The organism is Marinoscillum sp. 108, from assembly GCF_902506655.1.
GTDB classification, from domain to species: Bacteria; Bacteroidota; Bacteroidia; order Cytophagales; family Cyclobacteriaceae; genus Marinoscillum; species Marinoscillum luteum.
This window is the reverse complement of record NZ_LR734808.1, coordinates 3,006,200-3,121,542: the sequence shown is the minus strand read 5'-3', so window position 1 is coordinate 3,121,542 and position 115,343 is coordinate 3,006,200. Positions and strand designations below refer to the sequence as shown.

General features: G+C 47.2%; 114 protein-coding genes and 2 tRNA genes (2 of these 116 running past the window's edge). 68 read left to right on the top strand and 48 right to left on the bottom strand.

The annotated features are described in order from the left end of the window. The 7 genes from GV030_RS12540 to GV030_RS12510 form a co-directional block, all read left to right on the top strand. Positions 1–406, top strand: the 3' portion of a protein-coding gene (locus GV030_RS12540) for a sulfite exporter TauE/SafE family protein (protein ID WP_255465371.1). 347 nt of this gene lie to the left of the window's left edge; the window shows 406 of its 753 coding nt (coding positions 348–753); the start codon falls outside the window, past its left edge; it ends in the stop codon at positions 404–406. A gap of 108 nt (positions 407–514) precedes the next feature. Then, complete coding sequence (locus GV030_RS12535) at positions 515–994, top strand: hypothetical protein (RefSeq protein ID WP_159582656.1); 480 nt, start codon at positions 515–517, stop codon at positions 992–994. Between the two features lie 42 nt (positions 995–1,036). Beyond that, positions 1,037–1,900: a hypothetical protein gene (locus GV030_RS12530; RefSeq protein ID WP_159582655.1), complete on the top strand. Its 864-nt coding sequence runs from the start codon at positions 1,037–1,039 to the stop codon at positions 1,898–1,900. Positions 1,901–1,955: 55 nt separating this feature from the next. Then, entirely contained in the window at positions 1,956–2,966 is a 1,011-nt protein-coding gene (locus GV030_RS12525; RefSeq protein WP_159582654.1) for a hypothetical protein, read from the top strand. Positions 2,967–3,066: 100 nt separating this feature from the next. Next, entirely contained in the window at positions 3,067–3,648 is a 582-nt protein-coding gene (locus GV030_RS12520) for a hypothetical protein (RefSeq protein ID WP_159582653.1), read from the top strand. Between the two features lie 48 nt (positions 3,649–3,696). Next, entirely contained in the window at positions 3,697–4,515 is an 819-nt protein-coding gene (locus GV030_RS12515; protein WP_159582652.1) for a glucosaminidase domain-containing protein, read from the top strand. Then, the gene (locus tag GV030_RS12510; RefSeq protein ID WP_159582651.1) at positions 4,515–5,555 is read left to right on the top strand and encodes a polysaccharide deacetylase family protein; all 1,041 of its coding nucleotides are present in this window, start codon (positions 4,515–4,517) and stop codon (positions 5,553–5,555) included. The genes GV030_RS12515 and GV030_RS12510 overlap by 1 nt, the downstream gene beginning before the upstream one ends. A 1-nt stretch (position 5,556) precedes the next feature. Here GV030_RS12510 and GV030_RS12505 read toward each other — a convergent pair whose 3' ends face one another. Then, positions 5,557–6,450, bottom strand: a complete 894-nt coding sequence (locus GV030_RS12505; RefSeq protein WP_159582650.1) for an EamA family transporter — start codon at positions 6,448–6,450, stop codon at positions 5,557–5,559. A 136-nt stretch (positions 6,451–6,586) separates the two neighbouring features. On the opposite strand from GV030_RS12505, the gene GV030_RS12500 reads away from it, so the two are divergent. From GV030_RS12500 to GV030_RS12470, 7 genes are all read left to right on the top strand, one after another. Next, positions 6,587–7,219, top strand: a complete 633-nt coding sequence (locus tag GV030_RS12500; RefSeq protein ID WP_159582649.1) for a hypothetical protein — start codon at positions 6,587–6,589, stop codon at positions 7,217–7,219. A 57-nt stretch (positions 7,220–7,276) separates the two neighbouring features. Further along, a complete protein-coding gene (gene yjjX / locus GV030_RS12495; protein WP_159582648.1) occupies positions 7,277–7,810 on the top strand; it encodes an inosine/xanthosine triphosphatase in 534 nt (177 codons plus the stop codon). A gap of 87 nt (positions 7,811–7,897) precedes the next feature. After that, positions 7,898–8,440 carry a hypothetical protein gene (locus tag GV030_RS12490; RefSeq protein WP_159582647.1) on the top strand — a complete coding sequence of 181 codons (543 nt, stop codon included), beginning with the start codon at positions 7,898–7,900 and terminating at the stop codon, positions 8,438–8,440. Positions 8,441–8,552: 112 nt separating this feature from the next. Beyond that, positions 8,553–9,386 carry a 4,5-DOPA dioxygenase extradiol gene (gene ygiD, locus GV030_RS12485; RefSeq protein WP_159582646.1) on the top strand — a complete coding sequence of 278 codons (834 nt, stop codon included), beginning with the start codon at positions 8,553–8,555 and terminating at the stop codon, positions 9,384–9,386. A gap of 4 nt (positions 9,387–9,390) precedes the next feature. Further along, entirely contained in the window at positions 9,391–9,867 is a 477-nt protein-coding gene (locus GV030_RS12480; RefSeq protein WP_159582645.1) for a peptide-methionine (S)-S-oxide reductase, read from the top strand. Positions 9,868–9,950: 83 nt separating this feature from the next. Next, positions 9,951–10,385: a hypothetical protein gene (locus GV030_RS12475; protein WP_159582644.1), complete on the top strand. Its 435-nt coding sequence runs from the start codon at positions 9,951–9,953 to the stop codon at positions 10,383–10,385. Between the two features lie 282 nt (positions 10,386–10,667). Further along, positions 10,668–12,500, top strand: coding sequence for a methyl-accepting chemotaxis protein (locus GV030_RS12470; RefSeq protein WP_159582643.1), 1,833 nt, complete (start codon positions 10,668–10,670; stop codon positions 12,498–12,500). Positions 12,501–12,515: 15 nt separating this feature from the next. Here GV030_RS12470 and GV030_RS12465 read toward each other — a convergent pair whose 3' ends face one another. Together GV030_RS12465 and GV030_RS12460 are read right to left on the bottom strand one after the other, a co-directional pair. Continuing rightward, positions 12,516–13,250 (bottom strand): copper homeostasis protein CutC, encoded by a 735-nt coding sequence (locus GV030_RS12465; RefSeq protein ID WP_159582642.1) that lies wholly within the window; start codon positions 13,248–13,250, stop codon positions 12,516–12,518. 21 nt (positions 13,251–13,271) lie between these two features. Further along, positions 13,272–15,071 carry an ATP-binding protein gene (locus GV030_RS12460; RefSeq protein WP_159582641.1) on the bottom strand — a complete coding sequence of 600 codons (1,800 nt, stop codon included), beginning with the start codon at positions 15,069–15,071 and terminating at the stop codon, positions 13,272–13,274. Between the two features lie 189 nt (positions 15,072–15,260). On the opposite strand from GV030_RS12460, the gene GV030_RS12455 reads away from it, so the two are divergent. The 4 genes from GV030_RS12455 (at position 15,261) to GV030_RS12440 (ending at position 18,326) form a co-directional block, all read left to right on the top strand. After that, positions 15,261–15,848, top strand: a complete 588-nt coding sequence (locus GV030_RS12455; RefSeq protein ID WP_159582640.1) for a YdeI family protein — start codon at positions 15,261–15,263, stop codon at positions 15,846–15,848. Beyond that, a complete protein-coding gene (locus GV030_RS12450) occupies positions 15,849–16,892 on the top strand; it encodes a hypothetical protein (protein ID WP_159582639.1) in 1,044 nt (347 codons plus the stop codon). A gap of 83 nt (positions 16,893–16,975) precedes the next feature. Continuing rightward, a complete protein-coding gene (hemB, locus tag GV030_RS12445) occupies positions 16,976–17,947 on the top strand; it encodes a porphobilinogen synthase (protein ID WP_159582638.1) in 972 nt (323 codons plus the stop codon). A gap of 193 nt (positions 17,948–18,140) precedes the next feature. Further along, positions 18,141–18,326 (top strand): hypothetical protein, encoded by a 186-nt coding sequence (locus GV030_RS12440; RefSeq protein ID WP_159582637.1) that lies wholly within the window; start codon positions 18,141–18,143, stop codon positions 18,324–18,326. Between the two features lie 321 nt (positions 18,327–18,647). Here the strand turns inward: GV030_RS12440 and GV030_RS12435 are convergent, their stop codons facing one another. From GV030_RS12435 to GV030_RS12425, 3 genes are read right to left on the bottom strand one after another with little or no spacing between them, the layout of a single operon-like run. Beyond that, positions 18,648–19,034 carry a co-chaperone GroES family protein gene (locus tag GV030_RS12435; RefSeq protein WP_159582636.1) on the bottom strand — a complete coding sequence of 129 codons (387 nt, stop codon included), beginning with the start codon at positions 19,032–19,034 and terminating at the stop codon, positions 18,648–18,650. A gap of 18 nt (positions 19,035–19,052) precedes the next feature. Further along, the gene (rmuC, locus tag GV030_RS12430) at positions 19,053–20,423 is read right to left on the bottom strand and encodes a DNA recombination protein RmuC (RefSeq protein WP_159582635.1); all 1,371 of its coding nucleotides are present in this window, start codon (positions 20,421–20,423) and stop codon (positions 19,053–19,055) included. A 9-nt stretch (positions 20,424–20,432) separates the two neighbouring features. Next, positions 20,433–21,368, bottom strand: a complete 936-nt coding sequence (locus GV030_RS12425; protein ID WP_159582634.1) for a CPBP family intramembrane glutamic endopeptidase — start codon at positions 21,366–21,368, stop codon at positions 20,433–20,435. Between the two features lie 21 nt (positions 21,369–21,389). On the opposite strand from GV030_RS12425, the gene GV030_RS12420 reads away from it, so the two are divergent. Beyond that, positions 21,390–22,157, top strand: coding sequence for an NRDE family protein (locus GV030_RS12420; protein WP_159582633.1), 768 nt, complete (start codon positions 21,390–21,392; stop codon positions 22,155–22,157). Further along, a complete protein-coding gene (locus GV030_RS12415; RefSeq protein ID WP_159582632.1) occupies positions 22,154–22,639 on the top strand; it encodes a hypothetical protein in 486 nt (161 codons plus the stop codon). The genes GV030_RS12420 and GV030_RS12415 overlap by 4 nt, the downstream gene beginning before the upstream one ends. Positions 22,640–22,645: 6 nt before the next feature. Here GV030_RS12415 and gcvP read toward each other — a convergent pair whose 3' ends face one another. Next, positions 22,646–25,519: an aminomethyl-transferring glycine dehydrogenase gene (gcvP, locus tag GV030_RS12410; RefSeq protein WP_159582631.1), complete on the bottom strand. Its 2,874-nt coding sequence runs from the start codon at positions 25,517–25,519 to the stop codon at positions 22,646–22,648. Positions 25,520–25,755: 236 nt separating this feature from the next. Here gcvP and GV030_RS12405 point away from each other — a divergent pair, with 236 nt between their 5' ends. The 3 genes from GV030_RS12405 (at position 25,756) to GV030_RS12395 (ending at position 28,595) form a co-directional block, all read left to right on the top strand. Beyond that, positions 25,756–27,108 carry a M28 family peptidase gene (locus tag GV030_RS12405; protein WP_159582630.1) on the top strand — a complete coding sequence of 451 codons (1,353 nt, stop codon included), beginning with the start codon at positions 25,756–25,758 and terminating at the stop codon, positions 27,106–27,108. Between the two features lie 18 nt (positions 27,109–27,126). Then, a complete protein-coding gene (locus tag GV030_RS12400; protein ID WP_159582629.1) occupies positions 27,127–28,470 on the top strand; it encodes a dihydroorotase in 1,344 nt (447 codons plus the stop codon). A gap of 49 nt (positions 28,471–28,519) precedes the next feature. Further along, a tRNA-His gene (locus tag GV030_RS12395) sits at positions 28,520–28,595 on the top strand. Between the two features lie 756 nt (positions 28,596–29,351). Here GV030_RS12395 and GV030_RS12390 read toward each other — a convergent pair. Beyond that, on the bottom strand, positions 29,352–29,786 hold the full coding sequence (locus GV030_RS12390) for an endonuclease domain-containing protein (RefSeq protein ID WP_159582628.1): 435 nt from the start codon (positions 29,784–29,786) through the stop codon (positions 29,352–29,354). A 237-nt stretch (positions 29,787–30,023) separates the two neighbouring features. On the opposite strand from GV030_RS12390, the gene GV030_RS12385 reads away from it, so the two are divergent. The 3 genes from GV030_RS12385 to GV030_RS12375 all read left to right on the top strand — a co-directional run bounded on the left by GV030_RS12385 (position 30,024) and on the right by GV030_RS12375 (position 32,302). Next, positions 30,024–31,085, top strand: coding sequence for a mechanosensitive ion channel family protein (locus tag GV030_RS12385; protein ID WP_159582627.1), 1,062 nt, complete (start codon positions 30,024–30,026; stop codon positions 31,083–31,085). Between the two features lie 54 nt (positions 31,086–31,139). Next, positions 31,140–31,904: a DUF3667 domain-containing protein gene (locus GV030_RS12380; RefSeq protein WP_159582626.1), complete on the top strand. Its 765-nt coding sequence runs from the start codon at positions 31,140–31,142 to the stop codon at positions 31,902–31,904. Between the two features lie 116 nt (positions 31,905–32,020). Beyond that, positions 32,021–32,302, top strand: coding sequence for a hypothetical protein (locus GV030_RS12375; RefSeq protein WP_159582625.1), 282 nt, complete (start codon positions 32,021–32,023; stop codon positions 32,300–32,302). A 1-nt stretch (position 32,303) separates the two neighbouring features. On the opposite strand, the gene GV030_RS12370 is transcribed toward GV030_RS12375, so the two are convergent. The 3 genes from GV030_RS12370 to GV030_RS12360 all read right to left on the bottom strand — a co-directional run bounded on the left by GV030_RS12370 (position 32,304) and on the right by GV030_RS12360 (position 35,365). Continuing rightward, positions 32,304–33,029 (bottom strand): HisA/HisF-related TIM barrel protein, encoded by a 726-nt coding sequence (locus GV030_RS12370; RefSeq protein ID WP_159582624.1) that lies wholly within the window; start codon positions 33,027–33,029, stop codon positions 32,304–32,306. Between the two features lie 76 nt (positions 33,030–33,105). Then, on the bottom strand, positions 33,106–33,801 hold the full coding sequence (locus tag GV030_RS12365; RefSeq protein ID WP_159582623.1) for a response regulator transcription factor: 696 nt from the start codon (positions 33,799–33,801) through the stop codon (positions 33,106–33,108). After that, complete coding sequence (locus tag GV030_RS12360; RefSeq protein ID WP_159582622.1) at positions 33,788–35,365, bottom strand: sensor histidine kinase KdpD; 1,578 nt, start codon at positions 35,363–35,365, stop codon at positions 33,788–33,790. The genes GV030_RS12365 and GV030_RS12360 overlap by 14 nt, the downstream gene beginning before the upstream one ends. 132 nt (positions 35,366–35,497) lie before the next feature. Here GV030_RS12360 and GV030_RS12355 point away from each other — a divergent pair, with 132 nt between their 5' ends. Beyond that, the gene (locus GV030_RS12355; RefSeq protein WP_159582621.1) at positions 35,498–36,430 is read left to right on the top strand and encodes a T9SS type A sorting domain-containing protein; all 933 of its coding nucleotides are present in this window, start codon (positions 35,498–35,500) and stop codon (positions 36,428–36,430) included. Here the strand turns inward: GV030_RS12355 and GV030_RS12350 are convergent. Both GV030_RS12350 and GV030_RS12345 read right to left on the bottom strand, forming a co-directional pair. Further along, entirely contained in the window at positions 36,404–37,102 is a 699-nt protein-coding gene (locus GV030_RS12350; protein WP_159582620.1) for a response regulator transcription factor, read from the bottom strand. The two genes, GV030_RS12355 and GV030_RS12350, sit on opposite strands and share 27 nt — an antisense overlap. Further along, entirely contained in the window at positions 37,099–38,343 is a 1,245-nt protein-coding gene (locus GV030_RS12345; protein ID WP_159582619.1) for a sensor histidine kinase KdpD, read from the bottom strand. Before GV030_RS12345 ends, GV030_RS12350 begins: the two co-directional genes overlap by 4 nt. A gap of 131 nt (positions 38,344–38,474) precedes the next feature. On the opposite strand from GV030_RS12345, the gene GV030_RS12340 reads away from it, so the two are divergent. Together GV030_RS12340 and GV030_RS12335 are read left to right on the top strand one after the other, a co-directional pair. Continuing rightward, positions 38,475–38,840: a DUF1573 domain-containing protein gene (locus GV030_RS12340; RefSeq protein ID WP_159582618.1), complete on the top strand. Its 366-nt coding sequence runs from the start codon at positions 38,475–38,477 to the stop codon at positions 38,838–38,840. An 81-nt stretch (positions 38,841–38,921) separates the two neighbouring features. Further along, positions 38,922–38,996: transfer RNA gene (locus tag GV030_RS12335), tRNA-Val, on the top strand. Between the two features lie 10 nt (positions 38,997–39,006). On the opposite strand, the gene GV030_RS12330 is transcribed toward GV030_RS12335, so the two are convergent. Together GV030_RS12330 and GV030_RS12325 are read right to left on the bottom strand one after the other, a co-directional pair. Further along, complete coding sequence (locus tag GV030_RS12330; RefSeq protein ID WP_159582617.1) at positions 39,007–39,513, bottom strand: ferritin-like domain-containing protein; 507 nt, start codon at positions 39,511–39,513, stop codon at positions 39,007–39,009. A 76-nt stretch (positions 39,514–39,589) separates the two neighbouring features. Then, positions 39,590–40,051 (bottom strand): MaoC family dehydratase, encoded by a 462-nt coding sequence (locus tag GV030_RS12325; RefSeq protein WP_159582616.1) that lies wholly within the window; start codon positions 40,049–40,051, stop codon positions 39,590–39,592. 192 nt (positions 40,052–40,243) lie between these two features. On the opposite strand from GV030_RS12325, the gene GV030_RS12320 reads away from it, so the two are divergent. Genes GV030_RS12320 through GV030_RS12310 form a run of 3 tightly spaced genes read left to right on the top strand, consistent with a single transcriptional unit; the run spans position 40,244 to position 44,355 of the window. After that, positions 40,244–41,077 carry a universal stress protein gene (locus GV030_RS12320; RefSeq protein ID WP_159582615.1) on the top strand — a complete coding sequence of 278 codons (834 nt, stop codon included), beginning with the start codon at positions 40,244–40,246 and terminating at the stop codon, positions 41,075–41,077. A 5-nt stretch (positions 41,078–41,082) separates the two neighbouring features. Then, complete coding sequence (locus tag GV030_RS12315; RefSeq protein ID WP_159582614.1) at positions 41,083–41,934, top strand: GNAT family N-acetyltransferase; 852 nt, start codon at positions 41,083–41,085, stop codon at positions 41,932–41,934. Between the two features lie 3 nt (positions 41,935–41,937). Beyond that, positions 41,938–44,355, top strand: a complete 2,418-nt coding sequence (locus GV030_RS12310) for a bifunctional UDP-N-acetylmuramoyl-tripeptide:D-alanyl-D-alanine ligase/alanine racemase (RefSeq protein ID WP_159582613.1) — start codon at positions 41,938–41,940, stop codon at positions 44,353–44,355. Positions 44,356–44,415: 60 nt separating this feature from the next. On the opposite strand, the gene GV030_RS12305 is transcribed toward GV030_RS12310, so the two are convergent. The 5 genes from GV030_RS12305 to GV030_RS12285 all read right to left on the bottom strand — a co-directional run bounded on the left by GV030_RS12305 (position 44,416) and on the right by GV030_RS12285 (position 46,895). Next, the gene (locus GV030_RS12305; RefSeq protein WP_159582612.1) at positions 44,416–44,826 is read right to left on the bottom strand and encodes a DUF6326 family protein; all 411 of its coding nucleotides are present in this window, start codon (positions 44,824–44,826) and stop codon (positions 44,416–44,418) included. A gap of 145 nt (positions 44,827–44,971) precedes the next feature. Beyond that, complete coding sequence (locus GV030_RS12300) at positions 44,972–45,607, bottom strand: hypothetical protein (protein ID WP_159582611.1); 636 nt, start codon at positions 45,605–45,607, stop codon at positions 44,972–44,974. Continuing rightward, complete coding sequence (locus tag GV030_RS12295) at positions 45,591–46,082, bottom strand: RNA polymerase sigma factor (protein WP_159582610.1); 492 nt, start codon at positions 46,080–46,082, stop codon at positions 45,591–45,593. The genes GV030_RS12300 and GV030_RS12295 overlap by 17 nt, the downstream gene beginning before the upstream one ends. A 31-nt stretch (positions 46,083–46,113) precedes the next feature. Continuing rightward, a complete protein-coding gene (locus GV030_RS12290; RefSeq protein ID WP_159582609.1) occupies positions 46,114–46,566 on the bottom strand; it encodes a hypothetical protein in 453 nt (150 codons plus the stop codon). A gap of 176 nt (positions 46,567–46,742) precedes the next feature. Next, a complete protein-coding gene (locus GV030_RS12285) occupies positions 46,743–46,895 on the bottom strand; it encodes a hypothetical protein (protein ID WP_159582608.1) in 153 nt (50 codons plus the stop codon). Positions 46,896–46,975: 80 nt separating this feature from the next. Between GV030_RS12285 and GV030_RS12280 the strand changes: the two genes are divergently transcribed. Beyond that, positions 46,976–48,115: a 5-(carboxyamino)imidazole ribonucleotide synthase gene (locus tag GV030_RS12280; RefSeq protein WP_159582607.1), complete on the top strand. Its 1,140-nt coding sequence runs from the start codon at positions 46,976–46,978 to the stop codon at positions 48,113–48,115. Continuing rightward, a complete protein-coding gene (gene purE / locus GV030_RS12275; RefSeq protein WP_159582606.1) occupies positions 48,112–48,633 on the top strand; it encodes a 5-(carboxyamino)imidazole ribonucleotide mutase in 522 nt (173 codons plus the stop codon). Before GV030_RS12280 ends, purE begins: the two co-directional genes overlap by 4 nt. Before the next feature lie 8 nt (positions 48,634–48,641). On the opposite strand, the gene GV030_RS12270 is transcribed toward purE, so the two are convergent. Beyond that, positions 48,642–49,646 carry a TerC/Alx family metal homeostasis membrane protein gene (locus GV030_RS12270; RefSeq protein ID WP_159582605.1) on the bottom strand — a complete coding sequence of 335 codons (1,005 nt, stop codon included), beginning with the start codon at positions 49,644–49,646 and terminating at the stop codon, positions 48,642–48,644. Positions 49,647–50,022: 376 nt separating this feature from the next. Between GV030_RS12270 and corA the strand changes: the two genes are divergently transcribed. Next, positions 50,023–51,138 carry a magnesium/cobalt transporter CorA gene (gene corA, locus GV030_RS12265; RefSeq protein WP_159582604.1) on the top strand — a complete coding sequence of 372 codons (1,116 nt, stop codon included), beginning with the start codon at positions 50,023–50,025 and terminating at the stop codon, positions 51,136–51,138. On the opposite strand, the gene GV030_RS12260 is transcribed toward corA, so the two are convergent. The 3 genes from GV030_RS12260 to gpmI are packed head-to-tail and all read right to left on the bottom strand — an operon-like array spanning position 51,135 to position 54,977. Beyond that, positions 51,135–52,907, bottom strand: coding sequence for an ABC transporter ATP-binding protein (locus GV030_RS12260; protein WP_159582603.1), 1,773 nt, complete (start codon positions 52,905–52,907; stop codon positions 51,135–51,137). The genes corA and GV030_RS12260 overlap by 4 nt on opposite strands. Then, entirely contained in the window at positions 52,904–53,455 is a 552-nt protein-coding gene (locus GV030_RS12255; protein WP_159582602.1) for a hypothetical protein, read from the bottom strand. The genes GV030_RS12260 and GV030_RS12255 overlap by 4 nt, the downstream gene beginning before the upstream one ends. 1 nt (position 53,456) lies before the next feature. Further along, positions 53,457–54,977 carry a 2,3-bisphosphoglycerate-independent phosphoglycerate mutase gene (gene gpmI, locus GV030_RS12250; RefSeq protein ID WP_159582601.1) on the bottom strand — a complete coding sequence of 507 codons (1,521 nt, stop codon included), beginning with the start codon at positions 54,975–54,977 and terminating at the stop codon, positions 53,457–53,459. 98 nt (positions 54,978–55,075) lie between these two features. Between gpmI and GV030_RS12245 the strand changes: the two genes are divergently transcribed. From GV030_RS12245 to GV030_RS12210, 8 genes are read left to right on the top strand one after another with little or no spacing between them, the layout of a single operon-like run. After that, positions 55,076–55,462 (top strand): DUF4783 domain-containing protein, encoded by a 387-nt coding sequence (locus GV030_RS12245; protein WP_159582600.1) that lies wholly within the window; start codon positions 55,076–55,078, stop codon positions 55,460–55,462. A gap of 51 nt (positions 55,463–55,513) precedes the next feature. Continuing rightward, entirely contained in the window at positions 55,514–56,374 is an 861-nt protein-coding gene (nadC, locus tag GV030_RS12240) for a carboxylating nicotinate-nucleotide diphosphorylase (protein ID WP_159582599.1), read from the top strand. Positions 56,375–56,376: 2 nt separating this feature from the next. Next, positions 56,377–56,850, top strand: coding sequence for a YcxB family protein (locus tag GV030_RS12235; protein WP_159582598.1), 474 nt, complete (start codon positions 56,377–56,379; stop codon positions 56,848–56,850). 2 nt (positions 56,851–56,852) lie between these two features. Further along, on the top strand, positions 56,853–57,326 hold the full coding sequence (locus GV030_RS12230; protein ID WP_159582597.1) for a regulatory protein RecX: 474 nt from the start codon (positions 56,853–56,855) through the stop codon (positions 57,324–57,326). 56 nt (positions 57,327–57,382) lie between these two features. After that, positions 57,383–57,820 (top strand): YHS domain-containing (seleno)protein, encoded by a 438-nt coding sequence (locus tag GV030_RS12225; protein WP_159582596.1) that lies wholly within the window; start codon positions 57,383–57,385, stop codon positions 57,818–57,820. Positions 57,821–57,834: 14 nt separating this feature from the next. Beyond that, positions 57,835–58,344 (top strand): DinB family protein, encoded by a 510-nt coding sequence (locus GV030_RS12220; RefSeq protein ID WP_159582595.1) that lies wholly within the window; start codon positions 57,835–57,837, stop codon positions 58,342–58,344. Further along, complete coding sequence (locus tag GV030_RS12215; protein WP_159582594.1) at positions 58,344–59,393, top strand: hypothetical protein; 1,050 nt, start codon at positions 58,344–58,346, stop codon at positions 59,391–59,393. The genes GV030_RS12220 and GV030_RS12215 overlap by 1 nt, the downstream gene beginning before the upstream one ends. Next, positions 59,390–60,007: a LysE family transporter gene (locus tag GV030_RS12210; protein WP_159582593.1), complete on the top strand. Its 618-nt coding sequence runs from the start codon at positions 59,390–59,392 to the stop codon at positions 60,005–60,007. The genes GV030_RS12215 and GV030_RS12210 overlap by 4 nt, the downstream gene beginning before the upstream one ends. On the opposite strand, the gene GV030_RS12205 is transcribed toward GV030_RS12210, so the two are convergent. Beyond that, a complete protein-coding gene (locus tag GV030_RS12205; RefSeq protein ID WP_255465365.1) occupies positions 59,988–61,205 on the bottom strand; it encodes a DUF4105 domain-containing protein in 1,218 nt (405 codons plus the stop codon). The genes GV030_RS12210 and GV030_RS12205 overlap by 20 nt on opposite strands. 11 nt (positions 61,206–61,216) lie before the next feature. Here GV030_RS12205 and GV030_RS12200 point away from each other — a divergent pair, with 11 nt between their 5' ends. After that, positions 61,217–62,239 carry an SPASM domain-containing protein gene (locus GV030_RS12200; RefSeq protein WP_159582591.1) on the top strand — a complete coding sequence of 341 codons (1,023 nt, stop codon included), beginning with the start codon at positions 61,217–61,219 and terminating at the stop codon, positions 62,237–62,239. On the opposite strand, the gene GV030_RS12195 is transcribed toward GV030_RS12200, so the two are convergent. From GV030_RS12195 to GV030_RS12150, 10 genes are all read right to left on the bottom strand, one after another. After that, positions 62,236–63,033 carry an inositol monophosphatase family protein gene (locus tag GV030_RS12195; RefSeq protein WP_159582590.1) on the bottom strand — a complete coding sequence of 266 codons (798 nt, stop codon included), beginning with the start codon at positions 63,031–63,033 and terminating at the stop codon, positions 62,236–62,238. The genes GV030_RS12200 and GV030_RS12195 overlap by 4 nt on opposite strands. Next, the gene (gene rsmI / locus GV030_RS12190; protein ID WP_159582589.1) at positions 63,030–63,713 is read right to left on the bottom strand and encodes a 16S rRNA (cytidine(1402)-2'-O)-methyltransferase; all 684 of its coding nucleotides are present in this window, start codon (positions 63,711–63,713) and stop codon (positions 63,030–63,032) included. The genes GV030_RS12195 and rsmI overlap by 4 nt, the downstream gene beginning before the upstream one ends. 2 nt (positions 63,714–63,715) lie before the next feature. Next, the gene (locus tag GV030_RS12185; protein ID WP_159582588.1) at positions 63,716–63,949 is read right to left on the bottom strand and encodes a 4a-hydroxytetrahydrobiopterin dehydratase; all 234 of its coding nucleotides are present in this window, start codon (positions 63,947–63,949) and stop codon (positions 63,716–63,718) included. A 13-nt stretch (positions 63,950–63,962) separates the two neighbouring features. After that, positions 63,963–64,223 (bottom strand): DUF493 domain-containing protein, encoded by a 261-nt coding sequence (locus tag GV030_RS12180; protein ID WP_159582587.1) that lies wholly within the window; start codon positions 64,221–64,223, stop codon positions 63,963–63,965. A 49-nt stretch (positions 64,224–64,272) separates the two neighbouring features. Continuing rightward, positions 64,273–66,423: a peptidylprolyl isomerase gene (locus tag GV030_RS12175; RefSeq protein WP_159582586.1), complete on the bottom strand. Its 2,151-nt coding sequence runs from the start codon at positions 66,421–66,423 to the stop codon at positions 64,273–64,275. An 81-nt stretch (positions 66,424–66,504) separates the two neighbouring features. Then, the gene (locus GV030_RS12170) at positions 66,505–67,791 is read right to left on the bottom strand and encodes a hemolysin family protein (protein ID WP_159582585.1); all 1,287 of its coding nucleotides are present in this window, start codon (positions 67,789–67,791) and stop codon (positions 66,505–66,507) included. A 184-nt stretch (positions 67,792–67,975) separates the two neighbouring features. Next, complete coding sequence (gene lptC / locus GV030_RS12165) at positions 67,976–68,575, bottom strand: LPS export ABC transporter periplasmic protein LptC (RefSeq protein WP_159582584.1); 600 nt, start codon at positions 68,573–68,575, stop codon at positions 67,976–67,978. Further along, positions 68,553–69,863 carry a hypothetical protein gene (locus GV030_RS12160; RefSeq protein WP_159582583.1) on the bottom strand — a complete coding sequence of 437 codons (1,311 nt, stop codon included), beginning with the start codon at positions 69,861–69,863 and terminating at the stop codon, positions 68,553–68,555. Before GV030_RS12160 ends, lptC begins: the two co-directional genes overlap by 23 nt. An 11-nt stretch (positions 69,864–69,874) precedes the next feature. Further along, positions 69,875–71,134: a hypothetical protein gene (locus tag GV030_RS12155; RefSeq protein ID WP_159582582.1), complete on the bottom strand. Its 1,260-nt coding sequence runs from the start codon at positions 71,132–71,134 to the stop codon at positions 69,875–69,877. After that, positions 71,131–71,856 carry a type III pantothenate kinase gene (locus GV030_RS12150; RefSeq protein WP_159582581.1) on the bottom strand — a complete coding sequence of 242 codons (726 nt, stop codon included), beginning with the start codon at positions 71,854–71,856 and terminating at the stop codon, positions 71,131–71,133. Before GV030_RS12150 ends, GV030_RS12155 begins: the two co-directional genes overlap by 4 nt. 39 nt (positions 71,857–71,895) lie before the next feature. Between GV030_RS12150 and GV030_RS12145 the strand changes: the two genes are divergently transcribed. From GV030_RS12145 to GV030_RS12135, 3 genes are all read left to right on the top strand, one after another. After that, entirely contained in the window at positions 71,896–72,942 is a 1,047-nt protein-coding gene (locus GV030_RS12145) for an anhydro-N-acetylmuramic acid kinase (protein ID WP_159582580.1), read from the top strand. A 62-nt stretch (positions 72,943–73,004) separates the two neighbouring features. Then, on the top strand, positions 73,005–74,237 hold the full coding sequence (locus tag GV030_RS12140) for a Glu/Leu/Phe/Val dehydrogenase dimerization domain-containing protein (RefSeq protein WP_159582579.1): 1,233 nt from the start codon (positions 73,005–73,007) through the stop codon (positions 74,235–74,237). 66 nt (positions 74,238–74,303) lie between these two features. Further along, entirely contained in the window at positions 74,304–75,797 is a 1,494-nt protein-coding gene (locus GV030_RS12135; protein WP_159582578.1) for a sodium:proton antiporter, read from the top strand. An 18-nt stretch (positions 75,798–75,815) separates the two neighbouring features. Here GV030_RS12135 and GV030_RS12130 read toward each other — a convergent pair whose 3' ends face one another. The 4 genes from GV030_RS12130 to pdhA form a co-directional block, all read right to left on the bottom strand. After that, positions 75,816–77,126 carry an aspartate kinase gene (locus GV030_RS12130; protein ID WP_159582577.1) on the bottom strand — a complete coding sequence of 437 codons (1,311 nt, stop codon included), beginning with the start codon at positions 77,124–77,126 and terminating at the stop codon, positions 75,816–75,818. 15 nt (positions 77,127–77,141) lie between these two features. Then, positions 77,142–77,621 (bottom strand): 6,7-dimethyl-8-ribityllumazine synthase, encoded by a 480-nt coding sequence (gene ribH / locus GV030_RS12125; protein WP_159582576.1) that lies wholly within the window; start codon positions 77,619–77,621, stop codon positions 77,142–77,144. Between the two features lie 67 nt (positions 77,622–77,688). Then, positions 77,689–78,390, bottom strand: coding sequence for a tol-pal system YbgF family protein (locus GV030_RS12120; protein WP_159582575.1), 702 nt, complete (start codon positions 78,388–78,390; stop codon positions 77,689–77,691). Between the two features lie 54 nt (positions 78,391–78,444). After that, positions 78,445–79,458: a pyruvate dehydrogenase (acetyl-transferring) E1 component subunit alpha gene (gene pdhA, locus GV030_RS12115; RefSeq protein WP_159582574.1), complete on the bottom strand. Its 1,014-nt coding sequence runs from the start codon at positions 79,456–79,458 to the stop codon at positions 78,445–78,447. Positions 79,459–79,551: 93 nt separating this feature from the next. On the opposite strand from pdhA, the gene GV030_RS12110 reads away from it, so the two are divergent. Together GV030_RS12110 and GV030_RS12105 are read left to right on the top strand one after the other, a co-directional pair. Beyond that, entirely contained in the window at positions 79,552–80,652 is a 1,101-nt protein-coding gene (locus GV030_RS12110) for a DNA replication/repair protein RecF (protein ID WP_159582573.1), read from the top strand. Further along, the gene (locus GV030_RS12105) at positions 80,649–80,936 is read left to right on the top strand and encodes a DUF721 domain-containing protein (protein ID WP_159582572.1); all 288 of its coding nucleotides are present in this window, start codon (positions 80,649–80,651) and stop codon (positions 80,934–80,936) included. The genes GV030_RS12110 and GV030_RS12105 overlap by 4 nt, the downstream gene beginning before the upstream one ends. On the opposite strand, the gene GV030_RS12100 is transcribed toward GV030_RS12105, so the two are convergent. Further along, a complete protein-coding gene (locus GV030_RS12100; RefSeq protein ID WP_159582571.1) occupies positions 80,933–81,721 on the bottom strand; it encodes a DUF6048 family protein in 789 nt (262 codons plus the stop codon). The genes GV030_RS12105 and GV030_RS12100 overlap by 4 nt on opposite strands. Further along, positions 81,721–82,191 (bottom strand): hypothetical protein, encoded by a 471-nt coding sequence (locus GV030_RS12095; RefSeq protein WP_159582570.1) that lies wholly within the window; start codon positions 82,189–82,191, stop codon positions 81,721–81,723. Before GV030_RS12095 ends, GV030_RS12100 begins: the two co-directional genes overlap by 1 nt. Positions 82,192–82,288: 97 nt before the next feature. On the opposite strand from GV030_RS12095, the gene rimO reads away from it, so the two are divergent. From rimO to GV030_RS12055, 8 genes are all read left to right on the top strand, one after another. Further along, positions 82,289–83,602 carry a 30S ribosomal protein S12 methylthiotransferase RimO gene (gene rimO, locus GV030_RS12090; protein ID WP_159583786.1) on the top strand — a complete coding sequence of 438 codons (1,314 nt, stop codon included), beginning with the start codon at positions 82,289–82,291 and terminating at the stop codon, positions 83,600–83,602. Positions 83,603–83,605: 3 nt separating this feature from the next. After that, the gene (gene bshC, locus GV030_RS12085; RefSeq protein ID WP_159582569.1) at positions 83,606–85,165 is read left to right on the top strand and encodes a bacillithiol biosynthesis cysteine-adding enzyme BshC; all 1,560 of its coding nucleotides are present in this window, start codon (positions 83,606–83,608) and stop codon (positions 85,163–85,165) included. Beyond that, entirely contained in the window at positions 85,166–85,744 is a 579-nt protein-coding gene (locus GV030_RS12080; RefSeq protein ID WP_159582568.1) for a 5-formyltetrahydrofolate cyclo-ligase, read from the top strand. It begins immediately after the preceding gene. After that, on the top strand, positions 85,737–86,711 hold the full coding sequence (locus GV030_RS12075) for a YpdA family putative bacillithiol disulfide reductase (protein ID WP_159582567.1): 975 nt from the start codon (positions 85,737–85,739) through the stop codon (positions 86,709–86,711). Before GV030_RS12080 ends, GV030_RS12075 begins: the two co-directional genes overlap by 8 nt. Positions 86,712–86,860: 149 nt before the next feature. Then, entirely contained in the window at positions 86,861–89,236 is a 2,376-nt protein-coding gene (locus tag GV030_RS12070) for a TonB-dependent receptor (protein WP_159582566.1), read from the top strand. Between the two features lie 5 nt (positions 89,237–89,241). After that, positions 89,242–90,168, top strand: coding sequence for a DUF4249 family protein (locus GV030_RS12065; RefSeq protein ID WP_159582565.1), 927 nt, complete (start codon positions 89,242–89,244; stop codon positions 90,166–90,168). Beyond that, positions 90,168–91,409, top strand: coding sequence for an MFS transporter (locus GV030_RS12060; protein ID WP_159582564.1), 1,242 nt, complete (start codon positions 90,168–90,170; stop codon positions 91,407–91,409). Before GV030_RS12065 ends, GV030_RS12060 begins: the two co-directional genes overlap by 1 nt. A 48-nt stretch (positions 91,410–91,457) precedes the next feature. Beyond that, positions 91,458–91,994 carry a Uma2 family endonuclease gene (locus GV030_RS12055; RefSeq protein WP_159582563.1) on the top strand — a complete coding sequence of 179 codons (537 nt, stop codon included), beginning with the start codon at positions 91,458–91,460 and terminating at the stop codon, positions 91,992–91,994. On the opposite strand, the gene mnmD is transcribed toward GV030_RS12055, so the two are convergent. Continuing rightward, a complete protein-coding gene (mnmD, locus tag GV030_RS12050) occupies positions 91,991–92,665 on the bottom strand; it encodes a tRNA (5-methylaminomethyl-2-thiouridine)(34)-methyltransferase MnmD (protein ID WP_159582562.1) in 675 nt (224 codons plus the stop codon). The two genes, GV030_RS12055 and mnmD, sit on opposite strands and share 4 nt — an antisense overlap. Positions 92,666–92,760: 95 nt before the next feature. Here mnmD and GV030_RS12045 point away from each other — a divergent pair, with 95 nt between their 5' ends. From GV030_RS12045 to GV030_RS12025, 5 genes are read left to right on the top strand one after another with little or no spacing between them, the layout of a single operon-like run. Further along, positions 92,761–93,321, top strand: coding sequence for a hypothetical protein (locus GV030_RS12045; protein ID WP_159582561.1), 561 nt, complete (start codon positions 92,761–92,763; stop codon positions 93,319–93,321). A gap of 19 nt (positions 93,322–93,340) precedes the next feature. Further along, positions 93,341–96,646: a SusC/RagA family TonB-linked outer membrane protein gene (locus tag GV030_RS12040; RefSeq protein ID WP_159582560.1), complete on the top strand. Its 3,306-nt coding sequence runs from the start codon at positions 93,341–93,343 to the stop codon at positions 96,644–96,646. Further along, on the top strand, positions 96,646–98,142 hold the full coding sequence (locus tag GV030_RS12035; RefSeq protein ID WP_159582559.1) for a RagB/SusD family nutrient uptake outer membrane protein: 1,497 nt from the start codon (positions 96,646–96,648) through the stop codon (positions 98,140–98,142). The genes GV030_RS12040 and GV030_RS12035 overlap by 1 nt, the downstream gene beginning before the upstream one ends. After that, a complete protein-coding gene (locus tag GV030_RS12030) occupies positions 98,139–99,011 on the top strand; it encodes a substrate import-associated zinc metallohydrolase lipoprotein (RefSeq protein WP_159582558.1) in 873 nt (290 codons plus the stop codon). Before GV030_RS12035 ends, GV030_RS12030 begins: the two co-directional genes overlap by 4 nt. 4 nt (positions 99,012–99,015) lie before the next feature. After that, the gene (locus tag GV030_RS12025) at positions 99,016–100,389 is read left to right on the top strand and encodes a DUF4302 domain-containing protein (RefSeq protein WP_159582557.1); all 1,374 of its coding nucleotides are present in this window, start codon (positions 99,016–99,018) and stop codon (positions 100,387–100,389) included. A 56-nt stretch (positions 100,390–100,445) separates the two neighbouring features. Here GV030_RS12025 and GV030_RS12020 read toward each other — a convergent pair whose 3' ends face one another. From GV030_RS12020 to GV030_RS11995, 6 genes are all read right to left on the bottom strand, one after another. After that, positions 100,446–103,586 carry an efflux RND transporter permease subunit gene (locus GV030_RS12020; RefSeq protein ID WP_159582556.1) on the bottom strand — a complete coding sequence of 1,047 codons (3,141 nt, stop codon included), beginning with the start codon at positions 103,584–103,586 and terminating at the stop codon, positions 100,446–100,448. A 51-nt stretch (positions 103,587–103,637) separates the two neighbouring features. Further along, on the bottom strand, positions 103,638–104,735 hold the full coding sequence (locus GV030_RS12015; RefSeq protein WP_159582555.1) for an efflux RND transporter periplasmic adaptor subunit: 1,098 nt from the start codon (positions 104,733–104,735) through the stop codon (positions 103,638–103,640). Between the two features lie 28 nt (positions 104,736–104,763). Then, positions 104,764–106,092: a TolC family protein gene (locus tag GV030_RS12010; protein WP_159582554.1), complete on the bottom strand. Its 1,329-nt coding sequence runs from the start codon at positions 106,090–106,092 to the stop codon at positions 104,764–104,766. A 29-nt stretch (positions 106,093–106,121) separates the two neighbouring features. Then, positions 106,122–106,745 (bottom strand): TetR/AcrR family transcriptional regulator, encoded by a 624-nt coding sequence (locus GV030_RS12005; RefSeq protein WP_159582553.1) that lies wholly within the window; start codon positions 106,743–106,745, stop codon positions 106,122–106,124. Positions 106,746–106,906: 161 nt separating this feature from the next. Then, on the bottom strand, positions 106,907–107,401 hold the full coding sequence (gene ispF, locus GV030_RS12000) for a 2-C-methyl-D-erythritol 2,4-cyclodiphosphate synthase (protein ID WP_159582552.1): 495 nt from the start codon (positions 107,399–107,401) through the stop codon (positions 106,907–106,909). Then, entirely contained in the window at positions 107,398–108,636 is a 1,239-nt protein-coding gene (locus GV030_RS11995) for a pitrilysin family protein (RefSeq protein WP_159582551.1), read from the bottom strand. Before GV030_RS11995 ends, ispF begins: the two co-directional genes overlap by 4 nt. Positions 108,637–108,715: 79 nt before the next feature. Here GV030_RS11995 and GV030_RS11990 point away from each other — a divergent pair, with 79 nt between their 5' ends. The 6 genes from GV030_RS11990 to GV030_RS11965 all read left to right on the top strand — a co-directional run. Then, positions 108,716–110,689, top strand: coding sequence for a thiamine pyrophosphate-dependent enzyme (locus GV030_RS11990; RefSeq protein ID WP_159582550.1), 1,974 nt, complete (start codon positions 108,716–108,718; stop codon positions 110,687–110,689). 73 nt (positions 110,690–110,762) lie between these two features. After that, positions 110,763–112,259, top strand: a complete 1,497-nt coding sequence (locus GV030_RS11985; RefSeq protein WP_159582549.1) for a hypothetical protein — start codon at positions 110,763–110,765, stop codon at positions 112,257–112,259. Position 112,260: 1 nt separating this feature from the next. Next, positions 112,261–112,611, top strand: coding sequence for a bacillithiol system redox-active protein YtxJ (gene ytxJ, locus GV030_RS11980; protein WP_159582548.1), 351 nt, complete (start codon positions 112,261–112,263; stop codon positions 112,609–112,611). A 57-nt stretch (positions 112,612–112,668) separates the two neighbouring features. Beyond that, positions 112,669–113,370 carry a hypothetical protein gene (locus tag GV030_RS11975; RefSeq protein WP_255465358.1) on the top strand — a complete coding sequence of 234 codons (702 nt, stop codon included), beginning with the start codon at positions 112,669–112,671 and terminating at the stop codon, positions 113,368–113,370. A gap of 58 nt (positions 113,371–113,428) precedes the next feature. Then, positions 113,429–114,316: a lipoyl synthase gene (gene lipA, locus GV030_RS11970; RefSeq protein ID WP_159582547.1), complete on the top strand. Its 888-nt coding sequence runs from the start codon at positions 113,429–113,431 to the stop codon at positions 114,314–114,316. Positions 114,317–114,467: 151 nt separating this feature from the next. After that, positions 114,468–115,343, top strand: the start of a protein-coding gene (locus GV030_RS11965; protein ID WP_159582546.1) for an ABC transporter permease. It continues 1,554 nt past the right edge of the window; the window shows 876 of its 2,430 coding nt (coding positions 1–876); its start codon is at positions 114,468–114,470; the stop codon falls past the right edge of the window.

The following is a 115,343-nucleotide window of genomic DNA, read 5'->3' as shown; positions in this document are numbered from 1 at the left end:
TTTGGCCATTATGGTCTGGAGGGAAAAATCCACCAACCAGCACATCCCTCAGGGCATCTGGTTCGCCGCACTGCTAGGAGTCCTGGGTGGGTTCACCACCATGGTGGGCAACCTGGCCGGCTCGGTGATGGCCCTGTATCTCCTGTCCATGCGTTTGCCCAAAAATGAATTCATCGGCACGGCCGCCTGGTTTTTCATGATTGTGAATCTTTTTAAGATTCCCTTTCATGTATTCGCCTGGGAGACGATCACCCTCGATAGTTTTTTACTGGACCTGACCTCCATTCCTGCGGTGGCGCTTGGCGCTTTCGTGGGGATCACCATTGTCAAAAAAATACCCGAGCAGTATTACCGGTGGTTCATCATTGCCACCACCGCTCTGGCTGCGCTCATGATGGTCTTGTAGCCACCACTCCTGATATCATCAAAAATACCCTGCTCAGGGTATGCATTTTACGTTCCCATACGGATGGATTCCTCCTGGCTTCATTCAGAGATTTGTATTAAAAAATCAATGAAAAATCCCATCCAACTTCTCTCTCTCTGTTTGCTAACGCTTGCGCTATTTTCCTGCTCAGAGGATCCTGATGATGTCAAAGTAGTAGATCAAAAAGGGATGCTTACGGTCGACATCTCAGGGACCAGCACCATGAACTTTGAGGACGACACCCTCACGGCTTATACTCATGCAGGGCTTTTTATTGTGAAGGCCTCTGATCTGGAGGAAAATAACATCTGGATCATGATGGACATGACCCAAATCGACAATATGATAGGGGAGCACACCGTGGCCAGGACAGGCGCCGAAGTGCAAATCAATTTCAACCTTGGTGATGGCTCAAACTACTACAGTGCCACTACTGGAGTGGTCACAGTAACCAAATATGACGAAACGTTCATCAAAGGTACTTTTTCATTCGACGCAATAGATGCCGGAGATGCCAGCGCCACCATTTCAGCTACGAATGGTCAGTTCGAGTCCACCATTTACTGATAGAAATACACTCATTCCCAATTCATTCAAACTATCACTTACATGATCATCCAAACAAAGAAAATACTCACAATGTTGATTCTGCTACTCACAGTAGCCACACTGAAAGCGCAGCAGGTCACCTACCAGGTGCTGGAAGACAATCCGGATAAAGTATACACCAAGTTTATTGCCCCTGAATTCGGCATGGAGTCCAACTCTACCAACCTTTCTTTTTTTGCCGGAGCCAATACCCGAATGGGGCTCACTGAAGCCATCACACTGGAAGGAATCGCCCGATTGGACCTCTATCAAATAAGTGGATCAGGCCCCTCCTTCCTGCTGGAGGCAGGCGGGTTTCTTCCACTTACCTCCAAGATAAAAAAGAAGGAGGTGCCGATAGTCCTGAGTTATAACCCCTATGCCGGTACAGTCTATAAGGATGGCCGATCCTACAATGTAGAGGAAACCAAGTCCATCAAAATACCAGAGGGCCAGTACCGAAACGAGCTGGGAGGACGCGGCGGACTGTATATGCGCAAAACCGGAGCTGAGAGCCTGGCAGGCAATGCTTCTTCATACATATTGCTCACGGGCGCCTACCTGGGCGGACAGTGGACCTCTCAGGCCTATGTGAAAACCAAGATCAACAATGATGTAGAGCGCATCGGCGCAGGGTTCACCAGGGTCTATGCAGACCTGCTCGTCCTGCCGGTCTCCACATTGGATAACCCTGCCGCCAACGAAGGGCTGAAGGCAGACGGTGCCATAGGCTGGCGATTGGGCTTTCAGTGGTATGTGAGCCCACACGATGGTGACTATAAATTTCTAAGTAATTCCGTTTTCACAGCAGAACTGGGCAAGCGCCCGCTCACCGGGTTTTTATTCAACATGTCCTGGGGTTTTGCTTTCATGAACAACCGATAAACTCTGAATCAACAATTCAATCATTCATATGCACTTTTCAAAAAAATTTATTGACATGAAAAAAATCATTCTAACTGTGGCCATTCTTGCTATGATCTGCGGATCAGCTCTGGCTCAATCGGTCACCGAAAAAGAGGTTAAAATCTCAGGATACGGTGAGAAAAAACTCAAGAAAGCTCCCAGAAAGGTCTACATCGCCAACTTCAGGGTCTACTTCCATGTGATCGCTTCAGCCACTGCCAAATCCACCGGTGGATCGACTATTGGTGGCGGCTCATACAAGGGCAGCACTTCCACTACCATGACCGTAGCGGTAGACGGGGTAGATGTGCCCGATTTCCAAAAAGTAACGGACGATACTTACAACCGTTTTGTCGCGGACCTGAAGTCCAAGGGGTTCGAAATCATCAGCACTGCTGAGGCGTCTAAAATAGAATTTTACGAAGACTGGGAAATAAAAGAGGGTGGTCAGGTGAACTACGCCAATGTGCCCGGATATGTATCGGTAACCCCCACAGGCACCCAGTATATGGTAAAAAAGGAAACGCGAAAAGGTCGGGAAAAATCCACCTTCATTGACCGCACCCCACGTATCTCCAAAGAGCTAGAGGATGCCATCGTGATTGAAGCGACGTTCGCTTTCCCATTCATAGAAATGAAAACCAATTCTTCCAATATGGTGGGCTTTTCCTCTGTCAAAGCAAAAACCAACTTTGAGCTGGGCAGTGCTGCTGGCTCTGACGGGCTCGCGAATTTATTTGAAAACTCTCAGGTGAAGTTCACCGCCGGGAGTGGTCCCGGAGCTGCGGCAGATGCCTACCTGGCGGCAGATCTTAAAAAACCCATAGCCCTTGAGGGGGTTTTCAAAGATGAAAAATTCAAAGAATTCTCTGCGGCCAAAAGCACCCCTGCCTATTATGGGATCGTATTTGTGACCAATACCAAAGATCAGGTCACCAACACCGCCGCCTGCGACCAGCAGAAGTATGTAGAGGCCACCACCAAAGCCATCAACGGATATATCGATCTGGCCCTGGAAGCCTTCTACGACAATGCCATCAAATAACTTTCCCAATTATCCACCTTTCAATGGTCAAGTGAAAGGTGCATAGTTTGCCCTGACGGTTTTCCGTCAGGGTTTTTTTATTTTGCACAAAATAACGACGATGTTTTTCTCCAGAAAACCCAAAGGCCCGACTAAAAAGTACATCGCTTACAAGTCTAAAATGGCCAAATACCGGAATGTAATGACGGCTTTCAAAAATCAAGGCGACAGAAGACTCGTGACTTACTTTTTTGAGCAAACGGGCAAAGAAGTTCGTCAGCTTTGTGAAGCCCTTGAACTAACGATATCCGAACCCGGAAGCTCTTCAGGAGCGGACATCACGCTGATCAACGCTTATGATCTGGGTAAGCATCCTTTGCTTGACTCCTCAGAGATTGTGTGCATAGAGGTGCATCCATTGTCCCGGGTCAACGCGCTGGTGGAGGAGGCATTTCAGCACAAAGCCGGTGGCCAAATCACCTACTACATTGGTATGGATGAGCCACTGTTTGAAGTCTTCGGAGCAGAGCGGATGCTCCGGCTCATGGAGCAAATGGGCATGGAAGAAAATGAGCCCATCACACATCCTATGATCAGCAAGAGCCTGGAGCGTGGAATGGAAAAACTTCAGAAAACACTCGCCAACCCCCAGGATATTCGTACTTCACCGGAGGAATGGAGGACTGCCAACATGCCCTCCTGATCCAGCCTTAACAAAACCTTATCCAACACAATTGAGTTTACTAGCCTCATGCAACGCCCATATTTTCGTCTGATTGCCGTTTTCGCACTAGCGGGTCTTCTGAGCTGCAGTGAACCCCAAATGGTCCTGGTGCTCTCTCCCACGCAAGTGACGGTACTGCATGCAGATGACATCCTGGTCATCGACGACACACTGGTGAGGCCGATGCTCTATCACAACCTACCTCATTTTGAAGAACTTCCGGTGGAAGAATCCAAGGCGAAATTTATAGGGGCGGTACTACCCGCCATCCTCATTGCCAAATTCAAAATTGACAGTGTGCGTACGGAGGTCATGGCCCTGACCCAGAAAAAGAAATGGACCCCGACAGACTCCGCTCTCTACCGCACACAGACCGAGCGCTTCAGAGCGAAAAACATCTCATCGCTTTTGGATAAGATGCAGACACACCCAAACAGCATCGTATTGGCGCAAGCCATAGTGGAAAGTGGCTGGGGATCATCCAGGTTTTTCCAGGAAGCCAATAACCTCTTTGGAATCTGGTCCTACAATACCTCAGAGCCGCGAATAGCAGCGGGAAAAAGCAGAAACGGGACCCGCATCTATTTGAGAAAGTATGACAATATTTCAGAATCCATTGTGGACTATTTTGAAACCGTGGCCAGGGCACGAGCCTACAGACACTTCCGGGAAGCCCGCAAAACCACCAGTGAAGTCGCCACACTGGTGCCCCATCTCCGATATTACTCCGAGCGACGCGATGAGTACGTGGAACAACTCCAGACCATCATCCGGCAAAATGACCTCACACAGTATGACAGGCACCAACTGGACCCGGCTTATTTTATCCCCAAAACGCTTCCCTGATGACAGCTCTCTCAGGACCTATAATGCTCATGCTAAGCTTATTATTTAGCAACCCAACCAGCTCAGTGGCCACAAACCATAAAGAGGTGGTTTGTTTCGTCTATCACCGCTTTGGTGATAATAGATACCCTTCCACCAATATATCGCTGGCAGATTTTGAAGCCCACCTCCAATACCTCAGGGATCATGGTTATCAGGTCTTGACCTTTGCAGATGCCATTGATTACCTACAATCCAATCAGGAAAATCGCAAAACGGCTGTGATCACCATCGACGATGGTTATAAGAGTTTTTACGCCAATGGTCTTCCCCTGCTGGAAAAATACGGATACCCTGCCACGGTCTTTATCAATACCGAAACGGTAGGTGGTGGGGACTACATGAGCTGGTTCGAACTCAAAGATGCCGGCAATCGAAAAATCGAGATTGGCAATCACACCCACAGCCATGCTTACTTTCTCAATCTGCCCGAAAACAGCCGCTACAAAACCTTCGATGACGAAATCCGGCAGAGTCAAAAGATCATCAAAGAGCAGCTGGGCCTCACACCCACCACATTCGCCTACCCGTATGGAGAGCTGGATCCTAAAATGGAAGCGATCATTCGCAATGAGGGATTTAAGGCGGCAGCGGCACAAAATTCCGGGGTGATTTCCGCTCAGAGCAACTTGATGCGGTGTCCCCGATTCCCTATGTCTGAATCTTATGCCGCGCTGGACAAGTTTTCCTCAAAGGCCCGCATGCATGCCCTTGTCACGAAAGAAGAAGCTCCGACCTCCTTCATGATGCCGGAGCATCGCCGCCCGGAACTGACCCTTCGGTTTGTTACGGGTGCATTACAAATCAAACAGCTCCAGTGCTTCATTCAGGGAGGTGAGTGCCAGATGACTATAACTGAGAAAGAAGGCGAAACCAGCCTAAAATTAACATCAGCAGGAAAACTCACCCGGCGCAGGACACTCTACACGGTCACCGTACCGGATAAAAATGGCCAATGGTATTGGTACAGTCACTTGTGGATAGACCCAAGTGTGAAATAATCTATCTTCCCAAAATCAGAAGTAACAGACCCAGCAGTATCCCAGCAAGATAGATTCCCTTCTTCCTGATGTTTTTCTCCTGATAGAAAATGGCCCCAAAGAGGAAAACGATGAGCACATTCGAGCGGCGCACCAGACTGATGACCGAGATGAGTGAATCGGGTAGTGATATGCTATAAAAATAAAGGTAGTCACCGATCAACAGAAAAATACCAATAAAGGGAATACTCCATCGCCATTGAAAAGTAGTGGTTTTGGCACGTCCCGGATACCAGAGCAAGAGAAGTACAGGCACCAATAACAATGTCTGGTAAAAGGTAAAGTAGGCCTGGACAGCCATCACATCTGTCTGACGGAGCAGGTACCGATCGTACAAGGCACTGCAAGTGCCCAAAAGTGTACCCGCGATCAGAAACCAAATGAATTTATTGCTTCGGAAAGAAATACCCTCGAGTTTTCCGGCGGTGGAAAAGAGATAGAAAAAGACAAAAATTACCAGCACCCCGGCGAGCTGAAAGAAATTGAGCCTTTCGGAGAAAATCACAAAAGCTCCAAGCATAGTCCAAAGGGGCCCCGTGGAACGAATGGGAGCAAGAATGGTTAGCGGCAGGTTTTTCATGGCAAAAAAAGTAAAAATCCAGCTGCTTAGTACTATCACCGTCTTCAGGATAATCCTCAAATGATCACCTCCACTCACTGGCGGTACATACATTAGCTGATCAGGCGTGAGATATCCCATGTCTGACACCACTACCAATACCAGCATGATCACTGAAGCCATCACTGTAGAAAAGAAAAGCGTCGGGATCACAGCATTCTCATTGAGCGAAATCTTTTTGAAAATGTCATAAAAACCAAGAAAAAATGCTGAGGCAAAAGCCAGGATGAGCCACATGGTGTAATGGTAATTTGGTGGCGACAAAGTTAGAGAAAGACAACTCCACACGCGTGCTTATTCAGTCATCCTCAAAACAGTTCTTTTCAATATTTATCAGGAATCTATAACTTTAATAACTACAACCACCTGCACCATGAGATCTAAAAGGTACCTGACCGCTGTTCTCTTCGCGCTGACCCTCTGTTCGTCAGGATTACTCATCAACTGCGCCTCCTATTCGAGTTTCCAAACCGCCAGAACATTACCTCAAGGCAAGGTGTCAGGTACGGCAGGCCTTGGGTATAATTACCTGGGAGAAGAGAGTTTCGTCGACCTGGCATTGCGGGTAGGGCTGGAAGACAGTGTGGACATCGGTCTGAAAGCCAACTTTACCAATTGGGGTAGCACCCTGATCATGGGCGATATCAAAAAACAGTTGGCCACCCAGTCACCCAATTTCAACAGTGCCCTGGGCATCGGACTCTCAGCCGTCACCGCAGATGACGAAGGAGTGGCCCTTCATTTCCCGGCCTATTTTAGCTTTCACTCCAGCAATCAAAAACTGGCGCTTTATCTCAACCCCAGGGTTTTCTACTACCTCGACCTAAGGAATAGCCAGGAAAGATCACACAACAACTCCGGACTGGGAGCAGGCAACTCCGTGGGGTTAAAGCTTGGCAACCGGTTCGCTATTATGCCAGAGTATTCCTTTTTTGTCGGCCAATACAACGATGAACTCAAAGTCAATAACCTGTTCAGTGTTGGCCTGGGTTTTCGGGTACCATAAACTTCGACCGGACACCGCAAATATTTATCTTCGCTACCAACCAATCGATCAAAACAGATGCAGGTAGTTGTTGCTTCTAAAAACCCAGTAAAAATCAATGCTACGCAGGAGGGATTCCGGAAAATATTCCCGAAAGGTGAACTCTCCGTTACCGGACTCAGTGTGCCTTCGGGTGTGTCAGACCAGCCCATGACTGATGAAGAAACACTGCAAGGGGCTGCCAACCGGGCCCAAAATGCCCGACACGAACAACCTGATGCCGACTACTGGGTGGGCATAGAAGGCGGCCTTGATGAAACTCCACAGGGGCTCATCGCCTTTGCCTGGGTGGTCATTCTCTCCCAAAACCAAATGGGACAGTCGCGTACCAGCACTTTCCACCTACCCCCAAAAGTCACGGAGCTGATCCACCAGGGCATTGAACTGGGGCATGCCAACGATCAGGTATTTGGCGAAAAAAACTCTAAGCAAAAAGGGGGTGCAGTAGGGTCACTCACCGGCGGCGTACTTGGGCGCACGGAATACTATGTGCAGGCCGTGATGCTGGCACTGGTCCCCTTCAAAAACCCAGAGATCTACCCCATTCTTTAACAGAATGGCCGGACACAATACATGAAAGCTTAAAAAAATTAGCTGAGAATAAGTATCTTAGAGAAACCGGTTGTTTCTATTGAACACATGAAGATTCTATACACCTGCCTATTGCTCTCTTCCCTCTTGCTTACTTCCTGCTTTGAGTATGAGGAAGAACTCTCCCTGGTACAATATGGCAGCAGGGATTATGCCCTGTCCGGGGTACTTCAGGAGGACTGGGGTGCTCACTCAGGCGACCATTACAACATGGATTTTACCATCATTGGAGAAACATCCGTTTTCGAAGAAAACCAGAATGCATTGGGTGAGACCTATTTTACCCTTAGCGAGGATTTTGACTGCTATCTTTTCACGGAATTTTTCTCTCCGGGCAAAGAGGGGTTTCAGGAAGGCACTTTCACAGCTTTGGGCAATCGTAAACTCTCAGAAGCCGAAGGAGAATTTGTATACCGACGCGTACAGTTTGGCAGGTCATTGGAAGAAGCCATCTTCGGTGAAAACGGCACCATCACCATAGTGATCACCAGCAAAGGGGTGTACCGCATGAAATATGACATCCTGATGGAAAACGGTCGCAAGCTGGAGGGTACTTTCATAGGAACTCCCCAATACCTGGATCGAAAATAAACTTCTCTTCTTTCACTTCTTGTAAACTATTTGTAGGTTCTCCACTGTTTCATCTCTATTACCGATGAATAGGAAAGAGTTTATTTACCGATCGTTAAGCAGTCTATTTGCCATGTCATCACTCAAGTCTTTTGCCAAAATGACGAATGACCTGCCCGTGCAGGATAAAAAAATGCCAGTACTCTTCATGGGCCATGGGTCTCCGATGAATGGCATTGAAGACAATGAATTCACCAGAAAGTGGGAAAGCATTGCCAAAGAGATCACCCAGCCTGCAGCTGTGCTTTGTATCTCCGCACACTGGCTTACGCGGGGTACACATGTCACTGCCATGAACCACCCTAAAACCATTCACGATTTCGGAGGGTTTCCACAGGAGCTTTTTCAGGTACAGTATCCAGCGCCTGGTGATCCCGCTTTGGCTGCAGAAACCAGCAAACTCATTCAATCTACCAACGTGGGACTGGATCATGATTGGGGACTGGACCATGGCTGCTGGTCGGTGGTGAAGCGCATGTATCCGGAAGCCAACATCCCGGTACTGCAGCTCAGCATTGACTACCATCAGCCACCAGGCTATCATTATCAACTGGCGCAAGAGCTCTCTGCTCTCCGCAAAAAGGGGGTTCTTATTTTGGGCAGTGGCAACATGGTGCATAACCTCCGCATGGTAGACTGGCAGCATTTCGAGGTGCCCAATTATGGATTCGATTGGGCGCAGGAAATGAATGAAAAATTCAAAACCTATATCTACTCAAAGGAGCATTCCAGGCTGATCAATTATACGGAACTGGGGCCAGCTGCCAAGCTGGCCATCCCTACTCCGGATCATTACTATCCCCTTCTTTATGCCCTGGCCCTACAGGATCAGAAGGAGGAGGTGGAAATCTTCAATGATCAGTACGTGGCTGGATCACTCACCATGACTTCCGTGAAAATTGGGTAGCCTAATGACGCTTGGGCTTGGCGGAGGATGTCACTGGTGTACAGAAGCCATTTTTGCCCGGCTCAGTGGAGTGTCGTCAGTAGTGCAGGGCTGGATCTCCTCAGTAGCACCTCATGAGACTTTTTCAGAAGCCATCAAGCTCCAGTTTGACCATGAGCGGATTCCTTTGGAGGTGATCATCCATATCCATTTACTCACCCATTCTTCCACATCTCGTCATACCATGCGGCACAAATATCGGTCGGCAATCTACACGGTCAATGAATCCGATGCCCAGGCTGCGCGAGACTCCCTGACAATCCTTCAATCTCACTTTCAGCAACCCCTGATCACTCAAATATTGCCGCTTGATGTCTTTCGATTGAATAGTGAACAATACCTTGATTACTATTTCAAAAACCCTGAAAAGCCTTTTTGTAAAACCTATATTGATCCCAAAATCAGCCAAATCACCCGGGAGTTCTCCTCCTACCTCCCTTGAAATCATGTGAAGGTTGATTTTCTATATTGCTACTTTTCTGGTAAATTGAAGGAAGATTACTTCAACCCAACCCACCTGTAAAAATGGAAAATCAAGAAATAAAAGTCCCTGTCTGGTTCTGGCTCGTGGCGGTGATCATGCTCCTTTGGAACCTTATGGGAGTAGGCTCCTTCATCCAAAATATGATGATGTCGGAAGAGGCTCTGCAAGCGCTCCCTCAGGCAGAGCAGGATTTGTATGCCAACTACCCCAACTGGACGAAGGTCGCATTTTTCGTGGCGGTATTCGGTGGCGCCATCGGGTCGCTGGGCCTCCTCCTCCGCAAAGCCTGGTCCCGATCGATCCTGATCGTTTCACTGGTGGCAGTGATCGCTCAGATGATTCACAGTTTGTTCATAGCCAAAGCCATGGATGTGTACGGACCCGGGGCCGCCATCATGCCTGTGCTGATTATCCTTTTTGGTTTCTTTCTGGTCTGGTTTTCCAACTTTGGAATCCGCAAAGGCTGGCTGAGGTAGATCAGCTATTTGCCTCCTTCAGAGCTCGGTAGAGAATTTTCCTGGCGTTGATCTCTTTGAGTTTTTCCTGAACATCAGAGACCAGACGCATGCTCACATGGGCATGCCCGTTTCTATTTGGAGAACCTATAGATAGGGACCAATATTCGACCAGTTCCGTAACAACCCCACTTTATTTCATCTAACGCTCTTGTTTTAAAATCTAATTGTGTATTTTTTCTGGTTAGAACAGTTAGTACATTTTAATCAATACTCATTACTCACTATTTAGTCCAGCTATTCATGAATGACTTCTTAATTTTTACCCTGGCCATCCTGGCTGCAGGGAGTATTTTGTTTGGAGCCAACTACATCTTGTTAAAACAATCATTCCTGTATTGGATAGGGGTGGTTTTGATTGTCTTCACTTGTGCCATTGCCCTGATCACAATGCTCGTTGGTGTTTTTGGAATCCAGTATTTGTTCCTGACCATTCCCCTTGGATGCGGGTTTGGTGTGATTGCGCTTTTGGCGATTATACGCGTTGTGCGAAAGCCCTTTCGGGAAATGAGTGGCTATCTCAACGCCATCTCTACTGGCAGCATGGCCATTGAGAACTCTAGCGCTTTGGAAAAAGACGCTGAAACGGGCGGGTTGTTCCGGCAGCTGCATGCCTACCTTCAGCGGATAGACCATGTATCAGTATTTGCTTCGGAAATTGGCAACGGAAACCTGGAGGTAGAATTTATCTCCGCTGGTGAAAATGATCTTCTGGGAAACTCCCTGATCAAAATGAGGGATAACCTAAAGGCCGTCATCGACGACTCCAAGGCTGTGGTAAGGCAAGCCACCGAAGAAGGTAAGTTAGAAGCCAGAATAGAAACCACCGGCAAAGAAGGTGCCTGGAGGGAGCTTGGGGAGGCGCTGAACAGTCTGTTGGTCTCCTTTTCGATGCCACTGCTCAGATTCAACACCATCATCAATGCCCTGGCCAATGGTGACCTTACCAACCGCTATGACGATCAGGCCAAAGGCGACATTTTAGAAATGACTCAAAGCCTGAATTCTGCCCTAAGCAATATTGATGCACTGTTGAGTCAGGTAGCACAAAACGCCACGATTATTGAAGAATCCTCCAGCGACATGCGGGTATCGGGTGAAGAAATGAGCTCCAATACCAATGAAATCGCCTCCTCTATAGCCGAGATGAGCAATGGAGCACACCTCCAGGTGAATAAAGTGGATGATGCTTCAAGTCTCATGGAAGGCATTTTGAACTCTTCGAAAGAAATGGGTCATAAGGCCGAGACCATTCATAATGCCGCCAAAATGGTGGCAGAAAACAGTAAAAAAGGCAATGTGATGATTGATGAAGTAGTGGCCAACATGGGACAGATCGCCGGATTCTCAGATAAGACCAACGATTCCATCAAGGTGCTCACTGAGCGCTCTCGCGAAATCTCCAGGGTATTGGGCGTGATCACGGAAATTTCCTCACAAACGAATTTGCTGGCACTCAATGCTGCCATAGAGGCCGCACAGGCTGGGGATGCCGGCAGGGGGTTTGCTGTAGTGGCCGAGGAAATCAGAAAACTCGCTGAAGACTCCAAAAAATCTGCACGGGAAATCGAAGCGCTGGTAATGGATGTGCAAAATGACACCCTCAAGGCATCGGATGCCATGGCACAGATGAGCACGAGCGTAAAAAGCGGCGAAACTACCTCACGGGCAGCCGCGGATTCTTTCAAGGTAATCCATGATTCCTCGCATCTAAACCTTGAAATCTCCGAGGAGATTCTAAATGCCACACAAAATCAGATTCTGGATATCAACAACGTGGTGAACATCACAGAGGGAATTGTAGTCATCGCCGAAGAAACAGCCGCCGGCACTGAACAAATTGCCAGCTCTGCGGCTGAGCTATCTACCGGGATGGAAGTTTACAATCAGAAAATACAGAAACTGGCCGAGGTGGCCGAATCACTCAAAGCAGGAGTAAGTATCCTCAAACTCTCAGGTCAGCATCATTCATTGGACATTGCACCGAATCAGGAAAAGGAATCGGTGTTGTTGGATTCATTGGTCGACACGGATGGTGAATTGGAATATGAAGAACTGGATCAAAAAGAAGGTTGACCAACTGGTCCTCTGCTAGGCGGACCGAAAGGATCTAATCACGGCACTATCCACCACCAGGCGTTCGTACTCCGAAGGGTGGGTAGTGCCTCCCATCATTACTCCAGGGTTCCGGTAGGTCATTTTGCTCTCCAAGATAGTGCGGCCTGATACATGACACTCTCGCACCCCGGTCTGTTCGATGAGCTGCTGAATATTATGAGGCCTCACTCCGCCGCCAGCCAGGATGATGACCCTTGACGCTGCGTGGCTGACCAGCTTGGCAATCATGTCCGCCCCCTCCGGTGCAGTAGGTTGCAACCCTGAGGTCAGCACCCTGTCCACCCCTAAGCTTATCAGCATGTCCAGTGCCCTCATCGGATCCTGTACCATATCGAATGCACGGTGAAATGTCACGTTCATAGGTCTGGCGACGGCCATCAACTCGGCCATACGCTCCAGGTCCACATCGCCTTCTCTGGTAAGGCAACCAAACACCACCCCATCAACCTTCAGGTCTTTGGCCACCTGGATATCGTGTTTCATGGCCTCTATCTCTGCAGATGAATACAAAAAATCTCCGCCTCTTGGCCTGATCATCACCTGGAGTCCGATACCTATCTGTGCGCTCACTGCTCTGATGAGTCCCGCACTTGGCGTAGTACCCCCCTCCGCCAGGTTATCACAAAGCTCCACCCGATCGGCTCCACCAGCTTCAGCGTTGATGGCAGATTCTATCGAATCAATACATACCTCTATGATGGTTTTCATTAGTCTCTTGATACCATAAAGCTATACCGGAAGACTGACAATGAATGTGCTACCCGTACCATTTGGCGTTTCCAGCCATACCTTTCCCCCCAGGTCCCCTACGTACTTTTTTACAATGGAAAGGCCAAGACCTATGGACTGCTCTCCACCAGTAGGTTTAGCACTCAATTTTTGAAATCTATTGAAAAGCAACGATCTGTCCTCTTCCGAGAATCCCGGGCCCTGATCACAAACCTTGAAAAGCACAGCACCCTCCTGCCTGTCCGTTTCCAGTCTGACCCGTGTATTGGCATTCGAAAATTTCACCGCATTCGAAACCAGATTCTCTAAAACCAAAAAAAGGAGCATATGATCGGTTTCGATGGTCTGATCACCATGTCTGTGCGTCGATTCGATCTCAATGGACTTCTGGGCCGCTGCAGCCCGGTAGCGACTCACAATATCCTGGGTGATCTGGGTGATATCCACTTGTTCACGAAGCACAATGCTTCGTGCTCCTTCTGCCACTTCCACATCCAGGATTTTGGAAATCATCTGATTGATCCTTTTGGCACCGGTACCTATCTGTGTCAGTAGTTCCTTATCCTCCTCAGACATCTGCTCGGCGTGTGCATTCAAAAAATCTGAAAGACCAATAATATGGCCCAGGGGAGATCTCAGATCATGAGCGAAAACCTTCATCAAAACGTTCTTTTCTTCATTGAGGGCAATCAGCTGCATATTTCTGTTCATTAGCTGCTCATTTTTCTGACGAATATCATTCTGCTGCTCCTCGATCTGATCTTTTTGCATCACCAGCAGTCTGGTATTTCGCCGGTTTTTGAAAAACAAAAAGCCAATCACTCCCAAAAAGATACTGACAAAAGTGATTCCAAGAATGAGGACACGTTTGACGTTCCTATCCTTCTGTAGTTTCAGGTTGGCATTCTTGATCAGTGCCAACTGCAGCTCCTTCTCTTTGGTGAGGATGGAGGTCCCTATCTCAGTTCCCCCATAGAGATTTTCTATAAATTCATACAACTCCGCCCCCAGGTACCTGGAAATAATGAGACCCACTTTTTCATGGTAGCGTGGATCAGACAGGAATTGATTGAAAGGTGTTTGCCAGTCGCTGGACTTAGGCATCGTCACCCCATAGCCTGTCCCGCGAACATTATAGAGGTTTTGGCGGGTAAGGTCGCCTCCCTTTTTGATCAACATCAGATAGATCGGCAAATCGATAAATCCAAAGCGATTTTCATCTTCTGCAATGTTATCCAGTATGTTTTGGTCGCTATGTATGTGCAGAGTCTCAAAGTCGATATTCAACTGATCCTTAAGATTCCGAAGCAGGTTTTCATAATTGGTGCCTTTGATGGTGACCGCTACCCTCCCATCCAGCATTTCTTTAAGCTCCTGGTAGGTTCTGGCAATGGGGGTTCCCTGACCTGTGACCAGCACCGTGATGTCAGGTAGGTAAGCCTCCGAAAATTTCAAATACTGCTTTCTATCTTCTGTGATTGAAAAAGCCGAGGCTCCAAGAATATTGGGCTTTTCAGGATTTTTCATAATATCCAGGATACTGTGAAAACTCTCTGCCTCCACCCACCGAATGGATAATTTCACGCCACGGGTCTCCTTCAGATACTCCGTGAATTCCATTAGCAGATCATATTCAAGACCCTTCAATTGGCCTTGTTCCTCATAGATGAAGGGCACAGAAGTAAACCAATAAACATCTAGTGTGGCGGTCTTACTATTTTGAGCCTGTCCCCAGGTTTGACTCATGGCCAATGAGGGAATCAGAAACAAAAAGGTCCAAAAGAATAATTGCCGATACATAGCCTAAATATGTTCATTATTGCCAGCCTATACAACGGGCTCAGGTTGAACAGGAGAAAGGAATGTCTAATCGGGAGTTTTAGTGCCAAATCCGGAAGACCAAACCCGGAGCATCACCAAAAAATTATTTCTGAAAAGACGGGGTATTTATATATTGCCCTGAATAAATGTTCACCAAAAAGCAAAGCCATGGATATCAGCAAAACAGTGGAAGAATACTTTGCCAGGCACCCCGAATACCACGCAGAGCTGAGGAAATTAAGAGCAATCATTCATACCACCGAACTGACAGAGACGATCAAATGGGGGATTCCTACCTACACCATTAACAATAAGAATGTGGTGGGAATAGGCGCTTTCAAAAGCTACGCAGGCTTGTGGTTTTTTCAGGGTTCGTTTCTCAAAGACGAAAAAGGTTTGCTCATCAACGCGCAAGAGGGAAAAACCAAAGGGATGCGCCAGATGCGCTTTGAATCCATCGAAGCAATAGATGAAAAAATCATCCGCTCCTATTTATTGGAGGCTATAGAAAATCAGAAACAGGGTAAGGAAATCAAACCGGAGAAAAAGCCTTTGGTGATTCCCGACGAGCTGAAAGAGCAACTGAGCAAAGACGGAAAACTCTCAGAGGCATTTGACCAATTAAGCCTTTCTAAAAAGCGTGACTATACCGAGTATATTCAGGAAGCCAAACGCCCCGAAACCAAACAAAACAGGCTCGAAAAGATCACTCCGATGATTTTGGCAGGAATGGGCCTAAACGATAAATACAAGTAAATGCAGGTAAGTAAAACCCTGGGTATAATCTTCCTCCTCCTAGCGATGGGTTGTACCCCAAACACGCCAAGAGTCAAGAAAACCCACTTGATAAGCCCAACAAAATCGTTGCTGCAGGCCATCAGTATTGTGGACGAAAATACCGCCTGGGTAAGTGGGCATCGGGCAACTTTTCTCCGCACCGTCAACGGCGGATCAGACTGGAGCGCGTTCTCCTACGAGCCGATTGATTCTCTCCAGTTTCGCGACCTCCATGCCTTCAACAGTGAGGAAATCATCCTGATGAGTGCCGGACCTGGCAAGCTCTCCCGGATCTTTCGATTCAGCCTTCAGGCAGGTTTTGAAGAAACCTATGTGATGCCCTATGAGCAGGGTTTCCTTAATACGATAGAGTTTTGGGATGACGAGCGAGGGCTGGCCTTTGGAGATAGTTTCAATAGGGAGCTTTTTGTCTTGAAAACAGCAGATGGTGGTCGGAGCTGGACCAGTATAGATCCCAACCAACTACCACCTGCCGGAGAAGGTGAGGGTGGTTTTGCGGCCAGTGGCACCTGTATCACTTCAAGACCAGGAGGCAAGGCCTGGATAGGTACCGGAGCTGGCGGGAACACAAGAGTGCTTTTCACCAGCGACTATGGAGATAGCTGGGAAACCTATGAAGTCCCCCTGGTCAAAGGACCCTCAGCCGGCATCACTTCTATCCGAATGTCGGATGATCAAACAGGGCTTATAGTAGGTGGTGACTTGGGCATCACTGATCAGTACACTGACAATATGGCCCTCACCAACGATGGGGGGCAGACCTGGCAACTCACTACAAGCCCGGTGACCAAAGGAGCCTTTTACGGAAGTGACCTGATGTCATGGGAAAACGCCTCCATACTCATCGCCTCAGGACCAAATGGCATTGACTACAGTACCGATCTGGGACAGACCTATATCAACCTGGACACCGGCAACTACTGGGCTGTGGACCTGCACCCCTCCGGCTTTGGGCTGGCCACCGGCACAGATGGTAAGATTTTGAAGCTCACCGTCCAATAGCGTCGCAGGAGTTTCATCCATGTACTCAGATTAGTGAATCAATTTCATTTTTCCACTGATGGTCTCTTGGTTAACTTTGTGTCATGGAAAGACGTCCCAGAAGAAACCGTGCCTCACAGGCCATCAGAGACCTGAGTCAGGAAACACTTGTCACTGCCAATGATCTGATCTATCCATTATTTCTCCTGGAAGGGAGTCATAAAAAAACTGAGGTAAAGTCCATGCCCGGGATTTTCAGGTTGAGTCTTGACCTCATGCTGAAGGAAATGGAGCAATGTCTCAAATTGGGCATCAAGGGATTTGATGTGTTTCCAGTGGTGGAAGATTTCCACAAAGACAAACTGGCTACGAGAAGCTACGACCGTGGTTTTTTCTACATCCAGGCCCTCGATACCATCAAAAAAGAATTTCCTGAGGCCCTCATCATCACTGATGTGGCCATGGACCCATACAGCTCAGATGGACATGACGGTATCGTGAAAGACGGAAAAATCCTCAACGACGAGACCCTTGACGTATTGGGTCAAATGGCCCTGGCACAGGCTGAAACCGGCATTGACATGATCGGCCCATCAGACATGATGGATGGTCGTGTCGGGCACCTGCGAAACGTCCTGGATGAGGCGGGATTCTCTCATGTAGGCATCATGGCCTATACGGCCAAATACGCCAGTGCATTTTACGGCCCGTTCAGAGACGCCCTGGACTCGGCTCCCAAGTTTGGAGACAAGAAAACCTATCAGATGAATCCAGCCAACCGCAAGGAAGCCCTCATAGAGGCGGAACTCGACTATATAGAAGGTGCCGATGTGCTCATGGTCAAGCCTGCGCTCAGTTATCTTGATGTCATCTCCGATCTGAAAGCCAACTACGACTTACCCATAGCTGCCTATAACGTATCTGGAGAATACGCCATGATCAAGGCGGCCGGTCTTCAGGGCTGGCTAGATGCAGACCGGGTGCGCGACGAGGTGTTGCTGTCCATCAAGAGATCTGGTGCAGACATGATCCTTACCTATTTCGCCAAGGAGTTTTGCTCTCAAACCAGAGCCTGATCTAACCGAATGGGTGAGAAGTAACGCATTTTATTTAGTCTCACAGACTTCAATACACTCCCATAGGTCTTGGTCATATATTCCTTGTCCTCAATTGACAGCTTAATCGACAAAATTGGCCTATTGGACTAACAACATTATGCAAGAGTTGCTGGCATTCGTACATTCGATATACAACCAAACCCTAGCAACAATGATTACTATAGACAATGACCCCAACGAAGACCAGATGACTCTTGAATGCGCCTTGAAAATCGTACAACATCTGGAAAAAAACATTGTCAGACACCGCGAAAACATCAATATGGCGAGCAAGCTGGCATCTATGAATAAATTCATTCAAATGAATTATATCCATAATATGGCCGAAACTGCCTAAGTTCAGTTATAAGAGAAAGAGCGCATCAGGCAAGTAGTACCGTCATTAGCCAAACTTCCATCAGGCATAACTCATCGACTAAATAGGGTCACTCACCTAAAAACCATTATTTAGGATGGATAAATGAATCAGTTTTGTGATATAAGACCTCACAAATATGGAAAACATGACTGAACAAGAGTTGATTGAATGCGCCGAAAGAATCGTCCGTCACCTGGAAAAAAACATTGTTAAACACAGAGATAAGCCTTTGCTTGCCAATAAGCTTGCGTCGATGAACAAATACATACACATGTGTTACATCCAGCGAGTGACCGCTCTCTAGTCAAACAGATCCTCTTCCCGCTCCAGCATGAGTATGGAGCTTTGCGGTACAATGAAATACTTCTCACCCTCATACACCACTTCAAAAGCCCCTTTTTGAAGAAAAATAGCTAAATCTCCGGCTCTGGCCTGTAGAGGTATATATTTTACTCTTTCCTCCTCCTGCTTCCACGAATCATCTTCGTCAGCCGATACGGGAATCGGATAGCCAGGTCCGGCTTTTACTATATAACCGGTCTGTATCTTTTCTTTCTCCTGTACGCCTGGTGGCAGATAGATGCCACTACTGGTCTTCTCCGATTCGGCCTTGGGTCTGATCAGGACCCGATCCCCTACCACTATAATATTCTTTAGTTTATTCTCTGCTGTGAGTTGCGTTCTCATTTTCTCTACTGTCACTCATTAACCAAACAAATTTCCAGAAGGGGTCTCCTCAGGCTTTTTGATCGCTGAAGAAGCATCTGCCCGTTCGAGCAATTTCTCATTCATGTCTTTACTGGTCTTGGCACCAAGTTCTTTCAGACGCTCCGTCTTTCTGATCAGGTTATCCTTGCCATCATAGAGCTTCTTCATCGCCTCAGTATACTGCTGCTTCGACTTATCCAGGGACCTACCCACTTCCATCAGGTCGTCTACAAATGCTTTGAATTTGTCATACAGAGCTCCCCCCTGTCTGGCGATCTCCAGCGCATTTCTGTCCTGATATTCGTGCTTCCAGATACTAGCGACTGTACGCAGGGTAGCTATCAATGTAGCCGGGCTCACTATGATAATATTCTTATTGTGCGCTTCATTATAGAGCTCGCCGCCCTGCTGCACGAGTAGCGCAAAGGCTGACTCTATGGGTACAAACATCAGCACATAATCCAATGTCCCGGATTCAAATAGCTTGTGATAACTTTTTTCGCTCAGGCCCTTGATGTGGGCCCTTAAGGAAATGAGGTGATCTTTCAGGTGCTGCTCCCGCTCCTCCTCTGAGTCGCTATTCACGTATTTTTCATAAGCCACCAAGGATGCCTTCGCATCTATGACCAGATTTTTATTGTCCGGCAATCTGATGATCACATCAGGTCTGAGCCTACGGCCCTCCTCGTTGGTAAAAGACTCTTGGGTGAAGTACTCCCGATCCTTCTCCAGTCCGGATTTTTCCAGGATTCGCTCTAAAATAACTTCTCCCCAGTTACCCTGTACTTTGGTATCGCCCTTGAGTGCCTTAGTAAGGTTTTCGGTTTCCTTGGTCATCCGCTGGTTCAGCTCACGAAGGCTAATGATCTGCTCTCGCAGCGCAGTGCTTCGCTCCAGGCTGTCCTTATTGGTTTGCTCCACCTTCCGCTCAAACTCCACGAGTTTTTCACCAAGGGGCTTTAACAGATTGTCCAGATTAGACTTGTTTTGATCCGTAAACTTCCTGCTCTTCTCCTCAAATATCTCATTGGCCAGGTTTTTAAACTCTGCCGCAAATCGTTGTTGGAGGTTATTCACCTCTTCCTTTTGCTCAGTAAGTCGCTCCTGCAGGTTTTTGAAGTTGGCCTTCAGACTGGAGTGCTCACTATTAATGTCCATAAAGCGCTCTCGCTCCTCTCTGAGCTCACCATTGAGTTGTGCCAGCTCGGCCGTCAGTTTATTGGAGCGCTCCTGCTCCATTTGCAGCTCCATCCGCAGTTTGGGGGCATCGTCCACCACTCCTTTGGACTGGAGCTTGGCTATCAGAAAACCGATAATCACTCCTGCCACCAACCCAATGATCAATACCATCAACGAATCAAACTCCATAGGTTAAAGTTAAATGAAACTCTGCAGATACCCGAACAACTCCATGGTCCACGCCACTCCCATGTGGATTATTATTCCTCCCCACACGTTTTTACTGTTGTAAGAGATTATACCCAAAATATATCCACCAAAAACCGAGCTGATAGCCTCGGTCAGCGGCTTCCCAAAATGGAGGAAAGCATAAGAAGCCACCATTGGCAAAACCGCATAACCTCCAAGGGTCTTTACAAAAGCATGGATCAGAAATCCTCTGAAAAACACTTCCACTGATACAAAATCACTGCCATAAGTGATTTCATAAAGCAATACTGACATCCAGACAGGAATACCGTGTGCTTCGGCAAAATTGTCACCACCGGAATACTGAAACCGGGGATAATAACTCTGTATGTCAGAGAAAAACGAGCCGATACCGATGAAAACCATGGCGCCGGCCAGCAGCAGGAAATAGGGTTTTGGGTCAAACCGCTTAAGTGCCAGTCCATAGTAGTTTCTCGGACGCTCAGATTCGAAAATGGCATAGACGAGCATCAGCGGTATCACATTCAGAAAAATACTGGATGACCAATTGAGACACCTGGCTGCAAAACGATAGTCTATCGGACGAAGGCCCTTGATGATCTGCAGGTGCCCTATAAAGGATCTGTCCAGTGCCAGAATGGCAAACCCAATCACCAACATCAGCCAGAATGAACCCGTGAACACGGGTATTTGTTTTACCCGTGCGATGAGCAGACTCACACCCAAAAAAGGGAACATCATCCACAAAAACATGTAAAGCCAATGCAAGAACGTCCCTCTGTAGCTATCGATCACCGAATCTTCAAAGTCATATGTATAGTTAAAGACAAAACATATGGTCAGAAATAGACTGATGAGGAGGTAGAGTTTGAGGTCAAAGTGCTTTCTTTGATACTCTTTTAGGTACTCAAAAATTTGCCGCATGCTAAAAATTTGCCCAAAGATATGTGTCTCATAGTATTTGCCTGGGATGTACACCCAAAATATAAGCTGATCGTAGCGGCCAATCGGGATGAGTTTTACGCTCGGCCCACTGCACCTGCTGCCTTTTGGCATGATGAACCAAGCATTCTGGGTGGTCGCGACCTCCAAGCGGGCGGGTCCTGGATGACCGTTTCTAAACAGGGACATTTTGCGGCAGTCACCAACTATAGGGACCTGTCAAACATAAGGGAGAACGTAAGGTCGAGGGGGGAGATTCCTATTCGTTTTATGGATCCGGCACTGCAGCCCCTGAACTATGTCGAGGATTTGCACGAGCGCTCCACAGCATATAACGGATTCAATGTGTTGGCCGCCACGCCTCAAATGATGACTCACTACAGCAACTACGAGCGCAAGGCGAACGTCATTACCCCGGGCATTCATGGGTTGAGCAATGCACTTCTGGATACTCCATGGCCCAAAGTAGAATTGGCCAAAGCCAAATTTCAGGAACTGATTGGCAATAGCTTCAGTCACGAAGAGTTAATAGAAATGATGAGTGACACCTCAACCGCCGAGGACAGTATCTTGCCAGACACCGGAGTGTCCAAAGAAATGGAAAAGGCTCTATCGGCCATGTGCATCCGCATGGAAAATTACGGCACCTGCTGCTCCACGGTGATTACCATAGACAGAGATGGTCAAATCGAATTTTCAGAAAAGTCCTATCCGGTTGGGGACAGAGTGGAGAAGACCGTAAATTATCAATTTAAAATACAAGAGAATTGAACCTGAAAAACATTGCTCCAAGACTGTTCATGATAGTGCTTTTAGCAGCCACAGGATGCTTATCATCATGCAAAGATGATATCAGTGGCTTTGACCTGGAGAAGGACCCACTTAAAGGTAAGATAGGAGGTGAAGAATGGCAGTATGCCGCTGGCAGTGCCAACGTGAACAGTTCTTCCTACTACCTGGAAGGGCTCATCGTGGGTGAAAGTACTCAGGATCCCTGTGCCATCAGGGTCTCCAGCAAGCTCCATCTTTCCATAAAAATACCTGGCCGAAAAGGAAGCTATAACCTCCCCTTCCCGGCAAACGAAGGATATGTCATCTTCAATTTACCCAACGGTACGAAAAAATTTACCGCCTCCGGTGGGTTCATTGAAGTAGTGGCTGTAGGTAGTCAGCAACTAATCGGGTACATGAGTGCCGATTTTGACGATGACAATACCGTGCAGGGCTCCTTTCTGTTGGAGTTTTGTAATTAAATACATCTATACCAACTCCGCAGCCTCGGCATAAGCCTCTACAGGTACGCAGCTGCACATCAGGTTTCGATCTCCGTAAGCACTGTCTATTCTGCTGACAGAAGGCCAGAATTTATTGTATTTCAACTCTGGGAGTGGAAAAGCGGCTTTCTCCCTGCTATAGGGCAGGTCCCAGCTTTCGGCGATGACCGTGCGCTGAGTGTGCGGTGCATTCTTCAGCACGTTATTGTCTTTATCTGCTACCCCGCTGATGACCTCCTCAATTTCCTTGCGGATGGAAATCATCACATCACAAAACCGGTCTATCTCTGACTTGGTTTCACTTTCCGTGGGCTCTATCATCATGGTACCAGCCACCGGAAACGAAACCGTAGGGGCGTGATAACCATAATCCATGAGTCGCTTGGCAATGTCCTCTACCTCCACGCCATATTTCTTAAAGTCTCTGCAGTCTATGATCAGTTCGTGGGCATTTCTGCCTTTTTCGTTAGCATAAAGCACCGGGTAGTGATCTTTCAGCTTCTGCCCAATATAGTTGGCATTGAGGATGGCCAATTGAGTGGCTGCTCTAAGACCATCGCCGCCCATCATGGCTATATAGGCATGAGAGATGGGCAAAATACTGGCACTGCCATAGGGAGCACTGGACACATTCACATCATCTACTCCGATATGCGAAGTACCGGGCAGGTAAGGCGCCAGGTGCGCTCCAACTCCAATTGGGCCCATACCAGGACCTCCACCACCGTGAGGGATGCAGAATGTCTTGTGAAGGTTCAGGTGGCAAACGTCCGCCCCGATCATCGCCGGAGATGTCAGCCCCACCTGGGCATTCATATTGGCTCCATCCATATACACCTGACCACCATGGGCATGAACAAGTTCGCAGATTTCTATGATGCTCTCTTCAAATACCCCGTGAGTAGATGGATAGGTCACCATCAAAGCACCAAGGTTTTCGCTGTGTGTTTCTACTTTGCCTTTAAGGTCATCCACGTCAATATTGCCCTGATCGTCACATTTGACAATCACCACTTCCATACCGGCCATCACCGCACTGGCGGGATTGGTGCCATGGGCAGATGAAGGGATCAGGGTAATATTTCTATGATGATGTCCATTGGCCTGATGATATGCCCTGATCACCATGAGTCCGGCAAACTCTCCCTGAGCACCCGAGTTGGGCTGAAACGAAACCGCCGAAAAACCGGTAATCTCAGCCAGCCAGTCGTGCAGCTCCCCGATCACCTCAGCATATCCAGCCGCCTGATCTTTAGGCGCAAAAGGGTGGATATTTCCAAATTCCGGCCAGGTGACCGGTATCATCTCAGTAGTGGCATTGAGCTTCATGGTGCATGATCCCAGTGAGATCATGGAATGAACCAGTGAAAGGTCTTTATTTTCCAGCCGCTTCATATAGCGCAGAATCTCGTGCTCACTATGGTTCACATTGAACACCTCATGGGTCATAAAGTCCGACTGCCGGGCCAGCCCATTCGGATAGGCTATTTCAACCTCCGTGCTGATGGTCTGTGTTTCTTTTCCGAGCGCTTCGGCAAAAATAGACACCACATTTTGAGCGTCTGAAGGCAGATGCGTCTCATCGAAAGATAACATCACCTGATTGCCCGCATATCTGAAGTTGATTTGATGCGATTCTGCCACGTTCTTCACCTTTTGGAGGTCGTCATCATTCAGCGTGAATCTGAGGGTATCAAAATACTCTGCGTTTTCCTCCTTCAACCCCATGGCTGAGAGCGAGGCGGCAGTTGCTTTGGCCAACCCTCTTACCCTGGAAGCTATCTGCTTGAGTCCTGCAGGACCGTGGTATACTCCATACATGGAAGCCATTACCGCCAGCAGTACCTGAGCCGTACAGATATTGGAGGTAGCTCTTTCTCTTTTGATGTGCTGCTCACGGGTTTGTAGTGCCATTCTATAGGCAGGATGACCTTCGTCATCCTTTGAAACACCAATGATCCTTCCTGGAATGTATCGTTTATATTCTTCTTTTGTCGCAAAGAATGCTGCGTGCGGGCCTCCATATCCCATAGGGACTCCAAAACGCTGTGAAGTACCTACCACCACATCCACTCCCCATTCCCCGGGAGGGGTGAGGAGACATAGTGCCAAAAGATCCGATGCCACTGCTACGGAAACCCCATGCTCAGCGGCCTCTGCTACGAATGCAGAGCGATCAAAAGTCTCACCGAAATTGTCCGGATATTGGAAAAATACCCCGAACAAGTCGGAATCACTAAGATCAATATTTTCTATCCTGGCCACTACCAGCTCCAAACCAAGGGGCTTGGTTCGGGTTTTTAAAATCTCCAAGGTCTGCGGAAAAACCCGCTCGTCCACGACTACTTTATTGGACTGTTTTTTCTCCTTCTTTCGGGTGGCATGTAGCATGGCGATTGCCTCTGCGGCAGCAGTACCTTCATCCAGAAGAGACGCGTTCGCTATTTCCATTCCAGTAAGATCCGAAACCAGGGTCTGGAAATTGATGAGGGCTTCCAGTCTTCCCTGAGCAATCTCAGCCTGATAAGGCGTATAGGCCGTATACCACCCCGGATTCTCAAGGATATTTCGCTGGATCACTGCCGGTACCACGCAGTTATAATACCCCTGACCCAGAAAAGATTTGAATACCTTGTTTTTCCCTGCCGTCTTCTTGAGCTTGTTGATATACTCATATTCATTCAAGGGAGCGGGCAGGTTGAGTCCCTGTTTTAGTCGAATGTTCCCGGGAATGGTTTGGGAGATCAGCTCGTCCAAAGATGAGACACCCAAGGCATCCAGCATTTCCTGGATTTCCTTCTCAGAAGGTCCATTGTGGCGTGTTTGGAAGGCTACCCTTTCGTTTAAATCAACAGTCATAATGTGGTGGTATTATGGATGGAATTTCAAGCTGCAAATGTATAATGAATTCAACATTTTATTCGCCCATCTCTGCTGGATAAAAACGTATAATATTTGTTTAGCTTTGTGGTTTTCAAAATTTATATAAAATGAAGCACTTATTATTTGGCTCAATCCTGCTTTTATTCTTTATAAATGCAAATTCACAGGATAAAAGAGCTGTCAAATACTCAAAAACAATAACAACTTCGGATTTGAAGGATTATCTCTCTGTGCTGGCTTCTGACAGTCTGGAGGGGCGTGAAACCGGTGAAAGAGGTCAGAAAATGGCCGCCGCCTATATCGCCGAAAAATTCAACTCTTTTGGCCTGGAGGCTCCGGTAAAAACAGATGACGGTATGTCCTACTTCCAGAGCTACCCTCTGAAGAAAATGACTTACCGTACAGCCTACCTTAAAAAAGGTGAAGAAGTAAAAACCAACTTTGAGGATTTCATCTATAACTCCCGTGAGGAAACAATAGGTGAAGAATATGTGGACATCCTTTTTGCTGGTATTCAGACAATAGACAATCTGAAGAAAATGAACCTCAGCGGGAAGTTCGTAGCTGTGGTCACGCAAGAAATGGGCAACTGGAGGAAAGTGCTTGCTGAGGTCAAAGACCTGGATGCGGCAGGCATCATACTCATTGTGGAGGACGAAAGCAGATTTAGCTTCATCATGACCAGATATAGCAGGTATCTGCAGGGATCCAGAATGGCGCTGGAGTCCACCACCGCTGGTAACAAGATTATTATTGGTGACCCTGAGTTGGCCTCCTGGATGTTTGACATGCCATATGACAAACTAAAGGAAACAGGAAAGAATAAAAGCGCAAGGCTGATCCTCAATGCAGACATGCTGGTAGAAGACATCACCGCAGAGAATGTACTGGGGTTCCTCAAGGGCAGTGAGAAACCCGAAGAAGTGCTGGTGGTAACCTCACACTATGACCACATTGGTATTTCTGACAATGGCGAGATCAATAATGGCGCTGATGACGATGGATCAGGAACCTCCACAGTATTGGAGATCGCCCAGGCCTTTTCTGAAGCTGCAGCAAAAGGCATCAGGCCCAGACGAAGCATCCTTTTCATGACCGTTTCCGGGGAGGAAAAAGGTTTGCTTGGCAGTGAATATTATACAGAAAATCCGGTGTTCCCCATGGAAAACACCGTCACCAACCTGAATGTGGACATGGTGGGCAGAGTGGATGAAGGGCATGAGAAAACCCCCAACTATGTCTATGTGATAGGTGCAGATAAACTCTCGAAGGAGTTACATGACATTTCCGAAAAGGCCAATAACACCTACACAAAACTGGAGCTAGACTATACCTACAATGCAGAAACAGACCCGAACAGGTACTACTACCGATCTGATCACTACAATTTTGCTAAAAAGAATGTGCCTATCATCTTCTACTTCAACGGAACGCACGCCGACTACCATCGCCCCACGGACACAATCGAGAAAATTAACTTCGAACTCATGCAAAAAAGAGCGGAGCTTGTTTTCTTTACAGCCTGGGAGCTGGCCAACCGAGAGGACCGGGTTCGCCTGGATTGATTTAGAAATGAATAACACATGGCATCAAAGTACCTGATCAAAAACGCACAAATAGTTAATGAAGGCAGCATCCATTCGGCAGATCTGTTGATAGAGGGTCAGCGGATCGTAAAAATAGGAGCTGACCTGAAGGTGGATGGAGCAGTCCGGGAAATCAATGCAGAAGGAAAATACCTCCTGCCCGGCCTCATAGACGATCAGGTGCATTTCAGGGAGCCAGGGCTGACTCACAAGGCGGAAATCTACACAGAAGCCAAAGCTGCGGTGGCTGGTGGGGTTACATCTTTCATGGAAATGCCCAATGTCATCCCGCAAACTACCACTCAGGAACTACTGACAGCTAAGTATGAAATAGGAAGACAAAAATCACTGGCCAACTACTCCTTTTTCATGGGCGCCACCAATGATAACCTGGATGAGGTACTCAAAACCAATCCTGCAGAAGTCTGCGGCATCAAAGTGTTCATGGGATCCTCTACTGGCAACATGCTAGTGGACGATGAGAAAACCTTGGAAGAGCTTTATAAAAATGCCCCGATGCTCATTGCCACACACTGTGAAGATGAGGCTACCATCAGGCAAAATATGGAGCACTATGTGGCCCAATATGGAGATCAGATTCCCTTTGAGCTGCATCCGGTCATCAGGAGTGCTGAAGCTTGCTACAAGTCCTCCTCCATGGCTGTGGCCCTAGCCAAGAAACACAACACCAGGCTCCACATTCTACACATCTCCACGGGCATTGAAACCGCCCTTTTTGATAATACCCTCCCGCTTAAAGACAAGAGAATTACAGCAGAGGCCTGCATCCATCACCTGTGGTTTTCAGATCAAGATTATAAGAACAAAGCCCAATGGATCAAGTGGAACCCTGCTGTGAAAAGTGAAAGCGACAGGGATAAGATCTGGGAAGCCCTTTTGGATGACAGGATCGACATCATCGCCACGGATCATGCGCCCCATACCATTGCTGAAAAGAATAACCCCTACACCAAAGCACCTTCCGGTGGACCTTTGGTACAACACTCACTGACGGCCCTGCTGGATTTTTATCATCAGGGAAAGATCAGCCTGGAGAAAATAGTAGAAAAAGCATGCCATGCCCCAGCCGAGTGTTTTCAGGTGGCAGAGCGGGGATATATCCGGGAAGGTTATTTTGCTGACCTGGTGCTGGTAGACCTGCACAAGCCTTGGAAGGTTTCGCCAGAAAATATCCTGTCAAAATGTGGCTGGTCACCCTTTGATGGCCACACTTTTCAGTCATCAGTAGAGCAGGTTTGGGTGTCGGGACACCTGGCCTATGCGGAGGGAAAATTTGATGAAAGTAAAAAAGGAGCTCGACTTACTTTTGAGCGCAATTAATTTTTGCTAAAATCCTTGAATGCATTTACATTTGCATCCCAATTTAGACGGTGGTTGTAGTTCAGTTGGTTAGAACGCCTGATTGTGGTTCAGGAGGTCGCCGGTTCGAGTCCGGTCTTCCACCCTTTGCAAAAGCAGTTACATTTATTTGTAGCTGCTTTTTTTGTTTAAAAACATGGCGAACCACTCCATCAATCAAACTGTGGCTCAGAAGGTCGCCGGCCAGAGGTTGGCCCCGTCGAGTCCGGTCTTCCACCCTTTGCAAAAGCAGTTACATTTATTTGTAGCTGCTTTTTTTGTTTAAAACCATGGCGAACCGCTACAATGATCAAGCAATATTAGTGTGGGGTAACTCCATTTAGTTATATTTTGTAAACCCGATTAATGGACTGCGAATTTCGAAAGGAGGACAGGCGGGTGGGGCATCCAAGGCAAGTGTGAATCATTTTGACTTCAAAAGATCTTTAAAAAATCCCAAACACAATGAGTCAAAATGATTTTTTGCGTTGGTGCCTTTTCTTTTGCTTCGTTTTCTTTGGGCAAGCAAAGAAAATGAAGGGTAAGTAGCCAATCGGTTGGATTGAGTCATATGAAATGTCAGATTGCGGATCACAATCCATCTTTAAATATAATCTCCCCACAACTTTATTGCTTCAATTGATCAAACTGTGGTTCAGAAGGTCGTTTATTTGTAGCTGCTTTTTTGTTTAAAAGCATGGCGAACCGGTCCATTGATCAAACCGTAGTTCAGGAGGCCGCCGGCCAAAGGTTGGCCCCGTCGAGTCCGGTCTTCCACCCTTTGCAAAAGCAGTTACATTTATTTGTAGCTGCTTTTTTTGTTCTGATTGACCGGCTCTTCTAATATGGCTCTGATTGAGTGGTCACTTGCCTGTACTTTGGTGTTGGTCGCCATTTCTCCCCTCTTGAGAGGGGTCGGGGGTGTGTTTCTCTCTATCTAAAATATAATTTTCTATGGCCCTCAACACATTATTAATATCATGCATCACCTCTACATCTGCAAACCTCATCACAGTCAACCCCACTTCTTCCAAAGCCTTTTGCTTAATCTCATCCTTTTCTACCACTTCTTCAAAATTGTGGGTGTAGCCATCCAGCTCAATCACCAGCTCCAGTTCGTAGCAATAGAAATCTGCAATGTATTCCAGCAGTGGCTTCTGTCTATGAAAGTCATAGCCCATCATCTGCTTGCCCTTCAGGCATTGCCAAAGCCTGATCTCACTTTTGGTACTGTTGTTTCGTAGTTGGCGAGCAAGCTCTTTGAGCTTCGGATGATAGGGGATGATTTTTCTTCGCATGGTGGTGATTCTAAATTTATGAAAACACACCCCTTAATCCCCTCTCAAGAGGGGAAACTTTCTCTTAATAGCTTCTAATTGTGTGATCATTTTCAAGCTGAATTAACCAACCATTAAAACTCGCCGGGGTATCAGCCCATGTTTTTTACCCCACACTTTGTAAGGATCATTTTGCCCACACCCACCAAAAAACCTCCCTCCATTTGATTTTTGACCCGTCGACAGTACCTTGTCGATATGTTGAAAGACCTGATTCAGAACGTGTCCGACCTGTCCTTTCCGGTGGTTCACATCATTATTGGACTGGTGGCCGGAGTGATTATCAACTGGGTGGTCGCCATCAGCCTTACAATTACCGTAAAAAAAGCCAAATCCAACGACCTGCTAATTTTCAGAAAGTGGTGCAAAACGGCATTCAACACACTCGTGCCTGTAGCCTCCATTTTCATTGTCCTGAACTATGCCGAGGATACTGACACCAGCCGAATCCTGATTAAAACCTTTCTGATTCTGCTCATCATCGCTTCCGTCCACTTCCTGATCCGGGTACTTTACGCCATGGAAGACATCTTCCTCGATCGGTACGATATTGACAAAGAAGACAACCGCAAAGAGCGTAAGATTCTCACTCAGATCAATTTTCTCAAGAAGGTTTTTATAGTGGTCATTGTTCTTATTGGCTTTGCCCTGATCCTCCTGAGCTTTGAGGAAGGTCGTAAATACGGTCAGACCCTCCTCACTACGGCCGGTGTAGCCAGTGTTATCCTTGGGTTTGCAGCACAAAAGTCTATCTCCAATTTTCTGGCGGGAATCCAAATTGCTTTTACTCAGCCCATCAAGATGGATGATGCCGTGGTGGTAGAGGGTGAATGGGGATGGGTAGAAGAGATCAACCTCACCTATGTGGTGGTGCGAATCTGGGACTGGCGCCGGCTCATTCTGCCAATCACTTATTTTGTGGAGAAGCCCTTCCAGAATTGGACAAGAAACAAAGGGGAGATCATAGGATCGGTCATTCTCCATTTGGACTATCGCACCCCAGTAGAAAAACTTCGCAGCAAACTGGAAGAAATTCTGGAAACGGAACCCAACTGGGACGGTCAGGTGAAATCTCTCCAAATCACGGATACCAAAGAATATACCATGACGGTGAGAGCACTCATGTCAGCTAAAAATTCGCCTATGGCCTGGGATCTTCGGTGCAGCGTACGCGAAAAACTCATCGCCTTCCTGCAAAAGGAACACCCGGAAAGTCTTCCTGTCCAGAGACTGGATATTCACGCTACGGAAAAAAGATAAATTCGATTCCCTTCCATTTTATTTTTAGCTTTAGTAAGCTCAATGCCCTCTGAAATGGAAACATGCATCAACTGTAACCAGGAATCTGACGGAAACTACTGCCCCAATTGCGGGCAAAAGCTCCACCTGAAGAAACTCACCATCAGGTATATTTCTTCTGAGTTCACAGACCGCTGGCTCGGACTCGACACCAAGTTTACCCGATCAGCCTGGGGTCTGTTTTTGCACCCCGAGCAGGTGATCACGGCCTACCTCAACAGAAACAATGTGCGATACATCGGGCCCCTCGGGTATTACATAGTGATGACCGCCCTGATGCTCATTGCTTTCGAACTATTGGGTCTGGAAGTTGCAGATTTCATCAAATCGACCAACGAAAACCTGGGGCTGCCTCAAGGCTCCGGCAGTGAGCGACAGCTCGCCTTACAGGAGAACATCTCCGGGTGGATCTCCAGAAATTTTCGATTCGCCTCAGCATTTCTCATCCCGTTTTTGACCGTGGGGGTTCAGTGGCTATACCGAAAGAAAAGGAGCTTCCTGGAAAATCTGGTACTGATCACTTACCTCCAGACCCATACCATTTGGTTTCTTATCGTGGGCCTTTTGGCCTTCAAGTGGACTGGCTTTTGGGTTAGTCAGTATATGACCTTGGTCTCACTTATCTATTTTTGCTGGGCCCTTGGCCGCTTCGATGACGGGAAAATTACTTTCCGAAAGTTCTTCAAGGCATTGCTTACCTGGATCGTGAGTTACCTCCTCTTTATTTTCACCATTTTGCTGGTGGCTATTTTGATCGTCGTATTAGTGGGGGAGATTTAAAAAAATAATCGGTTAAATCTTGCCTATTTCTAACCCATGGCATGGATATTTCGTATTTTTACCTAAATTTCCATGTTCTGAAAAAGCTCGCTTCCATATCACTAACCGTTTTCTGTATGCTTTTGGCAGATTATGCCAGCGCAAGCACTAATGAAGAAGCGAGTAAAACCAAAAAATCCACTGAGGCTACATCCACAAACAATGCCGCCGAAAAGTCGGAGGAAACAACCTCAGCATCCGAGAGCACCAACACTGGTGGGGGGATGTACCTCAATCAAAATCAGGACTCAACCAATCTCAACTCCGTTTGCAAATTCAATTTCATCTTTTACTTTATTTATAAACTAAAGTACGACGAGGAGCCTCCTGGCAATGAATACCTGAATTACGAATTTTAAATTAACTGGTCTGAATAAAGGCCTCGAGTTCTTTTAAAGTAATCCTTCCCTCATAAAACGCCTTCCCGAAAATCACCCCGTAGATTCCCATATCCCGGAGTTTTTTCATATCATCAATATTTCGTACCCCACCACTCGCAAAAATGCATAGCTCCGGAAATTTGGAAGTCAGGTGCGCATACACCTCGAATGAGGGCCCTTCCAAAGCACCATCTTTAGAAATATCGGTGGTCTTAAGGTATTTCAATCCTCGATCATAAAAGTACTCTATGTGGGTATCCAGAGAAATTTGGGTTTCCTCCTGCCAGCCACCTATCCTGATCAATCCATTGAGCGCATCTGCACTCAGGGAGATTTTTTCGCGACCGTAGGACATGATCCAGTTTGCAAATAGTTCCTTATTGTTGGCGGCTATGGTGGCTGCGGCTATGCTCTCCGCACCAAACTCGAAGGCTTTGATGATGTCGCCATCTGTATGAAGCCCTCCGGCAAAGTTTACCTTGAGGTCTGTATGGCCCGAAATCAGCTCCAACGTGGGGTAGTTCACCGGTGAGCCCTTCTTAGCACCTTCCAGGTCTATCAGGTGAATCCGGTCTATCCCATGATCTGCAAACTGCTCTGCTACATCGAGGGGACTTACATCATAAACTTTTTCATTGGTGTAATCACCTTGGGTGAGGCGGGTTGTCCTGCCTTTGATCACAGAGATAGAAGGTACCAGTAGCATATACCAGATGGGGGTTTTGGGTCTAAAAAAGGGTGACTGATGCCGGAGCTCAGCTCACAAATATACAAGATGACCGCTAATTCAAATGCACCATTTTGAATCCTTCCCCATGCACAGTCAGCAACTTGAGCGAATCCTCCTCTTTGAGGTATTTTCGGAGTTTTGTAATGTAAACATCCATGCTCCGGGCATTGAAGTAGGAGTCATCCTTCCAGATTCTTTTGAGAGCCACCGTGCGTGTGACTGTCTGATTCAGATTTTCCAAAAACAGCTTCATGAGCTCATTTTCCTTGGTGGTAAGTTTCACCGCACCAGACGGCAGATGCAGCATGTTGCTCGCATACTGATACCTGAGTGCCCCCACGGTCACCTCCTCCGGCAACTCCCGGTCTGCATTGCTTTTGAGCGTGCGGTGCAGCACAGCCTTTATCCTCATGAGCAGCACCTCCATGCTGAATGGCTTGGTAATGTAATCATCCGCACCTATCTTAAAACCTTCCAGAATATCCTCTTTCATGGACTTGGCCGTCAGGAAAATGATGGGAATCTCCGGATCGATCTCCTTGATTTCAGCGGCTAGTTGGAATCCATCCTTTTTAGGCATCATCAGGTCCAAAATGCAAAGGTCAAAGCTCCCCGGTTTGAAAATAGCTGCGCCCTCCTCTCCATCCCGGCAAAGGGTGGTTTTAAACCCTTTCAGGTTGAGGTATTCACTGAGAATCTGACCCAGGTTTTCATCGTCTTCTGCTAAGAGTATTTTAGGTGTTTCCATGTTCGTTTGGTAAGGTGATGGTAAACTTACTGCCCTTCCCGGGCTCACTCTCTACAGAGATGGTGCCGTGATGAAGTTCCACCATATTTTTCACATAAGCCAGGCCAAGGCCAAAACCTTTGACATTGTGAATATTGCCGGTAGGCACCCGATAGAACTTCTGAAATATATGAGTGGTGGCTTCTTTGGTCATGCCTATCCCCCTGTCTTGCACAGCTACAGAGATGTCCCCCGCCTTATTGTACAGGCGAATCATGATTTCTGGTGCTGAGTCCGAATACTTGTTGGCATTGTCCAGCAGGTTCACGAGTATGTTGGTGAGGTGCGTTTTATCACCAAAAACGAGCTTATGGTCGGCATTATCAATCACTTTGATTTGCCCGGACCTGGCTTCTACCTGCAGGGCCGTTTTCTCCACGGCCCGCTCTACCAACTCCAGGAGGTTAAGGGACTCACTTTTGAGCTCAATATCGTTCCTGTCGAGTGCGGCCATCTGGAGCACACGCTCCACCTGCTCACCCAGCCGCTTATTCTCATCGCTGATCATGGCCAGATACCTGTCTTGCATGCCCTTCATCTGATTAATTTCCTTGTCACTAAGGGCTTCACAGGCCAATGAGATCGTGGCGATCGGCGTTTTCAGCTCATGGGTCATGTTATTGATGAAATCATTTTTCATTTCGGAGAGCTTCTTCTGCCGGAGAATGGTGCGGATGGAGTAGCCAAATGAACCCACGATCACCAGGATCAAAAATCCGGAACTTGCCATGGTCAGCCAGATCTTACGCAGCAGGAACTGTTGCTTTTCCGGGAAGTCCACCACCAGCCAGTTTTGTTCCCCTATCAGGTCATTGGGGAAAAGGCTTGCTTTGAGCTCGCTCTTTTCCAAGGCCCTTTTGGAAGCTCGGTTGTCCACCAGCAGGAATCGTTCGCTCATAGGGGAGACGATGGCATAATCAAAGCTAATGTCGATTCCCCGCTCCGCAAATTCGCTGGACAGCAGTGAATCCAATTGTTGAGGGTTAAACCTGGCCATAACAGACCGATCCGGAACCAGCATATTCTCCAGCACCTGAAAAACCATCTCAGATTTTCTCGTGGCCCGCTCCAGTCGCTCCTCCAGCAGCAGACGTTCGGCATCCTTCATTTCCTTACTATGCTGCCATGTCTGATGCCCCGGAGCACGTGGCTCAGGTACCCCCCGCAGTTGCTGCTCACCCCCCGAGCCTACCTGGAAGTCAAAAATTATGTCAAATCCCATCGCATCGTTTCGCAGGGTATCTTTGATCACTACCACGTCGGTGTTCTGAGGTGCAGCGCGAAACTGATAGCTCTGGGTGCCACCATAGGTCCTGGAAAAATAAACCGACTGGTTAAAGGCATATAATGCCTCCTGCTTTTCCAGTTTTTCGGAGACGGTATGCAGGGCCTCTATCACATCCTTTTTGAAGCGCTCCTCATTGGCCCGGATCACAGAGTCTATCCAGTACCACTGAAAGCCAATGAGCCCAAGCAGTGCCAGACTCATTAAAGTAACTACCCACCGTAACGTCGATCGCTTCATGCCTCAAATTTACGCTAAATGTGCCCGTACAGTTCGCTATTAACCATTTTTAACATTGATTAACCCCCTTTTAACAGTCGCGCATTGGCCCCCATCGTACATTAGCCCAGGATCAAACACACAAAGAATTCCATGATGAAATCAATCTTTACAAAACCAATGCTGGGATTTTTGCTGATGGTACTGCTCGGGCTCTACTCATCGGCACAGGAAAAAAATGACCAGGTGACAGTGAAAATTACCAAAGATATTGACGGTGATACACAGACGTTTGAAAAAACGTATGCCTCTGAGGAGGAAATGAAAGCTGATGCTGAGCTTAAGGAATTTATGGGAAAGGATGACCAAATGCGGGTTTGGTTTTCTGAAGATGCCAAAGGGCCCAAAATCATTGAACTGGAAGAAATGGGTGATGACCCCCACCGCTTCTTCTTTAAGTTTGGAGATGAGGACATGGCCCAAAACTTTCATTTTTTCGAGTCGGGGGACTCTGCCATGTCCTTTGACATTGAAATGGAGCGCTTAGGAGATGAATTCAGGAGTATGGAAAAGACCATTCGCAGACACTTCGAGTCGGCAGATGGGCATCGCTCCATGGCGTTTAGTTTCGGGGGTGATGACGATAAGTTTGACTGGCACTTCTCGGATTCACTTTCAGCGGAAATTCGCGAAAAGATGGATCGGGCAAGAGCTGAAAGCAGACGCGGGCACAGAGATTTTGAAGTCCGTGTATTGAAGAAAGTAGCGATCAGCGATGATGTGGAAGCATTCGGTAAAAAAGGAGCGGTGAAAACCAGTGACCAATTGAACCTGAACGACCTGCGCTATTTCCCCAACCCCGCTCCTGATGGTAGATTTCATTTGAAATTTGATACGCCGGAGCCCGGTGAACTTTCTATCAAAATTTACAACACCAATGGCAAGGAAGTATTCAACCGATATTTTGAAAAGTACGGAGGGCGCTATTCTGAGATGATTGACCTCTCGCAGCAAAGCGAGGGCATCTACCTTCTGGAAATTAGCATGGATGGCAAACGACTAACCCGAAAAATTGCGATCGACTAAAGAAAAGCCCACTCCATGGTGGTTTCTGATCTCCAGATCGGGATCTTCCTTCAGATATTTGCGAAGCCTGGAGATAAAGACATCCAGGCTTCTTCCTTTGAAGTAATCGTTCTCACCCCATATTTCCACCAGGATGGTTTCACGCTTCACCAGCTGATTTCTATGCTGAAGAAGCAGTTTGAGTAAATCTGCCTCCATTTGGGTGAGTTGAGCGGTGGACTGTGGGCCGATCACCAGCAGGTTGAGTTCATCAAACTGCAGTGTGCCGAGGGCTCCTTTCTTCTCTGAAACACCAGAAGTGGTCACCGATCTTCTCAGGAATACCCTGATCCGCTGCGTAAGTTCGGCAATGGAGAACGGCTTGGTGATATAGTCATCGCCTCCGATCTCAAACCCCTTCAGACGGTCCTGCTCCATTGATCGGGCGGTGAGAAATAAGATAGGCACCAGATCGTTCACTTTCCTGATTTCACTGGCCAGTGAGAACCCGTCCATCTTGGGCATCATTACATCTATCAGGCACAGGTCCACCGCTTGATTGCGAAAATGTCTGAGGGCCTCCTGACCATTGCCTGCTGCCACTACGGTAAACCCCTCTGTGATTAAATGATCTTCAATCACAAAAGAGAGATTGGGGTCATCCTCGGCCAGTAATATTCTGGGTTCTCTCATGATGCTTTTGGAAAGGTGAGGGTGAAGGTGGTCAGATCAGGACTGCTGACTACAGTAACTTTTCCATGCATGGACCTGGCGCCCTGACGCACAAAATAAAGCCCCAGTCCAAAACCCTTTACATCATGCAGGTCGCCCTGATGGATTCTGTAAAACTTTCTGAAAATTCTGGTTCGTTCCTTTCGGGGAATTTCCCGCCCATCGTTGCTCACCTTCACCTCCAGGAGGCCAGCCTCCTTGCTGGCAGTAAGCCTGATCAGGGATTCGCCATATTTAGCAGCATTGTCCAGCAAATTGAAAACAATGGTCTCGAAAATGGCTGGATCCCCCGAGATCGTGCATTCATCTGTCAGGTTGATTTTTTCATTCCATTGAATCCCTGGCAGAGCACGAAAGGGCTCCACGACACGGTCCAGCACCGCTTTCACCCTTATGGGCACCACCGCTTTCGACTTGCCATAGTCCAGAACTGAGGTTTCCAGAAGCTGATGTACATGCTTGTCCAGCCTACCCAACTCTGACCTCATAATGCGTGCATACTTTTTTTGCCGCTCACCGCTCGCTTCATTTTCCAGCACCTCGGCAGAAACCTGAAGTGTAGCTAATGGGGTTTTGAACTCATGGGTCATATTATTAATGAAATCCCGCTGGATTTCACTCAGCCGCTTTTGTTTTAGAATGACAAACAGTGCGTAGGTGAAAAATATCAGGATCAACAGTGTGAGCAAAGAAGTCAGCTGCCAAATACCCAGGCTGCTCACAATACCGGCTGTTTTCCCCGGAAAATAGATGCCAAAATAATATTCATCATTGATCAGCTTCGGGAGTTTTCCAGTAGGCTTGGTTTTACCGTTTTGATCCTGCATGGAGACAAAATCTCCATACACCATGCGATCCGTCTGACAATCGTACACTCCATACTCATAGTCCTGGGCTATCCCTCTTTTTTGCAACTCTGCCTTTAGCAAATAGTCCAGTGAAGAGAGGTCAATCTTATAATTAGTACGAGCAATGAAGTAGTTATTGGAAAGTTGATCAATGGGATCGCTAGACGGGATATCGTTGCCGTTCAGCTCACAGAGTGACTCCACCACATTGCGAAGCGCCATCTGTACCGATCTGTTGAACTGTTCCTCCTGTTTATTAATCGCCTCGCTTACCCAATACACTTGCACCACCAATATGGCCACCATAGACAGGGTGCCTAAAACCACTAAAAATCGGATCGGGGTGTTCTTCATCACCCTAAAATAACGGGATTCAAGTGGCTTTAGGAAATCCTTAACAACTCATTAACAATCATTAGGAATCCATTAACAGCATCTTAAACCAAGACCACAGACTTTTGATCAAATCAAAAAAAGTAAAAATCATGAGAAAAATTACGTTAACCATTTTGCTGGGAATCGCAGTAGCTGCGGTTGCCTCAGTAAGTCCGCTTACCTGGAAATCAACTTCACTGGATCTGGGGTCCGTGAAAGTCGGCACGTCACAGGCCATTGCCTTTGAGTTTACCAATGAGTCTGATAGTCCCGTGTATATACAGGAAGCCAAGGGTTCATGCGGATGCACCAAAGTGGAATTTCCAAAAGAAGCCATTGCACCCGGGGCCACGGCATCTATCACAGCCTCCTTTCAGTCCTCCAAGGTTGGGGTGTTCAAGAAGAACATCAAAATCAAAACCTCATCCTCTGAGGCGTACACCTATTTGTACTTTTCAGGAGAGGTGGTACTGTAAGGCCAAATAATTAAAAACCGGGCAGCCGCCCGGTTTTTTTATATCAGTTCTTATTCTATTTTTGCCCTCACGGTTCTACCCGGGAAGTTAGCTCAGTTGGTTTAGAGCATCGCCTTGACAGGGCGGGGGTCGCTGGTTCGAATCCAGTACTTCCCACTTTTTCTCCTCAGTTCAGTTGATAATTGAAGGCCTTTCTGTCCACCTCTCCATCTGCCAGCATGGCCAACTGTCGGTCTATCTTTTTTTCCAGCTCGACCAACATATGCAATTTGGAAGCATCTCCATATAGCCCCATGATGTTGGCATAGGTGGCCACTGCTCCATAAGAAGCAATTTTGAAATGCATAATATGCTGTAGGCTGATAATAATCGCTGCGTCCTTCACCTCTGGAGTAGCACATCGCTCCAAAATTTCGAGGGTCTGATCCTCCATGAGACGCACAGCGGCATTTTTTTCACCTCGCTTTTGCATAAACAGGTCGTTGAATACCTGCTTCAGTACCCAGTGGTTGTCATCTGTGGTCCGCTGATATTTGGTAATCAGCTTCACGAGCAAATGATTGGTCGCCAGTAGTCGCATCTTCTCCAGAAAAGGGACAAGTTGTATCTCTGCATCGTAAAGCTCGCGGAGTTGCTCTACCATCAGGTCGTTGAGGTCTAGTATCTTCTTCATGATTTCCTTATTTGATAAGGTGAAGGTAGACCCGTGTGCCCGGCAAAAATATGACGGATGTTAGCTCAGGAAATGATTAAGCTTCAAAGTGATACAGCAAAATCATGGTGGCTGTATAGGCTGGTTTTGGATTGCCTTCTATTTCCATTCTTGCTCCTACTTCGGCTTTGGTGATCCCACGCAAGTTGGTCAGGCTCTCTAAATGTGCTTTCAAAATCAACTTGCTCCCTACGGGTACCGGTTGATTAAACTTCAGGTTGTTCAGGCCATAGTTCACCATCATTTTTAAATTCTTGGCCGTAAGAATCTGTGCCCACATGTGAGGTACCAGAGACAGGGTAAGGTAACCATGCGCAATGGTCTGCCCGAAAGGACCTGCCTTTGCTCTTTCTTCATCCACATGGATCCACTGATGATCTAGTGTAGCATCGGCAAACTTATTGATCTGCTCCTGAGTGATCTCCAGCGCCTCTGACTGGCCTAAATCCTTGCCGATGTATTCTGTGAACTCCTCGTAACTTCCAATTTCTATCGCCATATTAAAAAAAGTAGATGATTTCGACGGGTGAAGTTAATAATCTTGGGATTATGTAAAAAATAAGCAGACAAAACATGTGAATTTCGGTTACGTTATTGAATATAGAGGCGCCTGAACTTACTCATCCAATATTTTGGGTTATTGTGCCGGAGCCACTAGATTTATTGATCATCAACCTTTCCCCCTAAAATTATGAAAATCAAGAACATACTCGTCCCTATAGATTTCTCAGAATGTTCCAAAAATGCACTGAAAATTGCCATCGGTCTGGCCAAAGATTTCGGGGCCAAAATACACATGGTCAATGCGGTGCATGTACATCATCCACATCCGGATTTTATTGGAGGGTCTCTGATGGACTCTATTATGGCTGATTATGAAAATCAGGTAAAAGAGAGTTTTGAAGAGTTGGAATCTGAGATCATAGAGCTCAACGACGTGCCCCACGAAGCTGATCGCTTCATTTCTTATCTCACTGATGCCATTTATTCAGAATCTGAGCGAAAAAACATTGACCTGATCGTAATGGGTACCAGGGCGCATCATGATAAAATAGAACACCTCATTGGCACCAGGGCCACAGACATCATCGAATCGTCCAAAGTTCCGGTCATTGTCATCCCTGAGAATGTAAAAACGTTCAAGCTGAAGAAAATTGGTTTTGCCTCCGACCTCTCAGAGGTGAAAAACTTTGAAAAACTAAAGCTCATCGGTACACTCGCCCGTCACTTTGATGCCAGCGTACTGATTTTCTCCATAGTGGAAGACCCGGAAAAACTCACCGCCATGGATCAAAAACTGATGCGTGAAATTTCCGAGCGATTTAAAGATGTCAACTGCTCTGCGCGCACTGTACAGGCAGATTCTATCAAAGAGGGGATTGTTAAATTCGCGGCATTCCATGAGCTGGATTTGTTAGCCATGATCCCCCGGCACAGGTCATTCTTTGAGCGGATTTTCCGAAGTTCTGTGACCAAAAACATTGCCATTGATGCGGACATACCCTTGCTTAGCTTTCACGAATAGCCTTTATGAGTTATGAGTTCAGGGATTTTGATGAGTCCCACTTTATCAAGCTGCATCAGGCATTTATAGGAGCCTTTTCAGAATACTTTGTGACATTTCAGCCTCCTCTGGAGCAGTTTAGAAATCGCATTTTCAATAAACTTCACCTTTCTCCTGAGCTAAGCATGATGGCCTGGCATGAGGATGAGGTGGTAGGCTTCATGCTGCACACGGTCAATGACTACCAGGGAAAAGTAACCGCCTACAATGGGGGTACTGGGGTTATTCCCTCGCATCAAAGAAGCCAGATTGCCACACGGCTCTATGAAATACTTCTTGGTCGCATGAGGGATCAGGGCACCATCTCCAGAGTACTGCTGGAGGTGGTGGAACAAAACACAAAAGCCACACAGTTTTATGAATCATTGGGATTTCAATTCACCCGGGTTCTCAGATGTTTTAGCCTGAAGGGAGAACTCCCGGACCCAGATCCGCACATAAAAGTGAAAAAATCTGATCAGTTCAAATCTGTCTATCAGGAGCACATTAGTTTTCAGCCCTCCTTTCTCGATAGTACCAATCAGCTTCCTCATAACCTGGCCAATGAAATCATCATAGAAGCCTGGGTGAGTGAAACCCTGGCAGGCCATCTCGTCTTTCAACCTCAAAATGGGCGAATAAGTCAGGTGGCGGTACATGAAGATTTTCGCCAACGGGGTGTGGCATCCGCGCTTATGAAAAACGCGCTGCTGCTCTCCAGTGACCCAAACCTCACCGTGATGAATATCCCTGAGGATGAGCACCCCACCATAGAAGCACTGAAAGCCATGGGTTTTCACAATGAATTGAACCAATTTGAATTGGAATTGATAATTTAGGGCATGCTGATAAGTGAGGTTGCTTCCATTCTCTCCGCCGAATTCATTAACCCATCCCACGACTTTGAGGTGGATACACTTGTATATGACTCACGAAAAGCCTCCAGCAGCACCCACGAGCTATTCATCGCACTGCCGGGCACCCATCACGACGGGCATGATTATATCCCCTCACTCTACCAGCTAGGCATCAGAAGCTTTCTTATCTCCAAACGGATCAACCCCAGGGACTATCCGGAAGCCGCTTTTCTGTTGGTCAGTGACACATTAGTGGCACTCCAAAACCTGGCCACCTATCACAGGAAACAGTTTGACCTCCCCGTGGTGGGGATCACAGGGAGCAATGGCAAAACAATCGTGAAAGAATGGCTCGCAACCATACTGGAACAACAGTGGAATGTCATCAAAAGCCCAAAAAGCTACAATTCACAGCTTGGAGTACCCATGTCCGTATGGAACCTGGAAAAGACCCACCAGGTAGCGGTATTTGAAGCCGGAGTATCCAGGACAGGAGAAATGGAAGCCCTGGAAAGAATCATTCAACCCACGCTGGGGATTTTCACCAACATCGGGAATGCCCATGCCTCCGGGTTTGAAAGCCCGGAAGCCAAAATTGCAGAGAAGGCTTTGCTTTTTGCCCACTGTGAAAAACTTATCTGCCGGCTGGACCATACCTCCATCGTAAGGCAGCTTGGAAATCTGAAAGCGACGCTGATCACCTGGGGAATCAGCCAGCCCGAAGCCAGTATCAACATCGTTCCCTCGGGATCGTATTTCAATTTCCATTACCAGGGACAGCAGTCGACTTTCAGCATCCCTTTTAGCAACCCATTCGATCTGGAAAACATTTTCCATGCCATCACTGCGGCATTGGTCCTTGGCGAATCCAACACTCACATTCAACAAGCGGTCAACAAGCTGAAGCCCGTGCCTATGCGACTGGAGCTGAAGCGGGGCAATAACAACACTCACATACTGGACGACAGTTACAACAATGATTTTATGGGCCTGAGTATCGCACTGGACTACCTCCGCCAGCAACCTCAGAAGCAACGTAAAACTGTCATCCTTTCGGACATGCTGCAGTCTGGCAAAGACCCCAAGGTGCTCTATAGTGACATCAATGCCCTTTTGGAAAAGCACAGCATCGATCACCTGATAGGCATAGGCCCAGACATAGTGCAAAACCAGGCGGCCTTCTCCATGCCGTTCGAGGGGTACCTCAGTACCCATGATTTTCTCAGGAGTGCTCCTGCCTTCACCAATGAAACCATTCTGGTGAAGGGTGCCCGCGATTTTGAACTGGAGCGGGTGGTTCATTTTCTGGAAGAAAAGAATCATGGCACTATCCTGGAGGTAAACTATGAGGCCATTACTCATAACCTAAAAGTGTACCGCCAGCAGCTGAAACCTCAAGTGAAACTGATGGTGATGGTGAAAGCTTTTGCCTATGGGGTGGGTGTGGAGGAAATCGCACACCTGCTACAATATCACAAGGTGGATTATCTGGGGGTGGCCTACCTGGATGAGGCGGTGACACTAAGGCGCAAAGGCATCACACTTCCCATCATGATCATGAATGTGGATTGGAGCAGCTTTGACCTTCTGGAAACTTTTCATCTGGAACCCGAAATCTATAGCCTTTCCATGCTCCGTTATTTTCTGGAGGTGACGGACAACCCGCCACCCGTCCACCTGAAGATAGAAACCGGAATGAACCGTCTGGGCTTCCGGTCAGAGGATCTGGATGCCCTGATGACCATACTCCATCAAAATCCACAACTGAAAGTATCGGGCATTTTCACACACTTCTCCAGCTCCGATGCTGCGGATGAAGACGATTTTACACGAAAACAGGCAGCCACGTTTGATCAAGCCTATGAAAAACTGGCTGAGGCCCTGGGCTACTCCCCTATCAAACATGCCCTCAACTCCGCGGGCATTATGCGCTGGCCTGCATTTCAGTTTGACATGGTCCGGCTGGGCATCGGCCTTTATGGGTTTGACAGCTCAGGCACTACCAATCAGTTAAAGCCAATCAGTACACTTAAAACCAAAATCTCGCAGATCAAGCCCGTCAAAGAAGGTGATAGCATCGGCTATTCCCGAATGGGCAGAGCCGATCGCGAGGGAAGCATCGCTATCATAGCCATCGGCTATGCGGATGGTTACAGTCGGTTATTCGGCAATGGCAATGCCTACGTGATGGTAAACGGGCAAAAAGCGCCGACTATTGGCAATATCTGCATGGACATGACCATGATAGATGTGACCGGTCTGGACGCCAGGGAGGGCGATGAGGTGATCATCTTTGGAGCGCAACCTAACATCCGGGAACTGGCCCAATGGGCACAGACCATCCCCTATGAAATCTTGACCAATGTCAGTCAGCGGGTGAAAAGGGTGTTCGTGAGTGAGTGAGGTTTTTAAGGTCTAAGTGCCGGCTTTATTGACCTTTTTATTTGAGAATCATTTTCCAATTCAGTCTACTGCCTCCCTTGGCCATTTCCAGGCGAACCAAACAATTAAAATGGTGATTAAACTTTCCAGAAAGGCAAGAAAGGCGTAAAAGCTGTACCACGGGGTTAATGAATTAACACCTATTAATAACATCATGAGTGTAAATAAGATTCCGAAAAAAACATTCAAAAACCTATTCACTCTCGGGTTCAGTAGAATAGACAATGCAACCATAAGAGAAGGAATTGCCAGGATGATTGAGGCAATTAACAATTTGGACGGGCTATCTAATACGTTGACTCCAGTTATGAGGCTATCCACTTTTTCTGGCACATATAGTTCAAAATAGTCACCATATAAGTAGCAAAACACTACTGAGGTCCACAGTGCTGAAAGTTTTATTTTGATGTTTACTCTTGGGTTGTCTAACATTCTATTTTAGTATGAATTCCTTCATGTAGATGTTGAAATTCGGAAAAGGGTTGCTTAGGGTAAAGTAGTGAAGTGCTAATAGAATGCAACAATCAAAACTCAGAATCCTCTCTCATCGAAACAACCCCCACCGCACGATTGCAATTCAATCCCTCAATTCTTCCATTTCTGCAAGTGCTAAATCCAGTTTCTTTATAATTCGTCCGTAGACAATTTTTACATCTCTCCTATGAATCTGCTTACTAAAAAGGCTCATCAAGAGGGCCATAATGATAACGACAATAGTGGTATAGGTATGAAGGCCAAAGAAAACATTGTTTGAGTTTTCTGCAACCATTTGCCGCTTGTCGGCAAATACATCAGAGAACCAAATCCCAAAGTAGAAAGCAAGGATGAAGAGGGGGTATACTACTTTGTACATTTTTCCATAGCGTTCGATGTTGTTCGAAATCCAATTTTTAAAGGATTTCAAAAAAGCGTAACTGCTTTGCCCCTTATCTATCCTTTCTAAGGCCTTCAGCTCGTGATAGGCTGTATAGGCCACGTATGACATCATGATAAACACCAGACTGCCAGCCAGCAAGGCTCCTACAAAATAGGAACCGATCAGCAGCAATAAAGAGCCTATAATGATTCCCCAAATGTTCATCAGGAACATCCTTTCGAATTTTTCGATAATGTGCATTGACTTCCTATTGTAGATGTCATTCACTCTGGGGGCTATTAATGCTCCGTTTTGTAAAAAACCTTCTTTCCACATGGCTTCAATTGATCTTTCCATCTAATAATTTTTTTAGCCGTTCTTTGATTCGTTTAACGCGAACCCCAATGTTATTGGGGTTGGTACCAATGATCTCTGCGATTTCCTGATAGGACTTTTCCTCCAGATAGAGCAAGATCACCCCCCTGTCCACTTCAGATAGCTGCCGGATGGCACTATATAGCTGTTCCAGAGCATCCTCTGTAAAAGCCCGGGGTTCATCGGATACTTCTGATGGCAAATAGCCTGAATCTAAATGTTGACGATTGTTTTTCTGCTTCTTCAGCAATGTCATACTTACATTCAGCGATAGTCTATAGACCCATGTAGACCATTCGGATTGCCCACGAAAGTTGTTTCTGCTTTTCCAGATTTGCAGGCACACCTCCTGGTAGTAATCTTCGAAATCTTCTTGTGTATTGGTATAGGCCCGGCAGATCTTGATGATCATGGCGGCATAAGGCAAAATCGATGAGGTGTAAAAGTCGTTGCTCACTCTGCTGATTTGGTGGCTAATGTACGATGTATTAAATCACCCTACCTGAAGCCATCGCTCGGGAATCCAGGGTACGCCCTATGATCAGGCCGATTACCATCCCTATGGAAATACCGGATGAAATCCCCAGAGATCGCTCTAAATCCGAAAAAAAGACTACTCCAAAGACAATTCCAAATGATGCTCCTAACCCCATGCCCAGACGAGTGTAGTATCCTTTGGTTGTCAGCGAAAAAGTATCTTTCAAAAATTGCTCAAACTGCCTGAATACTTTATTCCAATGTCTATTAGAGTGCGTGGTGGTTGAGTTCAGGTCAAAGGCATCAAGCGCCTCCTCGATGGATTGAACTTCGTCATCTGACATGTCTCTGTCTTCCAAACGGGTTAAAACTTGGATAAACTTCTGGTAAATCCTGACTTCAGATTTTTTCGTCGCTTCAGATTCCAGATTTCTGAAATGGTTAAGTGCGTCCTTTAACAGCATAATTTTAATCTTTTCTTGTTTAGTGGCTGAAGTCTAAGATTATTACACCCTGTTGGAATATTTTTTTAATTCATACACTCTAGAGGGCTTACTAACAGGATATAGGAGTAAGCTATAATGAATTCAAGGACCAGAGTCATGTCCAAGGATTATACTTGAGGAGCAGCTAGGTAAGCTCACCCCCCACAGCCAAGATTCTTTCTGAAAGCTTCGCGAGGTACCTCCTCTTTGTCCACCTCCTTGTGCTCCGAATTTTCCTCTTCCTGCTGAGCCTTCTTCTTCAGCTCCTCAAGTCGTTTTTTAGCTTTCTCTTCCTTTTCCTTATCCATATGCTTTTTAAAACCCACCATTGTATGATCCGGTTTCCTCCTTCACGGAATTTAAAGCAAAATCTTCACATCTTTGCGGCATGAAGCGAGACATAACAGACCTCAGAATCGGTGTTTTGGGTGGCGGCCAGCTGGGCCGAATGATGCTCCAGTCAGCCACAGATTTCAACCTGGAGATCCATATGATCGACCCTGACCCCAGCGCTCCTTGTGCCAAAATCGCCCATAGCTTCGTGCAGGGTGACCTGCAGGATTATGATGCCGTGATGGCGTTTGGAAAGCAAATGGACCTCATCACCATCGAAATAGAGGCCGTGAATACAGACGCTCTCAAGGCGCTGCAAGCTCAGGGCAAAAAAGTTTTTCCTCAGCCCGAAATCATCGAACTGATTCAGGACAAGCGCAAGCAAAAAACCTTTTATAAAGCCAACAGGATTCCCACGGCAGATTTCATCCTGACAGAAAACAAAGCCGAAGTGGCTCAGCACAGAGATTTCCTTCCCGCGGTGAATAAACTGGGCAAAGGCGGTTATGACGGCCGTGGGGTACAAGTACTCCGAAGCGAAAAGGACCTTGACAAAGCTTTCGAAGCACCCTCGCTACTGGAGAAGCTTATTGACTTCAAAAAGGAGCTGAGTGTAATCGTGGCCCGGAGCGCTTCGGGTGAGGTAAAGTGCTTTCCATTAGTGGAGTTGGTCTTTCACCCACAAGCCAATCTGGTGGAGTTTTTATTCGCCCCGGCAGAAGTGTCCGCAGCCATAGAAGCAGAAGCTCAGCAGCTGGCCGAAGACGTGATCACCAAACTAGACATGGTAGGGCTGCTAGCGGTGGAGATGTTTCTCACCCAAGACGATCAGCTCCTGGTGAATGAGATCGCTCCACGTACGCACAACAGCGGGCACCATACCATTGAAGCGAACATCACCTCACAGTTTGAGCAACACCTCAGAGCTATTTTGGACCTCCCCCTGGGTGCCACAGACCTGATCAAACCTGCGGCCATGGTGAATGTACTGGGTGAAGATGACTACACCGGTGCTGCACGCTACGAGGGCTTGCATGAACTGATGGCTATACCGGGTGTTCACCTGCACCTGTACGGGAAAAAGATCACCAAGCCCTTCCGCAAAATGGGACACATTACCATCACAGACGAAAACACCATAACTTTAAAGGAGAAAGCCCTTCAGGTAAAAGAAATTTTAAAAGTAAAAGCATGAGCAATCCACAGGTAGGCATCATCATGGGCAGTCAGTCAGACCTTCCGGTCATGTCTGAGGCCGCAGAAATATTGGAAGAACTGGGTATCGAGGTAGAAGTGACCATTGTCTCGGCACATCGTACGCCACACCGCATGCTGGAGTATGCCGAAAATGCCGCCGCCCGTGGACTGAAAGTGATCGTGGCTGGCGCCGGAGGCGCCGCACATCTGCCTGGCATGGTGGCATCACTTACCACCCTGCCGGTAATAGGCGTGCCTGTAAAATCCAGGAATTCCATAGATGGCTGGGACTCGGTACTCTCCATCCTGCAAATGCCTGGCGGCATTCCGGTAGCCACCGTAGCACTGGATGGTGCCAAAAACGCCGGTATCCTGGCCGCAGAAATCATTGGAGCTTTTGTCCCGGAGGTATCTAAAAAACTCGCAGACTACAAGCGCTCACTCAAAGAGAAAGTACTCGAATCTGCCCAGACCCTGGAAGCCAGAGGCTGGAAATCAAATAAGATTGGATTCTAAAGGCCTGCTTAGTGCTCGCTCTCTACCAACTCCGGCTTCTTAGGGAAGATCAGAGACAGTACGATGGAAGCAAACAGTAAGAAGATAATTACTCCAAAGGACAGGAAGATAGGAATGGTGATATGCTCCACCCCGAAAATCGTACCCAGGGCATCTTGCAAAATCTCCATCTCCAGCATCATTTTGGCTCCTATGAAGATCAAAACGACCGAGAGGCCTTTTTGAAGTAGATAGAACTTGTCCAGTACGTTCGCTAGAAGGAAAAACATCGCCCTCAGCCCCATTACTGCAAAGATGTTGGAAGTATAGATCACAAATTCATTTTGCGAAATCGCAAATGCCGCAGGTATTGAGTCCACCGCGAAAATCAAATCCGTAGACTCAATAAGGATGATCACCAAAAACAATGGCGTGAAAAGCCTTTTCCCATTTTCTTTGACCCAGAACTTTCCATCCGCAGTGTTGGTAGTGAATGGAAATATTTTCTTAGCCCATTTCATAACGGGATTTTTCTCAGGTTCTATTTCCATATCCCCTTCTTCGCTGAAGATCTTCACCCCTGAGTAGATCAGGAATGCTCCGAAGATGTAAAGTATCCAGTGGAACTGTGCGATGAGGAATGCCCCCACGAATATGAAAATGGCCCGAAATACAATGGCTCCCAGTATCCCCCAAAAAAGAATATTGTGATAATATTCTTCCTTCACATTGAAATACCGGAGGATGAGCAATATCACGAAGATATTGTCAATAGAAAGGGCTTTTTCGGTAACGTACGCCGAGAAAAACTCAAACGAGGCTGTAGGGCCTTCACCGTAGAAGTAGATCACCATGCCATAACACACCGAAACAGCCACCCAGAACAAACTCTGTAGCAGGGCTTCACGTTGTGTTACTTTTTGATGTGCCTTGTGGAAAAATCCCAAATCCACCAAGAGGAACAAGATGATTATGACGCCAAATACTCCAAAGAGCAGGCCTTCATTTTCACCAGAGAATAAGGTTAACAGCATAAGTCACGATATAATATTTTAGGGCGCCCCAAAGCTGGATTTTGGTTTCACAAAGTAAGTAAATATTGCGCAATAAGGCACAATCTCGTTAACAAAGTATCGTTGTCCTCGTTTTTTAGTTAACTTATATAAAATACTCGTTCAATGAAGCCTCTGTAGGTATGATAATAGACATTGTCCTTTGTATACTTCTATATTGTGTATTGTTGGTTTTCATTTTTTGGAAAAACAATCATAACAAAAACAACGATTCGGATGGAGATGATGAGGGTGGCCTGCCAGTAAGTCTCCCGCCTGATATAGATTTGCCTCCGGGAATCTGTCTGCCTGATGACCTACCTAAAAAAAGTATTCCTGAGACCGAAGAAGTTTTTGCATGAACAACCCTTTCAACGACCTGAAGAAATTAAACCCTATCAAATACAGCCCTATCTCTTTCAGCCGAAAAAGACCCAAAACAGGACTGGCTCCAGGTAGTCTTATTTACACAGGAAAAGTACACACCGATCATGTGAATATCCACGTGATCGACTACACCGATGAGCGGATTGATGAAGTAGACATAGAGGACGTCAACGACCTCCAGCAGTACAACAACCCCAACTCCGTCACCTGGATCAACATACAGGGCCTGCACGATGTAGACATTATTTCAAAAATTGGAGAAATGATGGGACTGCACCCATTAACCCTCGAAGACATCCTGGACACTAACCAGCGACCCAAAGTGGAGGAGTTTGACGAACACCTTTATATCTCTCTGAAAATGATCAACCACCTCGATAACCTCAATAAGATCGATATTGAGCAGGTCAGTTTGGTCATCCACGAAAATTTTGTAATCTGCTTCCAGGAAAAACCCGGTGATGTATTCAATGACATCCGAAGCAGGCTTAAAAACGGAAAGGGCCGCGCCAGAAAGCGTGGAGCTGATTACCTGGCCTATATGCTGTTGGACATCATCATTGACTACTACTATGAAACCCTGGATCAGGTTTGGGCCAGAATAGAGGTATTGGAAAATTTCGTGGTGCGTAGACCTCAGCGCATTCAACTAAAGGACATTCAGCTGCTCAGAAAAGACCTCATCCAACTCCGCAGGTTTATGTATCCGGTGCGCGATGTGGTGCATGCATTATCCAGCAGGAGCTCTTCCTACTTCTCAGACAACACGTTGATGTTCATCCGGGATACGTATGACCATGCCGTGCAGGTGGTAGAAAACCTGGACACCTATCGTGAAATCCTCACCAGTGTAATGGACCTTTATCTTTCTCAGCTCAGCATCAAAATGAACGAGGTAATGAAGGTACTGACCATCATTGCCACCATTTTTATTCCGCTCACCTTCATCGCAGGGATATACGGGATGAACTTTGAGCACATGCCAGAGCTGGGCTGGGCCATCAGCTACCCTGTGGGCTTCTATAGCCTGATAGGTGTGGTCACGCTTGTGATGATCGTCTACATGAAGAGCAGGCGCTGGCTCTAGTTTTGAAGGAGTTGAAGGTCTATAAAATTCTTGTAGGCTCCCTTTTCGGTGAGCAGCTCAGCGTGTGTACCTGATTCGATGACCTGCCCATTTTCTAAAACATATATCTTATCTACTTCACGAATGGTGGCCAGTCGGTGCGCAATGATGATGGTGGTTCGGTCTTTCATCAAGGTATCCAGGGCCTGCTGCACCAGATGCTCAGACTCAGAGTCCAACGAACTGGTTGCCTCATCCAATACAAGGATCGAAGGGTTCTTCAGTACGGCCCGGGCTATGGCAATCCGCTGGCGCTGCCCACCTGACAGCTTGACACCACGCTCTCCCACCAGGGTATCAAAACCCTCCGGAAAAGACTGGATAAACTCCAGGGCATTCGCTTGTTGGGCAGCCTCGGTAATTTCCTGATGGGTGGCCTCTGGTTTACCATATCGGATATTCTCCCCTATGGTGCCCCCAAAAAGAATCACCTCCTGAGGCACAATCCCGATGTGTGCCCGCAGGGCCGTTAAATCTATTTCGTTGATATTTTTACCTGCTATAGAAATGGCCCCTGCAGAAACCCCGTAAAAACGCATGAGTAGCTGCACTATGGTGGACTTGCCCGCTCCACTGTGCCCTACCAGGGCAATTTTCTCCCCTGCTTTGATCTTTAGGTTGATTCCCTTGAGCACCGGTAGCTCCCGGCGAGTAGGGTAGCTGAAAGCCACTTCCCTAAATTGGATATCTCCATGCAAATCCACTTCGCTTTTGGGCTGAGATAAGTCCTGTTCCGGATCTTCATTTTGTATTTCCAAAATACGCTCTGATGCACCCACAGCCTTCTGCACCTGGCCAAACAAGTCCCCAATCCCGGCAATGGAAGCCCCTATGAATGTGGTGTAGAGCACGAAAGAAAGCAAATCACCCACAGACATATCGCCGGATTGTACCAAGGTAGCGCCATACCACATCACCGCCACAATGCCCCCGAAGATCATGAATATGATAAAGGAGATAAACGCAGCTCTGTACCTGGCTACCCGCAGGGCGGTTTTTACTACTCCGCCCATAGATTTTCGGTATCTCAGTATTTCAAAAAGCTCTGAAGTAAATGATTTCACCGAACTGATACTTTGGATGGTTTCATCCACGATCACATTGGCTTCTGCCAGCTGATCCTGTGTTTTTTTAGAAAGTTTTCGGATGAATTTTCCAAATACAAAAGCCAACACCACGATGACCGGAAAAGTAGCCAGCATAAAAATACTCAGCGCCGGAGTGGTGTAAAAAATCAGTCCGATTCCGGCAATCAAAATAATGGTCTGCCTGATGAGCTCGGCCAGGGTGACAGAAAAAGTATTTTGCAACAATGACACATCATTGGAGATCCTACTCACCAACTCTCCTGCCCGGTTCTGATCAAAAAAAGCCATGGGGAGGGTCATCATCCGCTGATATAAGTCCGTGCGAATGTTGGCCATGGCATTTTCGGTCACGATGGCAAACAGAAAAACCCGGAAAAAGGAAACAATGCTTTGAAAGAGCAATACGCCCAACAACAGCAAAGCTGCGGTACCAATATTCTGAATAAACCACTCCTGCTTCCCGGACGCAATATCAATGAGCTTCCCGGCCACAAATGGAAATACCATGAAAAGACTACTGGAAACCACCAGTAGCACCAGACCCGTAATAAATGGCACCTTGTAGGGCCACATGTAGCTAAATATCCCGCTCAGGTTTTTCAGGCCCTCGCGGTTTAGCTTTTTCCTCTCTTCCTTGCTCATTCGGTTATTTTTCCTGAGATGGTATACTGGATGGTGTCTTTGAGAATCATTTTTTGAAACCCTCTGATCTGATAGGCGCTCAGTTGTCCGTTTTCAAATGTAAGCTCGAGGTTTCTCCTGTGCTGATAGATGGATTTGTCTTCATAGTAGTTGCTCACAATCCGCTCTACCTGCCCGTTGGCCTTGAACACCTCAAAGACTTTCACCGGGGCATCTATGTCGTCCTCCAGCTTGTATTGAATATAGTCAGCATTCGCAGCTGTACCATAGGCACCCACGTAATATGATTTATTCAAATTGAAATCTCTGATGATCACAAACTCCGACTCCCACTCGGCACTGCCAGGCTGTAGTTCCAGAGTTTCCTTCTGATCATCCATGGCTACTTCCTTGCTGAGTAACACCTTTTTTTCAGAAAGCAGCGCCACCTGCCGATCCAATAGGGAGTCCAGATCAAAATAAACCTTTAGTGTCACCGTAGACTGGCGATTTTCACCACAGCCCAATGCCAGGATGAATACTAGTACCGGAAGGAGGAAGTTTCTCATATCAAAGTAATTCCTCACCGGTCATTTCAGCAGGTTTTGGCACACCCATCAACTTCAGAATGGTGGGTGCCAGATCTCCCAGCTTGCCCGGCTTCAAGGTGCCTTTGAAGTCATTGTCCACCAAAATAAAAGGCACCAGATTGGTAGTATGTGCCGTGTTGGGTGATCCGTCCGGGTTGATCATCATGTCCGAATTGCCGTGATCCGCGATAATGATACTGGAATACCCGTGCGCAAGCGCCACGTCCACTACTTCACTGGCACAGGCGTCCACCGTTTCGCAGGCTTTCACAGCCGCCTCAAAAACGCCCGTGTGTCCTACCATATCAGGGTTGGCAAAGTTCAAACAAACGAAATCTACCTCCTCCTTCTTCAGCTCAACAATGATTTTATCCTTGATATCATTGGCACTCATTTCGGGCTGCAGATCGTACGTGGCCACCTTAGGGGATGGACAGAGCAACCTGGTCTCGCCTACAAATTCCTTTTCCCGTCCTCCAGAAAAGAAGAAGGTCACGTGAGGGTATTTTTCTGTTTCAGCAATTCGAATCTGCTTTTTTCCATGCGCTTCCAGCACTTCGCCCAGCGTCTGCTTCAGGTTGTCTTTATCAAAAACCACCTTGACACCTTTGAAAGTATCGTCATAGTTTGTCATGGTGAGGTAGTAGAGGTCCAGCGTTTTCATGCCATGATCCGGCAGGTCATTCTGAGTCAATACCTCGGTAATCTCACGTCCTCTGTCAGTTCGGAAATTAAAGCACATGACCACATCGCCATCCGCTATGTGTCCAACAGGCGCACCGTTTTCTGTATGAATAATCGGCTTGATAAACTCATCCGTCACTCCCGCATCATATGACGCCTGAATGGCCGACAGTACATCTTCGGTCTCCACTTCCCCTTTGGCATTCACCATGGCATCATACGCCAGCTTCACCCGTTCCCATCTCTTGTCACGGTCCATGGCAAAATAACGTCCAGTGATGGAAGCGATCTTTCCAGTAGTTTTGGTCATATGCTCTTGCACCTCTTGCATGAAGCCTTTTCCACTTTTGGGGTCACAGTCCCGGCCATCCGTAAAGGCATGTACCAATACGTCCTTGCAACCATTGGCATCCGCTGCCGTCAGGAGCCCTTTGAGGTGGTTGATGTGCGAGTGCACTCCACCGTCAGACACCAACCCTATAAAATGTATTTTCTTTCCTTCTTTCTTAGCATAATCAAAAGCCGCCACCAACTCTTTCTCTTTGGCCAGTGTACCTTCTTCGGCAGCTTTATTGATTTTCACCAGGTCCTGATAGACCACCCTACCAGCACCAATGTTCATATGTCCCACTTCGGAGTTACCCATTTGCCCCTCTGGCAAACCTACAGCCAGGCCTGAAGCCTCCAGCGTGCTGTTTACGTATTTTCCATATAGACTATCCATAAAAGGAGTCTTGGCTTTGTCAACAGCCGAAACACTCTTATCTGTAGCGATTCCCCAGCCGTCTAGTATAATCAGGATTACTTTTTTATTCATGGCACAAATATAATATCCACAAGCCAAGGGAATCTACCAATTTGGCCTAATCCTGACGGATTAATTAATTGTGGCATAATTTTCGATAACTTTAGGGTATGATAAAAATAGGCTTCTTACTGAGCTCGCTTCTATTTACATTCTTCACCCCCACTCAGGAAGACATTCTGGCGAATATTGCTGTGGCAATGAAAGCTGGTAGTTCGAAAGAGTTGATCAAATTTTGTAATACCAACATTGAGATCAAAGTGGATGGCAAAGCCTCAAACTATAGCATTGCCCAGGCTGAAGTGGTATTGAAGGACTTTTTTCTCAAAAACCCACCGAAAGGGTTTCAGTACATTCATCAAGGATCCTCACCCGAGGGACTGAAGTACACCATCGGCACCTACTCGCTTGAGGAAGGCAGTTATCGTGTGGTGATGGTAGTGAAAAATGTAAAAAATCAGTTCAAAATAGACACCATCAACTTTAGCCGCGAATAATTGGCTTTGAATAGTCGCAGAAAGGGCCAGCTTTCCTAATTTTGCGGTCTTATGTCAGCACCCTATCTCACTGAGCAAAATATTCGGTATTTCATCAAGACGGCTTTGTCTGAAGACATTGGTGATGGGGATCATAGTTCTCTAGGGAGCATCCCTAAAAATCAGGTGAGCCATGCCCGCCTCCTGATCAAGGATCACGGGATCATTGCCGGCCTCACCCTGGCTGAGCGCATCTTTCATTATGTAGACAAGTCCATCAAGATCGATTTCAAGAAAAAAGATGGGGATTTTGTAAGCAATGGGGACATTGGGTTTACTGTGGAGGGCAAGGCGCAGGCCATCCTCAGTGCGGAACGGTTGGTACTCAACTGCCTGCAGCGCATGAGTGGCATAGCCACCTACACCCACCGAATGAACCTGCTCATCAGAGGATCACGAGCACGCCTGCTGGACACCCGAAAAACCACTCCCAATTTTCGCCTGCCGGAAAAATGGGCAGTATTAATAGGTGGAGGTGTCAACCATCGGTTTGGTCTGTACGATATGGTGATGCTGAAAGATAACCACATAGACTATGCTGGGGGTGTAAAGGAAGCCATCACGGAAACAGTGGCCTACCTGAAAGCCAACAACCTCGACCTTAAAATAGAAGTGGAGGTACGCAACCTCGAGGAGCTGGAGCAGGTGCTGGAGGTGGGGCACGTTCACCGAGTGCTTCTGGACAACATGCTGCCCTCAGCCATTCGGGAGGCCATCGGTATGATCAGAGGCCGGATGGAGACAGAAGCCTCAGGAGGTATTAATGAAAAAAACATTGGAGATATTGCCGAAACCGGGGTGGATTTCATTTCAGTGGGTGCGTTGACTCATTCCTATAAAAGTCTTGACATCAGCTTAAAAGCGATAAAATAATTATGATTGTAAGAACCAAAAAATATCAACTTGCCACAGGCACTTATATAAAAACAGCCCTTGTTTCAGTATTGAAAGAGCAATGGTGGGTAGGGCTCATTTACCTGGCCATCTGTGCAGGCTACCTGTGGATTCCAAACTGGTGGTGGATCATCGGTGCGACCATCGGCCTTGTACTTTATCTGCTTTTCTGGTTGATCCAGTTTGCTGGTGTCACGCAACTGGAGCAGGGCAAGTTCATGTTTCAAAAGCTGTCGTATGAAATCACCAGTCAGCAAATTCTTCTCAAAATCAACCCCAAGCAGGGCATGCCCATGAAATGGGAGCAAATCAAAAGGGTGAAGAAGGGCAAGGATCATTTCGTGTTGTTTGTGAGCAAGGCACAACTCCTCTATTTCCCTTTCAAGATTTTCAACAACGAAAATGAAATCAAGTTCATTGAGACCGTTCTGAAAAGAAAAGGTTTTATCAAATAGGCATGGACCGCAGGGCTTTACTCAAGCAGGCCAAAGCCAAAGCTGCCAAATTCTGCTCCTCCAAAGAGCGTGCGCCCTTTCAGGTATATGAAAAACTCATGGCCTGGGAGCTACGTGAGGACGAAGCGCAGGAGGTTTTGGCAGAACTCACAGAGGAACGTTTCGTAGATGAGCGGCGATTTTGCAAAGCCTTTTGCCATGACAAGTTTGAGTTTAACCATTGGGGGAAAAACCGCATTCAGCAAGAGCTGTATCGCTTCCGCTTGTCTCAGGAGGTGATCACCGAAGGGATGAACTACATAGACCCCGACAGGTACCAAAAGACTCTGGAGGATCTGGCCAGAAAAAAGTGGAACAGTCTGATGGATGAGCTTTGGCCAAAAAAACAAAAAACCATGGCCTATCTGATCGGAAAGGGCTATGAAATAGATCTGGTCATGGAGACGGTTAATCAATTGTCGGTTAGCCAACAATAGGACGTTACACTTTCATTATATTTAATCCTTCCACAGCATGCGGCGTTCTAGTCACTATGATCAAATTTTTTAGCCTCATTACTTTGGTTTTCCTCATGCAGGAGGGCCATCTCAACCTTGACAAACAAGGAGTAGCCATGGAGGGATATGATCCTGTGAGTTATTTTAATGGCAAACCCACAGCCGGTCAAAGTGGATATTTCTATCAATTTGAGGGAGCCCGGTATTACTTTTCATCCTCAGAAAATCTGGAAATTTTTAAATTAACACCTGAAAAATACGTGCCCCAATATGGCGGCTGGTGTGCGTATGCCATGGGTGAGACCGGAGACAAAGTGAAAATAGACCCGGAAACATTCAGAATTACGGACGGTAAACTCTATCTCTTTTACAACTTCCGGGGTAACAATACCTTGATCCCATGGAAACAAAACGAATTGCCGCTGATGGAAAAAGCCAACAAAAATTGGAACACCAAATACGTTTCTGATTAATTTAGACTTAACATATGCCTATTAATCAATCTGCTATCAACCTGCTGGATCAGGTCAAATACATTGTTCGCCAGATGACCAGTGACCAGTATGTACTACCGATCTCTACCCTGAGCAATGCCACCATTGGTCAGCATGTGCGTCACTTGCTTGAGTTTTTTCTATGCCTTCAGGATGCCCAACTAACACGCTCCCTGGACTACGATGACCGCAAGCACGATCAGTACCTGCAAACGGATGTGAAGTTGGCACTGGGTGTGACCAATGCACTTCAGAACACTCTTCAACAACAAGACAAGGATTTTCCTATAGCAATGAGGGCCAACTACGACATTGAGGTCGAAAATTCCATTGACATCTCTACCTCATTTTTTCGCGAACTGGCTTACAATATTGAACATGCCATACACCACATGGCGTTGATTAAAATCGGCCTGAGAGAAGCCTTTCCGGAGGTGGATATACCTGAGCATTTTGGCGTGGCCAGTTCTACGGTGCGCTATCAAAAATCTCAAAACACCTGATGCATCGCACGGTCTCTCGATTAAAATCACTCTGGTATAAAGTCACTCATTGGGAATTTTGGCCATTCGCTGTACTCTATTTCCCAGTGAACTTTTACTACCCCTGGCTGGCCTTCAGATGCCAGTCGCTCTTCTTTTTTACAGCCGCCAACCCGAGCATCGATTTTGGGGGAATGCTTGGTGAAAGTAAGTCGGCCATTTTTGACCTCATTCCCGAGAAGTACCTTCCAGCCTATCGGCTCATTGCACCCGGAGATGAGAGCGCGGCTAAAACCTTTGCCCAACAAATTGGCTATCCGCTCATTGCCAAACCGGACATAGGGGAGCGTGGCAAACTCGTGGAAAAAATCAATGATGAGCAAGCTCTGGAAAAATACCTGGCCAAATGCCCGGTACCTTTACTGATGCAAGCATTTGTATCATTCCCATTAGAGTTGGGGGTATTCTTCGTGAAACATCCGAATAACGCTGAGGGGCGCATCACATCTATTGTAGAAAAGGATTTCATGTCAGTGGTGGGAGATGGCCACCATACCGTGAAACAACTGCTGGACAGTAACCCACGGGCTTTGCTTCAAATTGACACAAATCATCCACGCTTTCAGTTGTTGCTGGAGGAGATTCCTCAAAAGGGTAAAAAAGTCACCGTGGAAGGCATCGGTAATCACTGCCGGGGCACCACTTTTTTGAATGCCAATAACCGTATCACGGGTCAACTCAACAGTACTTTTAACACCATTGCCAAAGGCATCAAAGACTTCCATTTTGGGCGATTTGACCTGAGGTGTACCTCGTGGAGTGATCTGGAAGAAGGTAAAAACATAATGATTCTGGAACTGAACGGCGCAGGCGCAGAACCCGGACACATCTATCAGCCCGGTTACTCCCTATGGAAGGGCTATCGGGCTATATTTTGGCATTTGTCTACCTTGGCAGAAATAAGCCGCGCCAATCGCAAGAAGGGAATCCCCTATTGGACATTTGCGCAAGGCTGGAAAAAAATGAAAACGATCAGAGCGTATAACAGGAAAATAGAAAGCGCATTGTGAGTACTCAGGTCTTCATCATTGCCTTTGTGGTGAGCTATCTCGGGTCCATTCCCCCCGGCACCATCAACATCACCAGCATGCAGCTTTCGGTGCAAAACCACCGACGTGCGGCTTTCTTCTTTGCTTTAGCTGCGTCTATTACAGAGTTTATCTATGCTGGGGTGACTGTCCGCCTTCAGCTTTTCCTGAGTGAAAAACCCTTCTTTACAGAATACTTCCAGATTATCACAGCACTGGCGATGCTGGCCCTGGGTGTTGCCAATCTCCTCACCAAAACGAATAGTCAATCGCTGCTCTCCAAAACCACAACGCCGAAAGGCCGCAATGGCTTTAAACTCGGGGTGATCCTCGGGGTACTGAATCCGCTAACGATCCCCTTTTGGCTGGCGGTTACCGCCTACCTCCAGAATCATCGACTCATCTCATTGTCTGGTGTGAACTTCTGGCTGTATCTCAGCGGCATCTCCATCGGTACTTTTGCCCTTCTGCTCACGGTCAACCGGCTAGGTGCCCGATTTACCAACATTGCCGACAATCAGCTCCTGGTACACCGGCTACCAGGCATCATCTTCATCCTGTTAGGATTGTACAACTTTATCGATTGGCTTTTCTGAGCTGCTTCTGAAGGTCTGAATGAATGTAAAATCCTCTGAGCATCATGGTCAGAATCAATGGAATGAGCGCCATATGAAGTGGCTGAGGCAATGCTGACCAGATCACCAGCAAAATCAGATATCCAGCTGAAACCACCAGAAAGTATTTGCTCAAAAATGGCTGAAGTTTCCTGACTCCCAATAAATAGGCAAAAGGAATATGAAGAGGAATGGCCCAAAGTAGGTTGAGATTGTCTTTGGAAAGATGCTCGGTGGCCCACCACAAAAACACCAGCCACCAGCCAATCAAACCTGCCAACGTGAAAACCACCGGATCTAACCATTTGGTGCGCTTCTCCTTCTTAAAATCTCTGTTGGTAATGAAGCCAACTACAAAAAACACAAGCACGAAGAAATTGAAAGGTGTGAAAAACTTGCTCTCCTGCTGCTCCTCCGGAGTGGGTACATACACATTCACCGTTTCGCCGACGAGTGGCACCTCCAGAGAATCCCTCCTGAGGGAAGCGGTAGACAAAGAGGCTTCTATATAATCGGGCAAAAACATATATTCTCGGGGAGTGGCTTCCTTATCAATCTGCATCCCCAGACCAATATCGATGATCCAGTCTCCCCACGGCTGGTCTCCCAGGTAGTCGTCCATCAGGTCCCGAATGGTCTTTCCATCTTCCACATAGTCCGCATTGAAAGTGATTTGCTTCGGAAAAACCGCCACCAGCACATCATACATCTTCGTGGCACAGTTGTCGTATACATAGTTGTAATAGTAATCCCGGTTTTCTGGTTTGTAGTTGTTGGTAAGGAAATCCACCATGGCCTGTTTCTCAGCCAGAGTGAGGTTCAGTCGTTGCTCTATGATGTACCGGTTTTCCCTTGCGTAGTGGTTTTTGAACGGAGTATACCTGGAAAGGCCCAGCTTGTAGAGCATTCTGCCTCGGGCAAAATTCCAATAGAAATTCTCCTGATCGAAATCGAAAACACCATAGTTGAATACCCAGTCGATGTTGCGCTCAGGATCAGAAAAGTGAATGGCGCTGTGCCCAAAAGCCGAATACAGTTCTTCCTGGTATGGGCCCAGGGTCATGATGCTGATTTCTGCCTGGTCGGATACTTCTACCTCCCGGCCCTCACTTTTAAAAAAGAACAAAACTAGAACGGAAAAAACCAGGAGTCTCCAATACATATCCGGGGAATGATTCATAAGTTTAAACTATGTATATCAACATCAATGATAGCTTACAATTGGCCTCAAAGCTAACCCTTAAACGGCTAATTAATGCTTTTCATGTGTATACCTCTTTCCGTAAGTCACGGAAAACAGGCACCCCTCATATCAAGGGTTTGCCGATCAGCCTCTCTATAGAGCCTACCACGGCGTGCAACCTCCGATGCCCCGAATGCCCGAGCGGGCTGCGCTCTTTTACCCGCCCTACCGGCAAACTTGATCAACAACTCTTCAAAACCATTTTGGACGAAATCGGCGACACACTGGCTTACCTTATCTTCTATTTTCAGGGTGAGCCCTATCTTCATCCCCAGCTTCTGAACATGGTGAAATACGCCACAGACAAAAAAATTTACACCGCCACTTCCACCAACGCTCACTTCCTCACCGACGAGATCGCCAAACAAACCGTGGAATCAGGTCTGGACCGGATGATTATTTCCATAGATGGAGCTACTCAGGAAACCTACGAGGCATACCGCAAAACCGGGGAACTAAATAAGGTACTGGAGGGAACTGAGAACATTCTGAAATGGAAAAAAGCGCTGAAATCCCGTACCCCTTTTGTCGTCTGGCAATTTCTCGTCGTCCGCCCCAATGAACATGAAATTCCGGAAATCAAAAAAATGGGGAAAGCCTATGGCGTGGATCAGGTTGTCTTCAAGACCGCCCAGATCTATGACTATGCCCAGGGGAATGAATTGATCCCTACACAGGACAAATACTCACGATATGCCCCCTTGCCAGATGGTACCTATCGGCTCAAAAACAAACTCCTCAAAGAATGCTGGAAAATGTGGCACTCCTGTGTGATCACATGGGATGGTAAAGTGGTCCCCTGCTGCTTTGATAAGGATGCGCACCATGTATTGGGCAATACCTCTCATCAACCTTTTAAGGATATCTGGCATTCAGATGGCTATGCCTCTTTCAGAAAAACGCTGCTGACTTCAAGGGATGAAATAGAAATTTGCAAGAACTGCACGGAAGGCGGAAAGGTCTGGGCTTAGTCGTTCCAGTGTTTTTGGATCACCCGCAGTAGCTCCCCGTGCACTGGGCCAGCAGCGACCATTTCTCGACCAAATAAGAATTCATTGCCCCCCTGAAAATCAGTAACCGTGCCTCCTGCTTCCTGCACAATGATCACTCCGGCTGCTACATCCCAGGGATTAAGATTGTGTTCAAAAAATGCTTCATACCGCCCGCAGGCCACATAGGCCATGTCCACAGCCGCACTCCCTACCCTTCGGAGACCGTGCGCATTTTTCATGAGCTCGTTCAAGATAGCCAGATAAGCATCCAGCTTTTCAAAATTATGTACTGGAAAGCCCGTGGCAAATAAACTGTCGTCGATGGCGCTGGCCTCTGTGACCGAAATTTTTTGATCATTCAGAAAACAACCACCCTCTTTCCAGGCCACAAAGCACTCATCCCTGTTGATCTCATAAATCACTCCGAGGACCACTTCATGGTCTGCCATCAGTCCTATACTAATGGCGTAGGTTGGCAACCCATGCACGAAATTCGTGGTACCATCCAGGGGATCTATGATCCAGGTATATGCTCTTCTATCCTGAGCGATGGTATTCTCCTCAGTGATGTATCCAGCCTCCGGCAAAATCTCTTTCAGACCCGTAACAAGCTTCCTTTCGGTCTCCTTATCCACATAAGACACCAGATCACTTTTACCCTTCAGCTCCACATGCTCTATGGAGAACGCCGAAGCTTCCTGCCGGATGAATGCGCCCGTATCTCTGGTCAGGCGGGCAACAAGCTGAGCAATATTTTCCAGGTCAATGGTCATTTGGACTTTCCTTCTAATATAAGCACAAACTCCCCTTTGATGGTCTTTGCCTCGAAATAACCGATCACCTCTTCAAGGGTACCGTTGACGGTTTCCTCAAACTTCTTGGTCAGTTCCCTGGATACCGATACTTTCCGATCTGCTCCCATGAATTCAGCAAATTGGCCAAGTGTTTTTATCAATCGATGTGGTGATTCATAGAAGATCATGGAGCGTGGTTCTTCCTTCAGGTATTCCAGGCGGGTTTGTCTACCCTTCTTATGAGGAAGAAACCCCTCAAAAACGAATTTATCAGATGGCAATCCCGACTTGACAAGGGCCGGAACGAAAGCCGTGGCACCTGGCAGGCACTCTACCTTGATTCCCTCATCGGCCGCCGCACGGGCCAGCATGAATCCGGGATCGGAAATTCCAGGGGTACCCGCGTCGGTAATCAACGCAAGAGTTTCTCCAGCCTTTATTCTGGAAATGATTGTTTCTGTTCGCTTGTGCTCATTGAAAGAGTGAAAACTCTCTGTGGGAGTGGTGATACCATAGTGCTTCAGCAGCACCCCGGAAGTACGGGTATCTTCGGCCAGGATTTTATCCACACTCTTTAAAACTTCCACTGCCCTGAAGGTGATGTCCCCGAGGTTTCCGATAGGGGTAGGAACCAGGTATAACCGTGTGGATGACTCCATGTTCAGGCCAGCAAATCGTCTATAGCTTTAGCCAGGGTACGATCCTTCTCAGTCACCGTATTTCCGGCATCATGGGTGGTGAGCTCAAAAGAAACTTTGTTGTACACATTGGACCAGCTAGGGTGGTGATTCATCTTCTCTGCCACAATAGCCACCTTGGACATGAATCCAAATGCTGACACAAAATCCTTAAACTCAATGGTTCTCGTAAGCTTGTTATCTTGTTCTTTCCACATCTCCTTTTTGATTTTATAGTGCAAAACAGCCTTCAACCTCATTGGCGGCTATATATACATCCAGTACGGCCTGGCTCGTTTCCAGTTTCGTTTTGGCGGTGATGCTGATGTAATTTTTGCCAGAGCTCTCCTTAAAGGAAATCTCTCCTGGAGGTATCAAATCCAATATCTCTCTCTTCTTGTCCACGGGTACTATAAACTTAAAAGTGTAGTACCCTGGAAAATTATGCTGAAGTTCTACTTTCTCTCTGAAAGACTCTACGTCCCAACTCATACCTAAAAGATAAAAAAAAGCCAGTGAATTTCACTGGCTTTAGAAGTCTTTAAAAGAATTTGTATCGATTATCCTCAATCTCCGCGAACTCCTTGATGGCATTGTCAAGTGATTGTGAAACAAACACCGGAGTGAATGAAAGCGGGAAATTGGCAATTACTGTTTTTCTTCCTTGTCTCTCTGTGGCCACCTGAGTTTTGTAAGAAACATACTCATCCAAAGGCTCAGGGGTGCTTTTGGCTGTAGCACTCACTACCAATACCCCATTAGAGGTCTCAAACGGTGCAGTCTTCTCACCCTCATCCAGAGAGAATGCTACGCCCACTGCCTCAGGAGCAAAACCCACACTTGGGAATGAGTTGCTGTTCAGTGTCAGGTCTGCCGAGCCTGTTCTGGCTTTGTCGCCATATTCAGCTTTCATCCCTTCAAAGTCTGATGCTGAAAGACCCGCAATTTTATCCTTGATGTATTTGGCCTTTTTCTCGTTAAGAACTTTTGTTCTGATTTCATTTTCTACCTGAGCCAAGGTGGCGGTACCTTTTGGCTGTCTGGCGGTCATCACTGCCACCACATACTGGTCATCAAATTCCTTCACATCAGAAACTTTGTTCACAGAGGCTTCATTGTATAACCAAAGTACAATGTTTCGCGCGTCTGTGAGTACTCCCACTCTTGAATCGTTTTTACCAATGGCACTTGCTGAGCGAACACTCAGACCGGCCTCTTTTGCATTTTCTGCTAAAGAAGCTGCATCAGAGCTATTAGCTGCCAGCAGATCCGCCTGTCGGTAAATTTCATTGAGCGTAGCATCACTTTCGAACAGCTCTTTTTCGATGGTAGCCACTTTGTATACCGTTTTGGTTTTAGGTTCGTCTATCTGAATGATGTGATAGCCAAAAGAAGTTTCTACCGGATTTGGCAACAGGCCTGTTCCTCTATGAGCAAATACAGCGTCTTTGAACGGTTGCACAAAGTTGCCGTTTTCACCAAACCATCCCAGGTCACCACCATTGTTGGCGTTGCTCTTATCAGCACTGTTGATGGCAGCCAGCTCTGCAAAGTCAGCTCCCTTTTTCAGTTGACTGATGATGTCATTGGCTTTCCCTCTGGCCTCAGCTTTTGCTGATTCAGAGTTTCCGTCCATCTCTATAAGTATATGTCTTGCTTTCACGAAAGCCTCATCACCTTCTGTAATGTCTGAAAGCTTGCTGATGGCATATTTGTCACCTACCAGCGTTGGCTCTGTCACGGTACCCACTTCAGCACCTACTAACCCTACTGGTAGCAAGCCCGGATCGCTGATCGACCTGAACGGGCTCAGACCATCAGAATTCATATTGGCAAAGGTAGAATCGTTTTGGCTGTTAATCAGACCTTCTCTCAATCTGGTGATTTCTTCCTTTACAAACGCCGAGTCATCAGCTGATGGCTGAATGGGGAATACCACATAATTAAGACTTCTTGACTCTTCGCGCTGGTACTGCTCAGAATTGGCAGACAGGTAGCTTTTCATTTCAGACTCTGAAACGGTAAATAAGCTATCGGCCACACTGAAGAAAGGCACATAGAAGTAATCCACAGACATGTTGGTGCCTTGCGCTTCATACTTACTCTTAGCCTCGGCGGTAGTCACATAGTTGGTGAGCGCCAAAAGGTTTTCATATTTCTTTACCAAACGGTTTGGCTTAAGTCTGTCTTCGAAAGAGAGCCAAGATGCACGCTGCTGAGCAGGTGCGCTGTTGAGCTGCTGTAGGAAGGACACCACGTTCTCCCGGCTAAACTCACCTGTGTTGGGATCAGAAAAGAACTGCTTGATCTGAGGGTCGATGTTATTTCCCTGAACCATATCCACCACCTCAGAGTTGGTGACGGTGATTCCCAGTTCATCGTACTGTCCTTTGTATGCATAGTCCAGAATCAGCGCATTCCATGCCTGCACGCGGATCGTTTCGATCTCATCCGATGAGGGCTCCCGCTGATTGTTGATTGCAAAAATGTATGAGAGTTCACTAACCTTGGCCTGGAATTGCTCATAAGAAATGTCTTTACCGGCTATTTCTGCAATGGTAGTGTCATTTCCTCCAAGCAAAACGGAGTTGGATTGGAACAGGTCCGTCAGGATAAATGCGAACATAGAGAAAGCCACAAAGCCTACAACGACCTTGCCCATTCTCTTTCTTAAAGTATTAATCAGCGCCATATTTTTCTGTGCGTGTTTTTTTTAAAGACGGCAAAAATAACCACATGTACACTAATTAAAAAATGAATCTAAACCTTTGATTTACAAGGATTCTTCCTTGTCCAGAAGTGTAAGTTTCACTTTGTCAATGCGGTTTTCCTCCATCGTGAAAACTGTGAAATGAAATGGTGGTATTAAAATAGTCTCATTGACTGTGGGGATGTCTTCATGGAATGCCAGGATAAGTCCCCCCAGTGTATCATACTCGCCTACAGGCAGCCCCCATTCGTATTTGTCATTGAGGTAATCTACTTCATGCCGGGCACTTAGAATGAAATTATAATCATCAATTTTTTCCTCAACCAGGTACTCGTCATCATGCTCATCGCGGATTTCTCCAAAAATCTCCTCAATCACATCTTCCATAGTCACTATACCCGAGGTGCCCCCATATTCGTCCACCACCAGTGCAATGCTCTTTCGCTCTGTGATAAACTGAATGAGTAGCTCATTGGCCAGCATGGTCTCTGGCACGATGATGATGGGGGTAAGTATGTCCTTGATCTTTTCGGGCTTCTTAAACATCTCCACGGAGTGGCAATAGCCAATCACATCATCTATGGACTCCTTATAGACCAAAATCTTGGAATGACCTGTATCTATGAAAGCGCTTCTGAGTTCCTCAATTTTGTCACTCACATCCACGGCCTGAATTTCAGTACGTGGTATCATGCACTCACGCACCCGAATGGTTTTAAACTCTATGGCGTTGTTGAAAATTTTGGCATCTATCTCGGCATCTTCTTCCTTCTCTATGTTCAGGATGTTTTTCTTCACATAATTATTGAGGTCTGTCAGGCCAAATACCGGCTTGTCCTCAGAATATTCAAACCTCAGGATCTTGGTAATAATGAACCTGGAAATGAAAACGATCAGTAAAACCACCGGATACAGGGCGTAATAGATCAGGGCCATGGGCAGTGCAAACACTGTCAGCATGGTATCCGGATTCAGCATAAACAGGCTTTTCGGAAGGAATTCAGCTGTGATCAGGACAATAAGCGTGGAAATGAGCGACTGCAGGATTAGCACTACTATGTCTTCGGTAAGTGCTTCAGGCAGCACTGTGTACAGCCAGGGCTCAATAAATTTGGCCATCAGAATACCATAGAGGACAATACTCAGGTTGTTGCCGACCAGCATGGTGGCCAAAAAGGAGGATCTTCTGGTGACAAACTCTGAGAGTACCCGACCAGTGAAGCTTCCTTTCTTGCTCATTACCTCTATGTGCAGCTTGTCCGCAGAAATAAAAGCAATCTCAATACCGGAAAAAAAGGCAGAGAACAAAAGGCATGTTAAAATTCCTAAATAAAGGGAAGGGTCTTCCATTGGTGGTAAAAATACTATTTCTCTTGTTCGCGCCTACTTTTTCTGTAACCGAATAAAAATAACAATCCTAAACTAAGCATAAAAATACCATATGCATGGCCAATTCCTAAAACCATGGTTTCATAGATGCCCATCACGAAAAAAGCCACGGCCAATGAAAACAGAATATAGTCCAGTAGTTTCATTATTCTTCTAGGAGGAGTGTTCCCTGAGGTTTCAAAATCTTATACGAGGTAAAGTCCTGATCCGCTGTGAGTCCTTCCCCGGTGTGAACTTCATCGTCAGATTGAATGGTCACAAATCTGTCGGTGTAAAACTGCTCATCCTTGGGACTCCAGTACAACTCTTCGGTATTCAGCTCATCGCCCTCCTCAATGTTTTTCACCACCACATTACCCTCTGCTCTGTAGAGGTTGTCTTTTGCTGTATAGTAGACATAATCCGCCCGGAAAGTAGAGACCACCTGACCATCATCATCCAGGTACTCAAGGTAGAGCGCCTCGGGCCACTCTCTGTCTCCACCCTCATAGTTGAGTTGCTTGGCAGCCTTAAGTCTTAAAATCACCTTAGCCGAATCGCTCATTTTGGTATTGATGCTGTCCATGATCACCAGTGGGCCATCATACAGTGGCTCATCGATGAGCTCCTTTCGGTTCTGACAAGCGCCCAATGCCACCAATATCCCAATCAGCGCAATACCCCAAACAAAAAAACGGTCATGGGTTACCACCATGACCGTTTGATCGTATTTTTTTAGTGAATTAATTCGCTGGTCTTCTTTCAATTTGAACTGATTCGTTTATCCAACAATCTACCGTGATCGACTGTCCTTCTTCTTTTCCTTCGCTGAAAATCTCCTCTATAGAAGGAAACTGTGCTTTGGCACTGGTCATTTTCTCACTGTCTCCGGCCTTCTGGTACATCTCGTAAGCCGCAATAAAAATCGCTCTGTCTTTCACTTTGCTCTCGCCGGCCTTGCAGTCGTTGAAGCTATTCATATAAAGGTCACCAATGAAAGCATAAGCATCTTTATTGGATGGGTCAAAGGCAAGTGCCTTACGTGCATTGGATCTCGCAGCAGCTTTACCTCCCTGTGAGGCCACTGTTCTTGCCAGGCTCAGGTAAACTTCAGATTTTTTAGTATTATCATCTGTCAGCTCCACAGCCTTTTCATAGTATTTTTTAGCACGGTCCAGATCTCCTTCAGAAGCTGCCTTCACCCCAATGAACTTGGCGATCCCAAAATTAGGCTCAACTTCATTCACTGCTATGGCTACTTCCATGGCCAAAGGACTGTCTGTACACTTCTGCTGTAGCATCAGACCAAAAATCTTTTTCGCAAGATTGATGTCTTTAGTTTGTTTGAATTTCGGTCCAAGTTTTTCCTGAATGAAATCACAGTCCACATCCACTGTGGCTGTCAGGAGCTTATCCACATAATCTGCCTGTTTTTCCAGACTGCTGGCTTTGCCTCCTTCTGCTATTTTCACTTCTATAATGTCTTTGATCTTGGTATACTTCTCAAAAACCTCCTCATCGGTGATTGTCCCGCCAGACAATTTGTATCTCCTGATCACATCCATATAGGCAGTCAGGTTGTTGATCAGTACATCATTGCCATTCAGCTCAAAGGCTTTATTAAAAAGGTCGTAAAGTTCTTTGTACTTTGGCTGATCGTCTCTGTAGTATTTGTAAGCCACATAGGCCTTTCGGTTCAGCACATCAGCCTCACTATTGAAATACTTGATTCGCAAATCGTACATTTCGAGGGCTTTTCCCTGATATTCCAGGGTCTTGGCTTTGTCATCTGTATTGTCAGCAAGCCCTTCGTATATTTTGGCCCCGTTGATATAAATGGAAGCATTCAGATCCGGGGTATTCTTCAGTAGCCAGGAGTGAGGGCCCAAGGCTGCCTTCCAGTTCTCAGCTCTCACGAAATCTGTGTAGAGCGCATTCTTTTCTTTTGCCTTATCCACTGAGTCGCCCCAGTTCCAGCCTGGTTGAGCGATTGCCATAGTGGCCAACCCAACGATAAATGCTAAACTTAAAAGGTGCTTAGTAATAGAATTCATAAGCTGTTTTTTTAATCGTATCTTCTTTTTACAAACCAGCGGTCATTAATCGTTGCTCCGATCACCACCTGAAAATAATTCTCTTTTATGAGATTGCTATCCGTTGTCCCTCTGGTGCCAAACTTAAAGGCGGCATCCAAACTGGAAAAACCACTCACAGGAAAAGAGGCACCAAAATTAATACCAAAATCATTAATTTCTCTATTATTTACCAGATAAGGTAGCTGCTTCATGTTCATTCCCATGCGATAAGTCGTCCGCTTCAAGTAGCTGTTTACACTCTGATAGTCGGGCGTCCATGATACCCCAACGGCCACATTTTGGGTGTTTCTCAGGCTCACGGCCGTTGTTTTTTCATTTGCCGATTTCCAGTTTTGTGTTTTCACATCTACCCCTACCTGAAAAGTATTTAGCAATTCATAAGAAACTCCCAGCCCAAAAGTTTTTGGCAAAGTGAATTCTGTTTTGATGTTTTCTTTTATGATTTGAGTCTGAACCGTGGTACCGGTTAGTCTCAACCGTTGAAATATCTGGTTTTCCGTGCCCTCCAATGTATTGGAGAGGTCGTAGGTAGCTCCAAAATTGAGAAATTTCTTTTCCTGCAAAATCCACCGGTAAGAAAGGCCAAGTGAAAAGTTGAAATCTGAATAGGCAGTGGACTCCAGGTAGGCAATGGCGTAGTTAGAGCTGAAGTCTTCGCTGAAGATCTGAACTCGTGATTGTCGATCTATTGTGCCAAAAACATAGGATGCCTTCACACCCAGGGCCAGGGATTTGTAGATTCTAAAACCATTGGCCCAAATGAGCTGAGAGAGCCCACCATCTCCCTGAAACTGGGTAATGCCCAAAACACCAGTATCTATGCTATCCTGACTATAAGTATGGTATTTCACAGAGCTCAATGGAAGCAGAGCAAAGCTGGTGGTCCATCGGTTTCTGATCACCGGGAAACTCATGGCCATAAATCGCAGGCTGGCACCACTGTCCTTGTCTTTTCCTACTGTACTTTCATGATTTCTGAAATCCCCGATCAGGCCAACCTGAAAAGAGCTGAAGGTATTGTGAGTGAGCAATGCCGGGTTTTGTAAATTGATGTGCCAGGGTGTAGGCGAGCCTATCCCTACCTCGCCCATGCCATAATTATTCGGCATCCCCTGAAAAAGCACCTCTCCCAATCCATTGTTGGAATACGGTGAAGCGATAAATTGTGCCGACGCACCAGCACCTATCAGGAGGGCAAAAACAATGATCCCTGTTTTGTGGAAATTCATTTATTATAGTTCAGTATGGTATTCAAGCCTGTCAGGACCAAATCAAAGTCTGCAAAGATGGGTGCTTTTAGCTTGGATTCAAAGTAGTTAGCATCTCCGCCGGTGAGGATAACGGCCAAATCCTCATATTCTTTCAGGAAAGCTTCAATAAAGCCATCCATTTCATGCACCACTCCGTCAAAAGCTCCCGTGACTAAACACTCCCGAGTGGTTTTTCCCTGAGTTTTTAAAGGAATTTCTTCCCATTCTGCACTCACATCTGGCAGCCGTTTGGTGAAATGTGACATGGCTTTCATCCTCATCTTCAGGCCCGGGGCGATGGCCCCGCCTCGGTATACCCCCGTCTTGTCTACCAAATCATAGGTAATGCAAGTGCCTGCATCAATCACCAGACAGCTTTTCTTGTAAAGATGAAATGCCCCAACTGAAGCTGCTATGCGATCTACTCCGAGTGTTTCGGGAGTTTGGTAATCCAAAGAGACAGGCAGAGGTGTATCTCTGGACAGTATCAGGTGATCCTTCAAAGCGCTTATCCGGCTATGGGCAGAGGGATCATCCCCTACTGAGCTAAAGATCCAGCGATAGCTGGCTTTCTCATAGTGCTGAAAAACCTCCTCCAGATGATCCGCAGCAAAACGCGAAACCAGCCGCTCCCCTTCGAAAATCGCTGTTTTAATTTTCGAATTTCCAATGTCTACCACTACATTACCTTCGTTTTCCAAAATCCCTGGCTCAAATCAAAAACCCAAAAGTAACTACCCTTGACGGAATATTATGCAATCGGAGTAATGTCGGGTTCGTCTCTGGACGGACTGGATGTATGTTTATGCAGGTTCATCAGTGAACAGGGCTGGTCATTTGAAATCATTAAGAGTGAAACCATCGGCATTTCTCCGGAAATTACCACACAACTAAAACAGGCAGATCAGTTGACAGGTCGGGATCTGGCCCTGCTGGATATCCAATATGGCCGGTGGATTGGAAATGTAATCAACGACTTCCTGAAAGACCTTTCTCTGCCCATAGCTGTGATCGGGGTACATGGACACACTGTATTTCATCTGCCGGGGCAGCAACTTTCGATGCAGATAGGAAATGCTGAGGCCATATGTGTTATCACTCAAACCCCGACTGTCGGTGGTTTCAGGGGAATGGACGTCTTAATGGGTGGGCAGGGAGCTCCTTTGGTTCCTTTCGGAGAAAATCAACTCTTGCCTGATTATCAGGCCTTCGTAAACCTGGGGGGAATCGCCAATGTATCTGTGCACACCCACCAAATCAGGGCATGGGACGTAGCCCCCTGCAATCAAATCCTCAATCACTTCGCCAAACAGCTGGGTCATGTGTTTGACGATGGAGGTCACCTGGCCTCCTCAGGACAAATGGATATGCCATATCTCGCATACATCAGAAGCCTGGAATACTTTCATCTGCCACCGCCAAAGTCGCTAAGTAACCAATGGTCGGCGCAGGTACTTTCAAATGCCCCTGAAAACCCTGCAAATGGGCTGTACACCTATTCCCACTTTCTGGCCGAGCAGCTGGCCAATGACCTGAGTCAGGTTCAGGGCAAAGTGATGCTAACGGGTGGTGGTGCCTACAATGACTTTTTGATTCAACTCCTCAAGGAAAAAGTGTCCCCTGATTTGGAGATTCTCCTGCCCGCTCCCCAGCTCATAGACTTCAAAGAGGCCCTCATTTTTGCCTTTCTGGGACTAATGAGGACCCTTCGCCTACCCAACGTCCTCTCTTCAGTAACTGGCGCTCAGAAAGATACTGTTTCCGGCACCTTACATCTGCCAGGATAGGTACCACGGGTCATTTATTTGTTTAAATTTGGCACCCGATTAAAAACCCCAAAACCCCAAAAATGAAAGATCTACTTAAGAAGTTTGAAAACAAGAAGCCCGAAATCGTTTTCGAATGGTCAGACCCCGAAACTGAAGCCGAAGGCTGGGCGGTCATTAATTCCCTCAGAGGTGGAGCCGCTGGTGGTGGCACGCGTATGCGGGTAGGCCTGGATAAGCGCGAGGTGGAGTCGCTGGCTAAAACCATGGAAATTAAGTTTACGGTTTCAGGCCCGCAGATAGGTGGTGCCAAATCGGGCATCAACTTTGACCCCAATGACCCAAGAAAAAATGAAGTCCTGAAAAGGTGGTATAAAGCAGTATACCCACTTCTTAAAAATTACTATGGCACTGGTGGCGACCTTAATGTGGATGAAATCCATGAGGTTATCCCCATTACCGAAGGCTTTGGCCTGTGGCATCCGCAGGAGGGGGTGGTAAACGGCCACTTTAACCCGCCTAAGCCTCAGAAAATTCATATGATCGGCCGCCTGAGACAGGGGGTTTCCAAAATCCTGGAAGATCAAAACTACATTCCTACTTCAGACAAAAAATACACCGTTTCAGATATGATCACCGGGTTTGGAGTAGCTGAATCCGTGCGTCATTACTATCAACTCTGGGGCGGAGACATCACCCAAAAGAAAGCAATCATACAAGGCTGGGGCAACGTAGGCGCCACTGCTGCGTTGTATCTATCTTATTATGGTGCCAAAATTGTGGGCATCATAGACAGAGATGGCGGTATCATCAATGAGAACGGCCTTGGTTTGGAAGAAATCAAGAAGTTATTCTACGACCGCCAGGGTAATAAACTAATTGCTGAGGATCAGCTTTCTTTTGCTGAGTGCAATGAAAAAATCTGGAACATAGGCGGGGAAATTTTCATCCCGGCGGCTGCGTCCAGACTTGTCACTCAGGATCAGGTGGAAGGACTCATTTCACACGGTTTGGAGGTGGTAGCATGCGGAGCAAATGTGCCGTTTAAAGACGATGCCATCTTTTATGGACCCATTGCAGAATATGTAGACGAGCGAGCAGCATTAATTACGGATTTTATATCCAACTGTGGTATGGCCAGAACCTTTGCCTACCTGATGGATCCAAAGAACGATAAAAAAATAACTGATGATGAAATCTTTACTGACATCTCCAAAACAATTGCCACTGCTTTGGATAAAGTTTATCAGCAAAATCCGGGCAAAACAGGTCTTGGGAGAGCAGCATTTGAAATCGCACTGTCCCAACTTATTTAAACCCACGCTTGCTTTTCAGTTGGCAAATGATAATTTTAGGGACGAAGAAAAGACCCAAACGCCTCAATGAATAAATATCTAAAACTTTTCCTATTTGCTTTTGCCATTTCGGGAAGCATAATTGGATATGAGGCGTCAGCATCCGACCTTTCTCAGGATCATCAAGAAGTAAGCAGTGAAGCCACTGACGAGACGGTCAGTGGCGACCATGCTGAAGAAGCTCATCACGGACCGGCAGGCTGGAGCGTGATTCCCTTCGCGGTGTTGTTGCTGATGATTGCTACCGGACCCCTGTTTTACGAGCACTTCTGGCATAAAAACTATCCCAAAGTAGCAGTGGCATTAGCTGTGCTAGTGGTGTCGTATTACCTTTTTGGTCTGGGTAACCACCATAGCCCTGTGCATGCGCTGTTTGAGTATGTACAGTTCATTGCCCTGCTCACCGGGCTTTTTGTGGCATCTGGAGGCATCATGATCATTGTGGACAAGAAGGCTGCTCCCCTTACCAATGTTGCGCTGTTGGCCTTTGGAGCCATCATTGCCAACATCATCGGTACTACGGGTGCTTCCATGCTTTTGATCCGTCCTTTCATTCGGCTGAACAAAAACAGAATCAAGTCCTATCACATCATCTTTTTCATCTTTGTCATCAGCAATATTGGTGGTTCACTTACTCCAATTGGTGACCCGCCCCTTTTCCTTGGTTTTTTGAAAGGGATTCCTTTTTTCTGGACGCTCTCTCATAACCTCTTACCTTGGATTTTTGCGGTTATCCTCTTGCTGATTGTATTCTATTTTATGGATAAGGGAAACAAAGCTGATTATTCCTTTGGGGAAGAAATAGCGACACCAACAGGAAAGATTGGCCTTCGGGGATCCCGAAATTTCATCTGGCTGGCGGTTGTTGTGGGGGCAGTTTTTCTGGATCCGAATGTGTTTCCCTGGGTGCCGGGCATTCATTACGAAGGTCAGAAGTTTTCTTACATCCGCGAGATCATCATGCTGGCCGCGGCTTACCTCTCTTACCGGTTCGCGGACAAGCAAGCGCTAAGCGGTAATGATTTCAGCTTCGAGCCCATTCGTGAGGTGGCTTTTATCTTTGTGGGGATTTTCGGTACGATGATGCCTGCTCTGGAGTTAGTGGGCAATTTTGCTAAATCGCCGGAAGGTGCAGCGCTCATTACGCATAACACGCTGTATTGGGGCACTGGTTTACTTTCAGGATTTTTGGATAATGCCCCTACTTATGTCAACTTCCTGACGGCTGGTATGGCGGCAGATGGGGCCAGTATCAACAAAGTGTCTGAGGTCATCGGCTATTCACAGGGTGCGTATGCCAACTCTATCTTAGAGCTCAAGGCGATTTCCATCGCAGCAGTATTTTTTGGAGCCATGACCTATATCGGCAATGGCCCCAATTTTATGGTGAAATCCATCGCGGAGCAGGTGGGTATCAAAATGCCTTCGTTTTTCGGATACATTCTCCGTTTTTCGATCCCGTTCCTGGTACCTCTGTTGGTAATCGTATGGTTGGTATTCTTTTACTTCGAATGGATCTAACTAAACTACAGCGAAGCCTTAAAACAAGGCTTCGTGAAGTTTGATTAGTGCTTCTTTCTTATACTCCTCAGCTACCAGCAATGAAATATTGTTTCGGCTTCCTCCGTATGAGATCATTCTGAGTGGTACTTCATCCAATGCATTGAAAATGGCACTGCCCACCCCTTTGCGTTCAGCAATGAGGTCACCTACGATGCAGATGATCGTCTGATTCTTATCAATCTCCACGGTACCATATTTAGAAATCTCCGCTTTGATCTCTTTAAGGAATTCCGAATTGTCAATGGTGAGTGACACGGCTATCTCTGAAGTAGTGATCATGTCTATCGGTGTCTTGTACTTTTCGAAAACCTCGAAGACTTTCTTCAGGAAACCGTAAGCCATTACCATTCGGCTCGATTTGATTTTGATGGCCGTGATGTGGTCCTTGGCAGCAATGGCCTTCACAGCCTCTGGCTCCTGCTCCGCCGAGATCAGCGTGCCATGAGCAGCCGGATCCATGGTGTTTTTAATTCGCACGGGCACCTCGTGCATCTGAGCAGGGACAATACAATGTGGGTGCAGCACTTTGGCACCAAAATAAGCCAACTCACTGGCCTCCTCGAAACTTAATCGGGCAATGGGATGAGTGGTCTTGATGATCCGGGGATCATTATTGTGCATCCCGTCGATATCCGTCCAGATCTGAACCTCTTCTGCTCCCAAAATGGCACCGATAATGGTTGCTGAATAATCACTACCGCCTCTTCTCAAGTTGTCTATTCCTCCGGCTGCACTCCGGGCGATATAGCCCTGTGTGATAATGATGTTTTCCTTTTGACCTGCCAGTAGGTGATCCAATTTGACCTTGGTGGTTTTCAGATCCGGTTCGGCTTCTTTGTCCAGGGTCATAAAATCCTGCGCCATGATCATCTCACAACGTTTACCTGTCATTTTGAGGTAGTCGGTGAAAAACCTTGTGGAAAGTATCTCTCCCTGGGCCACCAACATCTTCGCTACCTGATCAGAATATTTCTGATGGGCCAGTTGCTCAATGTTGTCAAAAATCTCGTCTACAAAAGCAGTATTTTGGGAAGCAAAGTCTTCCTTTGGAAACAACTTCCTTACAAAATCATAATACTTCTGTCTCAGATCCTGAGCCACGGCGATGGCTTCTTCGCGTTGATCATTGGCACAGAACTCGCCTATGGAAACCAGAATATTGGTAGTACCGGATACCGCAGACAGCACCACGATTTTCTTACCAGAAACCCCTGTGATGATCTCTGCAACCTCTTGCATTCTCTCCGGGGAGCCTACTGAGGTCCCGCCAAACTTTAAAACTTTCATCCCTAAAACCTTGATTTATTTAACACTCAACATTTTCACCGCTGTGGCAGCGGCTTCATCTCCTTTATTTCCATGTCGGCCTCCGGCACGGTCCATGGCTTGTTTTTGGGTTTCTGTGGTCAGTACACCGAAGATCACAGGCTTGTCATATTTGAGGCCCACTTCGGTAATGCCATTGGCACATGCCTGACAGATAAAATCAAAGTGTCGGGTTTCACCTTGAATGACACAGCCAAGGGTGATCACTGCATCAATATCGTTTCTTTTGGCCATCCACTGAGCTCCCAGACTGAGCTCGAAGCTTCCAGGCACGTTCATACGTTCTATGTGCTCACGGGTAGCGCCCAGTGCCATGAGGGTTTCGAATGCTCCGGAATACAGGGCCTCGGTGACCTCTTCATTCCACTCTGAAACCACTATACCAAACTTCGCTCCGGAGATATCCCTGATCCCTGAAGTTTTATTGTCGCTGAGATTTTTTAAAGCTGTAGCCATAAAGCAAAAAAAGGGATAAAGCTAGCTGCCTTATCCCTTAGATTTCATGTTTTGAAATTCTAAAATATTAATTGGCAGCCAGTCCCTGTAATCTGGCCTTCTGTTTCTTCGCTTCCTGCACCAATGATGAATTAGGAAACTCATCCACAATCTTGCCATAAGACTTAGCCGCAGCGGCAAAGTCGCCATTGTTTTCCTGTGCGATAGCTGCTTTCTGCAGGTATATCGGAGAATACTGCTCGTTTGATTTATAATTGGCTGCCTTCTGATAAGCGGAGGATGCAGACGAATAATCTTCCAACTCCATGTGAGCATCACCCATCAGTGAATACGCTCTGGCCTGCACCAGGTAGTCGCCACTGCTGAAATCCGAAAGATATCGGAGCGCTGAAGAGTAATCTCCCATTTTCAAATAAGTAGCGCCGGCATAAAAGCTGGAAAGATTCGCAGCATCGGTGCCCGAATAGTCTTCAATGATGTCAAGGAAACCGTAGTTGATCCCATCCCCATTGAGCGCTTTGCCCAGGCTATCCGCTTCGAAATAATAAACCGCCTGGAACATTTCTTCCTGAGCTTCCAGGTTTTGGTTGGTGATATAGAACCTGTAAATAAGAAATACAGCCACTAAAGCGGCCAACACTCCTCCTACACCAAAAACAAGGGTTTTATTCCTCTTGCTGTTAAAAAATTCTTCAGCCTTGCTCGCCAGTACATCAGGATCTTCCAGGAATTCAATCCCCTCTTCCTTCTTGGTTTTAGTTTTAGCCATTAGTCAATTCGAAATTTTAAGGACGCAAAGATATACTTTTTTATACTTTTTGTATTAATCCATTATAAATGGATAATTATCTTCAGCATACACATCGGTATAAGCCTCAGACGGATCCGGAAATTCGGAGTTTTCTGCAAAATCCACGCATTCTTGCACCCTTTCTTTGATGTTGTTATCGATCTCTTTCAGGTCAGCTTCAGTAGCATATTTCCTTTTGAGGATAACGTCCCGCACTTGCTCGATCGGGTCTTTCTTCTTGTATTCCTCCAGTTCTTCCTTGGTTCGGTACTTGGCCGGGTCAGACATGGAGTGTCCTTTGTATCGGTAGGTTCTAAACTCGAGGAGCGTAGGACCATTTCCTTTTCTGGCCCGCTCTGCAGCCTCTGCTACCGCGTGGTGCACAGCTTCTACAGACATTGCGTCCACCGCACTGGATGGCATATCATAGGCTTCGCCCAATTTATAGAGTTCGGTTACGTTGGAGGTTCTTTGTACTGAAGTCCCCATGGCATAGCCATTGTTTTCTATCACAAAAATCACGGGAAGCTTCATGGTCATGGCGATGTTAAGCGCCTCGTGAAACGCTCCCTGACGTACAGCCCCATCTCCCATGAAGGTCATGCAGAGGTTATCTGTACCATTGTATTTTTCAGCAAAAGCGATACCTGCCCCTAGCGGAACCTGAGCACCTACAATACCATGTCCTCCAAAAAAGCCATTCTCTTTGTCAAACATGTGCATAGAACCGCCCTTCCCTTTGGAAATACCGGTAGCTTTTCCATAAAGCTCAGCCATGATGGTACGGGGGTCACTTCCCAATGCAATTGGGTGGGCATGGTCTCTGTAAGCGGTGATGTATTTGTCCCCTTTTTGCAAAGCAGACACTGCTCCAGCCATACAAGCCTCCTGACCAATGTATAAATGACAGAACCCACGGATTTTTTGCTGCCCGTATAACTGGCCCGACTTCTCTTCGAATCTTCGCATAAACTGCATAGACTCAAACCACTCCATGTATTGTTCCTTACTGAATTCTTCCTTTTTTGACTTTGATTTGGCTGCCATGTCCCTTAAGGTTTGTCTATATGATTAGTTTTGTGCCTTCCGTACCCTTCAAGCTGTGCGAAATTAACCGAAAAAGGCCTTGCTGCAAAATGTATGAAGCTCAATAGCCTCAAACTCTCTCAATTTAAGAATTACCAGGAGGTGAAAATCAGCTTTTCTGAAGGAATTAACTGTATTTTGGGTAAAAATGGGATGGGAAAAACCAATCTGCTGGATGCCATACACTACCTCTCTATGACCCGCAGTGCGCTCAATAGCATTGACCAGCAGAATATTTCGCATGGAGAAAAATACTTTGCCATCAATAGTGAGTTCACCTTACAAGACAAACCGGTGGTGATCAACTGCTACTTTGAGCAAGGAAAGAAAAAGGTCTTCAAAGTAGATGGCAAGGAAATGGAGAAACTTAGCGAGCACATCGGGAATGTGCCAAGTGTACTCATTTTGCCAGACGACACAGAGATCATCAAAGAAGGGAGTGAGGTACGAAGAAAATTTTTTGACAGTGTGATCTCCCAGCACGATCGGGCATACCTGGAGTTGCTCATGAACATGCAGCGATTGCTCAAGCAGCGAAATAGTTTCCTGAAAAGCAATGATGGCAATCTCAAAATCAATCACAACCTGATCAATGTCTACGACGAAGCGCTCCTGCCCATCTTTAGATCAATAGTGGAAAAACGAACTGCTTTCATCGAGCATTTTTCTCCATTTTTTTCAGAGAATTACGCACTGATCTTCGAAGGTGAAGAAATCCCTGACATCACCTACAAGTCTGAAGTGACTGAGGATCATTTTGAGGAGAGTTATAAAAAGGGTTTGCAGAAAGACATAATCCTGCAACGAACCAATAAAGGTGCCCATAAGGATGATTATGCATTCAAATTGAATGAGCGCCCCATCAAAAAATTTGGCTCTCAGGGTCAGCAAAAGTCATTTATCATAGCCCTGAAACTGGCAGAATACGATTACCTGAAAGCCCAAAAAGGATTTGAGCCTCTGCTCCTCCTGGATGATATTTTTGACAAACTGGACGATGACAGGATAGAGCGTTTGATTACCTTGCTCACTGATTCGGAGCGTTTTTCACAAATCTTCATGACGGATGCACGAGCGGAGCGCTCTCGGGCGTTTTTCAAGGATCATGATGACCGAATTTCATTTTACGACATTTCCAACGGAGCTATTCTATGACCAAAGACAACTCTCATACATTTACCAGTGCCTTCAGGAAGTTCCTCACCCATGAGAAACTGGATGTGCGCTATCGGGAGAAATTACTTGTAGAATCCTGGGAAACCATCATGGGTAAGCCCATTGCTTCCCGAACTACCAGCTTGTTTTTAAAGGAGCGGATTTTGTTTGTGAAGTTTTCTTCGGCACCCCTCAAGCAGGAAATGCTGAACAACAAAGAGCGGGTAAAAAGCCTGATCGAAAAGGATTTTGGTGATCTGGTGGACGATATTCGTTTTCTCTAATCTTCCAGCGCCGCCTCGTCAGGATACTTCTCTCTCAGAGGAATGGCCCAGCCCACATAAAAATTAAACTGTACGCCGGTGTTGTCCTCATACAAACCAAAGCCCGGCACATCGTAGGGTGCCATGGTGCCAATATTATCCACCTGCCTCAGCACCTTATACCGGATGGTGTAGCCCAAATAGAGGTTACTCCAGACATTGGCATTGAGGCCTACGGTCAGTTCCATCCATCGGGCTTTCAGGTCCGGGTTGGCATCTTCCACCTGCAGGTCTCCAAAGAATCCACCAGTTTTAAAATAAGAAAGTTGGTCGCTAAACTGCGCCTGGCCATATCTGAGACCAAAGGTGAGTGAATTGCCTTTGGCATTGTTTTTCAAAAAATTGACCTCCGGACCAAAACTGAAATATGATCCTTCATTTTTGTAGCGGTAGCTCTCTCCTCTGCTGGTCTTCTGGGTGCCATACTCTGCCGCGAAGAAAAATTGATCAAAATCGATGAGTGCCTGATAACCCGAGCCACTTCTATTGGCACCAAAAAGAGAGATCCCTACGGGAACGGCATCCACACTCAGCTTGAGCATGGAAGGCCTGAAGTCTCGAGGCTCTTTGGGAAGCTGATTGTTGGTCTTCTGGGTTTTACCCGAAGGCTGCGGGCGCTGACCCCCGGCCGGACCCTGTGCAAACAGGGTGGTGACAGAAAACAAAGTGCACCCAAGGATCACAGCGACCATTTTCAATGTGGGCGCCAGACTCCATCCACCATTTCTTCTGTGTCTCTCTACCATCACAAATAAATTTCCAGATTGGTGACTACCACTTTGTCTAACACATTATTGACCATGGCCACAGAGTCGAAATGGGGACTGTAGGCCGTATCGAGTTTGTAGGAATAAACAGGATCGCACTCATCATAGTATATCCTCAAATGGGGTTTGTATTCCATCGTCAGCTCATAATCGATAGAGTCCGTTTCAAACAGATAAGTCACCCTGGTATCCGCCGGGTTCAAAAAAAGGCCGGTAACCACTATGGTGTCATCATCTATGGTGTCCTCCATGCTAGAGATATAATAACCAGAAACGTCCGGCTCGTAAATTTTGCTGAAAGCCACTTCTTTCACCGTTTTGACCGTGGTATCGGCCCTGTAAAACCTGACTATAGAATAATCAGTACTTGTCTCCAGCGTACAGTCCTTGATCTCATGGCAACTGATCACCAGCCAAACACCCAACATTAGTACAATTCCTGACCTCATATTTTCTTGAAACGCGTAAAGTTATAATAACCAATAGGTAATGAACTTATTATGGGGGCCATTTTGTATTAGCTTTGCAGTTTTATTTGGAAGAGACGTGAAGACTAAAGGACTAAAGAAAGATAAGGTAAACATTGTCACATTGGGATGCTCCAAAAATCTGGTGGATTCAGAGGTGATGCTTACTCAGCTGAAAGGCAACAGTATCAATGCCTCCCATGAGTCGGTGAAGGATGACGCCAACATCGTGATCATCAACACCTGTGGGTTCATAGATAATGCCAAACAGGAATCCATAGACACCATCCTGCGTTATGTAGATGCCAAAGAAGAGGGGATGGTGGAGAAGGTCTATGTGACGGGCTGTCTTTCTCAGCGTTACAGGGATGACCTTCAAAACGAAATTCCAGAGGTAGATGCCTGGTTTGGCACCATGGAGCTACCACTCCTGCTGAAAAAATTCAATGCCGACTATAAGCACGAGCTCATTGGTGAGCGAATCACCACCACAGACCGACACTATGCGTACCTCAAAATTTCTGAGGGATGTGATCGCCCCTGCAGCTTTTGCGCTATTCCCATCATGCGTGGCAAGCACGTTTCCAAACCCATCGAGCAGATTATCAAGGAAGCTGAGTCGCTGGTGAGAAATGGCACCAAAGAGATCCTCCTCATCGCGCAGGACTCTACTTATTATGGCCTGGACATTTACAAAAAAAGAAACCTGGCCGAGCTACTGGACAAACTCGCTGATGTGGAAGGTCTGGAGTGGATCCGCCTTCACTATGCGTTCCCTACCGGATTTCCGGAAGATGTACTGGACGTAATGGCCAGACGAAGCAACATCTGCAAATACCTGGATATCCCACTGCAACACGGCAGCACAGAAATGCTCAAAATCATGCGACGCGGTACCACCCGTGAGAAAACTGAGCAGCTCCTCAAGACCATTAGGGAAAAAGTACCGGGTATTGCCATCCGGACGACATTAATAGCAGGTCACCCTGGAGAAACCGAAGCAGAATTTGAGGATATGCTGGATTTTGTTGAAAAATCACGATTTGAGCGTCTGGGGATATTCCCTTATTCGCACGAGGACAACACCCATGCGTACACCATGGAAGACAACGTGCCAGAAAATGTAAAACTTGAACGCGCCGAGCGCGTTATGGAGTTACAAGAATCTATTTCTGAGGAGATCAATAGTCAAAAAGTGGGCAAAACGCTCCGGGTACTTATCGACAGAAAAGAAGGTGGTCAGTTTATCGGCCGCACCGAGCATGACTCCCCGGAAGTAGACAATGAAGTGCTGATCGATGCCAGCGAGCATTATCTGAGAATTGGTGATTTTGCCAACATTCTCATCGAAAAAGCTACCGCATTTGATCTCTACGGAAAACCGGTAAACTAACGCATGAAATTAGAGCAAGTCAATCTGGAAGAAACAGAGTGTTTTTCCTCAATCTTTATTGATTACATTCAGCAAAAAGAGGCCCTGAAGCCTTTTTACGACACCTTCCCCACTGTCCCAAACTTCCAATCACTGATAGAAAAGAGGCAACTGCCCATGAGTCATCGCACCACTTTGGTGTCGCTTTTGGCAGAGCAGTATGGACCTCTTCCGCACTCAGAGGCAGTGGAGTTCAACATTCACAGCCTCACCAACCAGAAAACATTTACCGTCACCACAGGCCATCAGCTGAATATCTTCACGGGTCCGCTGTACTTCATTTACAAGATTGTGACGGTGATCAACGCCTGCAAGCAACTAAAAGCAGCCTATCCTGATTATCATTTTGTGCCCGTGTACTGGATGGCCACAGAAGATCACGACCTGGCCGAAATCAATCATTTCAACCTCTTTGGTAAAAAATATGAATGGAGCACCGCACAAACGGGCCCGGTGGGTAAAATGAAGCCCCATTCTCTCAATGAACTTATCGACTCCTTGCCTGAGGCCGTTCCGCTCTTCGAAAAGGCCTATCTGGATCACGACCGACTGGCCGATGCTGTACGGTTTTATGTCAATGAACTCTTTGGGGATCAGGGGTTGATCGTGGTGGATGCAGATCACAAAAATTTGAAACACCTTTTTGCGCCTGTGATCAAAAAGGAATTGTTTGAGAACACCTCCAATGAACTGGTGAATGCCACCTCACAAAGGCTGGATGCTGCCGGGTATAAAAACCAGGCCTTTTCCCGTGAAATCAACTTCTTCTACATGGAAAACGGACTCCGGGAACGTATCGTGCGTGAAGGTGAGCAGTTCAAAGTCCTGAATACAGACAAAGTCTTTTCTGAACCGGAAATGATCGAATTGATTGAAAAGCATCCTGAGCATTTCAGTCCTAATGTAATCATGCGTCCCTTGTATCAGGAGGTGATTTTACCCAACCTGGCCTATGTGGGAGGCCCCGCGGAAATCGCCTATTGGCTACAACTCAAAGACGTTTTCGACCATCACGAGGTGTTTTTCCCCGCACTGATGCCGCGTGTGTTCGGTCTCATTGTGAACAAGGCCAACGAGAAAAAAGTACAAAAACTGAAGCTCTCCGGTAAACAGCTATTTCAGTCGGCTCACAAACTCAAAGAAATGTATCTCCAAAAACATGGGGAAAACGGCTATGAACTGAATGATGAGCGAAAAGTGATGAACATGGTGTTCAACAGAATAAAATCCAAAGCCGAAGAAATAGATGGTTCACTCACCGGCTTCATCGGAGCAGAAGGGGCCAAAACATTTAAAACCCTGGAAAACATAGCCAAACGGCTGAAAAAGGCCGAAGAGCAAAATAACGAAACGGCTATGTCTCAGATAGACAACATCAAGGAGAAGCTCTTTCCCGGCAACGGACTACAGGAGCGCCATGATAATTTTCTTAATTTTTACCTGAACAATCCCGGATTCATTCCCGAACTGCTGGAGAAGTTTGATGCGTTCTCCTACCGCTTCCATATACTCCACGATGTATAAATGGCCAATGAGAAAGCACAAATAAGAAGAGGCGTACTGCACAACAGACGCTTGCTGGTTTCGGAGGTTTTTTCCAAAAGAAACATGGAGGTGACCATGGCCGCCTCACAGCTCATTTCCCAAAAAGGCGCTCGATGTGTTCATAGCTTTCTGCCCATCACCCGTAACAAAGAGGTCAACACCTGGCCACTTATCGCATTGCTTTCCAGAGTAAAAACCGAGGTAGTGGTCTCCGCTACAGATTTTGCCCGGCAAACAATGAGTCATTTTGTCTATACCCGTGACCTGTTGTTTGAAGACGATCCTTTTGGCATTCCCACACCCATAGGTGGCACACCCGCCAACCTGGATAAGATAGAGCTGGTACTGATCCCTTTACTAGCCGCCGACAAGCAGGGCAACCGAATCGGGTACGGAAAAGGGTATTATGACCGCCTGTTAACAGAAATGGCACCCGATGTGTTAAAGGTTGGACTTACTTTGGGGCCACTGTTTGATCGCTTCGATTTTGCGGAAGCACACGACATTCGCCTGGATTACTGCATCACCCCCCAACAAACTTTAAAATGCCATGAGTGAAAACACGGATGTATTGATCATAGGGGCTGGGCCTATTGGGTTGGCCTGCGGGATAGCGGCGCAAGACGCTGGGTTGAGTCACACCATTATAGATAAAGGGTGCCTGGTCAACTCTATCTATAACTATCCACACAACATGACCTTCTTTTCCACTTCAGATCGGTTGGAAATCGGTCGTGTGCCCTTCATCTCTCACAACCCTAAGCCTACGCGTCCTGAAGCCCTGGAGTATTACCGAAGAGTGGCCACTTCGCGTCAGCTCAACACCCGGCTGTATGAAAATGTCCTGGAAGTGAAAAAGGACAAAGAAATTTTCCATGTGAACACCTCCAAACAGAGCTATTCGGCCAGAGCCATCATCATCGCCACAGGATTTTACGACTTACCCTATTTGCTCAACATTCCCGGCGAGGACCTCCCCAAAGTAAAACACTATTATGACGAGCCACACCCCTACTTTGACATGCGGGTGGCGGTGGTTGGGGCCGCCAATTCGTCGGTAGACGTGGCATTAGAAACTTTTCGAAAAGGGGCCAAAGAAGTGGTCATGGTGGTGCGTGAAAAAGAAATCAACCCCCGCGTAAAATACTGGGTACGCCCCGACATTGAGAACCGAATTAATGAAGGGTCCATCAAAGCCTATTTTGAGTCTCAAATCACGAGAATAGAGGAGAAATCCATCGATGTGCAAACTCCGGAAGGAGACATTACCCTGCCAAATGATTTTGTCCTGGCCATGACCGGATATCAGCCTGACTTTACTTTCCTGAAAAAGGTGGGGATCAACATTGGCACGGATGAATATATGACCCCCGAGTACGATGAGCACACCATGGAAACCAACGTGGAAAACGTCTATCTGGCAGGTGTGATCTGTGGTGGGCTGAAAACCAATGCATGGTTTATAGAAAACTCCCGGGTGCATGCAGACATGATTGTGAATGACCTGCGCACCAAGATTCGCTGACCCCAATTAAACTCACTTTATGTCCGTTTTGGGGCTTCCCACCGCCTTCATGGAGATTTAACCATCCTTGTTAGGAAATTTTCATCCACTTTTTTGAACAAGTTTCCAAACAAACCGTTTCTAACCAAGGTCAAAAAACTCAATCTGCCTTGAAAAAACTAATACTCACCCTTCTGAGCGGCGTGCTTCTTCTCTCTGCCTCAGGTCAGGAAAAATTTACCATCAGTGGCTACGTAAAGGATCAGTCTGATGGGGAAACGCTCATCGGCGCCACCGTGCTCATACGCGAGCTCAGCAGTGGCAATATCACCAACGTCTATGGATTCTATTCCATTACCATTCCCCCGGGAGAGTACTCTGTGGAGTACCGGTATGTTGGCTACCAGCCGATTCAAAAAACCGTTTCTTTAAATCAGAATGTCCGATTAGACGTGGAGCTTCTTTCCACAGAACAAAAATTAGAGGAAGTGGTGGTCACCGCTAAGCCAGAGGACGAAAATGTGTCCGGCATGGAGATGAGCACCGCAGAGCTCGACATCACCACCATTCAGAAAATACCCGCCTTTCTGGGTGAGGTAGATGTGGTAAAAAGCTTGCAGCTCCTCCCGGGAGTCACCACGGTAGGAGAAGGAGCGTCCGGCTTCAATGTGCGGGGCGGAAGTGTAGGTCAGAACCTTATCCTTCTGGATGAGGCGCCGGTTTACAATTCCTCACACATGTTTGGTTTCTTTTCGGTGTTCAACCCGGATGCTGTGAAGGATGTAAAACTCTATAAAGGTGGAATCCCTGCAGAGTACGGTGGCCGGCTTTCGTCCATTCTGGATGTGCGGATGAAAGAAGGAAATATCAAAAATTATGAAGTGAATGGTGGAGTTGGTACCATCTTCAGCCGCTTTGCGGTAGAGGGGCCCATTGCCAAAAACAAATCCTCCTTTATCCTGGCCGGTCGCAGGTCGTACATCGATGTGCTGGCGCAGCCTTTTTTGAAAAATAATGACCTGGATGGTGTAGGGCTTCGCTTTTATGACCTGACGGGAAAAACCAATTACTACATTTCTGACAAGGACAGAATTTACCTTTCGGGTTATCTGGGTCGGGATGTTTTCAAATTTGATGCTAACCAGGGCTTTGACTGGGGGAATAAAACAGCCAGCTTACGTTGGAATCACCTGTTCAATGATCGGATTTTCTCCAATACCACACTCTTTCTGAGCGACTATGACTATTCCTTTCAAGTGGGTGAAACCAAAGATGACCTTTTCAGCTGGAAGTCAAGAATCCTTACCTACAACTTTAAGGAGCAGTTTTCCTATTTCATCAACACCTCCAACGAGCTCTCTTTTGGGGCAGAAGCCATCCTTTATCGCTTCAAACCAGCAGAAGTACTGGGGGTAAGTGATGGTGAAGAGAGTGACATCAGCCTTGACGAGCGCAAAAGCATTGAAACAGCGATATACCTGGGAAATACCCAAAAGGTAAACGATCGCCTGTCCCTGCAGTATGGTGTTCGTCTTTCAGGATTTCAATACCTGGGAGCCGGATCCATTTATTACTATGAGGATGCCGAAGTGAAAGGGGAAAGAAGACCCGTTTCGAGTATTGAACAAGCCGACAACTGGGAGACGATTCAGTTCTATTCTAACCTGGAGCCTCGCTTCTCATTCAAATACAGTGTGAATCCATCCACCTCCATCAAGGGTAGTTACAACAGGATGAGCCAGTACATTCATCTGGTCTCTAACACCACTGCTTCGCTGCCTACGGATGTGTGGACGCCAAGTACCAACAACATCAAGCCACAGCTGGCGGATCAGGTGGCTCTGGGAGTCTTCAAAAATTTCCTCAATAATCAACTGGAAACGTCCGTGGAGGTCTACTACAAAGAGTCACAAAATCAGGTAGACTACATAGATGGAGCGGAAATATTGATTAACAGGTTCCTCGAAGGAGATCTTCTGTCAGGAGATGGCCGGGCATATGGCGCGGAATTCTTTGTGAAGAAAAACTCCGGTAAAATCAATGGGTGGGTCAGCTATACACTGGCTCGCACAGAGCTCAAAGTAGAAGGAATCAACGAAGGGGACTGGTACCCTACCCGGTTTGATCAGACGCATAACGTCAAAGTAACGGCCAACTATGACTGGAGTGAAAAATGGTCGGTATCAGCTAATTTCACCTATATCACGGGCACTCCATATACGCTCCCTTCTTACCGATACGAAAATCAGGGCTATACCATCCCTGGTGTGTTGGGCAGAAACAATGGCCGTATTCCTGACTATCACCGGCTGGACCTCTCGGCCACCTGGTATATGCGAACCCTCAAGTCTGATGGTTCGCCCAAAAAACTACAGGATCACTGGGTATTCACAGTCTACAACGTGTACGCCCGGAGAAACCCCTTCTCTATCTACTTTGCCCAGACAGACGACCTGAGCGTGGCGGGGCAGGCCATCACACAGGCCAATCAGGTCTCCATCTTAGGCACATTCGTTCCGGCGGTTTCTTACAATTTTAAATTTTAATCAGGATGAAAAAGCTTTTATTTATACTCATTGTAGCGCTTGGCATATCCTCTTGTGATGACGAAGTGGATATTCCTCTGAAAGACACCACTCCCTTCCTGAATGTAGATGCGTGGCTCACCAACACGGGTGATACTCAGCAGATAGTATTGAACTATACCCGGCCGTATTTTGATAATGGGGCACCGGAACCTGCACTGGCAGCAGAGGTGATCGTGGTAGACATTGAAACGCTGGAACCTTTTGTTTTCTCTGACGAGGATGATGACGGTATCTATGTATGGGTACCCGCACCGGGCGAAGTTTTCGGTGAAGTGGGGCATTCCTACGGCCTTCAGATCTCAGTAGATGGACAGGTGTACCAGTCATTCTCCACCCTGAATGCTGCACCTTCTGTGGACAGCATCACCTTCGAATACAACAAAAAAGATGCGTTCATCGAAGAGGATTATTACTACGCTGAATTCTGGGCCAGAGATTTTGAGGGTCCGGGCAATACCTATTGGGTAAAGTCTTTTGTGAACGATACCTATTTGGGCAAACCCGAGCAGATCAATATCGCCTATGACGCAGGCTTCTCAGCAGGCGGAGAGGTAGACAGCCTTATTTTCATACAGCCCATCCGTACGGCCATTACGCCCTTTCCTACGGAAACTCCGGCTGTGTCGCCATTCAAGCGGGGTGACAAACTGCGGGTAGAACTACACGCCATTCCTATAGACGCATGGTTTTTCCTCTACAGAGTACAGGACGAAACCGTCCGACAGCCTGGCTTTGCACAGCTATTTGCCAACCCTCTGGCCAACTCCCCAACCAACATCGTTCCCACGAGCGATGACGTTTCTGTGGTTGGTTTCTTTTCTGTGGCAGGCGTTTCTTCCCTGGAAGTGATCATGTCTGATGAAAACATCGTAGATCGGGTGCCTGACTGATGAAATCTGTGATTACCCTCTATAAGAACGCATTTGGGGGGCTTTCTCCAGCCGCATGGATGCTCGCATTGGTGATTCTCATCAATAGAAGCGGAACCATGGTGATCCCGTTTCTGAGCGTTTACCTCACCAGTTCTCTGGGCTTCTCTCTGGTAGAAACCGGCTGGATCATGAGCATGTTTGGCCTGGGAGCCATCGGTGGGTCTTTTCTGGGAGGTTGGCTCACGGATAAAATCGGGCCCTTCAAAGTGCAGCTCATCAGCCTGTTGGGTGGTGGGTTAATGTTTTTGGCGCTTTCGCAGGTCACAAGCTTTTATCCTCTTGCTGGCTTTATCTTTTTCGTCAGCCTCGTCTCTGAAATGCTCCGACCTGCCAATCAGATTGCCGTGTCTTATTACGCCAAACCTGAGAACGTGACCCGAGCCTTTAGTCTGAACCGGATGGCCATCAACCTGGGTTTTTCCTTTGGGCCTGCCCTGGGTGGGCTCCTGGCTGCCGTCTCTTATCAGTGGCTCTTCATTGCTGATGCGATCACCTGCGCAGGTGCCGGTCTGATCTTCTTTCTGTATTTCTATGGGAAACAGGGGAAAGAAAAAGAACCTCTGCCAGATACCAACACCGCATTGATTCCAGACAAGAGTGTCTGGAGTGATGGACTCTTTCTTGGATTCATCCTTCTGGTGATTTGTTTTTCCACCATGTTTTTTCAGTTATTCAGTACCTGGCCGATCTACCATCGTCAGGTATATCAGCTTCCCGAGCAGGAAATCGGCCTTTTACTTGGGTTGAATGGACTCATTGTTTTTCTGTTCGAGATGGTGCTGGTTTATAAAATTGGGGATCGGTTCCCCATCCGACGGCTTATTGCCTTTGGGTGCTTCCTGATGGCCCTGGCATTTCTGGCGCTTTTCGGCATGGAATCCAAAGCGGCACTTTATCTGGCTTGTATCTTTATCAGCTTTGCGGAGATCTTTGCCATGCCTTTCATGGCTACCTACACCGTACAAAGAAGCGGAAAGCGCAACAGAGGAGCCTACATGGGCCTATATTCCGTGGCCTTTGCCAGTGCTTTTGTCCTCGCTCCGCTCATTGGTACTAACCTGGTCGATGCCCTCGGCTTTCAAAACTGGTGGCTGATCGCCGGTGTTTTTGCACTGGCTACGGGGTTCCTTTTTTATTGGATCCTTTCGGAGAAAAGAGGGGTCAACCATTTAGAAGTCAGGAAAAACGCTGCCGCCTGACCCTCTATTAAGAAACATTAATATCCATTAATTTGTATCTTTAAGTAAATGCGGAATACGTTAGAGCGTCCACCAAAAACAGTCATGGAGGTTTATCAAAGCCTCCCTGAGGGGACTTTGGCCGAATTAATTAACAATGCCCTCTATATGTCCCCTTCGCCTACCTCCGGACATCAAGTAGTCCTGAATGACATTAACTATGAATTAATGTCGCACTTTAGAGAAACCAAAACCGGAATGGTGCTGATCGCTCCATTGGATGTCTATCTCGATGAAAAAAATAATGCCGTCCAACCAGACATTACAGTCATTCTTAACCATAACCTTTCCATCGTCAACGAATCAGGACACATTCATGGGGTTCCTGATATGTTGATCGAAGTACTCTCTCCTGGCAATAGGGATCATGACCTGATTCGAAAAAAAGACCTTTATGAAAGCTTCGGGGTAAAAGAGTATTGGGTCGTGGATCCTGAAAACAAACACGCTTTGGGGTATTCCTTTAATAAGTCCAACTATGAACTCATTGGAGATACTATCGGTTCTATCGACTCTCCCTTATTGAAGCTTAAGTTTACTTTCTAGTTTCTCACCCCTCTCACCATTTCCTTCTTTCCCATCGCTCCCTTGAGGGTTTGCACCTCAAAACCGGCCGCTGCCAGGTTGCGCTTAAACTGACCCTGGGCACAGTAGGTAGTGAGAATCCCACCGGACTGCAACAGATCAAAGCATTTCTTTAGATTGGCCAGCTCCCACACCTCTGCCTGCTTGGAAGGAGCAAATGCATCAAAAAAAATCATGTCAAAATCGCTGGCTGCAGAGAAACCCTCAAGGGTAGTTTCATGCTTGACCAATGAAAAATGGCTTGTGATTGACTGAGCACTTTCCCACGGCGATTCATGGAGTGCTCCAAGCAGTTGCTGTTCCTCCGGAGTTTGTCCAAAATTTAACTGCTCAAATATTTCCCTGACCACAGGGAAAGGCTCCACCGAGTGAAACTCCAATGCCACTTTATTTTCTTCTGCAAAAGCAGCAGCCAAAAAGGCATTCAGGCCCGTTCCAAAACCCACTTCAAAGATGCGTATCCGCCCTTTTTTGGTCTGTTCCGCATAGTAGTGAAGGCACTGTTCGATGAACACATAAGCCGACTCTGACCGGGCGCCATGGAAGGAATGATAGGTTTCATTGAGGTCTTCCCTGAGCAAACTGTGTGAGCCATCTTCTGTCGTTATCAGCTTTAGTTTGTGATTAGTCATTGCCAGTGATTATTTTTAGATTCAGTAAGGGAATTCAAATTTTGCATTGCTTTCATAAAGTGACCGAACCTAAGTTTAAACATAAAGACCAATCTATGAAAAATCATCTACCACTATTCGCCCTCATCGCCTTGTTATTGGTGGTCTCCTGTAAAGATAAGGAAGAGCCTGCTCCTCCACATGAAGTTGGAGTATGGGCACTTGATAGTTATCTCTTTATCAATTTTCCTTCGGAGTTTGAGGGCTATGAGGGCCTTGCCTATGACATAGATGAGCTGAGCTTTGGCAATGGCGTGGTATATGATGACTATACCCTGGTGCTGGAGAAGGATGGCACCTATAGTTTAGAAATAGGGGTCACCGGGCCAGACATCAACGATGCAGGCACATGGGAGATAGATGATGATGAGCTCAAGTTGGAATCAACTGAAGACAATGACGATCAGGACTGGACCATAGAAAAAAATGAAGAAGACGACCTTTGGCTCAGCTTCGAAACTCAGAGTGCGTTTATCCCGGATATCTACTTTGATACGGTCACTCAAAAATACATCGACTATCTGAACACCTTGACCGACCAGCAGCTGGATTCGGTAAGCAATGCCATCAGCAGGGTGGTGTCATTTGATTTGGTATACGTTTTCGAGAGAGACTAATACTGAACCACCCAAATGAATGAGGTTTCTTTTTATTCTTTCTGTTCTTTTTAGTGCTGTTTCACTTCAGGTAAGCGCTCAGTCTATTGCCCTGTCGGGGAAAATTCTGGATCAATCTGGCGAAGGCCTCATTGGTGCTACCGTACAGGTGAAAGGGGAAACTTCGGGCACGGTCACCGACCTGGATGGCACTTTCCGGCTCAGTGTAGCGCAAGGGCAAACCATCGTGATCAGTATGATCGGTATGGAAAGCGAAGAATACCTGGTCAAAAGTAGCCGCCCAATCACCATCCAGCTGAAAGAGGCCACTGCTGTATTGGGCGAGGTGGTCATCACAGGATTTCAGGAGGTAGACCGTAAACTTTTCACCGGAGCCTCTGAGAGTCTGCAAATGGATGACATCAAAGTCAATGGGCTCACGGATGTGAGCCGGGCTTTGGAAGGGCAGGTGGCTGGGGTGAATGTGGACAATGTCTCGGGGACCTTTGGCACCAGCCCAAAAATCAGGATTCGGGGCAATGCCTCCATCAATGGAAACAATCAGCCACTTTTCGTCATCGACGGGGTGATCCTGGAAGACCTGGCCAATGTCAATACGGATGACTTTATATCCGGTAATGCCAATACCCTCATCAGCTCCTCCATTGCCAACCTCAACCCGAACGACATAGAATCTTTCCAAATTCTGAAAGACGCCTCAGCTACCGCCATCTACGGTGCCCGTGCTGCCAATGGGGTCATTGTGATCACCACCAAAAGGGGGAAAAGTGGCAAGCTGAGAGTCAACTACTCCGGCAATTACTCCTTCAAGTTAAGACCTACCTACAACCAGTTTAACCTGATGAACTCGGCTCAGGAAATGTCTGTATACCGTGAGCTGTATGAAAAAGGGCTGGTGGATATCACCACCTCGGTGAGAGCGCAGAACTATGGCGCCATGGGCAAGATGTTTACCCAGATCGCCAATCATGAACTTGAGTGGGGCCCCGGAGGCACCCTGAATGAAGAGTTCCTGAATACTTACGAAAATGCCAATACGGACTGGTTTGAAGTACTTTTCCGCGAAGCAGCCCTGCAGCAACAGCACTCCGTGAGTTTCACTGCGGGTAGCGAAAAATCCAACAGTTACTACTCCATTAGTTTCCTCAATGACCAGGGTCAGACCATCGCCGACAATGTGCAACGGGTGACCGCCTCCTCCCGAAATACTTATTTCCTCTCTGATATTTTCACTTTTGGCCTGAAGCTCTCTGCCAGCTACCGGGATCAACGGGTGCCAGGTACCCGAAACCGTGAATTTGACCCCATCACCGGACGCTTCAGTAGAAACTTTGACATCAACCCTTTCAGCTATGCGCTGAATACCGCCCGATCTATTCGTCCGTATGACGATGACGGGAATCTGGAATATTTCAGAAGAAACTATGCCCCCTTCAATATCCTGGAGGAACTGCAACTGAACTACATAGACATTACCGTTTCCGACTTCTCCGCACAAACGGATTTTGAAGTCAACCCAAGTAAAAACCTGTCTTTCAAAGGGGTGCTGCAAGCACGGTATGCCAATACCGTACGTGACCATACGGTTCATGAAAACTCCAACCAGGCAGAAGCCTACAGAGCCAATGGCACCCAGTTTATCCAGGATGCCAATAACCTCCTCTACCGCGACCCGGACAACCCGGGCCTCAATCCTGTAGTGGTGCTCCCACAGGGTGGTTTCAATTACCTCGATCAAAGTGAGCTGTTAAACTTTTATGCTCGAATCAGTGCCGATTGGAACCGAACTTTTGCAGAAGCTCATGAGATCAATGTGCTTGCAGGGCAGGAAATTCGCTTTTCGAACCGAACCGAATCCAGCACCACCGGCATGGGCGTGATCTATGAAAGTGGAGGCATAGTCATTACAGACCCTAATATTATTGAGTTTTTCAACCTGCAGAATATTGATTATTACAGACTTTCCTCATCAAAAGACAGGTTTCTGGGGCTTTTCGTCAACGGAGGATATGCCTACAAATCAAGGTATATTGCCAACTTCACCGTGCGCTATGACGGCTCCAACCAGCTGGGCGAAAGTAAGGCCGCGCGCTATCTACCCACCTGGAATGTGAGTGGCGCCTGGAACGTCACCAACGAGTCTTTTTTCAACGTCCCTTTCATTGACAACCTCAAACTAAGAGGTACCTATGGTATCTCAGGTAACCTGCCCCCGAATGCCAGCGCACTGCTCAACCTGCAGGCCGACGTGACCGTGCGACCCACCGATGTGGAGCCATACCTCTACATTCAGGACCTCACCAACACTGAACTTACCTGGGAAAAACTCAAAGAACTCAATGTGGGCATGGACATTGCCGTTTTGAAAAACCGGGTCAGCGGTTCGTTTAACTACTACAGAAGAAACGCCTACGACCTTATCGGTACAGTGCAAACCAGTGGCATAGGTGGCCAGGGGCTAAAGACAGGAAACTTTGCCGACATGGATGCGGATGGCTTTGAAGCTTCCATTTCTACCGAAAACCTCCAAGGCCGTGACTTCACCTGGCGCACCAACTTCAACGTGGGCTATACCATCGACAAGATCACGCGACTGGATTTTGGACCCAGGATTGCTGATGCCATTGGTCAGAATGGTGCCGCCGTTTTGGGAGGCCCACGAAGAGGGCTCTTTTCGACCCGGTTTGCCGGACTGAATGAACAGGGGGTGCCTACCTTTTATGATGAAAACAATGAAATTGTGTACCAATACGACCTTCAGGATCGTGGGAGCCTGACCTCCACACTCAAATACGAAGGACCCGTAGAGCCTCGCGGAGCGGGAGGTCTGACCAACACCTTTGGGTATAAAGGCTTCTCACTGATGGTTTTGCTGTCCTATAAATTTGATTATAAAATTCGCCTGAATGACGCCTTCTTTGCCACCTATACGGACTTTGATGCCCTGCCGGCGGAGTTGATCAATCGCTGGGCGGTGCCCGGAGATGAGGAGCTGACGGACTATCCGGTGATCCTGGACCGGGGCGTGGCCCAAAGCAATGGTAATGTGGTGCTGGCCTATCAGCTATATAATAAAAGTACCGCGCGTGTAGCGAATGGAGACTACCTGCGCCTGAGGACGGTGCGCCTCTCCTACGCCATCCCTCCGGCGCTCATCGGGCGCATGGGACTATCCAGTGCATCGCTGAGCCTTGAGGGGCAAAACATTGCGCTTTTGTACTCTGATAAAAAACTCAAAGGTCAGGACCCTGAGTTTTTCAGCAGTGGCGGGGTTTCACTACCACAGCCCAAAACCATCACTTTTTCACTTAACGTAGGATTTTGATGAAAAAGCAAAGACGATACCGACTCGAAAAAATGCTGATGGGAGGGCTCCTCATTGGGGGACTCCTTGGCTGCGATGACTTTCTGGACGAAGTACCCGACAATCGCGTGAACCTCAATTCTCTGGACAAAAGTGCCCAGCTCCTGACCAATGCCTATTCTGTAGCCAGTCCGGCATTCACCGAATGGATGACCGACAATGTGGGCTTTACAACTGGCGTGACCATCAGGCAGAGCCAGGAACAGGCCTACCAGTGGGAAGACATCACCAGTGGACCTACCGAGCAGGACACACCAGATTTCTTTTGGTATGAAACCTACAATGCCATCGCCCATGCCAATGAAGTACTGGCTGTGTTGGATGATTTTGAGGTAACCTCAGAGGAAGAAGAAATACGAAAAGACGCCATAGAGGCTGAAGCCAAGCTCACAAGAGCGTATGGCCACTTTATGTTGGTCAATTTATTTGGAGAGCATTATACCGTGGAATCTTCCGGTGATGGTGTGCCCTATGTAAAAACGCCTGAAACGGTCTTCATAGAAACTTATGAGCGTGAGTCCGTAAAAAAAGTATACAATGAAGTAGAGGATGACCTGCTGGATGGATTGGAAAAAGTTAATGACAGTTATTTTGGCAATTCGGGGAAATACCATTTCAATACCAATGCGGCACTGGCCTTCGCCTCTCGTTTCTACCTGTATAAAGGAGATGTGACCCGCTGCATTCAGTACAGTACGGAGCTTTTGGGTGCCAATCCCGGCAGCTTTATCCGTGATCTCACCTCTGAAGAGTTTCAGAATGCCAAGTCTTCCATTACGGGGTATCCACAGCTCTACACTTCTCCAGATCTCCCCGGAAATTTTTTACTCATGCGCAAAATCTCGTTGGTCCAGCGACCCGATTTCGCTCATGGGCCTCTTTCGGATTTTTATTCGGACCTCTTTGCGGCTTCCCCTTTTCCGGGCACAACCGACGAGCGTGAAAACCCTGCCTTTGTGAAAGGTGACAATGCACTGTTACCGGTGAGGTTTCAAAATCTTTTTGAGCGCAGCAGCCTCAACTCCAATGTGGGCCTGCCCTATCACATCGCCATTTCCTTTAGCGGAGAGGAAGTCCTATTGAACCGGGCAGAAGCTTATACCATTCAAAATGACCTCAACGGGGCATTGGCAGATCTCAATGTGTTTGTGGCCCGGCGATACAGCGGTGGCAACACCACCCTCACTTTTGAGAACCTGCGGGCATTTTTTGGGGCCAATAATGATCCCACATTTACAGATCAGTTGATATTACTTAACTATATCCTTTTCGAGCGACGAAAGGAGTTTATCATTCAGGGTCTTCGCTGGTTTGACATCAAACGATACGGTATCTCCGTGACTCATGAGTTGTCCGATGGCTCCACCATCTCGCTCAGTGGTGATGACCTAAGAAGAGTTTTACAAATCCCACAATCTGCCATTGAGGTGGGTGGGCTTGAACCCAACGAAAGATGAGGAAAGGGCGGAACATATCGAAGCGATGGCTGCTGATTGCGCTGGTCGCAAGCCTGTCTGGGTGCTATCCCGACGAAAGCCTGAACATCCCGGAGAAGGACAATGATGTAACCCTCACCGAGCTGGATGAATACATAGAAGAGCACTTTACAAAAGAGTATGACATGGCCATCCGCTACCGGTATGTGGATCGGTATGTGGCCACAGGGGAGCGGGTCACTCCTCCCAGACTGGAGGTGGTTCGCCCCATGCTGGATTTTATTGAAAAATACTGGATCGACCCCTACCTGGAAGTCACCAATGGTGAGGTCTTTTTCCGTGGCCATGTGCCGCCGGAAATTATTTTCCTGGGTGGATTTATCTATAACCCGGATGGCACGGTCACACTGGGGTCTGCCGACGCAGGGTCCAGAATCACCTTCACCAACGTGAACGCCATAGACCCTGAAGACCTTGACTGGCGCGAGCTGCAACTCCAAACAGTCTATCACGAGTTTGCTCATACGGTACATCAGCGTTACAAGCTTCCGGCCTCTTTTGAGACCATCACCACGGCTGGTTATACCAGTGCAGGTTCCTGGTACAATCTCACCGATGCTGAAGCGCTGATCAGAGGCTTTGTGTCACCCTACGCCACCAGCTCACCCAATGAAGACTTTGCAGAAACGGTGGCTTTTTACCTGTTCGACCCGGAATTTGATGCGCACTTCATTACCCTGGTAGAAGATTGTGGCACGGCTGAGTGCGAAGCCCAAAACACGGGCAAGGAATTTATTGCTGAAAAACTGGCTGCCATCACCGGTCACTACAAAAAAGTAACGGGAATAGATTTGACTGAACTGAGGAACGTCATTCAGTCCAAACTTTAAACCAATGAGGAAGATTCTACTGAGCCTATTGATCGTGAGTCTGTTCACCGCCTGCCAGGAGGATGAAACGGGACTGCCCTCTGTGGAAAATCGGGTGTTTACGGCCATCGAAAACCTCCGCGACGATCTCACAGATCCTTCAGAGGGGTGGAAAGTCCTGTATCAGCCCACTTCTGCTTCTGGGGCTTTTTTCATGATCATGAAGTTTAAAACCGATGGCACTGTCACCATCTCCACCGACCTGGCCGCCAACGCCGGGGAATTTCACGAACAGACCATTCCCTACCGGATAGATGCCGGGCAGGGATTGGAGCTTATTTTCGAAACCTATGGCGCGCTCCATTATCTTTTCGAACTGGATCAGGCCAGCTTTGGTGCGGAGTTTGAGTTTATCTATGAGGAAAAAGACGATGGTGATCTTTACTTCCGTAGTAAATCAGACCTGAATGATCCCAGTTCCATTGTTTTCACTCCAGCCAATGCCACAGACGCGTCAGCCTTTTCGCGAGAGATCGCTGCAAATTTTGATCTGTATGCAGGGCAGTCTCCAAGACTTTTCGGTGGAGCTAACCCTACTCAGCAGCTTTATCTCAGTGACCTGGACATCTCCGTATTCTGGTCGGTAGATCTGGCCAAACGAACGGTGCTCTTCGATCTGGCCGGATCGGGAAGTACCCTGGAGGAAGTTTTGTCCGGAACCCATGTAAGCCTGAATCAATCCAGCGGCTATACTTTCATGGGTGGAAAAATCATTTTCAACCAACCCATACAGATCAAGGTGGGGGGCAAAGGCTTTGAGCTCAGTGAACTGACCCTTGGAGACTTTTCCGAAACCGGAGCGCCATTGTGCGAAACCTCCGCTGAGCCCACACCGGTTTACAGCATCCCCGGAGGTGGAAGCCTCACCAAAAACCTCTTCAACAGCAGTGGGTTGGGCTTTGAGCCACAAGCTGGCAGCCTATACAGTGTGAACATTCCCTTCATTTTTGACGACAGTCTACGGTCGTTGGCAGAAGAAGGCAGTATCAGCCAGAAGCTCCCCAACGCACTCGCCTTTATCATGACTTATGGGTTTGAATCGGACAGTATCCCGGCAAATTCCGTGGGTTTTTTGGTGGAAGATGATCAAGAGAACAGCGCTTTCTACCTCCGCTCATTCACTCCTACTGCCGTGGGTAACCGGCTGCAAATAGATTGGCAGGATAACTACTATTACTCCTCTGCCCCCACTCCAGAAGAAGAAGCTGCCCTGACAGAAATTTTGGATGAAGTATTCGATGGCGGCTCGGTATATGCCTATGACCTCCCCATTCGCGGACTCACCGTGTACCAGTTTTACAACCCCTGCAATGGCTATGAGTTTGTGCTGGTGAGGTAATAAAAAAGCGCCTCTGAGTGAACAAAGGCGCTTTCATCATTAAATAATTTGTTTGATCAGCTGGTTGCTTCTTCTTTCTTTTTGCGGTAAGCGATCTTGGTGATCATGACATACAGTACCGGCACCACGAAGATGGCAAGCGAACTGGCCGCAATCATCCCTCCAGCCACAGTCCAGCCAATGGTCTTACGTGCTTCCGCTCCTGCTCCAGATGAAAAGGCCAGTGGCATTACCCCAAGGATAAAGGCCAATGAGGTCATAATAATTGGTCTTAGCCTCAGGCGTACCGCCTCCAGTGTGGACTCCACGATATCCATTCCCTGATCCACGCGTTCCTTGGCAAACTCCACGATCAGAATGGCATTTTTAGCTGCCAGACCGATCAGCGTTATCAAGCCAATCTGTGCGTAGATGTTATTGGTAAGTCCCGGCAGGAGCATGAGGGTGAGAATAGAACCAAAAGCTCCAATAGGTACCGCAAACAATACCGAAAAAGGAACGGACCAGCTTTCATAAAGGGCTGTCAGAAACAAAAAGACAAATAAGATGGAGATGGCGAAAATGATCCCCGTGCTGCTCCCTGCTTTGATTTCCTCACGGCTCATCCCGCTAAACTCATAGCTATAGCCTGCAGGCAATACCTGTTCTGCCACTTCACGCAATGCCTCAATGGCCTGACCACTGCTATACCCATCACTGGCTGCGCCGAGGATCTCCGCTGACCGATAGATGTTGTAGTGTGAAATAACTGCCGGTGTTTCGATCATTTTGGTGGTAATCAGCGCACTCAGAGGCACCATGTCTCCCACACTGTTTCGCACATGATATCGCCCGATATCGCTTATGTCACTTCGATACACCGTATCCGCCTGAGTAACTACCCGAAAGTTTCGCCCATAAATATTGAAGTCATTCACATAGCTACTGGCCAGCAAGGTGGAGATGGTGCTGTAAGCCTCTGACACTGACACCCCCAGTTTCTTGGCTTTTTCCTTGTCCAGGTCTACCTGATAACTCGGCGTGCGGGCTGAGAAGAAAGAATATGCCATCCCTATTTCAGGGCGCTGATTCGCCGCACCAATAAATTGATTCATTACTCCCTCAAACGCTTTGATGTCATCACCACTGGTGGTCTGCAGCAGCTCAAAGGTAAACCCTGAACTTCGGCCCAATCCCGGTATCGCCGGTGGTGCAATGACCAAAATCCTTGCTTCTTTGATATCGGCAGTCATCTGGCGGATCTGATTCATAATTTGCGGAACACCCTCGGTCTCAGGGTCACGATCATCCCAGTGTTTTAGGTTTACAAAAAGAGTCCCTGAGTTCGATTTATTCGAAAAGGTCAAAATGTTCAATCCCGCCAGTCCGCCGACCACATCTACAGCCGGGATGCTCATAACCCTGCGCTGAAGCTCCAGATGAAGCTCAATGTTTCGAGTGGTTGACGTACCCTCAGGCATTTCATAGGCCACATACATGCGTTTCTCATCTTCCGTGGGTACAAATCCCGTAGGTTTGGTTTGGAACATATAGGTAAGCCCTACAAAAAGACAAATCATCATCACCAATACGTATGGTGTCTTTCTGATCCAGGTACTCACACTTTTGGTATATGATCCAGACACCCGATCAAACCAGCGGTTGAAAGCCATAAAAAAGCGATCAAGGAGATTGCGTTTTTCTCCCGTGTTGGAAGGTTTGAGGAGCATCATGCTCAGTGCCGGAGTAAGGGACAAAGCCACAAACGCTGAAATCACAACAGAAATGGCAATGGTAATGGCAAACTGCTGATAGAGCTTGCCCACGATACCAGGCACAAAGCCAACAGGCACAAACACCGCCGCCAGGATCAAAGCAATAGCGATAACCGGACCGGAGATCTCCTTCATGGCCTTTTTAGTGGCTTCTTTGGCAGACATCTTATAGGCATCAATGTTGTGCTGGATGGCCTCCACCACCACGATGGCATCATCTACCACGATACCTATGGCCAATACAAAGGCGAACAGCGTCAGGGTGTTGATGGTAAATCCAAAGGGTACAAAAAAGATGAATGTACCGATCAAAGAAACCGGGATCGCTAAAATTGGAATCAGGGTAGCCCTCCAGTTTTGGAGGAATAAAAACACCACAAATACCACGAGAGCCAGTGCTTCCAGCAGTGTATGGGTCACCTCACTGATCGAAACCTCAACTACAGAAGTGGTTTCCAGTGGAATCAAAAAATCCACATCCTTTGGAAATGATGCCCTTAATTCGGTCAGGGCCTTTTCCACTCCTTTGCCTGTTTCCAGGGCATTGGCTCCCGGCTCCAAATAAAGAAGCATAAAGGCGGCCTCATGTCCCATCACAAATGGGTGGTTTCCATAATTGAACTTGGCCAGCTCCACCCGGGCAATGTCAGACAAATAGACCATGCTCCCCGTCTGCGGATTGGTACGTACCACGATGTTCTCAAAATCCTCCACCGTATTGATCCGGCTATTGCTGATCACATTATACTCAAATGCTTGTGTTTTTGGCTGTGGTGTCCCGCCAATTGTCCCTGCGGACATCTGCAGGTTCTGCTCAGCCAGCGCTGCGTTCACTTCCGCCGGGGTGATCTTCAGGCTCGCCAACTTATCCGGATTCAGCCAAATACGCATCCCAAAATCATCCCCCACAGAGACGATATCGCCCACGCCCTTTACACGGAGCATGGCATCTTTCAGATAAATATTCGCATAGTTGCCAAGATAAGTGGCATCATGGGTCCCTTCAGGAGAGTAGAGTGCCAGGGCCATGAAAATACTCGGATTTCTCTTTCTCACAGTCAGCCCAAGCCGCTTCACGATTTCTGGCAAAGAAGGCTCCGCTACACTCACCCGGTTTTGTACATCCAGCGTAGCAATGTCAATATCAGTACCCACGTCAAAAGTAACCGTGACACTACTGGCTCCACTGGCGGTACTGTTGCTGGACATGTAGGTCATACCTGGCGTACCATTCACCTGGGTTTCTATGGCTGTCGTGGTGGTTTGCTCCACCGTCTCGGCATCAGCCCCAATGTAATTTCCACTGATGGACACTGTAGGCGGTGTAATGTCCGGGTATTGTGAAACCGGCAGGGTGGTCATAGCTATCAGGCCCACCAGCACGATCACCACGGAAATCACGATGGCCGTCACAGGTCTTTTTATAAAAACGTCTGCAATCATCTTGTATTGATTAGAAAATTTAAGATTTTATGAAAGGATAAACCGACAGGACTACTGGATACTGATGGTCGAGCCCTCCCTCAATTTTTGAACCCCTTCTACCACGATGGTTTGTCCGGATTTCAAGCCACTCTCGATGATCACATCCATTCCGATCTGTCTTCCTTTGGCAACCTTTTGCTGAGATACCTTATCATCCTGTACCACGTAGACCAGAAACTCGCCCAGCAGTTCGGTAAGGGACTTAAAAGGTACGGTGATAGCATTTTCGGCATAACTAGCCACTCTCAATGTAGCGGACATCCCGGGTCGCAAAACGTGCTCTGGGTTGGGAAATTCGATTCTCATCTTGATGGTCCCCGTCTGAGGATCCACCGCCCGGTCTATAAAGCTCAAAGTGCCAAAATGAGGATAAATTTCACCTCCCAATACCAGTTGAAAAACAGAATCAGTGTCAGCTGCAGAGGAATTGAGCAGCTGAGAGAACCTCAGGATTTCACGCTGGTCCACAGCAATGTCCACACCAATCGGATCATTGGAGGAAACGGTGTTCAGTAACGTCTGACCCGGAGAAACTGAAGCCCCTAACCGTACCTGCGAAATCCCGATGGTCCCATCAAATGGGGCTACGATCGTTGAATAACGCACATTCGTTTGTGAGCTGGAAACCATTGCCCTGGCTGCTTCTACTTGTTTTACCGCCGCTTCGTAGGTTGCTTCGGCATAGTCCACTTGCTGCTTGGCTATGGCGTCCTTCTTATCCAACTCGCGGTAGCGTTCTACATCCTTTTCGGCTTTTGCCAAATTGGCCTCCTGTACAGACAAGTTGGCCAATGCCTGCTGGTAGTTGGCTTGCGTTTGTTGCTGATCGATGGTGTAGAGTTTCTGTCCCTTTTTCACCTGATCCCCCTCTTTGAAGTAGATCCCCGTGATGTATCCACTCACCTGAGCTCTCAATTCCACTTCCTGCAGAGCTTTCACGTTGGCAGGAATTTCATCATAATAACTTACCGCCCTGGCCTGCACAGTAGTAACACTAACAGTTGCTGCCGGAGGTGCCTGCATACCTGATGGCTGTGGTTCTCCACATGCCGCCAGCAAAGTGATTCCAGCTATCAGTGAGCATGATTGTATATTTCTAGATAACATAAAATTCAAATTTTGAAATGGTTGGTTTTTAATAGTTAATAGTGCCCAAGGCCCGATTTACATCAATTTTACTGGCCAACACCTGATACAAAGCATTGAAATAATTGATTCTGGTGGTTCGCAAATCCGTTTCTGCAATGGTCACATCCAGATAGGTTTTCACCCCACTCTGATACTGAAGCTGAATAATGTCATAAACCTCCTGAGCCAGCTCCACATTCTTTTTTTGAGCCAGGTAGCTGTACAAATTGCTTTTGTAAGCGGCCAGCGCCCGGTCATACTCTGTATCGAGCTTGTTTTTCAAATCGGCGATCCCCACATCCAGCCTGTCACTCGTCCATTTTTGCTCCTGAATTTTGGATAATCGCTTGCCCCCCTGAAAGAGCGGTAAAGACAAAGTAGCTCCCACATACGAGTAAGGATAACTAGTGTTATACAGCTCACCGAAGTTGTCATTTTGATAGTTGAGGTTATAAGCTCCAAATGCACTCAGGGACGGTAGGAAAGCCCACTGGTTGTATTTCACATTGGCCTCCTGCAGCTCACGCTGTGTTTGCAACAGGCGAAAATTGATGTGATTCACGGGGTTCATCTGCTCGGACGTGTCCAGCAGAATCTCATTCTCCATCATGTCCACATCGTAAGCTATCGGCAATTCCTCCTCGAGAGGGTAACCCATCAGGGTTTTCAGGTTTTGCTGCTTATATCCCAGCAGCTCCTGGTTTGCTTTGTAGGCCGCCTGGGCATTGCCAAGTGCTATGGTGGCGCGTTGGTAATCCGTTTTATCGGCAACACCCGCCTCATATCGGCTCCTGGCATCCTTCAGGCTACTTTCCAGCCTGATGACAGATTCTTCACTCACCTCTATTTGCTTCTGAGTGGCCAATAAATCATAAAATGCTTTGCTGACATTCACCACCATTTGGATTTTGGCCTGCTGTGTTCCCTGCTCGGCCTGGAGGCGTACAGTGGAAGCCGTGTTGCTTGCCAGGAGCACATCCCGATTGAAAAGGCTCTGCGTGGCAGTGAGCTGGGCAGACGAGGTATTATTGACTCCAAAACGGATCACCTCGCCCCCAATCACACTGGACTGGAGATCGATAAATCGCTGATAGTTGTAGTTAAAACTGATTTGTGGGTACCAATCTGCCAGTTTGCCCTTCACCGCCTGATTCACAATCTCCTGATTGATCTCAGCCTGCTGCACTCCCGGCTGGTGTTTCAGTGCATAGGCCACCACTTCCTCCAGCGTGGCTGATTCCATTTTGTTTTCATCCTGTGCACCACTAACTAGTGGATACACCATGCTCCCCACCAACCAAAAGGTCGCGCGGAGCCAGCTTAAATTAACTTTCATAAGTAGTCCTGAGTAGTTCTTTGTTAACCCTATTTGGATTGCGTTTGGGGCATTCGCTCTCCGAAAAGGGTCATGTAAATAGTTTGTTTGCGTTCATTCAAAAACTCGCGGTAAGTCGTATCTGTCATGCCATAAATGGTTTTCAGCACCGGCTTGGCGAGAATGGGATAATTACAAAGTGCGGCCAGGTTCACCATGAAGTCCTGGGGGGAGATAGGCACCATCCGCCCTGCAGCAATCTCTTCCTCCAGTTGTTCCTGAATCAAATCAGTAGATTTTATACTGTCGCGCGAACAAAAGGCCCTTACCTTATCAGGGTATCGGGCTGTTTCACTAATAATGAAGTTGTCCAGATACGGATAGGTTAGCCCATGATCAACCATCGTCTCTATGTAGTTGGCGATTTTCTCACGGAATGGAAGATCCGCTGTTAGAATCTTCCTCACCTTTTCCTTCTTCTCCACAAGGGCCTCATCCAAAAGGGTGTCCATCATTTGTTCCCGTGATCTGAAATAATAATGGATCAGGGCTCGGTTGACACCGGCCTCATCCGCGATTTCCTGAGTGGTGGCATTCAAATAACCCTTTTGGAAAAACAAAACCTTCGCTTTGTCTTTGATCAACTTTTCAGTTTGCACATCTGCACTTCCCATTCACTTTTTTGTTTAACAAATTTGTTAACGACAGTGAAAAGAAAACAGTTTCAAATTATTTGAAGATTATTGACAATATGATCAAAAGATTCACCCTCAATACAGAGAATTTGGCAGGTGAAACCACAAAACAAACGGTAAAAACGAAATTGGGGATTCTGCTAGAAATCCGATTTTTTATAAATCAGCACCACCGCATGGGCGGCCACACCTTCCTCCTTGCCTACAAAGCCCAGTTTTTCGGTAGTGGTAGCTTTGACCGAAACATCCTCTACCGGTAGCCCCATCACTTCCGCCAAACAGGCCTTCATCGGTTCTATATACGGACTGAGTTTGGGCTGCTGCAGACAGACAGTGGTATCCACATTCACAATCCCATAACCCGCCTCATCCAGCAGATCAACCACTTTTTTCAACAGTATTTTGCTATCAATCCCTTTGTACTGAGGGTCCTTGTCGGAAAAGTGAAACCCGATATCGCGCATGTTCGCAGCGCCCAGGAGGGCATCACAAATGACATGGATGAGCACATCGGCGTCCGAATGACCATAGGCGCCGTGGGTGTGTGGGACTTTAATCCCCCCAATCCAAAAATCTATGCCCTCTGCCATTGCATGTACGTCATACCCATAACCTATTCTGATATTTGGTTTCATTGTGCTCGTTTTTGATAATACATAGTCGTACAATTATCTGCTCTGAGGATGGTTCTGGCAGATTCCAATAGATCCTCAGCTTCAAGTGACTTGATCTGATCCAGCTCCTCATTGATCAGATTTGCATCGCCCAGGAAGGCAGCAAAGGCCAGACCCATGGCCCTGTTGAGCAAATCCACTTCTGCAAATACGGTGGTCGCCTCTGCCTGGTTCTTTACCTTCTGCAAGAGCTCAGAATCAATATGCTGTTTGACTGGTTCCAAATGCTCCTGAATCGCGAGATCCGCATCCTTCAGCGCTACTCCCGGCAACAATCTGCCGGTAATCACCAACAGCCCCGGATCATAACTCCCTGTCACATGAGCTGACAGACTGGAAAACAGCGGCTTTTTCTTTACCAGCTCATTGAAAAGAATGGCTGACTTACCCCTCCCGAGGATATCACTTAACAGGTCTGCGGCGTGATATGCCTTACCCAACCGACGGGGCATGTGATATGTTTTGTAAATGGCATCAGCCGGTACATTGTCCGCCACCTCCATAAATCGGGGAGCTGTCTGAGGGGGCTCTGCCTCAATCCTTCCATTGCTCATCGGTTTGCCGGGGATTTCCCCAAACCATTTTTGAGTCAATTCGAGTGCTTTTTCCTCCGATATATCTCCGGCTACCACCAGTACGGCATTGCCTGGATGATAATGAGCGTTAAAAAAGCTCTTGACATCCTCCATAGTCGCCTCCTCTATGTGACTAATCTCCTTCCCAATAGTGGGCCACTGATAGGGATGCTTCTGGTAGGCCAGGGGTCTTAGCTTTAGCCATACGTCACCATACGGCTGATTGAGGTAGCGCTGCTTAAACTCCTCGATCACCACCTTTCGCTGCACCTCCAGTACTTCGGGATCAAATGAAAGACTCAGCATCCGGTCAGATTCCAGCCAAAAAGCGGTTTCCACATTGGCGGAGGGGATGGTAATGTAGTAATTGGTAATGTCCGTGTTGGTAAAAGCATTGTTGTCACCGCCCACCGCTTGCAGCGGCTCATCAAAATTCTTCACGTTTTTCGAACCCCCGAACATCAGGTGCTCAAAAAGGTGAGCAAACCCCGTTTTATGAGGCAGCTCATTGCGGGAGCCTACTTTGTAAAGGATGTTGAGACAAACCACCGGGCTGCTATGATCTTCATGTACGATCAGTTGTAGTCCGTTGGGGAGGGTGTGTTCTTTGTATGCTACCATGTTGGGCACCAAAATTAAATAATCCTTGGTGGATTACTTGATAGGATAAATTTTACCTTTGGGCAAATTTTTTAGCCCCATGAAATTTGATCGCAAAACAAGGTCCGATAAACAACTCCTGGCCATCTACTCCGAACTGGTCACTCCCCGATTGATAGAAGAAAAAATGCTCATCCTGCTCCGTCAGGGGAAAATCAGCAAGTGGTTTTCCGGAATCGGACAGGAGGCCATCTCTGTGGGTGCGGCATTGGCTCTGGATAAAGATGAGTACATCCTGCCTATGCACCGAAACCTGGGCGTGTTTACTTCCAGAGGAGTAGAATTAACACAGCTTTTTGAGCAATTTCAAGGCAAAGCGCACGGATTCACCAAAGGACGCGACCGTTCCTTCCACTTTGGATCCAAAGCACATAACATCGTAGGGATGATTTCGCACCTGGGCCCTCAACTGGGAGTGGCTGACGGTATTGCGCTGTCCAGGCTATTGAGGAAAGAACCCAAAGCCACCATTGTCTTCACAGGGGATGGTGGATCTTCGGAAGGGGATTTTCATGAAGCGCTCAATGTCGCATCTGTCTGGAACCTCCCGGTCATTTTCATCATAGAGAATAATGGCTATGGACTCTCCACGCCCAGTTCCGAGCAGTTCAATTTCGACTCCTTTGTGGTGAAAGGCCCGGCCTATGGCATAGAGGCCCACAGTGTAGAGGGCAACAATATCCTGGAAGTACTCAATGAACTGGAACCGCTGGTGGAAAGCATCAGGAAAAACCCCAGACCCATTATTTTTGAAGCCAAGACCTTCCGAATGCGGGGACATGAAGAAGCTTCCGGCACCAAATATGTGCCTAAAGAACTCATGGAGCACTGGGCCAAAAAAGACCCCATTGAAAATTTTGAGCGCTACCTCCTGAAAGAAAAAGTGGTGACTAAAGACGAGCTGGAAAAGGTGAAAGCTAAAATACGAACTGAGGTAAACAACTCAGTAAAGAAAGCTTTTGCCCAGCCGGCTATAGAAAGTAATACACAGACAGAACTGGACGACCTTTTCGCTCCCTTTGAGCAGGAAATAGTGGCCGCTGGTTCACACACTTCCGAAAAAAGGTTGGTGGATGCCATCTCCGATGGATTGCGAGAGAGTATGGAAAAATATCCCGAACTGGTGATTATGGGTCAGGACGTGGCTGATTACGGTGGGGTATTCAAAATCACTGAAGGGTTTGTGGAGCAGTTTGGCAAGGCCCGTGTGCGAAACACTCCGCTTTGCGAATCCGCCATTGTAGGAACAGGGCTTGGACTGTCAATTGCCGGAATAAAGAGTGTGGTGGAAATGCAGTTTGCGGATTTTGTGACCTGTGGTTTTAACCAAATCATCAATAACCTGGCAAAGACCCACTATCGGTGGGGACAAAATGCGGATGTGGTAGTGCGCATGCCAACGGGTGCCGGAGTGGGCGCAGGCCCTTTTCATTCCCAGTCCAACGAAGCCTGGTTTGTCCATACGCCCGGCCTGAAAGTGGTGTACCCTTCCAATCCGGCAGATGCCAAAGGCCTGCTCAATGCCGCCATTGAAGATCCTAACCCCTATTTATACTTTGAACACAAATACCTGTACAGATCTCTGAGCGGAAATGTGCCGGACGGTTACTACACCACGGAGGTGGGCAAAGCCGCTTTGGCGCGTGAAGGAAATGAGCTCTCTATCATCACCTATGGCCTTGGCGTGCACTGGGCCCTGGAGGCCATCGATAAGCTAGGCATTTCGGCAGACGTCCTGGACCTACGTACCCTACTCCCATGGGACAAGGAGGCTGTGGCTGAAACAACCCGAAAAACCAACAGGGTGCTGGTCTTGCATGAGGATTGCCTGACTGGTGGTATTGGTGGAGAAATCTCCGCCTGGATAGGCGAGCACTGTTTTGAACACCTGGATGCTCCGGTGATGCGTGAAGCCAGCCTGGATACCCCGGTTCCCTTCGCCAAAGCACTTGAAGAAAATTTCCTGCCCAAATCAAGGTTGAAAACTAAAATACAGGCCCTAATGGCGTATTAATTAGTGATATACGGTTAATTGATTGGGATTGCGCGGGAAAATTCAAATCTTTGGTTAAGTACACGAACAGGTTTTGAAGCGACTAATCTTTATTTTTTCTTTTTCATTGTTTCTTTCTGCTTATCTGAGCAATGATGGTCGTGCGCAGCTCATCACCGACTCAGAAAACAGGCTTAAAACGCAAAAACAAAAGAACAAAGGCGAGGGGTTTTCTCTTTTCAAAAAGAAAAAGGGAGCTTCCAGTCATGGGGCCCAGAAACACGAACCAATCAGCAGCTCACCCAGATACTCTTCAGGGTCGCCTTTTGCTTCTTTTAACAAACGAAAATCAGTCACCCCGCGCAGCAGCAGCTCCAACCGCAGCAGGCTATTCAAAAGCTACGAACACAAGGCACCAAGGTATTCTTCCTCCGGAATCGCCGGAATCATGTCTGGCAAAAAATCGTCGACCCGGTATTCTCCCGGATCCCCTTTTACTAAGAAAGACAAGTTTGTTTCCCCAAGGTATTCGGCCGGAGAGCCCTTCAAACAACCCTTCTTATCTCAGATTTTTGATCAGCGCTATGGGCCGCGATACTCCGCTGGGTCACCATATACCAAAAAAGACAAAATGGCCAGTCCGAGGTACTCGGCGGGTGACCCATTCCGTAAGCAGTTTTCCCTTTCCGGACTTTTCAATAAAGATTCGGGCCCCAGATATTCAGCGGGATCACCTTATACCAAAAAAGACAAAATGGTCAGCCCGAGGTACTCCGCAGGGGGAGTCTTCACCACCAGGCAAAAGAGCGTGAGCCCCAGATACTCGGCGGGTGACCCTTTCCAAAAGCAATTCTCCCTTTCGGGACTTTTTAGTAAAGATTCAGGCCCCCGATACTCTGCAGGATCACCATTTACCAAAAAGGATAGAATGGTAAGCCCGAGATATTCCGCAGGGAATGTCTTCACCACACGAGAAAAAAGTGTGAGTCCGCGGTACTCCGCCGGATCGCCTTTCACCGCCAAAGACAAAAGCGTAAATCCGAGGTATTCGGCAGGATCACCTTTCACCAGGAAAGATAAGGGAGTAAATACCCGGTACTCAGAGGGTTCACCTTATGACGGTATGCGATGGGGCTGGATTTCTCCGGCTTATTCCACCAATAAGCACCGCTTTGATGTAAACGAAAAACTGAAAAAATCACGTGTGTACGACTATGCTGACACCGAGTATAAAGGGACTTACCGTAAAAAGTCGAAGTGGTACTATGATCTTGATAACCTTATCGTGTCCGGAGTAACCGGGGCATTTGAGAGCAGACAAAAAGCAGAACTGTACGATCCGCAGCAAAACAAAGAAGCGGCAGCATACACCGGAACCTACAAGAAAAAATGGATTACAGAAAATAATATGCATCCAAGTGCCAACTACACCAAGGCCAATCAGGACAGCGAAATGATTCGAAATAGTATGAGAAAATGGAATTTATTCTGGACCAGGGTAAACCGGAACAAACAACAGCCTAATGCTGTTACTGATACTACTTTGAAACCAAAGTTTGATCGCAAAGAAGCACAAATCTGGAATGACTGAAATGAATTGGAACCCTCTCACAAGTATTGATCAACTGGAAGAAATCAATACGCTTTCACAAACACAACCTGTTGTCATCTTTAAGCACAGCACCCGGTGCTCCATTAGCGCCGCCTCCCTCAGCCGCCTGGAGCGCAAATGGGACCTTCAAAAAGCCGGAGATGTAAAGACTTACTTTCTCGACCTCATTGCTTACCGGGAGGTTTCAAACAAAATCGCAGAGCTATACGGGGTAGACCATCAATCGCCGCAGGTGTTGATCATACAAAACGGAAAATCCATCTACGACAATTCGCATTTTGGCATTTCTTTTGATGAAATCGTGGAGAATATTAAACCCGTATCTGCATAGAATCAGGGGAATCTCTTTTTACATTTGTTATAGTGTCCTAGTATATCTTCATCCTTTATGAAAAAAGTCATTCTGATCATGGTGCTTATTTCTGCCAGCCTGTTGGCCGCAGCTCAGCCTGATCGCAATGAGTATGACACAGAGATCACCTGGGGGGTCAACAAAAACACACGCGGGGGGCTCATTGGGGGTATCGTCTTCAAACTGGCCAAACAAAAAAAAGAAGACCTTTTTGCGGTATACGGGATTGAGGTCATGAACGTCAAGCACCGCCAGGAGCAGCGTTACCTTTCACCCACCTCTGGTACTTCATTTGTTTGGGGCAAGCAAAACTTTCTCTACTCCATCAGAGGGCTCTATGGTCGGGAAGCGTTGCTATTTAAAAAGGCCCCGCAGCAGGGAGTGCAGATCAGCGGCATAGTGGCCGGTGGCCCTACCATTGGCGTCATAGCCCCTTATTACATCCTTTACAATGGCAACTATGTTCCATTTGACTCTGACGTTCACCGAAATTTCAATAGCATTCAGGGATCCGGAAAACTTTTTCAGGGGCTGGGTGAGTCCGAACTTACGATTGGACTCAATGCCAAAGCGGGACTTTCTTTTGAGTTTGGCACCTTTAAAAACAATGTAGCCGGTGTGGAAATGGGGGTAACGATGGAAGCCTTTCCAAAAGAAATCATCCTGATTCCTACGCAGAAAAACTCGGCACTTTTTTCCGCCTTGTATTTTACCATGTACTGGGGAACAAGGAGGTAAAATCCCTTGTTTGGAACTTTGACCCGCCCAAGCTTTCTTTGCATTACATTTTACAAGCATGATAGAACTACCCACAGTATCTCAGGATAAGGCTCAAAAAATAAAAAAACCCAACTGGCTCCGCGTAAAACTGCCTGTAGGGCGGGAGTATGCCAACGTGCGGAAAATCGTTGATGAGCACAAACTCCACACCATTTGTGAGAGTGGAAACTGCCCCAATATGGGCGAGTGCTGGGGAGCAGGTACGGCCACTTTCATGATTTTGGGAAATGTCTGTACTCGTAGTTGTACTTTCTGTGCCGTGGCCACAGGCCGACCACCGGAATATGACGAAGCAGAACCCCAGCGTGTGGCAGAAGCCATCAAAACCATGGGTGTGAAACATGCTGTAATTACCTCTGTAAACCGAGACGAACTGAAAGACAAAGGCGCCGAAATCTGGTATCAAACAGTAAAGCAAGTCAAAGAACTTAGCCCCTCTACCACCATAGAGACCCTCATACCGGATGTGAAAAGCAACTGGGATGCACTTTATAGGATGATCGAGCCGGGCCAGGAAGTAGTCTCTCACAATATGGAAACTGTGGAAAGACTCTACAGAAGGGTGCGTCCACAAGCCAAATATGCCAGAAGTCTGGAGCAAACCCGGCTAACCAAAGAAGCTGGCAAAAGAACCAAATCCGGCATCATGCTGGGCCTGGGTGAAACCATAGATGAAGTGCACAAAGCCATGGATGACCTGGCCGCCAATGGCCTGGACATTCTTACCCTGGGTCAATACCTGCAGCCGACTAAAATGCACATCGAAGTGGCTGAATTCATACACCCTGATCAATTCGAAGCCTATAAAGAAGAAGGCCTCAAAAGAGGACTGAAGTATGTGGAGTCTGGCCCGTTGGTTCGATCGTCCTATCATGCGGAGCGGCACGTAAATGTGCCCATCTAACGGCTCAGTTTTGTACATCACCGGACAGTTTAATGTTCGGTTTTTTTACAGCATTTAGATAAAACATTATCAGAGGGGGCTGAAGGCCCCCTTTTTCAATTGGCACTATATTGGCGCGTCAAAATGCGGCACCTTTTAATGCAGATTGAGCATGTTTAGAAATTACCTCATTACGGCACTCAGAAACCTTAAGCGAAACAAGGTTTACACCCTTCTCAATATGTTTGGACTGGCCCTCGGCATTGGCTGTGCGCTCGTCATCTACAAAGTCATTCAGTTCGAAACCAGCTTTGATAAACATCAGGAGAATTACGAATCCATGTACCGGGTGGTCAATCAGAATATCTATCCCGACCGGGTGGAAAAAGGCATGGGTACCCCCCATCCCCTGGGGCCAGCCCTGAAGGCTGACTTTCCTGAAATCAGTGATGTGGTGCGCACCAATTATCAGTATGGCAGCCAGCTCAACACCTACGATGAAAATGGAGAAATGCACAAATTTCTCATTGATGAGGGCATTGTGTTCACAGAACCTTCCTTTTTCGAACTCTTCACAGTAGAGTGGGTAGCTGGCGATCAGGCCAAGGCCCTGACCGCTCCCGGATCTGTGGTTATTTGCAGGTCTGAGGCTAGAAAACTATTTGGTCTGAAAGAGGGTGAGGAACATCTGGCCCTGGCCAAGCTGATCAACTATGGTAATGTGATGGACTTCAAAGTGGTAGGGATCATAGGAGATCCGCCTTCTACTACGTCACTGCCCTTTTCATACCTGTTTGACTATGAAAGCCAGGGCGGTGAAATCAACCCCTACTTTGGTGAGGGTATCCGATGGAACTCCACCAGCTCCAATACCAACACCTATTTTCTCCCTGGCGCGGGCTTTGACCGGGCGGCTTTTGATCAGAAAATGATCGCATTTGTAGAGAAGTATCGCGGTGAAGGGGAGTCGGAAGAAACGCGCTATGTTGCCCAGCCCTTTTCGGAAATACATTTTGACAAAGAATACGACTCATACGGAGGAACTTCC

Coding starts and splice junctions, on each gene's coding strand:
- GV030_RS12535 (WP_159582656.1), top strand. CDS start 515: ATGAAAAATCCCATCCAACTTCTCTCTCTCTGTTTGCTAACGCTTGCG.
- GV030_RS12530 (WP_159582655.1), top strand. CDS start 1,037: ATGATCATCCAAACAAAGAAAATACTCACAATGTTGATTCTGCTACTC.
- GV030_RS12525 (WP_159582654.1), top strand. CDS start 1,956: ATGAAAAAAATCATTCTAACTGTGGCCATTCTTGCTATGATCTGCGGA.
- GV030_RS12520 (WP_159582653.1), top strand. CDS start 3,067: ATGTTTTTCTCCAGAAAACCCAAAGGCCCGACTAAAAAGTACATCGCT.
- GV030_RS12515 (WP_159582652.1), top strand. CDS start 3,697: ATGCAACGCCCATATTTTCGTCTGATTGCCGTTTTCGCACTAGCGGGT.
- GV030_RS12510 (WP_159582651.1), top strand. CDS start 4,515: ATGACAGCTCTCTCAGGACCTATAATGCTCATGCTAAGCTTATTATTT.
- GV030_RS12505 (WP_159582650.1), bottom strand. CDS start 6,450: ATGTGGCTCATCCTGGCTTTTGCCTCAGCATTTTTTCTTGGTTTTTAT.
- GV030_RS12500 (WP_159582649.1), top strand. CDS start 6,587: ATGAGATCTAAAAGGTACCTGACCGCTGTTCTCTTCGCGCTGACCCTC.
- yjjX (WP_159582648.1), top strand. CDS start 7,277: ATGCAGGTAGTTGTTGCTTCTAAAAACCCAGTAAAAATCAATGCTACG.
- GV030_RS12490 (WP_159582647.1), top strand. CDS start 7,898: ATGAAGATTCTATACACCTGCCTATTGCTCTCTTCCCTCTTGCTTACT.
- ygiD (WP_159582646.1), top strand. CDS start 8,553: ATGTCATCACTCAAGTCTTTTGCCAAAATGACGAATGACCTGCCCGTG.
- GV030_RS12480 (WP_159582645.1), top strand. CDS start 9,391: ATGACGCTTGGGCTTGGCGGAGGATGTCACTGGTGTACAGAAGCCATT.
- GV030_RS12475 (WP_159582644.1), top strand. CDS start 9,951: ATGGAAAATCAAGAAATAAAAGTCCCTGTCTGGTTCTGGCTCGTGGCG.
- GV030_RS12470 (WP_159582643.1), top strand. CDS start 10,668: ATGAATGACTTCTTAATTTTTACCCTGGCCATCCTGGCTGCAGGGAGT.
- GV030_RS12465 (WP_159582642.1), bottom strand. CDS start 13,250: ATGAAAACCATCATAGAGGTATGTATTGATTCGATAGAATCTGCCATC.
- GV030_RS12460 (WP_159582641.1), bottom strand. CDS start 15,071: ATGTATCGGCAATTATTCTTTTGGACCTTTTTGTTTCTGATTCCCTCA.
- GV030_RS12455 (WP_159582640.1), top strand. CDS start 15,261: ATGGATATCAGCAAAACAGTGGAAGAATACTTTGCCAGGCACCCCGAA.
- GV030_RS12450 (WP_159582639.1), top strand. CDS start 15,849: ATGCAGGTAAGTAAAACCCTGGGTATAATCTTCCTCCTCCTAGCGATG.
- hemB (WP_159582638.1), top strand. CDS start 16,976: ATGGAAAGACGTCCCAGAAGAAACCGTGCCTCACAGGCCATCAGAGAC.
- GV030_RS12440 (WP_159582637.1), top strand. CDS start 18,141: ATGATTACTATAGACAATGACCCCAACGAAGACCAGATGACTCTTGAA.
- GV030_RS12435 (WP_159582636.1), bottom strand. CDS start 19,034: ATGAGAACGCAACTCACAGCAGAGAATAAACTAAAGAATATTATAGTG.
- rmuC (WP_159582635.1), bottom strand. CDS start 20,423: ATGGAGTTTGATTCGTTGATGGTATTGATCATTGGGTTGGTGGCAGGA.
- GV030_RS12425 (WP_159582634.1), bottom strand. CDS start 21,368: ATGCGGCAAATTTTTGAGTACCTAAAAGAGTATCAAAGAAAGCACTTT.
- GV030_RS12420 (WP_159582633.1), top strand. CDS start 21,390: ATGTGTCTCATAGTATTTGCCTGGGATGTACACCCAAAATATAAGCTG.
- gcvP (WP_159582631.1), bottom strand. CDS start 25,519: ATGACTGTTGATTTAAACGAAAGGGTAGCCTTCCAAACACGCCACAAT.
- GV030_RS12400 (WP_159582629.1), top strand. CDS start 27,127: ATGGCATCAAAGTACCTGATCAAAAACGCACAAATAGTTAATGAAGGC.
- GV030_RS12390 (WP_159582628.1), bottom strand. CDS start 29,786: ATGCGAAGAAAAATCATCCCCTATCATCCGAAGCTCAAAGAGCTTGCT.
- GV030_RS12385 (WP_159582627.1), top strand. CDS start 30,024: ATGTTGAAAGACCTGATTCAGAACGTGTCCGACCTGTCCTTTCCGGTG.
- GV030_RS12380 (WP_159582626.1), top strand. CDS start 31,140: ATGGAAACATGCATCAACTGTAACCAGGAATCTGACGGAAACTACTGC.
- GV030_RS12375 (WP_159582625.1), top strand. CDS start 32,021: ATGCTTTTGGCAGATTATGCCAGCGCAAGCACTAATGAAGAAGCGAGT.
- GV030_RS12370 (WP_159582624.1), bottom strand. CDS start 33,029: ATGCTACTGGTACCTTCTATCTCTGTGATCAAAGGCAGGACAACCCGC.
- GV030_RS12365 (WP_159582623.1), bottom strand. CDS start 33,801: ATGGAAACACCTAAAATACTCTTAGCAGAAGACGATGAAAACCTGGGT.
- GV030_RS12360 (WP_159582622.1), bottom strand. CDS start 35,365: ATGAAGCGATCGACGTTACGGTGGGTAGTTACTTTAATGAGTCTGGCA.
- GV030_RS12355 (WP_159582621.1), top strand. CDS start 35,498: ATGATGAAATCAATCTTTACAAAACCAATGCTGGGATTTTTGCTGATG.
- GV030_RS12350 (WP_159582620.1), bottom strand. CDS start 37,102: ATGAGAGAACCCAGAATATTACTGGCCGAGGATGACCCCAATCTCTCT.
- GV030_RS12345 (WP_159582619.1), bottom strand. CDS start 38,343: ATGAAGAACACCCCGATCCGATTTTTAGTGGTTTTAGGCACCCTGTCT.
- GV030_RS12340 (WP_159582618.1), top strand. CDS start 38,475: ATGAGAAAAATTACGTTAACCATTTTGCTGGGAATCGCAGTAGCTGCG.
- GV030_RS12330 (WP_159582617.1), bottom strand. CDS start 39,513: ATGAAGAAGATACTAGACCTCAACGACCTGATGGTAGAGCAACTCCGC.
- GV030_RS12325 (WP_159582616.1), bottom strand. CDS start 40,051: ATGGCGATAGAAATTGGAAGTTACGAGGAGTTCACAGAATACATCGGC.
- GV030_RS12320 (WP_159582615.1), top strand. CDS start 40,244: ATGAAAATCAAGAACATACTCGTCCCTATAGATTTCTCAGAATGTTCC.
- GV030_RS12315 (WP_159582614.1), top strand. CDS start 41,083: ATGAGTTATGAGTTCAGGGATTTTGATGAGTCCCACTTTATCAAGCTG.
- GV030_RS12310 (WP_159582613.1), top strand. CDS start 41,938: ATGCTGATAAGTGAGGTTGCTTCCATTCTCTCCGCCGAATTCATTAAC.
- GV030_RS12305 (WP_159582612.1), bottom strand. CDS start 44,826: ATGTTAGACAACCCAAGAGTAAACATCAAAATAAAACTTTCAGCACTG.
- GV030_RS12300 (WP_159582611.1), bottom strand. CDS start 45,607: ATGGAAAGATCAATTGAAGCCATGTGGAAAGAAGGTTTTTTACAAAAC.
- GV030_RS12290 (WP_159582609.1), bottom strand. CDS start 46,566: ATGCTGTTAAAGGACGCACTTAACCATTTCAGAAATCTGGAATCTGAA.
- GV030_RS12285 (WP_159582608.1), bottom strand. CDS start 46,895: ATGGATAAGGAAAAGGAAGAGAAAGCTAAAAAACGACTTGAGGAGCTG.
- GV030_RS12280 (WP_159582607.1), top strand. CDS start 46,976: ATGAAGCGAGACATAACAGACCTCAGAATCGGTGTTTTGGGTGGCGGC.
- purE (WP_159582606.1), top strand. CDS start 48,112: ATGAGCAATCCACAGGTAGGCATCATCATGGGCAGTCAGTCAGACCTT.
- GV030_RS12270 (WP_159582605.1), bottom strand. CDS start 49,646: ATGCTGTTAACCTTATTCTCTGGTGAAAATGAAGGCCTGCTCTTTGGA.
- corA (WP_159582604.1), top strand. CDS start 50,023: ATGAACAACCCTTTCAACGACCTGAAGAAATTAAACCCTATCAAATAC.
- GV030_RS12260 (WP_159582603.1), bottom strand. CDS start 52,907: ATGAGCAAGGAAGAGAGGAAAAAGCTAAACCGCGAGGGCCTGAAAAAC.
- GV030_RS12255 (WP_159582602.1), bottom strand. CDS start 53,455: ATGAGAAACTTCCTCCTTCCGGTACTAGTATTCATCCTGGCATTGGGC.
- gpmI (WP_159582601.1), bottom strand. CDS start 54,977: ATGAATAAAAAAGTAATCCTGATTATACTAGACGGCTGGGGAATCGCT.
- GV030_RS12245 (WP_159582600.1), top strand. CDS start 55,076: ATGATAAAAATAGGCTTCTTACTGAGCTCGCTTCTATTTACATTCTTC.
- nadC (WP_159582599.1), top strand. CDS start 55,514: ATGTCAGCACCCTATCTCACTGAGCAAAATATTCGGTATTTCATCAAG.
- GV030_RS12235 (WP_159582598.1), top strand. CDS start 56,377: ATGATTGTAAGAACCAAAAAATATCAACTTGCCACAGGCACTTATATA.
- GV030_RS12230 (WP_159582597.1), top strand. CDS start 56,853: ATGGACCGCAGGGCTTTACTCAAGCAGGCCAAAGCCAAAGCTGCCAAA.
- GV030_RS12225 (WP_159582596.1), top strand. CDS start 57,383: ATGATCAAATTTTTTAGCCTCATTACTTTGGTTTTCCTCATGCAGGAG.
- GV030_RS12220 (WP_159582595.1), top strand. CDS start 57,835: ATGCCTATTAATCAATCTGCTATCAACCTGCTGGATCAGGTCAAATAC.
- GV030_RS12215 (WP_159582594.1), top strand. CDS start 58,344: ATGCATCGCACGGTCTCTCGATTAAAATCACTCTGGTATAAAGTCACT.
- GV030_RS12205 (WP_255465365.1), bottom strand. CDS start 61,205: ATGAATCATTCCCCGGATATGTATTGGAGACTCCTGGTTTTTTCCGTT.
- GV030_RS12200 (WP_159582591.1), top strand. CDS start 61,217: ATGTATATCAACATCAATGATAGCTTACAATTGGCCTCAAAGCTAACC.
- GV030_RS12195 (WP_159582590.1), bottom strand. CDS start 63,033: ATGACCATTGACCTGGAAAATATTGCTCAGCTTGTTGCCCGCCTGACC.
- rsmI (WP_159582589.1), bottom strand. CDS start 63,713: ATGGAGTCATCCACACGGTTATACCTGGTTCCTACCCCTATCGGAAAC.
- GV030_RS12185 (WP_159582588.1), bottom strand. CDS start 63,949: ATGTGGAAAGAACAAGATAACAAGCTTACGAGAACCATTGAGTTTAAG.
- GV030_RS12180 (WP_159582587.1), bottom strand. CDS start 64,223: ATGAGTTGGGACGTAGAGTCTTTCAGAGAGAAAGTAGAACTTCAGCAT.
- GV030_RS12175 (WP_159582586.1), bottom strand. CDS start 66,423: ATGGCGCTGATTAATACTTTAAGAAAGAGAATGGGCAAGGTCGTTGTA.
- GV030_RS12170 (WP_159582585.1), bottom strand. CDS start 67,791: ATGGAAGACCCTTCCCTTTATTTAGGAATTTTAACATGCCTTTTGTTC.
- GV030_RS12160 (WP_159582583.1), bottom strand. CDS start 69,863: ATGAATTCTATTACTAAGCACCTTTTAAGTTTAGCATTTATCGTTGGG.
- GV030_RS12155 (WP_159582582.1), bottom strand. CDS start 71,134: ATGAATTTCCACAAAACAGGGATCATTGTTTTTGCCCTCCTGATAGGT.
- GV030_RS12140 (WP_159582579.1), top strand. CDS start 73,005: ATGAAAGATCTACTTAAGAAGTTTGAAAACAAGAAGCCCGAAATCGTT.
- GV030_RS12135 (WP_159582578.1), top strand. CDS start 74,304: ATGAATAAATATCTAAAACTTTTCCTATTTGCTTTTGCCATTTCGGGA.
- GV030_RS12130 (WP_159582577.1), bottom strand. CDS start 77,126: ATGAAAGTTTTAAAGTTTGGCGGGACCTCAGTAGGCTCCCCGGAGAGA.
- ribH (WP_159582576.1), bottom strand. CDS start 77,621: ATGGCTACAGCTTTAAAAAATCTCAGCGACAATAAAACTTCAGGGATC.
- GV030_RS12120 (WP_159582575.1), bottom strand. CDS start 78,390: ATGGCTAAAACTAAAACCAAGAAGGAAGAGGGGATTGAATTCCTGGAA.
- pdhA (WP_159582574.1), bottom strand. CDS start 79,458: ATGGCAGCCAAATCAAAGTCAAAAAAGGAAGAATTCAGTAAGGAACAA.
- GV030_RS12110 (WP_159582573.1), top strand. CDS start 79,552: ATGAAGCTCAATAGCCTCAAACTCTCTCAATTTAAGAATTACCAGGAG.
- GV030_RS12105 (WP_159582572.1), top strand. CDS start 80,649: ATGACCAAAGACAACTCTCATACATTTACCAGTGCCTTCAGGAAGTTC.
- GV030_RS12100 (WP_159582571.1), bottom strand. CDS start 81,721: ATGGTAGAGAGACACAGAAGAAATGGTGGATGGAGTCTGGCGCCCACA.
- GV030_RS12095 (WP_159582570.1), bottom strand. CDS start 82,191: ATGAGGTCAGGAATTGTACTAATGTTGGGTGTTTGGCTGGTGATCAGT.
- bshC (WP_159582569.1), top strand. CDS start 83,606: ATGAAATTAGAGCAAGTCAATCTGGAAGAAACAGAGTGTTTTTCCTCA.
- GV030_RS12080 (WP_159582568.1), top strand. CDS start 85,166: ATGGCCAATGAGAAAGCACAAATAAGAAGAGGCGTACTGCACAACAGA.
- GV030_RS12075 (WP_159582567.1), top strand. CDS start 85,737: ATGAGTGAAAACACGGATGTATTGATCATAGGGGCTGGGCCTATTGGG.
- GV030_RS12065 (WP_159582565.1), top strand. CDS start 89,242: ATGAAAAAGCTTTTATTTATACTCATTGTAGCGCTTGGCATATCCTCT.
- GV030_RS12060 (WP_159582564.1), top strand. CDS start 90,168: ATGAAATCTGTGATTACCCTCTATAAGAACGCATTTGGGGGGCTTTCT.
- GV030_RS12055 (WP_159582563.1), top strand. CDS start 91,458: ATGCGGAATACGTTAGAGCGTCCACCAAAAACAGTCATGGAGGTTTAT.
- mnmD (WP_159582562.1), bottom strand. CDS start 92,665: ATGACTAATCACAAACTAAAGCTGATAACGACAGAAGATGGCTCACAC.
- GV030_RS12045 (WP_159582561.1), top strand. CDS start 92,761: ATGAAAAATCATCTACCACTATTCGCCCTCATCGCCTTGTTATTGGTG.
- GV030_RS12040 (WP_159582560.1), top strand. CDS start 93,341: ATGAGGTTTCTTTTTATTCTTTCTGTTCTTTTTAGTGCTGTTTCACTT.
- GV030_RS12035 (WP_159582559.1), top strand. CDS start 96,646: ATGAAAAAGCAAAGACGATACCGACTCGAAAAAATGCTGATGGGAGGG.
- GV030_RS12030 (WP_159582558.1), top strand. CDS start 98,139: ATGAGGAAAGGGCGGAACATATCGAAGCGATGGCTGCTGATTGCGCTG.
- GV030_RS12025 (WP_159582557.1), top strand. CDS start 99,016: ATGAGGAAGATTCTACTGAGCCTATTGATCGTGAGTCTGTTCACCGCC.
- GV030_RS12020 (WP_159582556.1), bottom strand. CDS start 103,586: ATGATTGCAGACGTTTTTATAAAAAGACCTGTGACGGCCATCGTGATT.
- GV030_RS12015 (WP_159582555.1), bottom strand. CDS start 104,735: ATGTTATCTAGAAATATACAATCATGCTCACTGATAGCTGGAATCACT.
- GV030_RS12010 (WP_159582554.1), bottom strand. CDS start 106,092: ATGAAAGTTAATTTAAGCTGGCTCCGCGCGACCTTTTGGTTGGTGGGG.
- GV030_RS12005 (WP_159582553.1), bottom strand. CDS start 106,745: ATGGGAAGTGCAGATGTGCAAACTGAAAAGTTGATCAAAGACAAAGCG.
- ispF (WP_159582552.1), bottom strand. CDS start 107,401: ATGAAACCAAATATCAGAATAGGTTATGGGTATGACGTACATGCAATG.
- GV030_RS11995 (WP_159582551.1), bottom strand. CDS start 108,636: ATGGTAGCATACAAAGAACACACCCTCCCCAACGGACTACAACTGATC.
- GV030_RS11990 (WP_159582550.1), top strand. CDS start 108,716: ATGAAATTTGATCGCAAAACAAGGTCCGATAAACAACTCCTGGCCATC.
- ytxJ (WP_159582548.1), top strand. CDS start 112,261: ATGAATTGGAACCCTCTCACAAGTATTGATCAACTGGAAGAAATCAAT.
- GV030_RS11975 (WP_255465358.1), top strand. CDS start 112,669: ATGAAAAAAGTCATTCTGATCATGGTGCTTATTTCTGCCAGCCTGTTG.
- lipA (WP_159582547.1), top strand. CDS start 113,429: ATGATAGAACTACCCACAGTATCTCAGGATAAGGCTCAAAAAATAAAA.